Genomic DNA, 115,343 nt, shown 5'->3' with positions numbered 1-115,343 from the left:
GTGAGTTCATCCGCAATAGCTTGCTTTTCCTTTTCTATTGTAATGTCACGAATGGTACCCGCAATCCGAATAGGCACTCCCTTGCTATCGCGCAATGTTTTTCCACTGCAATAATACCAGCGATGCTCACCATTCTTACGCACCAAACGACATTCCATTTCATAAGGTGTGCGCCCTGTATAATCATTTAAATGATCATTCAAAACTTTAATCGCCATTTCGGCGTCCTCAGGATACAGAATTGAAGCCCAACTGCTAAGCTTGCTTGGGAAATCTTGCTCATCCTTAAAGCCCAGCGTAGCCCGGAATTGCGGTGACCACCAAAATATACTATCCGGATTCTCAATGTCTCCTCCAATAATGTTTACATCGTAAGGAGCCTCCACCAAAACACGATTAATGAGATCATATCTTGTAACCAATGCCTGAAGCTCCTCAGACTTAATCTTCTGATCATGCACATCCAACAGAGCGCCTGCAATCCGAAGCGGCACTCCCTGCTGGTCACGGATCGTCGTTCCGGTAGCCCGGAACCAACGATATTCTCCATGCTTCAGTCTCAAACGATACTGTACGTCATAAGGGGTCTTTCCCGTAAAGTCCAGTAAATGATCAGACAATTCTGCCAAAGACCTGTCATAATCTTCGGGATGCAGCCGAGATGACCAGCTATCTAATACATTAGGGAAGTCCTTTTCGCTCTGATACCCCAGCATAGAACGGAATTCTTCTGACCATGTAAACGTATTACTTGGATTGACAGGATCACCCGCAATGACCTCCATGTCCCATAAGCCAATCTCTATAGCCTTGGTAACAAGCTTCAAACGGATATCAACATGTTGAGCATCATTTTTCATGGACTCTATCGCTTGGTTAACATTGTTTGCGATTTCTTGAACCTCAGGAGAAGCTGAGGAAACCTGTATTGCAGCAGAATAATCTTTTTGCTGTATTCTTTGTGAAAGTTTGCGGCTTTCTTCTACTAAAGGAGCAAGTGATTGAGACTCATTTTTCTTGAGAAACATATATGATCTTCCCTTCTAAGCCAATATATAAAACGGTATAATTTAATATCGGAATTTTATTAAGAATCATTATAATTAAATCTTTAATTACATAGGCATTAAGACTTATTTTTCATGTTCATATACCTATAATCCCATACAGAAAACATCGAAAAATGCCGAAAAAGGAAGAATTCTAACAAGTCTGGAAACAGAAAGAGCACCTTTGCATTACTGCGCAAAAGTGCTCTTTCTGTCAACTATTCAGTTCGTTATATCTTATTTAATTGAAGCAACGTATTCCTCGCCCTTTTCTTTATCATATTGGCCTTCCCATTTGGACATGACCACAGCGGCAAGCGAGTTACCTAATACATTAACTACCGTACGCGCCATATCCAGAATGCGATCAATACCAGCGATAAAAGCCAAACCCTCCAGCGGGAGGTTCACTGCTCCAAGCGTAGCGAGCAAAACGACAAAGGAAGCACCCGGCACACCTGCAATACCTTTGGAAGAAATAATTAATACTAGTACCAGCGTGATCTGTGTCGTGATTGGCAGATCAATACCATACATTTGGGCAATGAAAATCGCAGCCAGTGCCTGATACAGGGTGGAACCGTCCAGATTAAAAGAATACCCAATCGGAATGACAAAGGACGTAATTCCTTTAGGACATCCGAACTTCTCCATCTTCTCCATGATCTTAGGCAAAACACTTTCCGAACTGGCCGTCGAATATGCAAGCAACAGCTCACTTTTCAAAATTTTAATCATGGTCCAGAGACGGGTACCGCACAGCTTGGCGATAATTCCGAAAACAATTACAATGAACAGCGCCATGGAGCCGTACACCGACAAAACAAGCTTCAATAACGGCCATAATGAAGCCAACCCAAACTTGGCCACTGTCGTTCCAATCAGTGCAAATACTCCAAACGGAGCCAGGCGCATGACCTGATTGGTTACCCAGAACATGGCGTCGGCTACGCCTTCAAAGAAATTCAGCACGGGCTTGCCCTTGTCACCAATCGCCGCTACCCCTAGTCCAAACAGTACGGAGAAGAATATAATAGCGAGCATATCTCCCTCGCCCAGAGCTTGAATAACATTGGTAGGAACAATATGCACAATTGTATCTATAAAGCTATGGCCTGACTTCTCTGCAGTCTCCACATAGGAATGGATATCACTCTTCGCCAGGTGGGACATGTCCACGCCGTCACCAGGTCGAACCAGGTTGGCAACAAGCAGTCCGAACAGGATGGCGATTGTCGTTACAATCTCAAAGTACAGAATAGACTTTCCGCCAAGTTTACCTAGTTTTTTCATATCGCCCACGCCAGCAACGCCGATAATGAGCGTTGAGATCACAATAGGCACGACAATCATCTTGATCAAGCGGATGAAAATATCGCCGATTGGCTTTAAGTAGACTTCCACCCCTGAATTGCCGTAAAATAAGGCACCAATAATAATACCTAAAGCCAGACCGATAAAGATTTGCATCGTCAAATTAATCTTTTTCACTTCGTGTCCCCCCTGGCTGATTTGTATATTTTTGCAGTATGCTGTTCTTAATATTCAAATGATGTTATTTATACTACAATCTGATCTATAAAAACCGACAATTATCTACAGCTGCATTTATTTTTTTCTATAAATTCACAAACTTTAACGACGAGCCTGTGAATTTAGCTCACATTGCCTTTCTGACTGAATACCCAGGAGGTGAATATGGATGAAGTTGAACACGCTCCTTTTCCTGCTCATGCTTGTATTTGTACCGCTCGCAGGTGAGCTGAATATTCACCCGTTCGCTAATACATTCCGTCTCAGCTTTGGTACGCCTGTATTTTTTTTCTTTCTGTTATCTATTCGTCATATTCCACCTGCATTATCGGGAGTGCTTGCAGGGATAGCGGTAGTCGCCTTTCGCATCTTACTCAATCATTACACTCAGCCCGGTCTTCTCTTCGAAGAGTTGCTGATCTTGCATGGCCCTACCTTTTTTTATTACATGGTCTACGGTCTGCTCTTTCAGCTCCTTAACATTAATGCTGAGCCTTACCGCGCACTCCGTGTGGGTATCCTCTCTGTAGGGATTGAGGTTGCCGCAAGTGTGTCGGAACTTAGCGTCCGGTGGAGTATTGACGGCGATTTCTGGGACATCATTAAGATCAGTAAAGTAGCTTTTATGGCTATGATCCGCAGCTTCTTCGTGCTTGGGTTTTATAATATGATTCGGTTAAATCAATCGGTCCAGCATGAAGAGGCACAAAGACAGCAGACGGAGCGAATTTTACTTCTTGTATCAGACTTGTATGAGGAGTCGGTCCAGTTAGGCAAAACGCTGTCACATGCAGAACAAATCACTCGTGAAAGCTACGAGCTGTACCGTGAACTGCAACAGGATGAATCTCTAAAGGATAGAGAACATTACGCCAGACAGGCACTTCGTATTTCCGGACAGGTTCACGAGATTAAAAAAGACAGCCAGCGGATTTTTGCTGGTTTGTCCAAGCTGATTGATGCCGAAAGCGGAGTGCATTACATGGCTTCTCAAGAGCTTGGGGAGCTCATCATCCGAACGAACAGCAAGTACGCCCAATCACTGGACAAGTCTATTCGTTTTACCCTAGATGTCGATCCTTTGTTGCCCAAGCTACATGTTTATACCGTTCTGACACTTATTAATAACCTGACAGCCAATGCGGTTGAAGCCATGAGGGACGACGGAAGGATTGACGTTTCTATTCGCTGTCTTCCGGGAAAAGAGGATATAGCTTCATTTAGTGTTACCGACAACGGTCCGGGTATTCCTCAGCGGAAACGGGAAATGGTCTTCACACCAGGGTATACGACCAAGTATGATGAGGAAGGACAACCGTCGACCGGTATGGGATTGTTTTATGTACGTGAGGTCGCGGAGAGCCTTGAAGGAACGATTGAACTACAACAGATTGAGGAAGAGAATACAGATAGATTACAGACCACTTTTAGAATTACATTGCCTTTACGGAAACTGACGGAGAAAGGAAGATAGCCCGGATGCGTTTTTATATTGTGGATGACGATCAAGGGATTCGTTCTATGCTGGCAGACATTATTGAAGACGAAGGTCTAGGGGAAGTCATCGGGGAAGCGGAGGATGGTTCCTATGTGAATAGTGGCCTGCTGGAGCTGAACCGGATTGATGTATTGCTAATTGACTTGCTGATGCCGCTTCGTGACGGCATTCAGACCGTGCGTGCACTCGGCGATCAATTCAGCGGCAAAATCATTATGATTTCTCGCATCGAATCCAAAAATATGATCGGCGAGGCGTACTCGCTCGGTATTGAATATTATGTGGCCAAGCCTTTGAATCGACTGGAGATTATTGCAGTTATTCATAAGGTGGCTGAGCGTCTGCGTATGCAGCAGTCGATTACGGATATCCAGCGGACGCTTCAAGGGTTGTCGATGTTCACATCGAATAACCCAACTGCAACGATTGAACCGACCCGAAACATCGTAACTTCCGGGCAGTTTCTGCTCTCCGAGATGGGAATGATCGGCGAAGCTGGGAGTATGGATTTGTTGGACATGCTGGAATTTCTGGACCAGTATGAGGAGGAAACAGGCAATCTGTCTCCCTATCTGTTCCCGCCGTTGAAGGATATATTTGCTAATGTAGCATCCAAACGGTTAGGGGCTTCAGCCTCAGCAGTAGAGCTGAGTAAGGAAATTAAAGCATCGGAGCAGCGTGTCCGCCGCGCTATTTTCCAGACGCTAAGCCATATAGTATCGCTCGGGTTGACTGACTATACCCATCCTAAATTTGAAAATTATGCATCCAAATTTTTTGATTTTACAGAAATCCGCAAAAAAATGCTGGAGCTGCAAAACAATGTGGAGCCTTCACTGTCCCAAGCCCGCATTAATACGAAAAAGTTCGTACAGGTGCTCTATATGGAAGCAAAACGACTATTACATTAAAAGAAAAGCACCTGCATCTCCCCATGTATCTATTACTCGGAGATAAAACAGGTGCCCATCGTTGATGATTAGATATCCATTTAATCCAGACTCTTTCCCTGCCACTCCATAGCTTCCAAGAGATCTACACCATCGGACAGCAGACGTTTCAAGACATTCAGTTCTTCCGAGCTGTAACGATTTAAAAATTGAAATAACTGTTGCTGTACCTTAACATGCAGTCGTTCATGCACAAGAAAGAGTCTTTTCCCCAACGGGGTTAGCCGAAAATAAATTTCTTTTTTGTTATCGTTCAGCTGGGTTCTGCGAATCCAGCCTTCCTTGAGCAGCTTGGTGCTCACTTTCGAAACGGTACCTTTGCTCAGCTCAATTCGATCCGCTAATGTCGTAACATTAATCGGCTCATGCCGCCCGATACAATCCATAACGTGCACATCCGTCATATTGAGCGAAGTCATTCCATCAAAGTGCTCGCGGATTTCTTCGAGAAAGGTCATGCTCTCTCTTTGCTGATGCTGCTCCCACTGATGGTTCATCTTAATAAGCAAATCATAGACATGCTGAACCGATGTCGCCTTTTCCATACGAACAAGTAGTCACTCCTTTGGCATACTCCTCCTTTCATTATAGCCCACATTTGTTTCACAAGAAACAATATGGTCATGTTATGAACATACCCTTTCCCCTTTATACCAATGTGGCAATGCCTTCCTTAATCACACTCAATATATCCGTTTGTTTCATAGAAATGGCCCAAGCGATATACCCATCCGGACGGATGAAAACCGTATGCACATCTCTCCATCCCACGGGCAATTCCTCGGCTACGGCCTCCACATATGAAATATGTGAAAGTGAGCTATGGTGAAACTCATTCGATACCTCATTATCCTGTGCCAGATGGAGAAGTACAAAGCGGCCTTCATGAAGAAGATCGTAAGCATACGTTGTCATTCCGTCAGGCAAATGCAATTCAAAATCAGCAAACCGTTTCCCGTTCAGTGGATGCTGCGGTATATTGCTAGCCGCTGGATAACATACATCCAGTGCACTAATCTGCTCAGCCATAGATTGATTAATTTCCGGATGGCGGAACCATTCCTCATGTAATTGGCGATGTGCCAATACAGCAGGCGTAAAGTCCAATAAGCGGGTCTGAACCTCGGTATTCCGTAAGAACTGCGTATTAACCGGATAACGTTCTTCATGATAGCTACTCAGCAGCGTGTCTGGAGCCCAGCCACGAATCACTCCGGCCAGCTTCCATCCCAGATTTGCCGCCTCTTGCAAGCCAACATTCATTCCCTGTCCACCTGCTGGGAAGTGGATATGCGCAGCATCACCTGCTAGCAGGATTCTCCCTTTACGATAGGTCTGCGCCTGCCGCGTTGCATTTCCGAATCGAGATAACCAGCGAGGATTGGATACGCCAAGATCTGTACCGAGCAGATCATACAGTCCTGTCTGCACTTCTTCCAGCGTCACAGGTTCGTCCTTCGGAATCTCCATCATTCGCGGTGTAGTCAAAATAACCCGATAAATATCTGGATACACGGGGGCAATCATCACCCCACCTCGTTCACTATATTCGGAATGTACGCCACTTTCAGGAGGATTGACTAACTCTACATCCGCCAATACAGCGGTCAGAGTCGTATCCGTGCCCGGAAAAGCAATCCCGGCTTGTTTACGCACGATACTCCCAGCCCCATCCGCTCCTACGACATAAGCAGCATTCATTACCGATACATTGGCTTGTGGTCCAGATGCGCATACACTCACCACCTCTACGCCCTGCTCGTGCTCTCGCACAGATACCACTTCCATGCCACGATGGACGACAACTCCCAGCTTGAGCGCATGCTCCTCGATCACTTGCTCTGTAATCACCTGTGGAATAAACAACGTATAATTAGAAGAACTATCAAGCACAGAAAAATCCAAGCGGGTATTCAGCATTGAAAAGTGACCCGTACGTATAGGTCTGCCGCACTTCATAAACCGCTCCTTCAATCCGCGCATATCAAACATCTCAAGCGTCCGTGGATGTAGCGTAAGCGCACGCGACTGACCACTAGGCTCCTCTAAACGTTCAATTACACATACGCTTACGCTTGCTAATGCCAACTCAGCAGCTAACCACATTCCAACAGGTCCGCCGCCTACTACAATCACTTCGTAATCCATGTTCACACCCCTATCTAAAATCTTTATTTCCACCACCTAATTGTTTCACAAGAAACAATATATACATACGGAAAGCTCCCCTCAACATTTCCGCATGTACGAAACAACATATAAAGACTTTTTTATTGTTTCTCTCGAAACAATAATATTGTAATTTAATTGATAACAATTATCAACTACTTTATTATAGTGATTTCTACCCTTACTTTAAATCATGCACTCATTTCCATTTTATAAAATATAATTGTATAATCTTTAAATGAGACTAAGCTAGAATAAACTCTCCATCGAAGGGATGATTATACATGTCGGATGCCAACCAATTATTCGGTCAAGCGCTGGTTAAATCACTGGTCGGGGAACGTGGACATATTCGAGTAGCTCGGGCTTTACCAGACATTGACGTTGAGCTGGCAGGGAAGAAACATGCAGAAATGCCCTACAGCATTTATCAACTACTGAAGCATATGATTTACTGGCAGCAATTTATGCTGGAGCATTTGGAAGGACGGAAGCCCCAGCTTCCGGGCAATGTCATGGAAAGCTGGCCCGAAGAGACTGGACCGCAAAGCGAAGAGGCATGGCAGGCTGTCATTAACGAATTTTTACAGGGCGTAGATCAAGCTGTGCAGATTGCCGAAACCGCGCAACTGGATGATTCACTAGCTCATTTCCCAGGTGAAACGAAAGCAGGACTGCTGCGGAATATCGCTTCCCACAATTCATATCATTTGGGTGAAATCGTACTGCTACGCCGGATCTATGGAGCTTGGCCACCACCAGGAGGCGGCTTTCCAGCTTAAAGGCAACACCACCGCTCTAATCAAGATTCCTTCCATCCGCCGCTTCATACCTCCATCATTGCATTGGGATTTAGGCACCGCGAGGAACTCGCTCGCGTACCTTATATGGGAACCCGCTAACTCGACTTGAAGCCGTTCATCCGTAATCAAGTGCAATCCGAATAACGGTTCCCATGATGCAAGATCAAAGAGAGGTTTCGAGGTTATGGTGAGACACTTATACTTAAATCGTAATATCGCCTGTATGATCGTGATCAGCCTTATTGCTAACATGAGTGGAAGTATGATCCTTCCACTCTTTGCTATTTATGTAGAGCAATTCGGGATATCCGTACTCGGCATGAGCATTTTATTTTCTCTGTTTTATGTGGGGAGATTTCTTGGTGGAGGCTTGGCAGGACGAATTTATGAAAAGATTGGCGCAAAATGCTTGGGGTTGAGCTTGCTTATTGCTGAAATCGCTTGTATGCTCCTGTTTCCAATTGCAACAAGTTTCATCATTCTATCCATACTGAGACTCCTTCAGGGCTTGGTAGCTATAGGGCTAACCGTCTTTGTAAGAGTCACGATCAACCATATGAGCACCCTAGAGAATCGAGGTACGCTCAATGGATATATCAGCAGCAGTGAAGGCGCCGGTATGATTTTGGGGCCTCTTATGAGTGGAGCTATTGTTTCTTATTTTTCTTTATCCATTCCGTTTTATTTCGTTGCTATTTTCTCATGTATATCCTTCGTTGCCGTTTCAAGAATGACTTTCCTCCGTTCTCCCTTAAAGCCACAAGAACAGCATTCGCCCCATCTAGAACCCAAAGGAAAAACCATGTTAACGAAACAGTTACTTGTCTATTCTACCGTTCATTTTCTTGAAATGAGTGCATTCGCTATATTTTTAACGTACTTCTCCATATATGCAACCTACAAGCTCCATTGGAGCCCCGCAGAAATTAGCTTAGCTTTTACAATTATCGGCATATCGACCTTCATCTCAGCGCCCTTTATTGGCAAAATATCTGATCTACTTAAGGATCGCTTGATGCTTTGTATCCTCGGTCTATTGTTGATCATGGTGGAAATCATTTTATTTCTTTGGTTCACTGAACCGTGGATCGTATACTTAGGAATGTTCATCGGAGGTATCGGAGGGGCCAGCTATCTGGATTCCTTTTACTCGCAACTAGGGGATGTTATTCCTGAGGAGAACAGAAGCACATTTATCGGCAACGTCGTATCTTTGTCCGAATTGGGGGCTATTGTGTCTCCGATCATCGCAGGTGTACTCATGGAACGCTTTAGCATCAACACTCCCTTTTACTACAATTTGATTTTGGTGTTGATCGCCATAGTTATCCAATATGTCATTCGATTTAAGTCGAAATCTATAAGAAAAAGGCCAATTGCATAAGCAACTGGCCCCCTTTTTCATCACAGCTCCAACTCAACTGCAACCCCAAAATGATCCGATACAACTGGTCCTGTTTTTCCGTTCAGTACAACGGTTGAGGATTGTACCTGTGCAGCCTTATTGGAGAAGATAAAGTCAATGCGGAGCGGCTCCGCATTACTTTCCCAGCCAGCAATAGCTTTAATCACCGTGTGGCCATCATCACGTACTGCTGCATTCGGATAGGTGTCCGACCAGCCGGATTGCAGTACATAGTCATATCCTTCTCCGCGCACTTCAGCCGCGTTGTTGAAATCACCCATCATGAACACAGGAGTCGGAGCAAAAGAATTTAGCACTTTGGTTGTACGATCCCATAGTCCACGGAAGGATTCTTCATCATTCCACCAGTTAAAATGTCCACTTACAAACCAGGCCTGCACTCCGTCCACCACAGTTTGAATACCGACAATTTTACGTGAGCGGTAGTTGTCATAATCCTGTAGCGAGGAAACATATTCGTTCACCGTAGCTGTAATCGGTGTTTTCGACAGAATCGCCACCCCCTCGTCGTATTTGGCAAAACCAACATGCGCGGGAGCCCACGTCCAATGATAGCTATCAGACAATAGCCCGTTCAGCACATAAGCATAGTTATCACGCTTAATGACAACTTCAGGATCTGCGCTATGGTAAGTGCCCAAATCGTCCGCTGACAAAGGAGCCTCTTCCATGGACTGGTTCACTTCCTGTAAAGCAATGACATCAAACTGCTGTTCATCAATAAAAGCAGCCAGTTGCTTTAGCTTATCGTGCTGGTTTTCTTCCATCCAAGCATGTGCATTTAAGGTTAACAACTTCAAAGTAATCACCTGTTGAGTATGTCTTGTATATCTGATTTAAGCACATCAGCCTTCGGTCCGTAAACCGCCTGCACCCCATTATCTACTTTTATCAAGCCCAAGGCACCCAGCGCTTTCCACGTCTTTTCGTCCCCAACGGCATCTGTATCCTTCACCGTCACACGCAGACGGGTCATGCAAGCGTCCACCTCGACAATGTTCTGCTCACCCCCAAGTGTCTTGATGATATCCGTAGCCAGTTGATTTTGAGTGGAAGTAGCTGCCACACCCTCTGTCTTCGTACTCCCTGCCTCGGAAGTCCCTTGAGGCTCCTCATCCGTATAGTTCCCCAGTCTTCCCGGCGTAGCCATTTGGAATTTACCGATCATAAAATAAGCGATAAAGTAGGTTGCTACCGCAAACACCACGCAAGTCAGCACGAAGTTAATAATATCCTGCACCAACCCCGCATTTATAGACAACGGCATTCGGGTCAGCAGTTCAATCATACCAAATGAATGTAAACGCAAATGTATGATGTCGGCCATTCCGAACGCAATACCGGTAAGAATAGCATAAACCACATACAGCACAGGCGCCACGAACATAAACATGAATTCCAGTGGCTCCGTTACCCCTGTTAAAAAGACAGCTGCGGCTGCCGAAAAGATCATCGACTTGTACTTGCCGCGTTTGTCTTTGTCTACACGGCGATACATAGCCACCGCTAGTCCCATAAGGATACCTGCCCCACCAATCATTTGTCCTACCTTGAAGCGGGCAGGCGTCACGCCTTCCAACAAGCTATTGTAGGCTGTCGGATCGGTACCACGAAGCGCACTCAGGTCACTTGCCCAAGCCAGCCACAGCGGGTCTTGCCCGGCAACGACACTTCCTGCCCCGGAACCTGTAAGCGTTGTGTAAACGCCTCCAAGTTGAGTATAGTTAATAGGGACGGTCAGCATATGATGAAGTCCAAAAGGAATCAGCAGTCTTTCCAGTGTACCATAGACAAATGGTGCTACAAAAGGAGCCGATTCTCCCGAAGTCGCCAACCAAATGCCGAACTGATTAATCCCCCCCTGGACAAATGGCCAGATGGCAGACATGATCAAACTTACGATGACAGACCATAAAATCACGACAAAAGGAACAAAACGTTTACCGTTAAAAAAGGCTAAAGCGTCCGGCAGCTTGCGGTAATTATAGTACTTGTTAAATACCACCGCCCCGACGAATCCGGAGATGATACCGACAAACACGCCCATGTTGAGTGCAGGTGCTCCTAAGACAGAGGTGAAATAACCACTGACCGGAATCGATGCACCGAAGAGTGTATGGGTGGTTGCTCCCTCCTGGGTTAACATCTTCGATGATACGCCCAAAATCGTCCCTGTTGAAATATTGATGAGAACAAAGGCAATTAAAGCCGCAAAAGCCCCGCCCGCCCGTTCCTTAGCCCAGGAACCACCTATCGCTACCGCAAATAGGATGTGTAAGTTATTGATAATACCCCAACCCAAATTCTCCATGACCCCGCCGACGGTCAACCAGAAATGAATATCGCCAGCCAACATCGCCACTACTTTACCAAGCGAAATCATAATCCCGGCCGCCGGCATAACAGCAACAACCACAAGCAGTGCCTTCCCAAGCTTTTGCCAAAAATCAAATGATAGAAGTTTTTTCATGCTCGTTCAGTCTCCATCCCTTATAGTATGTATAGCATGGGTAGTACTCAAAAAATATTATGCAATCGGTTGCACAATTATTATAATGATATCGCTTTCTATTAGCAATACCCTAATTGTAAATATCTTGGTTAATAATGATAGAAACACTCGAAAAAACCGCGAATTTGTTGATTTTCGAGCAATATCGTATGATAGAACATAATATTTCCTGCTTGAGATAGCAAAAGGAGACGAAGACGATGGCAGTAACCATCAAAGATGTCGCAAAACGTGCTAATGTTGCTACCTCCACCGTATCCCGCGTCATTCAAGACAGCCCCAAAATCAGCGAAGCTACCAAGTTACGTGTCCGTAAAGAAATGAAGGCGCTTGGCTATGAACCCAACTATTCAGCTCAGAGTCTGGCTAACCGAGTCACACAGTCGATAGGCATTATTATGCCTGAATCGGATGTGGCGATCTTTCAAAATCCTTTCTTTCCGGAAAGTCTTCGCGGGATCAGCGAATGGGTGAACGAGCACAACTATACACTGTCGATTGTCACAGGCAAAACGAATGATGAATTGCTATCCCGCGTAAAGCTGATGACCCGGACCGGACGCGTTGACGGCTACATTGTCCTGTACTCCAAGCAAAAGGATAGCATCGTGGAGTATCTTCACAAAGAAAAAATTCCCTATACCGTAATCGGCAAACCTCAACAGTTTGTCAGCGAAACCACCCATGTAGACAACGACAACTACCAGGCTGCCAAGGATGTGGTCACTTATTTGACTGGGCTGAATCATCAGCGCATTGCTTATGTTGGCGGTGATCAGGAACACATCGTGAATCTTGAAAGACTCCGAGGCTACCAAGATGCGCTACGAGAGGTTGGCTTGCCTCTACCGAAGGAATACGTGGTCAGAGAGCCCTTTAATCTGGAGGACATGCGCGCGTTATTGCAGGCTACCCCGCCGCCTACTGCGATGATCGTTAGCGACGACCTTGTAGCCATGGCCGTACAGAAAATGCTTGCCCAGTTAGGCGTGTCCATGCCAGAGCAGTTATCCATGGTGAGCTTCAATAATCTAATGCTGGCTGAGCTGATGAATCCTCCTCTTACATCCGTGGATATTGATATCTTTACTCTGGGTTATCAGGCTGCCAAAAGCCTGATTGAAAAAATTGAGGACCCCAAGGAACTGACCAAACACATCATTGTGCCCCACCGAATCGTGGAGCGCAAATCCAGCCAGGTACTATGAATCTCTAAGAAATGGACAAGAACTGATTTTGTGGATATCCATAAAATCAGTTTTTTTGCGTTGACAGGGCAAACGGTTGCACTATATACTGAACTCGCTCATATATTGGTCTCGTTAAAACAACGATCTCATTTTCCGAGAGGGGTACGCACTCATGGTTTACAACCGATTATTTGACGTAGATAGTTGGAAGCTGACAACACACGCTCTACATAGCACACACATGCGATTACAGGAAAGCTTAACGTCCATAGGCAACGGTTATATGGGCATGCGCGGCAATTTCGAAGAAACGTATTCAGGGGATCATCATCAGGGAACTTATATCTCCGGTGTATGGTTCCCCGACAAAACAAAGGTCGGCTGGTGGAAAAACGGCTATCCTGAGTATTTTGGTAAGGTCATCAATGCCATGAACTTCATCGGCATCAATCTGATCGTAAACCAAGAGGAAGTAGACTTATTTACGGCACACATCAGCGATTTCGTGCAGGAGTTGGACATGAAACAGGGGATCCTGCGCCGCACCTGCACCGTGAACGATCAGGTTCGTATCACTACGGAGCGTTTTCTGAGCATCACCACTCGTGAGCTATGCCTGATTGATTACCAAGCAACGAATATAAGTGAGCAACCTCTAACTATAGAGCTTGTCCCCTATTTGGACGGCAATACGAAGAATGAAGACACGAACTATGATGAGGTTTTTTGGCTGGAGGAGGCCCGAGAGGTTCAGGAACAATTCATCAGCCTGTCCACAACAACTATAGATAATCCCTTCGGTATTCCGCGCTTTACCGTAAACGCTACCATGGGTATTGTGACCGAGGGACAGGATCAGCAGACGACGGAAGAGGGCTTTTTGTATGCTGCTCGCCACTATCAATACAGCGTCGCTCCGGGCGACAGTATCCAGCTGCAAAAATTTGTGGCTGTTACCACTTCACGGGATATGGAAAAGGACGCACTGATTCCACAAGCTGAACGCATCGCCGTAGAAGCTGTGAACAAAGGCTACACTTCTCTTAAACAGGAGCATGTCGCAGCTTGGGCCCGACGTTGGGACAAAGCAGATGTAGAAATAGAGGGCGATACGGAGGCCCAACAGGGAATACGCTTTAACATTTTCCAGCTGTTCTCTACGTACTACGGTGAAGATGCCCGTCTGAACATTGGTCCCAAGGGTTTTACAGGTGAAAAATATGGCGGTGCCACCTATTGGGACACAGAAGCATATGCCGTACCTATGTACCTGGCGCTCGCAGACCCGGATGTAACCCGAAATCTGCTGCTGTATCGCTACCAACAACTTGAGGGTGCCAAGCATAACGCGACCCAGCAAGGACTTCGGGGTGCACTGTACCCTATGGTCACTTTTACGGGTGTGGAATGCCATAACGAATGGGAAATTACCTTCGAGGAAATTCATCGTAACGGTGCCATTGCCTATGCCATTTACAATTACACCAACTATACGGGTGACTTGACCTATCTGCATGACTACGGCGTAGATGTACTGGTCGAAATTAGCCGCTTCTGGGCCGACCGGGTTCATTTTTCCAAAAGTCAGCAGCAGTATATGATCCACGGGGTTACCGGGCCAAACGAATACGAAAATAACGTCAATAACAACTGGTATACCAACACGCTGGCTGCATGGGTTTTGAAATATACATTATCGGTCTTGCCTCAAATTTCGACTGAGAAAGCGCAGCGCCTGGCAGTTACGGCTGATGAGCTTGCACATTGGCAGGATATCGTCACTCACATGTATTATCCCTATGATGAGGAGCGGGAAGTCTTCGTACAACACGATACCTTTATGGATAAGGATTTGCAGCCTGTATCCGCCCTTGATCCCAGCAACCTTCCACTAAACCAGAAATGGTCATGGGATAAAATCCTGCGTTCATGCTTCATTAAGCAGGCAGATGTGCTCCAAGGGCTGTATTTCTTTGGAGACCAGTTCACACTGGAGGAAAAAGCGCGCAATTTTGCATTTTACGAGCCCATGACTGTTCATGAATCCAGTCTGTCTCCTTCTATACACGCCGTGCTGGCCGCCGAACTCAAAATGGAGGAAAAAGCAGTCGAGATGTATAAGCGGACGGCCCGTCTGGATCTGGATAACTATAATAACGATACCGAAGACGGCCTTCATATCACTTCCATGACAGGAAGCTGGCTGGCGATTGTACAGGGATTTGCCGGGATGAGAACCTATAATGAAACATTAAGCTTCTCCCCCTTCCTGCCTCAAGACTGGAACAAGTATACGTTTAAAATCAACTATCGCGGTCGCTTGTTAAGTATTCTCGTACAGGAAAATGAAGTGAACATAACCCTGTTGGACGGAGAACCGCTGACGCTGGAGCTGTATGGACAGCCAACGCACATTACCAGTGGGCAGACGTTAATGACAAACAGCATTTCATAAATCGCGCAGACAGGGGGGAAAGCAAATGAAGGCAGTCATTTTCGACTTGGACGGAGTCATTACAGATACCGCCGAATATCATTTTCAGGCATGGGGCAGCTTGGCGGCAGCGCTCAGCATCCCTTTTGATCGGGAATTCAATGAACAGTTAAAAGGAATCAGCCGTACGGAATCGCTCGACAAAATACTGGCGCGCGGTAACCTGTCCGATACGTTTTCAGAAGAAGGCAAGCAAGAACTAGCCACACGGAAAAATACGGAGTATCAGCGGCTCATCTCAGCTGTAACTCCCTCGGACATTCTTCCAGGCATTAAAGCGCTTCTGACAGAACTTCGTGAAGCCCGAATCGGCATCGCTCTGGCCTCTGCAAGTAAAAATGCAGCGTTTATCCTGGAGCGACTGGAGCTAGCGTACTATTTTGACAGTGTGGTGGATGTTACCGCCATTCGGCATGGCAAGCCTGACCCGGAAATTTTCCTCACCGGAGCTGCAAATCTGGGCGTTCAGCCTGCCGATTGTATCGGTATAGAGGATGCACAGGCTGGCATACAGGCGATCAAGGGTGCCGGGATGTTTGCGGTCGGTGTAGGAACACCTTCACAAATGCAAGGGGCAGATATCGTGGTAGCCACGACTGCCGAGCTTTCTCTGAGCATGTTGGAGGCACATTTTTACGAGTTCAAAAAGTGACTCCACTCGGAGGAATTTATATGGCATTATCTCTAGGATAGAGTACCCTCGCCTCATAAGTATGACCAAAAACGGACACCACTGGTGTTCGTTTTTGTTTACATATACCCAAAAAACTCCCTCTGTCTCTCGCGTCTTCAGCTCCTCTATCGTTGAACACATTAGATTACCATTCCATGAATATTTATTACCATTTTACACATATTACATGCATAACTTTTGAAGGAGGAGGAGTCATGGCAAGATCACTCGAGGCGAAATTGGACCATCTACAAAAGACCCTGGGTCATCTTCCTGATGTCGTCTTCAAGAAAATGAATGTGGGTCAAACGGGGATTCATGTAATTATGATCTATCTCTCTGGTATTGCGGATACGAGCATCATTAACGAACAAATCGTCAAGCCGCTCATTTTAACTGGAATTCGTGAAAGTCACTCCCAAGTTAATCCCGAGAAAATAAAGGAGGAGCTGATACAGCAGACAGCATTTACGATCGATATGGAAGAAGAGACAGACCTTGAGACGTGTGTACACGAAGTGTTATCGGGAAATACCTGTCTGCTGATCGAAGGAACCGATGAAGTCTTTTTTGCGTCTACGGGCCAGTTTCCGTCGCGAAGTGTCGATGAACCAAGCACTGAAACTTTGGTTAGAGGACCGAGAGAAGGTTTTATTGAAGATTTGCAAAGCAACCTGGCAATGGTAAGGCGGCATATCAAAGATCTAAGTTTCAAAATAGATAAAATGACCATAGGAAGGAGATCCTCACGGAAGTTAGCGATCCTGTACATATCAGATATCGCAAATCCGGAGCTAGTTCAGGAAGTTAAACGAAGAGTCGAAACGATTGATGTGGACGATGCTTCCGATACCGGGATTATTGAGCAATGGATTGAGGAACATTCATGGTCTCCGTTCCCACAGATTCAAGCCTCTGAACGCTCGGATAAAGCTATAAATGCTTTAATGTCCGGAAGAGTTGTCATTATGCTTGATGGCACTCCTTTTGTCCTGATTGCTCCCATGACCTTCTGGATGCTGGCTCAATCCCCAGAGGATTATTACGAGCGTTTTCCTTTAGGAACATTTTTCCGCATGCTTCGTTTAATGGCTCTGTTCATTGCAACATTCCTGCCTTCGCTGTACGTTGCACTTATTTCTTTCCATCCCGGATTAATCCCGCCTGAGCTGGTGATGTCTATCGTTGCCTCAAGGGAAGGAATTCCTTTTCCCGTTTTTGTGGAAGCTCTAATTATGGAGTTAGCATTGGAAATACTACGCGAGGCAAGTCTGCGGCTACCTAAAGGCATAGGACAAGTCATCGGGATTGTAGGCGGTCTTGTTATTGGACAAGCCGCTGTCGAGGCGGCGATCGTAAGTGCTTTTCTGATTATTGTCGTTGGTCTTACTGCCATTGCGTCCTTTGCAAGCCCGCAGTACAGCGGCAGTATTGGAATCCGGCTTCTTCGTTTCCCCATTATGATGATCGCAGGGATTTATGGGCTGTATGGAGTGATTTTAGCCTTTATTTGTTTAGGCGTACACATGGTCCAGATCAAAAGCTTTGGAGTTCCTTACATGTCACCCCTAGCCCCAATTCGGCTAAGAGATCAACAAGATACTTTGGTTCGGGTTCCTTTTAAATATCTCAAAAAACGCCCTATGATGCTAAAGACACAGGACGAAATACAATCTAACAGAAAAAGGAAGTAAACCTATGCTCTCTTACATCTTTCTGTTTCGTCGAACCCTATGGGCGCAAAAATGCTTTGCTGCATGGATCGCATGTGCTGCTCTCCTCACCGGTTGTTGGGATAGCAGAGAGATCGATAACTTGAGTATTATTCAAGGCGTCGCCATTGATACGGATCAGCAGGATATGCTGGAACTTACCTACCAGCACTTAATAGCGCAGAAATCCAGAAAAAATATGTATAGCAACGTAACAACCTTTAACAAAGATTCAATCCAGTCTGCTTCCAGGGAACAGGCCAAGCAGGTATCCCGTGCTCCTTTATATAGTTTTATTCGCTTAATTTTGATTAGTGACCAAGCTATACAAAAAACAAGAATCGACCAATTGTTAGATACGTTTACTCGCTCCTATAAACCGAGTCGAAAATCACTTGTTATGATCGTAAAAGGCAATGCGAAAGAAGCGCTCAATAAGATTGGCAAACATAAAGAGATACCTTCCATTGACCTTGAAGCATTGGCCAAAAATAGTGATTTCAACTCAAAAATACCTTATAGAATAACATTAGGGGAAATGTCTACACATATCTCACAAGGAGCTGACTTCCTCATTCAATGCCTAGAAAGCAATGACGGCAATCACTTCTCAGGAGCAGCTCTGGTCAGCGGCAAAACGAAGAAATTTGCTTATTGGCTGGACGAAGAGGATGTTATCGGGATCAACTGGATGCTGGGAAAAACGAAGGGTTCCATTATTAAAGTTGAGGACCCAAAGACGAAACAACACATGGTCTTTGAAGTTGAGGATGCCCATAGTAAACTTATTCCCCACCTTAATGGACAGGATCTCTCATTCACAGTTCGTATCAAAACAGATATCAAGCTAAACGAAAACTCGGTTACTTCTGTGGACTTCCTGAAGGAATCATTCATCCGAACCGCCAAAGAAGCAGCGCAAGATGAAATCAAACAGACCATATCCCAATCGCTAAACACACTTCAGAAAGAAATGAGAGCAGATGTAGTCGGTTTTGGCACAAAAGTAAAAGTGAACTATCCCGCTTACTGGGATCGGGTAAAGGAAAATTGGCAAAATACATTCAGTCAAATACCAATCGATGTTCAGGCTGAAGTACAGATTAAACGAACAGGTGCTTATACAAAAGGAGAGGAAGAGTAATGTCCAACATACCTTCCATGAAACAGGAAAAAATCTCTACCCTTCAAGCCTTACTTACAGTCACTTCGACCGTGTACGCTGTGGGAATTGTCAGTTTGCCAAGAACCATCGCGGAAAAGACACAAACGCCCGACGTGTGGCAGGGACTTTTGCTGGCAAGTCTGCTTGGGGTAGGCATCGTTTTTATCCATTTTAAACTGTGCCGGAGATTTCCAGGGAAGACGTTCTATGAGCTCAATCCTGTGATCGCGGGTAAATTCATCGGCCTGCTCATCAATATTGCATTTATTGTACATTGCACGATGATATGCTCTTTTGTATGTAGAATGATGGCGGAATTCCTCAAAGGTCTTGCACTGGAGAGAACCCCAATAAGTATGATTCTCTTACCGTTTCTTCTGCTTATTGGGTATTTGACCTGGGGCGGTCTCCATGCAATGGTTCGATTGATCGAACTTTTTTTCCCTTTAACCCTTATTGTTTTTTTATTGTTGGTCGTTCTTAATGTCAACCATTTCAATCTTGATAATTTGCGCCCTGTTTTCCATAAAGGATGGCGACCGATCTTTGAATCACTTAAAGTTATACCTTTCTCTACATTGGGTTTTGAATCCATCCTTATATTAACTAATGTGATGACCCACCCCCAAAAAGCATGGAAGGCTGGGTCAATCGGCTACTCGATTGCAATGGGTTTGTATATTTTAATGGTAACGATGGTCGTCGGCTGTATGTCAGTTGAGGAAGTTTCCCGACTGCAATGGCCAGTCGTTTCTTTTGCACAGCAAATTGAATTCCCCGGCGCGTTCCTGGAACGATTTGAAATATTATTTATCATTTTGTGGACGATCAAAATTTTCATGACCGCCTCAAACTATTATTTCTATATTGTAACGGGGATCAGCCAGCTCACCCAAAAGTGGAACGGGTATATCTGTTATCTCCCGTTAATTATATTATTTTGCCTGAGCATGTATCCCCAAAATTTTGTTGAGATAGGCAACTTCGATAAAATAATAGGTTATTTTGGAATTGCTGTATGCGCAGTAGTACCCTTGGTGCTTCTTGTTATCTCTATGGTCTTCCATCGAACAGAGAATCCGGGTGGGAAACAATAGAGAATGCCTCCCCATTCTTGCTGATGAGACTCAAGCCTTCTTACGCCACAGCGTAAGAGGGCTTTTTACTGCACTTGGCGGTTATACTTCGAAATTTTCCAACTGCTCCCTCCACTCAATTTATATTCATGAACTGATATAATGGAAGAGTTAAGCTATACCAGATCAACTATTCTCTCTTAGGAGACTAATGCATATGAAACCAACCTATCTTATGGATGATATACAGTGGCAACAGCTTATTCAAAACGTGGCTGACCATTTTAATGATGTGACGATCAAACGAGGTTTCCAATATTTTAAGCAAGGAAAGGTAAAAGAATTCGCAATGCCTGATGCCGATCATATTGCAGCTGTCGTGGATGGAAGCGAGCTATACGAGGTGGATCTCCACTTGAGCGCTTTTGCTGCCAGCAGATGTACATGCCCTGTCCACGCCAACTGCAAGCATATGATCGCCGTACTACTGAATTACGCGAATGAACAGGAACGTTCTGTACATGCTTTAGTGAACGCTCATTCGGCGGGATTCACTCGATTGGCGACAAAAGCTGACACGCGTAACACACCTCCTTCCCGGTCGAATCTTTTACCGGATCACAAGGAAACAACAAGAAACGCCCTCAGTAAAACTGCAAGTAAAATACCGGACATGCCCATTTCAGAGTGGCATGATCTGTTCGATCAGTGTATCGCCCTTAACCATGTAAACACACAAAACTCCCAATTTGTCCAAAGCGCTTTAGCCTCGATCTATGCTGTGAAGCCGCCGCTTTCACCCGGCATGCAACAGCTATACGGACTGCATGCTCATCTGCGTGTGCTGGAAAAGCTGGTACCTCAGTCTTCCATGCCAGGCTATCCCTCTCATACCTATATGGGGTATTACACGCAAATTGCTGCCGATGAGCTTAAAGAAGCGATCGAGCGTGATTTTGAGAGTCCACTGGAGCTGACCGATGAACCGATGCAAGAAGCCCGTATGGCAGAAACCTTAGCCTATTTACGCCGAAAAATGCTGACAGAATCGCGTAACGGTACTTATTTTTCAGACGCGTATTATCAGTTTTGGCTGTACTGGGTGCATCCCGTAAGACAGGACGCCAGCATATATACGGAGGAATTACAGCATTTGCAGGCGGCTGAGGAGGATCTCGGCACTACTTTAGCAAGGCTTCCGTGGATGTTGGCTCGCAGCTGGATGCATATTTTCCAATCGCAGGATAATGAAGCCTGGGTACTTCTTCAGGAAGCGGAACGAGCTTTTCCACTAAAAATCTCTTCCAACCAATTGCTTTTGTTCTTACAGGCGTTGCGTAAAGCTGAGAATTGGGCACGCCTCAAGGACGGGCTGCGGCATATCGGTCCCCTGCTTCACAGTCATCGGGATGACCATTTACAGGATTATATGCATGATTGGGATGTGGTTTTGCAGCACCTTCCAGAAGCGGAGCAGGACATGTGGGACACGCTGGTGGGTATGCTTCCATTTGCCGGAGGAATGTATGAAGAGGCACTGCTTGCTCACGAGAAATGGCGGTCATGGATCGACTATCAGCTAAGCATACGCAGTGAACCTTTGAGTTTTCGAGTGAGCGTGTTACAGCCCATTGAAAAGAACGCGCCTGAGTTACTACTCCCCTTTTACCATCAAGCGGTAGAACGCTATGTGCTAGAAAAAAACAGATCCAGCTATAAAGCAGCAGTCAAGCTATTAAAGCGGCTGTTCAAGCTGTACAAGAAAATGAAGCAAGAATCACGCTGGGAGCTGTTCTTTACGACCTTCACCAGCCGTCATAGCCGCCTGCGGGCGCTACAGGAGGAATTGCGGAAAGGGAAATTGTTATCATGAGTCAATATACCGAAACGATTACCGTGCATATCCAATTAACTACCTATGGAGACGCGCTGATCTATGGCGATTCCTCCATGAACTATAGCATTTCCGGCCAAATTCTGAAGCAGCGTTTGTTTGCTTGGCATGAGGCTTCGTTTTATGGCACCGAGCTGGAGATTCAACATGTTCAAGACACGGATATTATCCTGCTGCCTTCGGAGCAGGTGATTCCTTTTCTGGCAGAGCGCGAGCTTCTAAAGCATATCGAATGGATCTGGGACGAGGCCCATGCCCCATGGCTTCAGCTGATCCCTTCGCTTGCTCACTGTATTGAAGCGAAAGCCTATGTGCCCAGCTTCACGGCGTTCCAGGCAGGGAAGCTGCAATGGGAATGGGATGCGGAAGCACTGGAAAACATCCAGCCGGCAGAGCTTGCTTTGCTAGGCAACTTGGAGAAGGACGAACAAGATGGGCTGATAGCGGCGTTCTCGGCTGCCGTATTTCAACGCTGGTACGGCACCGAAGCGGAAGCCGCCGATTTGCGAAGAGAATATCCGATTCTCTTCGCCTCCAACCGCCCAGCCGCGGCGGGTCTAGACGCGCGGGCCTGGCTCATCGCCATCGGCTGGAAAGCCGATACCGCGCCCTTTCGGCCGCTTCTGCAACTGCTGGAGCCAGAGCTGGAGGACGACGAGCCGTCCTGGCAGCTCAAGCTTGTGTTGCAGGACAAGCAAGACCCGGCGTTGCTGGTGTCTGTACAGCTCGCCGATGATGGGTACGCATCCGGCTCATGGCCCGATGCCTGGACAGCACATGTCCGTGAGCGCTCAGCCGGGTGGCTAGAAGGCTTGACCTCGATTTTGCCTGCCGGGCAGCGTGCCGGAAGCCGTGATGACGTGCTGAATCGCCCGCTCTCCGACGAAGCGGCGTGGCAATTCCTGACGACCGACAGCCAGCGTCTGCTGGAAAGCGGTTGGCAAGTGCTGCTCCCGGCTTGGTGGGAGGCAGCTACCCGCAAGAAGCCGAAGCTGCGGGCCAAGGTACGCCCGGGCGAAGGGGCGGGAGAGCGCACGAAGGGCAGCTCGCTGTTCGGACTGGACTCGATTGTCCAGTTCGATTGGCGCGTTGCCATTGGCGATGCCGATCTGAGCGAGTCGGAATTCGCCGAGCTGGTCGCTCGCAACGAGCGCTTGGTGCGCTTCCGCGGGCAATGGATCGCGCTCGACCCCGCGCTGCTGGCGCAGATCCGCCGGGCTATGGCCGGGATCGACAGCGCTCAGGGATTGTCCTTTCAGGACATCCTGCAGCTGCACCTGCTCGGCAACGCCGACGATCCTGAAGGCGACGCCTCGAGTGAGCAGCCGGAGGATGCGGCACGCTTCCGGCTGGAAGTCGAGCTGAATGCCCATCTGCTGAAGCTGATCAGCCAGCTCGGACGGCAGTCAGAATGGCCTGCATTGGACGTGCCGGACGGGCTGCAAGCCGAGCTGCGGACGTATCAGAGGGACGGGTACGCATGGCTTGCCTTTTTACGGCGTTTTGGACTGGGGGCCTGTCTGGCCGATGACATGGGACTTGGTAAAACGGTGCAGTTTATTACTTATCTACTGCACTTACAGGAAATTGCCGCTGAGACGGGTGTCCGCTCCAGTTCGCTGCTGATTTGCCCGACGTCGGTGCTGGGCAACTGGCAGAAGGAACTCAGCCGCTTCGCCCCTTCATTGAAGGTGATGCTGCACTATGGAAGCAGGCGGAAGCAGGGAGACTTGTTCCGTGAAGAAGTAGAGCAGGCTGATGTCATCCTGACCTCCTTTGCTACGGCAACCCTGGATCAAGAGCTGCTACAAAGCATGACCTGGGATTCGGTCTGCCTGGATGAAGCGCAAAACATTAAAAATGCGCAAACCAAGCAATCCACAGCCGTGCGCAGCTTTCCTGCACGTCATCGGATTGCGTTGACCGGGACACCTATTGAAAATCGATTGTCCGAGCTGTGGTCCATTTATGATTTTATCAATCCAGGTTATCTGGGCAGCTCACGCGCCTTTAGCAATCGTTTTATGAATGCTATTGAGAAGGAACATAACGAGCAGCGCACATTAGATTTGCAAAAGCTGGTTCAGCCTTTCATGCTGCGGCGCAAGAAGAAGGACCCTGCTATACAGCTTGATTTGCCTGACAAGAATGAGATGAAAACCTACATTCATCTGACCTCTGAGCAGGGCGCGCTCTATGACCAGATTGTCAAAGAGTTGATGGAACGGATGCAGAAGCTGGAAGGGATTGAACGGAAAGGAGCCATTTTATCCGCCCTTACCCAGTTGAAGCAGCTTTGCGACCACCCAGCCCTCTTAACCAAGGAGGCACTCCCGGATGCAGCGGCTTCCGGTTATAGTCCGTCCGATCTTGAGACGGTCATTAGCCGTTCATCCAAGCTAGAGCGCATTCTGGCTATGGTCAAGGAACTGCGGGAGGAGGGCGAGCGCTGCCTTATTTTTACACAGTATATTGGTATGGGGCAGATGCTCCAGCGGGTACTCGCTCAGGAGCTGCAAGAGCCTGTGCTCTATCTGAACGGTAGCACGTCCAAAACGGCGCGTGACCGAATGATTGATCAATTCCAATCTCACACGCTCCCCCCTGCCGAGCAGCCATCCGTGTTTATTTTGTCGCTCAAAGCCGGGGGGGTGGGTCTGAATCTGACGGCAGCCAACCACGTCTTTCACTTTGATCGCTGGTGGAATCCGGCTGTTGAAAATCAGGCCACAGACCGAGCCTATCGGATGGGACAAACGAAGGATGTACAGGTGCACAAATTTATCTCGCTCGGCACGCTCGAGGAACGCATTGATGAAATGCTGGAGAGCAAGCAGCAGCTTAGCGACCAAATCATAACCAGTACCGAAGGCTGGATTACTGAGCTGTCTACAGACGCGTTAAAAGACCTCTTTACGCTACGGCGCGAGTGGGCATAATGATGTCCCAAGTTCAATATATACCTATTTTTAAGAAGCAGTAGTTTATAGCACGGTCCAAAACTCCTTTGTGTGCATTTACTATCTCATCACAACAAAGGAGTTGATTTGAAGTGGCCATTCGTCCTCCACAAACGCTGAAATCTACGGGCAGAAAGGTTCCTGTTACGAGATATCGCAATGTGAGTCCAACACAAACCCTTCGTAGATTTACAGTTATCTGGGCTAACAATGATGGTGTACCTTTTAACACGTCTGGATTTTTTGCAACACTCCGGCGTTTAGATGGAACCTTTGTGCAAGCTGCAGGCTTCGACCGCTTTGGTACTGCCCGATTCAACAGAGTCCGCACACCTACGAACCAGCCTTATATTCTGCGTACTTTTAGAGATGATGGAGTATTATTCCGCGTTAGATCCGTACCTGCTGGCGTATCCTCATTTGTCGTTATTGGTTAAGCTCATACCGAACGCAGCCTAAACGTGGGTAACCAAAAAAGCAACCAGAAACAGAGCATATCTGTCCTGGCTGCTTTTTTATATGCCTACCTATTCGGAATCTTCTTCCACTATTGCATCTTTCGTAGCGGCTGTATTGTACACCGTTTTGAGCCAGTTTTCACTCGACCAGTTCAGCTTGCCTGCACCCGCTCCATCCTTGGCCTGCAATTGAGCAACCAGGTTAGCAGGGTCTTCGGCAGTATAGCTGTATGGCAACGTTGTGAACCCATTCCAAGAGAAGCCCTTGGCCTTCGCAGGATAAGGGGCTAACGGGCTATTCGCAGCTTCACTGCCTCCTCTGAATACGGTACCATTGTCGGAAAGGATAACGTCTTCGGCTTTGATTTTACCTGTGTAATCCGCTTTGTTAGGATCTTTTTGATTATTACGCACTGGAGAAAACACATCAATTAAATAAGACTTTTCTAGCAATACCGCGCCGTTTTCTGTTGAAATTGCACCATTACCCACGACATCAAAATGGTATCCCTTTGCGGCAATTGCTTTAGCCATGTCAGAAGTAATTCTTTTTTTGGCTCTGGCCAATCCGGCATCGTCCATAACGATGTTATATGCATGAGCATTACCACCACGCAAACGTGGCATACGGTCCTGAATATCCAGGTAGTAATTATGATGCAGCGTCACTTCCAAATCCGCATTGTCGCCTGCCATTTCCGTAGCACCGATCAGATGCGCCTTCTTTTGTCCTGCTGCAATATCAATGATATCTTCTTTACTCATGCCTACTGCACTGCTTCTCAGATAAGCGTACATAGGATAGGAAGACTTGTCTGCTTCCATCGCGTTGACTTGTTGGGTTACCCAGCTGTTGGAGCTGCGGTCATCTCCTTTGAACAAAGACCAGGAAATCGTAACTCCGTTACTACCTTTTTTCACATCTACCAGACCATCATAGGCTTTGTTAAATGTGCAATGGTCGATCCATACCTTGGAGCTTGCACCTTCGACAGTAATATAGTCCCAGTCATTCTTGTCATAGTTCCCTTTGGTTGCTTCATCCCACTCCCAAAGTTCATCAAATTCGAGGTTACGGAAAATCAAATTGGAGCTTCTTTTGATAACAAAGCCGGCATGTTTGATTTTCGCACCATTGGCCGAGAAAATCGTAACCCCATTCATATTTTCGATATAGACTTTGCTCACACCCGTCTTTTTCAGAACAGGATGCGTCTGTACAGGATTGTTGGCACTAAAAGGCATCACTCTGGCAGCACTAGGAATTTCATTCCAACCGAGATCAAGATCGTTCATAATCTCAATCACTTTGACCTTGCTGCCTTTCTTCAGTGCTTCGTTGAGATCTACAGCGTTGTAAACTTTTTTGTAGTTGGCATTTGTATCCGCAATGTTGCCACCACCTGTATTACCATACGAAAAGCCAGTCAAATTATAGTTATTTCTAGAGGTTACATCAGGGTCCACTTCAGGAGTCGGTTTTTCTGTACCTGGTGTTGGTTTCACAGGCAATGTTCCTGGATCTACCTCAGAAGAAGCACCGGATACAATCACATTATCGAATTCGGCAGCTGCTTTGGAGGTCACCAAACCAATGGCTCCAGCAGTGAGGCTGGTGTCTATTGCGGACAGCTCCAGTTGATCATTGACATACATTTTGATTTCCGAACCGGATAGTTCCAGCTTAACTCTGTACCATGTATTCGTGTCCAGTTTGTATTTTTTATTGGTAGCCAGTGTCTTCATAGAGCCTTTGACTTTTTTTCGAATCTCAAGCGCTCCGTCATTCTTGTTGTACAACGATGCTGCGTAGAAGTTGTTGGAATCTGTGTATCTACCTGCAACGTAGACTCGATTGGAGCCATTAAAATCATTTACATATACATCTGCTTGCACGCTATAGTTCGTCCATGAGGCATTACCCTTAACGGAATGGCTTTCGCTTCGACTAGATTGCTGGTATGTAGAGCCATTCCCATCCTTGACCACAGACCAGTTCCCCGAATCCGCGGTCCAGCCTTGAGCTTTTCCTTGTTCGAAATCATCACTTATCTGTAAATTCCCATCCGCATGTGCATGACCTAGCAACGGTAATGATAAAGACAGTACCAACGTACTGCTTAACATTACACTTGCACATTTTCTTAGCAAACTCGATTTCATATAACAATCCCCTTCTTGGTTAGATTCATGAATACTAAAGCAAAGGTTGCACCGTTCATCGGACATGACCTGCCCCAACGGTATATAACGTACTGATGAAGAGAATAATATCCCAACACCAATGAGGGCCCTCAAACGCTATACTCCAATAATTATAGGCATTTAAATATATATTAAAATATGTCTAATTACTTATCTTTTGTCTTAATTTTTCAATTAATTTTGCATCCTGTTTCGTGAACACGCCAAATTCTGTTTCATAAAATCACAAAAAACGATATTTTTTTATTTTTGAATAAGACATACAGTTGTCATATTGGGAATGGTACATATAAAGGGGTGAGTATCATCCATATCATTTAAAGGAGCGATGAGATGTCCAGCTACGACTACGCTTCCAAATCGGAGTTAAAGGAAGCCATTCATGCCTCCTATTTACGATTTGACGGTGAGTTTCAGGAGATCGACGAGAGCCAAAAAGATATTCGTATCCCTGAAGTAGATAAAACACCCGCAGAGATGATTGCCTACCAGCTCGGATGGCTTCATCTTGTCATGACATGGGACAGAGACGAACGGGAAGGAAAAACCGTCATCATGCCCGCCCCCAATTATAAATGGAACAGACTAGGCGAACTATATCAATCATTTTACAAGACTTACTCCCACCAATCTTTACGCGAATTACGCGATATGTTCAAGTTGACTGAGCAAAAGTGGCTGGATTGGATCGACACACTTAGCCACGAAGAGCTCTTCACTCAAGGCGTTCACAACTGGACGGGTACGAATCCAAACTGGCCCATGGCAAGATGGATTCACATCAACTCGGTGGCACCGTTTAAAACATTCAGAGCCAAGATACGGAAATGGAAGAAATACAAAGTTCAACAGTGATGAAAAAAAGTGTGCATTGTGCTACAATACTTGAGTTGTATCGGGATACATTTAGGGAAGGGTAAGTGAAACGCCATGCTTATTATTGGTATTGCCGGCGGTACAGGTTCCGGTAAATCGACGGTAGCACGCGCCGTCGTTGAGCGTCTGGGATCTAATAAAGTGACTTTCATATCTCAGGATAACTATTATAAAGACCATTCACATCTGAGCTATGATGAACGTGCATTGGTCAATTATGATCATCCGTTTGCCTTTGACAACGAATTGCTTATTGAGCATCTCCAATGTCTGAAAAAAGGACAAGCGACACAAGCGCCCGTGTATGATTTTACGGTTCATGCCCGCTCCACGGACGAGACGGTAGAGCTTCTGCCAAATCATATCGTTATGTTGGAGGGTCTGCACGTACTGTCAGACGAAAAGCTCCGCAGCCTGCTTGACATCAAAGTATTTGTGGATACGGACCCTGATGTGCGTATTCTCCGTCGGGTTCTTCGCGATATTGAGGAACGCGGCCGCACCATCCATTCGATCCACGATCACTATCTGACTACGGTTAAGCCGATGCATGAGGCATTTATTGAGCCTTCCAAGAAATACGCTGACCTGATCCTTCCTGAGGGAGGACACAATGAGGTTGGCATTCAACTGCTGTCTATTTTGACTGAAAAATATTTGGCAGGAGATCGGACTTGGGGTACTGTATAAGGTAATCCCGGTTGTTTAAGGCTGTCGAGGTTTTCTCGGCTGCCTTTTTTGTTATTTTATATGCCATTTGGACTAATTTTTTTTGGAATCCCCGTGTGGTTTATGTTAGCATGTAAAGGTTAAATGCTTTAGATTCAAGCTAAGTTGGAAGCGTTATCAAATATGTGCCTCAGATGATATGACGTCCACGTGATGGAGGTCTTTTTTGAATCAGGATTTTTGCAAAATCCTCGAATAGGTATAATTACGGAGAGTGCTGCCATGAATGAGCTATGCAACATTTTGATTGTGGATGATGAGATATTGGTACGGCAAGGAATTAAACACCATTTATCGTGGGAACAGTATGGATTTCGAATTGTAGGTGAGGCCTCCAACGGGAAAGAGGCGCTGGAGCTGATTGAAGCCTTGCGTCCTCATATTGTCATTACAGATATCGTGATGCCGATCATGGATGGCGAGGAGCTGACGCGCATAGTCAGACAGAATTATCCAGATATTGAAGTCATCGTGCTTAGCAGTTACGGTGAATTTAATTACGTGCGATCCACCTTTCAACAAGGGGTTGCTGACTATATTTTAAAGCCCAAGCTGGACACGGATGAACTACTCCAAGTCCTCCAGAGAACCGCTCGCAAAATTCCATCCATTCAATATCAGGCGGATGCTGGGAATAGTCAAATTACGATAGATCATGTGATCGAAAAGCTGATCTCCGGGTATAGCATGGACTATGACGCCGAGCTGCTGAAGCAAGCATTCCCTTATACTCGTTTTGCGCTCATAGGTATAGAACAGTCGGTACAGCAGGATAAAGGGCGCTCCATCTCTGCCTCGGACCTATTTTCCAAGCTTACAGATCGAGTATCCTCTGCCTGTGAGCGCATCGTACTGCGACAACTGCCGTCTGATGCCTATGCGGCTGTGTTTTTAGCCAATCTTGATCCACGGGAAGTAGACGCCTGGATGGCTGCGGTTAGGGAAGTTGCTCAGGAGACAAAGCGAGTCGATCCACAGACAGGCTGGGCAGTTAGCCATTTATTTGATGAGTTCAATCAGATTAGTGACGTCTATCAGGATGAACTGCCAAAACTGCTGAGTTACCGCTTTTATTTCCCAGGAACAGCGCTGTTAATAGAAGACGAACTCCCTCAGCCTGTACAAGTGAACAGCTCGTTTAACTTAAAACAATTTACAGAAGAGATGAAGCGTGAGCATTTTGATACAGCTTTTCAGGATTTGAGGTCCTATGTAGCCGCCATGTCCGGTAACTATACCTCTACCGCTTTTGAATTCAAATCGCTTCTTGGAAATATCGTGTTCAACATTACGATTTTGCTCGGGAATCAGGGGTATGATATGAAGGAGTTGGATGCGGCGAAATATTCCTATTTCAAAACAATTAATGATGCCCCTCATGTACATGAAGCTGTGCGCCTTCTGGAGGCCTTTTTGGAGGAAGCGAACAGGCAGATCATGGCCAAGACACAGCCGGGAAGTAGCGCAAGCATGAAAAAACTGCTGGAGTATATTGAGGAGCATCATGCTGAAACACTCAATTTGACGACACTTGGGCAATATTTTCACTTTAACCCTTCCTACTTGTCCAGTTATTTTACGGCACACCATACAGAAGGTTTTAGCGAGTATCTGAACAAAATTCGGGTTGAAAAAGCCGCAGAGTTACTACGGTCGGGGACGATGTCCATTTCGGATATTAGCAGCATGGTAGGCTATTCGGACCCCAGCTATTTTACCAAAGTGTTCAAAAAGGTGAAGGGTTCCTCGCCCAGTCAGTACCGCCGGGAGCATCTCTATTAGAGAGTAAGTCACATCTGCCAGCAGAAAAGAGATTGAATATGAAAAGATATATGCATAAGATCAAATATCAAGGTCTGTTCTTCAAAATCTTTATTGTTATGGTGGTCAGCATCACTGCGGTGTCCTTGCTGACCTCTTTGGTGACAATTCGAATGTCTGAACGACTTTTTGCGGAGACATTCAGTATTACAAATGCCAAGGTACTCAGCCAGATTCAATCCAGCTTTGAATCCTTCAATGATTCCATCGTGAATGCCGTAACCCATGCTTCGGAAAATGGAACGGTCAAGAACTATCTGACTGGCGGTCAATCTGACTCGATTAACTCGGCGAGGACTTACTTCGGAATGGCACAGCAAATGAAGCAAATTAAATCGAACGTCGATGCCTATGATGTTGGTGTCGCTGTAACTGGTCTGAACGGTCGGAGCTTTTACTCTGACTCATCCTATTGGCCTGTAACTGCGGAAGAGCTTAAAAGCAGTGCGATTACAGCCCAAAGTGTAGCACGACCGGCACAGCTTATGTATCAATTGGATACTGAATTATTTCAGCAACAAATGAATACCACCGCGCAAAAGCCAACACCCTATATCATCGCCTCCAAACCATTTATGGAGCGGACCAGTGGCACCCTGTACGGCATGATCTACATCGCTATCCGAGAGCCTGAATTTCGCCGTTTCTACAACAATTTCACGAGCAACGGCAATGATGTGCTTATTTTGGACAAGTCGGGATTAATTGTATCAAGCAACCGCCAGGACCTGATCGGACAACGCTCCAGTGAGCTGCTAGGCTATGCCACAAAAATCAATGAACAGGGATTGAACTACATTAATGCGGATGTGATGAATAAGGAGAGTATCCTCCTTTCCAACTATATCCCTTCATTTGATTTTTATCTGGTGAACATGATCGACAGACAAGCCGCGATTGGGCAAATTATTGACGTTAAATCCGTTGTCTGGATCTGCATTGCCATCGTACTGATTGCTTTGGTGATCGTTTTTCTGATATCCCGTCGACTAATTCGTTCCCTGACTCGACTGGTGAAGCAAATGTCGACCATACGTGAGAAAAATTTTGATAATTATATCCCGGTAACAGGCAGCTATGAGGTTAGACAATTAAGTCATGCTTACAACTACATGTTGGATGAACTAAATGACTATATCCGTAAGCTTTTAGAGACGCAAAAAGGCCAACGAAACGCAGAGCTTGCTGCACTACAACGGCAGATCAATCCGCATTTTCTGTACAATACACTGGCTTCGATCAAAATGCTGGTACTCAAAGGAAACAAGGAAACAGCCGCCGAAACGATCAATGCGCTCATTTCCTTACTGCAAAATACAATCAGCAATGTGAGTGAAACAATCACCATCGAGCAGGAAATGGCCAACATGCAAAATTATGTGTTCATTAACCATGTGCGCTACGGGCAGCGGGTACAAGTGAATTATTTTGTATCACCCGATTGTCTGGAGTACCATGTGCCCAAGCTCATCATTCAGCCTTTTATCGAAAACTCTTTTTTCCATGCGTTTAATGAAAAAAATGTAGGCCACATCTATATATTGGTGTCCAAAACGGAGGATACATTGATCTGTGAGGTGGTCGATGATGGGGACGGTATGGATTTGGACGGGCATACGGCGCAAGACGGACTGCCGAATCCCAAGAGCAAGCGCCAACTGTTCACAGGCATCGGCATCCAGAATGTGCACAACCGCATTACCCTTTTATATGGAGAAGAATACGGCGTGACCATCTCCAGTAAAAAAGGCGAGGGCACCAAAGTGAGAATGACCCTCCCACTGATCGTAAAACCCACCCCACCTACCCCATAAAAAAATAGGCTGAACTAAACAAAGAAGGTGGAACAAGAACGGAGTGGGCGGAATGGTGCTGTACAAGCAACAGCGATGGGAAGCACCATCCGGCCGCGCAGTGGCGCTTCGTGAACAACTTTAGTTCAACCTAAAAAAAATACCTAAACCAAAATAAAATACAAATGTAAGCGGTACCTTTTTTCATAAATCATAATAATAAGACCAATCCGTATAAAGATATTCCTAACACCGACAAAGTATGGATGGTACACTAGATTTATAAATGAGGTAACCGCTTTCATTCGAGAAGTTTAGAACTAGCAAGCAACATATAAAAAAAGAATAGGGGTTGAACAAAATGAAAAAAATGACTTTCCTTCTGCTGATTGCAAGCTTGATCTTGCTATCCGCATGCTCCAGCAATTCCGAGAAAGCAGCTACAACCACAGATTCAGGCAAAAAAGAAATCACCGTCTGGGCTTGGGACCCGAACTTTAATATCGCAGCCCTGAAGCTGGCAAAAGATCGCTACGTTGCCAAACACCCAGATGTAACCGTAAACATTGTTGAATATGCTCAAAACGATATCGTACAAAAAATGAATGCCGGCCTTAACTCCGGATCTACTAAAGGATTGCCGAACGTGGTTCTGATCGAGGATTATCGGGCACAGAACTTCCTGCAAGCCTATCCCGATTCTTTCCATGATATGAGCAGCACGATCAAAGCATCCGACTTCGCTGATTATAAAATTGGACCGACTAGCTACAATGGCAAGCAGTACGGTGTTCCATTCGACTCCGGTGTTATGGGACTGTATGTAAGAACGGACTATCTGGAACAAGCCGGCTACAAAGTAGCGGACCTGACCAATATTGATTGGGACAAATTTATTGAAATTGGTAAAGCCGTAAAACAAAAAACAGGCAAAGAAATGCTGACTCAAGATCCGAATGACCTCGGTCTGATCCGCGGTATGATCCAAACCGCAGGTTCATGGTACCTGAAAGAAGACGGTAAAACACCAAACCTGGCTGGTAATCCAGCTCTGAAAGAAGCTCTCTTGACGTACAAATCCTTGTTCGACGCTAACATTGTTAAAATGAATGCCGACTGGAGTCAGTTCTTGGCCGCATTCAACAGCGGTGCAGTTGCTTCCGTACCTACAGGTAACTGGATTACACCTTCGATCAAAGCAGAAGCTTCGCAATCCGGTAAATGGGCTGTTGTTCCTTTCCCTAAGCTGAAAAATATACCTGAATCCGTGAATGCTTCCAGCCTCGGCGGCAGCTCCTGGTATGTCCTTAACTCGGACGGTCAAGATACCGCTGCTGATTTCCTGAAAGAAACATTCGGAACAGATACAGAGCTGTATCAAGATATGCTGAGCAAAATTGGAATTGTCGGTTCATTGAACGCAGCTTCCAGCGGTAAAGCTTATGACGTGGAGGATCCGTACTTCGGAGGCGACAAAGTATATAAGAAATTTGCAGAATGGACTAAACAAGTTCCAAAAGTCAATTATGGTCTGCACACGTATGCCATTGAGGATATCATGACCGTTGAAATTCAAAACTATCTGAACGGAAAAGATGTAGACGCAGTTCTGAAAGATGCTCAAGGACAAGCGGAAGCACAGCTTAAATAAGACAGTCCATCTAGCCAAGGCTAAATAATAAAACGAAAAGCACTTAAAACCTTGGGCTTGCGAGTTCAAGGTTTTATTGCTGCACAGGGAGTTGACATGGTATGAAGACAGCCGCGCCCAAAATAACTACAACACGTCTCAAAGCAGGTATGACAGGATGGTTGTTCATATCCATCGCAGTGATCATGATCGCCGCTTTTTATTTCTATCCGATGATTCAGGCGCTTATCTTGTCCTTTAAGACAGGTACAGGGTCTAATCTGAGCTTTAACGGCATTGATAACTACAAGCGACTCTTCACCGATAAAATGTTTATAACCGCCGTGAAGAATACGTTTATCTATTTAATTTTCCAGGTGCCTTTGATGGTCATTCTGGCTCTGTTCATTTCGGTATTGTTGAATGATAAAAACCTGAAATTCAAGGGCTTTTTCCGCACCGCTATCTTCTTGCCGTGTATCACATCCCTTGTAGCCTATTCCGTTGTCTTCAAGTACCTGTTCTCGTCCGACGGTCTGGTAAACTCCTTATTGCTGAATCTGCACGTGATTGGCACGCCCATCCAATGGATTACAGATCCTTTCTGGGCCAAGGTTACGATTATTATCGCGATCACATGGCGCTGGACTGGTTATAATATGATCTTTTACCTGTCCGGTCTTCAGAACATTGACAGTTCCATCTACGAAGCGGCCCGTATTGACGGAGCTTCCCCGATCCGACAGTTCTTCAGCATTACGGTTCCACTGCTTAAGCCGATTATCCTGTTCACTTCGATTACATCAACGATTGGTACACTCCAACTCTTCGATGAAATTATGAATATTACCAAAGGTGGGCCAGGGAACGCGACATCTTCAATTTCGCAATATATTTACAATCTGTCCTTCAAGTATTCATCCGACTTTGGTTATGCGGCGACCGTATCTTATTCCATCGTCATTATGATCATTATCTTGTCGATTATCCAGTTCAAAGTGGCAGGTGAGAAAAAATGATGAAAACAAAAAGAGCATTTACGTACGCCTTTCTGATCCTTGTGTCGTTCGTTTCGATTTTCCCGTTCCTGTGGATGCTATCCAGCGCCACGAACCTGTCGGTCGATGTGACCAAGGGCAAGCTGCTGCCTGGCTCCCATCTGATGGATAACATGCACAATTTGCTTGAAAAAGTGGACATCGTTACCGCACTCAGTAACTCTGCAAAAGTCTCCATCTCAACTACGCTGCTGGCTATGCTAATCGCGTCATTGGCTGGTTATGGCTTTGAAATTTACAGAAGTAAAGCGAAAGACGTTGTCTTCAATATCCTGCTGATGTCTATGATGATTCCGTTTGCGGCGATCATGATCCCGCTCTACCGGATGTTCGGCAGCATTTCTAATGTCATACCGTGGATCGGTATTGATACGCTCTCTTCTGTCGTCATTCCGACCGTAACTACGGCGTTCCTGATCTTCTTTTTCCGTCAAAGCACCAAGATGTTTCCCAAAGATCTACTGGAGGCAGGTCGTATGGATGGATTGTCCGAGCTGGGTCTGTTCTTCCGGGTATACATGCCTACAATGAAAACAACCTATGCCGCTGCCGCGATCATCACATTCATGTCCAGTTGGAACAACTACCTCTGGCCTCTGATTGTGCTGCAAACGCCGGAAAATCAAACGATTCCGCTGTTGATCTCGAACCTCGGCTCCAGCTATGCACCGGATTACGGTGTCATCATGATCGCCATTGTCCTGTCCACACTTCCGACTGCACTGGTATTTTTCCTGATGCAGAAACACTTTGTAGCGGGCATGGTGGGTTCGGTAAAATAACAGATTTCTGTGTACGTTCTTCATTTCAATTTTAAAAATAAGGAGTGTTCGCCTTGACCATCCAACCCCCTAGTCTGGACTGGCTGACCGACGTAACCAAATTTGCTGTACATCGGCTGCCCGCCTATTCCGATCACAAATATTACGCTACGCTTCAGGAAGCGGAGCAGCAAGCTGATATGGCTTGGCGTCATAGCCTGAATGGGAGCTGGAAGTTTAACTATGCAACAAATCCAGCCAGCCGTCCGGTAGAGTTCTATACTCCTGGCTTTGAGTACGGCGGCTGGAGTGATATTCAGGTGCCGGGTCACATTCAGACGCAAGGCTTTGGCCAAATGCAGTACGTGAATACGATGTATCCGTGGGACGGACATTCGGACGTTCGCCCACCCCATATTCCGGAGGATCACAACCCGGTCGGGAGCTATATCAAAAGCTTCGTTTTGCCGGAAAATATGGCTTCCGACGCGCAGCCTGTGTTCATTTCTTTCCAAGGCGTCGAGTCGGCTTTCTATGTATGGTTGAACGGACAATTTGTCGGTTATAGCGAGGACAGCTTCACGCCGTCTGACTTTGAACTGACACCGTTCTTGCAAGCTGGCGAAAACAAGCTGGCGGTAGAGGTATATCAAAGAAGTACAGGGGCATGGCTGGAGGATCAAGACTTTTGGCGTTTTTCCGGTATTTTCAGAGACGTATATCTCTATACCATCCCTACGGTTCACGTACGTGACCTGCATGCCAAGGCAGATCTGGATGCTTCCTACACACAGGGCCTTCTGGAGCTAAAATTGACCTTGGAAAAACCAGCAACTGCCTATGCAACTGTCGATGTGAAAAATGCTGTCGGCCATGTTGTAGCTTCTTTGAAAGCTGACTTTACGGATGGCACCGCTTCGCTATCAGCCACCTTGGAGCAAGTGCAGCGCTGGAGCGCGGAGAAACCCTATTTGTACACGTTGTTCATTCAAATTTATGATGCCAGTGGATCGCTCGTGGAAGTTATTCCACAAAAAATCGGCTTCCGTAAATTTGAGTTGATCAACAAGGTCATGCATTTGAACGGCAAACGTATCGTCTTTAAAGGTGTGAACCGCCATGAATTTAACGCTCGCACCGGACGTGCGATTTCCCGTGAAGATATGCTGTGGGATATTCGGACGCTCAAGCAGAACAATATGAATGCTGTCCGCACCTCTCATTATCCAAACCAGACTCTGTGGTATGAGCTATGCGATGAGTACGGAGTCTATGTAATTGATGAAATGAACTTGGAAACACACGGTTCCTGGCAAAAACTCGGTGCCGTCGAGCCATCGTGGAATATTCCTGCCAATCTGCCTGAGTGGCAAGATATCGTCATGGATCGCGCCATTTCCATGCTGGAACGGGACAAAAACCACGCGTCCATTCTGATCTGGTCCTGCGGCAATGAGTCGTATGCAGGCGAAGTGCTGCGCAATGTAGCTAACTATTTCCGAACCACCGATCCGAGCCGTCTAGTGCATTACGAAGGCGTGTTTCATAACCGTACGTACGATGATACTAGCGATATGGAGAGCCGGATGTACGCCAAGCCTGCAGATATCGAGCAATACTTAAACGATAATCCACAAAAGCCGTATATCAGTTGCGAATATATGCATGCGATGGGCAATTCCGTAGGCGGCATGCACAAGTATACCGAGCTGGAAAACAAATACGAGCTATATCAGGGCGGTTTTATTTGGGATTATATTGATCAGGCTGTTATGAAAAAAGATCGCTATGGACGCGAGTACCTCGCGATCGGCGGCGACTTTGACGACCGTGCTACAGACTATGGCTTCTGTACGGACGGAATTGTCTATGCAGATCGGAAGGTTTCGCCGAAGATGCAGGAGGTCAAATTCCTGTATCAAAATCTGAAGCTCACCCCGGATCGCAGCGGTGTAACCATTCGCAATGAAAACCTGTTCGAAGGAACGGGGGACTACGAGCTTGTATACAGCCTGCTGCATGAGGGCCAAGAGATCGCACGTAATGCCATTCATGTGGATGTGGCGGCTCAGACCGAAGCGTATATTCCACTGACGTTCCCAAGCACAGACGAGAAGCCCGGTGAGTACGTCATTCACACCGCTCTGGTTTTGAAGGAAGCGACGCTCTGGGCTGAGGCTGGACACGAAGTGGCCTTCGGACAGCATATTTTCATCGTGGAAGATCCAAATCCGCTGCAGCTCCCTACGGTCGGTGCCTTACGAGTGGTGCATGGCGATGTAAATATTGGCGTTCACGGTGCAGATTTCAGTATCATGTTCTCCAAAGGAGCAGGTAGCCTGACTTCACTTCGCTACGCCGGACGTGAGATGATCGCTACACCTCCTGCTCCATTGTTCTGGCGGGCGACCACAGACAATGATCGGGGAACCGCACTGGGCTTTGAAGCCGGTGGCTGGTTCGCTGCAAGTCTGACACGTAAATGCGTGGGCATCGAGGTCACGGAAGAGCAGACAGACCGTGTAACTGTTGCATTCCGCTACACGCTGAGCATTCATACGGACGCACAGGTAACGGTAGCCTACACCGTCTTGGCAGATGGCAGTCTGAACGTAAAATCGACTTATGAAGGCGTCTCAGGACTGCCTAACCTGCCGATCTTTGCCCTTTCGTTCAAGGTTCCGGCAGACTACCGCCATCTGGACTGGTACGCGATGGGACCGGAAGAGAATTACATCGACCGTGCCTTTGGCGCGAGACTAGGCGTATTCCGCAACGAAGCTGCGGATAACGTATCCGGGTATGTCGTGCCGCAGGAATCCGGCAATCGTACAGGCGTGCGCCGTGTCGATATTACCGACGATTCCCAGCGAGGCATTCGCATTACTGCACCTGCCACCGCGCCTGTGGAATGTAATATTTCGCCGTATACAGCGTTTGAGCTGGAAAGTGCCTACCATCTATATGAGCTACCCAACGTGTACTATACCGTTGTCACCGTAGCTGGCAAGCAAATGGGCGTAGGCGGCGACGATAGCTGGGGAGCCCCGGTACATGAAGAATACCAAATTACAGCCGATCAAATGCTGGAATTCGAGTTCACCGTGCAGCGGATATAAATAAACTCCCCGTATAGGCAAGTATATATAACAAAAGCCCTTCCGCTGCTTCCCTGATGGAAAGCCAGAAGGGCCTTTGCATTTTATCATTCCAATCATACTGTCAGCAGAAAATAAAGTCCTAGGTTTTCGTTGTTTCATTGAATCAACGTTTCCCGTTAGTTCATGGATTAATATACAACTAAAATCCAAACTCTGTTACTCTTTCAAGCCACTCACGCATAAGTGACTCAAATAATAGAACCTGTTCAATCTGAAGATTATGCCCTGCTCGATCTAAAACGGCGAAGGTTGCTCTAGGATAATTATCTAAAATTCTAAAAGCATCTATGTAACCAACGACTGCATCTTGTCGCCCAAGAGTAAATACTGTTGGTTTATCAAAAACTAATTTATCTATATTGGTGGAAAACCCATAGTTTCTTTGAATCTTGCTAAGAAAATCGTAGTCAGCGATCTTACAACCTGCCACTATCTCTTCAGAATACCTTTTCCAATTATATTCATTGAGAACGACTTGATTTGCGCTAAAATCACTTATTTGCTCTTCACTTAAGGTGCCCATAAACTCGCGATCACAATGAACAACAAAATGCTCGGGCAGTATTCTTCTTTTGTGTTCAGGAATAATTAATGGACAAATCAGAGCAGCTCCACCAATACGATCTTTATGTCTATTAATTATTCCCCTTGTAATATATCCACCGTACGATTCGCCTGCTATGAGATAATCCTCGTTTGGGACAAGAGTTTCAATAAAATTTATAACTGCTTCTAGCATATCATCTGAATTACATATTTGATCGTAATCCTTTGTTTGTCCCATTCCAGGCAGGTCAAGATAGATACGACGCCAATCGGAATTACCTTCAAATATCGGTTCCATGCACCCACTCATTAACCGATGGTCTGGTGTAAAACCATGAATCATTATAATCGGTTTGCCTGTACCAATTTCCTCGTAATATATATTGGCATTCTTGACTTTACAATATGGCATACAGACCCTCCAAAATTGAGTTATTTATAAAATTCTTACACCAAAGAAGAATCTACATTGTTTTATCAAGCAAACCAGATCTCCGGTTCGTTTTGATTATATACTCATATATAACACATGTAAAGAACGCTTGTTCCCTTTTCTTATTTCTAGAGTTAAACTAATCTGCCCGTAAGCTGAATGAAACAACGTCCGTTTAATACTTTATTTTCCCAGTCTAGAACTTTAGCTAGCTCGTAGCTAGATTGACATATGTTCGCGTGAAGTCAAGGTTTTGCAAGTCTCTTTGATCTATAAAAAATTCCAAATACCCTGCGTCCCACCAGCACATACCAACCTCGTCCAAAGAAGAGACCGAGAGCAGAACATGCCAATTTTCCGAAGCCTGATCGTGCTTTTCCCGATTCGTTTGATATTCTTGTAGCTGAGGCAGCACTTCGGATCGTAAATGCTCCGCATAATCCGTACTTCCCCTATGCGTAGCTTGCTCGATTTCCTTATGAATCTGACTCTCACTCTTATGCCAGTTAAACAGAAGACCCTCAAGCCCGTTTCGGCGTAGATAAGCATCCCGCCGGGTGTTCCCTGCAAAAGATTGATGCTGCCCCCACACCGTGTCACTTTGTTCACATACAAGCTCATACAGCTCTTCGTACTGATCTACAAGAATATCTCCTAGCTCACCCTCCGACCGAAGGGTAATAATCGGCTGAAAGGAAATCGCATAGGCGGTGAAATCTCGTTGCTCTGCCGAAACCTCTACGCACCCAGCGGGCGGTAATGTTTTCTGCAAAGCGCTGCTGTCACCGTTATAGTAAAAGATTTTATGGTCAATATCATAGGCGGGCTCATCCAGCCCAAGAAAAAAGTATAGTATGCCCTGATGAGGCAATCCCTCAAATGGTGAAAAAGGCAGCTCACTCAAATTAATTTGAGCAATAAACGTATAATATTCCCCGTCTAAATTACAAGGCCACTCTATCGTGGGTGGCAGATCTGGATAGCCGGCGATCCGACTATTTCCAATGTGTTCGTAGTTTTCCTCATGCTCCACATGAAATTGTATAGCAGCTTGAGCTTCCTGATGAATCTCTTCTTTTAACTCTTCATCCAGTGAATACCCTTCCAGTATTCGAGTCAGTTCATCCTTTAATGGTGGTTGTAGCATCTCGCTCGCCCCTTTTTCATCAAGTAATAACATAGCCTGCTACCATTTAAACCCTTCCCTCAGATTACCATATTAAGTGACTCCGTCAATTGACCAAATACTGCACCAGTTGCCTCCTATGGACGGTGGCACCCAACTTTTAGTAGAAATGCACTAGACATTGTTCATAAATGTTTTGTGATAGGCATTCCGGTATTGGGAAGGAGTCATGTGGGCTCTCCTTTTGAACAAACGCATAAAATACTTCTCATCGGTATAGCCTGCCTCTTCGGCAACCTGCTTAATGCTCATATCTGTACGGGAAATCAACTCTTTGGCTTTGTTGATACGAATACTGTGAATGAACTCCAAGGGGCGCATACCTGTGTTTTGCTTGAACAAACGAGAGATATAATCCTTGTTATAATTGAATTTTCGAGCTAAATCCGTCACGGTCAGCGGCTCTTCGGCATGAATTCGGGTCCACTCAATAATTTTGTTAAAACTCACATTCCCCTGTGAATGAGCAGGATTGGAAAGCAAGCGGCTAAGCGCCAGTTCTGATATCTCGATCAGCAGCGAGGTGAACAAATAATTGGCACTGTGATACGTAAGATAATGTGAGTTGGCTACATGCAAAATCTGATTGACGATAATATGAATCCGATCTCCGTTGTCTGCCTGTACACTTTGCGGTAAATAGATATCACGCATCACACCGTGACGCTGCAAAAGCCCATCCAAAGCACTTGTTTCCTGCTTCATTTCCTCATTAGATAGTACATTCGGGATCATGGGAACATCGAAATGAAACCAATAAAATTTCACGCCCGGCAACGATTCCCGGTATCCTTTATGCGTACGACCGGGGTAAAGCAATAGAATATCTCCCTCGCCTACTTCAAAGTCATCCCGTTCCTCTCGTATATATACCGTCTCTTGGACACCCAGGATCAGCTCAAAATTATCAATGGAGCGACTCATATGCTTCCAAGGCACCTCGGAAACAAACTCGCCTGCCGAGATCAGTTGGATCGGAGCATCTACATTTACTTTTAGATAGGTCATGTTATCGCCTCTTTAGATTCATGTTCGGATTTGTCCACCCATTGTATGGTTAAGCTACTGACATACCGCGATTCCAATGCTAATGTAGTGGAGAAATATACACTTTCATCTTAGCTAAGGAGCGATGATTTTGAAAGCTAAAGCTTTTGACTTGCATAAAGTAAGAATTGATTCCAGCCCACTTTTACATGCGATGGAATTGAATACGGCCTACCTGCTGAGTTTGGAACCCGATCGTTTATTATCGCGCTTTCGTGAATATGCGGGACTGGAGCCCAAAGCGGCTCACTATGAAGGCTGGGAAGCGCGTGGCATCAGCGGACATACACTCGGTCACTACCTGTCCGGCTGTGCACTGATGTTTGCCTCCACAGACGACGAAAGACTGTTGGAACGCGTGAACTATGTAGTCGACGAACTGGAAATATGCCAAAACAGTCATGGGAACGGATACATTTCCGGCATTCCACGTGGGAAAGAGATTTTCGAGGAAGTAAAAGCCGGAGATATCCGCTCCCAGGGCTTTGATCTGAACGGTGGTTGGGTGCCACTATATACCATGCACAAACTTTTTGCGGGCTTGCGTGATGCACATCTGCTGGCGCATCATCCCAAGGCCCTGTCTATAGAAATCAAACTCGGCAACTGGCTGGAGGATGTACTTCAAGGACTGGACGATGATCAGGTGCAGCAGGTGCTGCATTGCGAGTTTGGCGGTATGAATGAGGTTCTAACGGATCTGGCGGAACATTCGGGAGAAGAACGCTTTTTGAGTCTGGCGGAACGCTTTTATCACGGAGAGGTGTTAAATGATCTCGCAGATAGCCAAGATACGTTGGCAGGGCGACATGCCAATACGCAAATCCCCAAAATCATTGGCGCTGCACGGCAATTTGAAATGACGGGGAAACCGCAATATGCGGACCTATCTCGCTTTTTCTGGGATCGGGTGGTTCACAAGCATTCCTACGTGATCGGCGGCAATAGTTATAATGAACATTTTGGTGAACCTGGGAAGCTGAATGACCGTTTGGGCGAAGGTACCTGTGAAACTTGTAACACCTACAATATGCTGAAATTAACAAGACATATGTTCGAGTGGGACGCCTATGCAGCCTATGCCGACTACTATGAACGAGCGATGTTCAATCATATTCTAGCTTCACAGCAGCCTGTAGATGGACGTGTGTGCTATTTTGTATCGCTGGAAATGGGAGGACACAAGTCCTTTAATTCTCAATATGAGGATTTCACATGCTGTGTCGGGTCCGGTATGGAAAGTCACTCCATGTACGGCACTGCAATTTATTTTCACACGCCAGAAGCGATCTATGTCAATCAATATGTCCCTTCTACCGTGACATGGGACGAGATGGGCGTACAGCTCAAACAAGACACTCTCTTTCCGCAAAATGGACGGGGAACGCTGCGCGTTATCAGCAAGCAGCCCAAATCCTTCGCGATCAAGCTAAGATGCCCGCATTGGGCGGAGCAAGGGATGCTGATTAAAATCAACGGGGAAGAGTACGTCACAGAGGCCTGTCCTACCAGCTACGTTGTAATGGAACGGGAATGGAGCAATGGGGATACGATCGAGTACGATATTCCTATGACCGTGAGAGTCGAGGAAATGCCGGATAATCCACACCGAATTGCTTTTATGTACGGCCCGCTTGTACTGGCTGGGGACCTTGGCCCTGTTGAACAGGAGTCCAACGAGGAACGTCTGCTTGCGTCTGTTCTGATCGGATCGACCGATTCCCTGACAACGAAGCTGATTGCTGACGGGAACGAGCCTAATACATTCCATATGACCGACTTAGGCTATATCGGAGACTTGCAGCTTCGTCCGTTTTATCAGATGTATGATCGTTCATATACCGTCTATTGGGATCTCTTTTCCAAGGACGAATGGACAGCAACCGAGGCAGAATATCGTACCGCGTTAGCGTATCAGCTAGAGCTGGAACGACTTACAGTGGACGTTGTGCAGCCTGCCGAAATGCAGCCTGAACGGGATCATGCCTTTACTGGAGAGCATGTAGGTCTAGGGTCCATCTATAACCGCAAATATCGCGATACCTGGCCTGGGGGCTGGTTCTCTTTTGTCATGAAGGTGCTTCCGGATGAGCCTGTCCAATTGGCGGTTACTTATTTGAAGGACTTGAGCCGTCCCCATAGTGACTTTGACATCACTGCGGATGGCCTGATTTTAGGGGAAGGCAAGCTGGAGTCTGAGGAAATGAATAAATTCGAAACGTTCGTCTATGAGCTTCCTCTATCTGTGACGAACCACAAGAATGAAGTTACGATTCAATTCAAGGCCCATCCACAAGGCAAAGTGGCGAAAGTAGCTGGATTACGAGTGATTAGACACTCTATTGTATGATCAAATTATCTATATAAATCTACTATTCCGCCTACTGCGTTTTGATGTTCGTTTTTTAAAGGAAGTTTATAAAACAACAAGCAGACGCTTCTATAAGCTGTCTGCTTGTTCCACTTACTTCCTTATAACTTCGATTCATCGTCATTGCTTCATGTTCACTTCACAGCATGTTCATTTCGCGGAAACTGTCTCTAATCTTGCGCAGCTCTTGCTGTGCTCGACCATAGCGGGAAGCGTAGGTCCAAGCAAGCACTTGATGATAATGCGAAGGTGTTTCAATCGTGGTCACGTTATACATGGCCAGATTCCCATCTATTTTTCCTTTTAGGGTAAACTCAATGGCAGGATATCCGTTCACCACCATATCTGAAGCGGTCCCCAATTCAGGGTCCGTAATTCCTGACACCAAATGATCCTCAATGATTCCTTTATATTCTTGAAGAGTCATACTGCTGTCAAAATCGCTTTTCGGTTCAGACAATACAATCAGATATCTTTCGGTAAATTCATTTTTAATGGCGATGTCCGCATCCTCATTAATCCTATTATCTCGTGACCAATTCCAGGGAGCCGTAACCGCAAACTGGCTATCCTTACTGGTAAATACCTCAGGCTTCATGATTTGCGTAATGAGCGTAGAAATTAAAGATACAGCAAAGACAATTGAAATGATCGTCGTCAGGATGATTGCTCCTGCAATAATTCCGGTTTTCTTTCTGCCCACCTTTCCCAAATCCCTTACCTTAACCACATATGTATTCGCAGCCATATCTCCAATCCGTTGTTTCCGAGGTGTCACCAGCACACATATACCGGCGGGCAGTCCCATGAAAAGCAGCGGATTCGTATCCACCAGATGTATGAGAGTGCGGATCAAGGATTTAACCATGCCTGGCGGCCTTCCTTCTCCATTCACAACCTGAATACGAAGTACAAACTTGCCCAGCGTATAACCTGTAAGTCCTTCCAGTAACAGATAATAGCAGAAGGAGCCGATCAGGAAGAGCATCACTACCATACCCATATTTGGGGTTTCCGCTTCAGCTACTTTTTCCGCTGTAAAATATACCAGCCCTCCGTACCCAAAGACGATAAGAATGAAGTCAATCATCCAAGCCGCCCATCTTCTGAAAAAGATAGAGGCACCGTATGTTTCTGATAATACTGCCATCTTATCCGGTTCTCGTCGCTGATAACCGCCATTCCTCACAAATTCTCCCGGAGCTACTGTAGATGGATTTTTCAATAAATTAGGTTCTTCCAAATGATACACCCCTGATGTCAATTTAATCCTAGTTAAGTATAGCATCCTTTTTCATCCAATGGAGCAAGCCTGACAGTGCACTGGAGTAAACCGAATCCCGCCGATGAACAAACCACACCTCTAATTTACGATATTCCTCAGGTAAACGATGAGAAGCAATACTTCCCGCCTCCTCTGCCTTTGCAATCGACGATTGTGGCAGCATGGACACTCCCAGGCCAGAAGCTACACCACCCAAAATGACTTCCAATGTCCCAAACTCCATAACCTGATACGCATCCACACCTGCTTCGCTCAGAAAGCTTTCCGCTCTTGTACGATGCGTGCAGCCTACGTCGAAGAACAGCATAGGCTTGGCAAGCAACTTGCTCATATCACTTTCTCCCGGTTCCGAGATGAGTACCAACTCCTCTTCAAACGCCGCAACATGCTCTATATGCGGATCATCGACGGGGCCATAGACGAACGCTCCATCTAATTCGTAATTTAATACCTTTTGTACGAGATCATGGGTGCTGCCTGTCATAAGCGATAGATGGACATCAGGATATTGAGCGTGATATTCCATCAATAAAGAGGTCAGATGCGTAACCGCCGCCGTCTCAATCGAGCCCAGTCGCAAAGGTCCCGCGGGCTGGTCTGAATATTGAGTGGACTTTACAGCCTCGTCCAGCAAGGTCAGTATGGTATCCGCATATTTCAGCAGATTCTCTCCTGCTGGCGTTAACGTCATTCCCCGGTTAGTTCGGCGAAATAGCGGTACGTTCAATTGTGCCTCAAGCTGCTGAATCCGCGAGGTCACATTGGACTGTACATAATTCAAAACTTGCGCAGCCTTCGTGATACTGCCCTCGCGAGCGACGGCCCGAAAAATTTTCAAATCACTGCTTTCCATGTATACGTCACCTGCTTGGTATGATCATTTGTGATACTCACGTTCGATTTTGTTCATTTTACCGGATGCTTGCCGCTCTGTACAATTCAATATACATGCAATTGCATCTAAATTCGCACCACGGGAGGTTTTAAAATGAAAGCCGTGATACATGCCAGCAAAAACGGCCCTGAGGGTCTGATGTATACAGACGTTACGGACAGACAGCCAGGGAACGATGAGGTGAGGGTAAAACTCAAAGCCGCAGGCTTGAACCATCGAGACTTATTCCTCATGGCAGATCGAGCTGCCAACGATGCTCCACTCATTCTCGGATCCGATGGAACAGGTGTGATCGAGGCTGTGGGTGCTGGCGTCCCAACCTCGCTGGTAGGCACCGATGTAATGATCAATCCCTGTATCGGATGGGAGAATACGCATCATGTTCCCTTAGTTCCAGCCATTCTGGGCGGACCTTCGGACGGGACATTCGCTGAATCGGTTATCATCCCCGTCCAAAATGCCGTCAGCAAGCCAGCATACCTTTCATGGGAAGAAGCAGGGGTACTGCCTTTGTCTGCTTTGACCGCTTACCGCGCGCTCTTCACAAGAGGCCAATTGCAGGAGGGTGAGCACGTCCTCATTCCCGGTATTGGCGGTGGTGTAGCCACGTATGCCATGCTTATGGCTTTAGCGGCAGGTGCACGGGTCAGCGTCACATCACGCAGCGAAGCAAAGAGGCAGGCTGCCCTCGTCCATGGCGCTAATCATGCATTCGACAGCCATAGCGGATGGAAAGAAAATATGAACGGAGACACCGTAGATCTGGTCCTTGACAGTATCGGTCCTGCTACGTTCGATAAATATTTAGATGTCCTCAAGCCAAACGGTCGGATTGTTACATTTGGCGCAAGCTCAGGAGATCAAGTAGAGATTCCACTGCGGTCTATATTTTTTCCTCAAATCAGTATCATCGGCACCTCTATGGGCAGTGGCGAGGAATTCGCAGCTATGCTTCAGTTCATGGAGCGCCATGCACTCCATCCGATTATAGATAGCGTATTTCCTCTACAAGACACAGCAAAAGCCTTCCACCGTATGCAGCAGGGAGCGCAGTTAGGCAATATAGGAATCAGGATAGAGTAAGGAGTCTAAACGAAGTATAGGAATGGAAAAAAATCCACTACCGTAAAATGCCTTCATCCAGAAGTCAATTTTATGGTAGTGGACCTATTTAGTCGATCAAACGATGCTGGACCCATTTGTTGCCCCGGAAGCGCCAAAGGAAAACGAGTCCCCGCACGCCCCATTCAATATCCATAGCCAACCAGACACCAACAATCCCCAAGTTGAACACAATGCCCAAAATATACCCGAGCACCACCCGACACAACCACATGGACAGCATTGAGGTGAGGGACGTAAATTTTGAATCACCTGCTGCCCTTAGTGCAGAGGGTGTGATAAAGGCAATGGACCAGAGCGGAATCTGGGCCAACGTATTAATCAGTATGACAACAAATATGTCATCTACGATTTCGGCAGGCGGATGAAACAGCCCCACCATCGGCTCAAACAAAGGCATCAGGATTAATCCCATTACAATAAACGAACAAGACGACAGCCAAATAAACGATTTGGTAAACTTGCGGGCATCCTCGACATTTCGACGTCCCATGCATTGACCGACCACGGTTACAATCGTAAGAGCCAAAGCATTCGCAGGGATTTGGAACACGTTAGCTAGGGATGAGCAAATGGCATTCGTCGCCAACGCATTGGTTCCCAGACTCACAATGAAAATTTGGGTTAAAATTTTCCCCCCATTAAAAAACATCTGCTCCGCTGCAAAGGGAAGCCCGATAAACAAAATCTTTTTAAGCATGGCCAGATTAAAGTAAAGCATATCTCTAAGCTGAACACGCAAGTCATCATCTACCCTGACCAAATAGATCAGCGCGCACACTGCTCCTGCATATCTGGACACATTGACGGCAATCGTCATGCCCAGCACACCCATATCCAATACATTAATGAATACCACATTGAGGAGCACGTACGAGAGGTTCATGATGAGAGAAAGAGCCAGCGATGCCCTCGTCTTCCCGATCCCCCTCAGCGCTCCACACACCGCCTCAACGATTGCAATCCCCACAAAAGACATACAACTTCCCAGTAGATATACCTTACCGTTAGCTAATACATCAGGCGAGGCGGAACCAAACAGAACACTCAAAATCGGATTGTACAACACGATCATAAACAAACTGATACATAAGGCCAGCAAGGAAACGGAGGAAATGGTACCGGATGCGGCTTTAGAAACCATGAGGTCGTTACCGCTCCCCTTATACTGTGCCACGACAACCGTTCCCCCGGTAGACACTGCGACAAACACATTAATCAGAAAAATATTCAAAGAATCAATCATATTTACGGCACTGACTGCCGCCATCCCCGACGAGCTAATCATAGCCGTGTTCACCAAATTAAGACCCACGATAAAAGCCTGATCAATCAGCAGCGGGATAAACAGCGCAATCATCTGTCGATAATCAATAGACTCTCCTGAAAAATGCTTATTCAGAAAGCCATGTGTTCTCATCCTTACACTCAGTTGACTCATATCATCACATTCTTTTTCTCAAATTGAAAAAAACCCTTCAACAGAAGAGCCTTCATGGCGAAAAAATGTATAAAGTTGCAAGGCTAGATGTGTCTAGTTCTTGATTCTGTACACTTTTCTCTACATAGAAGTATTGCTCCAAAAGAAAATCCTGTCAATGGTCTTGCTCACATTTGAATAGAAAATAACAGAAAAACCTGCTCAGCTCAGTGAACAGGTTTTGCAGCAGTATTATAATGCCTTAATATGTCATTAAAACCTTGTTAAAAGAATGTCTATGATCTTCTCGCAATCAAATCTTGTTGAATAGAAGCTTCATTCTTTTCGAATTTTTTATAAAAAAACATAGGAATGATCCCGATCAAGAAGATGATAAATGGCAGCCAGATAAAGCTGAACTGAATGCCAGACAACGCCGTAGGGGTTTGAACTTGCCCAGCGATGTAACCGGTGCTGCCCATAATCCATGCTGGCAATAATCCGCCAATTCCGCTACCCGCTTTAATACAGAATGCGCTTCCAATAGAGGTCAGGAAGCCACTTGCCCGAATACCATTTTTCCATTCCCCATAATCGACTGTATCTGACAACATCGCAAACGGCATAGAACATGCAAAGCCTGATCCTAACGCACCAATAATCCAGCCGATAATAATGAGAGTTAAGTCTGTACTTCCCATTAAAATCACGACTTGACCCAGCGCAGCTAATATCAATCCGATAATCATAATCGCATTTTTACTTAATTTTCTGGAAAAAAACGGAATCAGAACCATCGAGATCAACTGTAAGGAGGTCAGTCCATTGATTAAAGGTACTAAGTCCTTACTGTCCAGATTGTATTGCAGATAAAAGATGAGCGTTGCTGAACGAATATTCAAACCGATCCAGTAACACAAGTTGGCAGCTACAACGAGCATCCAGGGCCAGTTTCGTTTGATCGCTGTGAAGCTTTTAGCAATGGGAACGGACTTCGTTTTCACTGCTGCATTTTCTCGCAAATCGGCAAACGCTATGAGAAACATAATAATCGCCATGATTCCAAATAAAACAAGCGTTAAGGAAAATCCTTTTTGATCATTCCCCTGTCCAAAGAAAGCAACCAAAGGTAACGTAAACGTCGTGGCGATGAAGAAGCCCACATTCCCCCCTACCATGCGGAAGGAGTTCAAGACGACGCGTTCATTAGAATTGGTGCTCAGGTTAGGCAGAATAGACGTAATCGGCGTACTAATTCCTGTGTACAGGATGCCGGCTATGATATACGTAATGGCGGCATATGCAATTTTGCCCGACTCACTCCAATTGGGCGTCGTAAACGTAAGGACCATGAACACAGCGAACGGGATTGCTAACCATAGAAAATAGGGTCTGCTCTGGCCGTATTTTGACTTCGTTCGATCAATCAGGATGCCCCAAATCGGGGCATCAATAGCATCAATAAAACGGGTGATAAATAGTAATGTCCCGGCAATCCCGATAGAAAGACCGAATACATCTGTATAAAAATATAATAGATAACTGGAAATGACACAGTACAACAGATTGCCGGCCGTATCCGTTAATGAATAGCTGATTTTACGATGAAAAGGAACGGTACTGGTTGCCTTTTCCGGTGGTTCTGTACTCACAATTCTCGTACTCATGATCTTTCCTCTCCCCATGCGAATGAATTATGATTCATAAACCCATACACGCATTTCCCCTTTAGCCCGATTGCACCAGGCGTAGTAAGGAATGGCGGTAATTTGTTGAGGAACAAATTCAGGGGGCTCCGAGCTGTATAATGCATTCGAATTTTTTACCCGGTGTCCCTCTATGGTCAGCTTTACAATGCCACCCAGCAGGTTTCCGCTGAACTCTTCCGTAATAAGACTATCCTTCGTCAATCTTAATCCTGCCAAATTCGCTCCATTATCCACTTCTTCCAGGCAAAACACGACTGGTCCGCGTTGGAGAGCAATTTGCTGCTGGTTCATGGAGACCAGCGGATTGCTCCGAATGCGCTCAACCGGCATAGCCAAATGCAGGGTAACTACATCTCCGTCCTTCCAAGTACGCTGAATCTCGATATAGCCTTTTTCCAGACGATCTAATGATATGGTTTCCCCATTCACCTTTACCTCTGCCTGCTTGCACCACCCTGGAATTCGCAGTGCCCATTTAAAGGGAGTTGGCTCTGTTACATGGATCGAAAAGATTAGATCCGCATCCCATGGATAATGATGAGTTTGTGTAATTTCAACCTCATGACCAGATAAAGTCATGTTCACCTTGCTGGCAATGTACAGATGCGTATACAACGTATCGTCCGTTTGGGTGTACATATTGTCCTCAACCGATGCAATCATTCGTGCCAAATTGGGCGGACAGCAGGCGCAGAAAAACCATTTTTGCCGTTCTGTTTTTACATGCTCTTGATCTTTTCTGGATTTTTGAAAGGGATTAACCTCCAACGGATTCACGTAGAAAAATCGTTTCCCGTCCAGGTCCATCCCACTAATCGTCCCGTTGTATAGCGCACGCTCCAGCACATCGGCATATTTCCGGTTCGGCGCTAAGCGCAACATACGATTGGCCCAAAAGGCCAGCCCTACAGAGGCGCAAGTCTCACAGTACATGCTGTCATTAGGAAGATCGTGATGGCAAGTGAACGCTTCCGCGTTTACAGTAGAACCGATCCCTGCGGTGATGTACATTTTGTGATTCGTGACATCATCCCACAGCGTTTCACAGGCTTGTAACAGGGAAGCATCCCCTGTTTTCGCGGCCAAGTCCGCCATCGCAATATACAGGTACACCGCTCTTACTGCATGGCCGACTGCCTCTTTTTGTTCCCGCACAGGTTGGTGTGCTTGCTGGTATTCGAAGCCTAAGCCAAAATTAATGTTGTTCTCATCATTCCAGGTGGGCTCTGTTTGAATATGTTTTCTCTTTTCTTGTTCCTCTGCAAAGTAAATAGGATGCTGTCCCCGCTGTTCAATAAAATATTGCGCTAATTTGAGATATTGATCCTTTGCCGTTACGTCGTATAATTTGATCAAGGCCAACTCAATTTCTTCATGTCCCGGGTAGCCTTTCCGTTTCCCTTCTTCCGTACCAAAAATCTGCTGAATCAGGTCTACGTATTTCTCCATAATGTGAAGAAACTTCGTTTTGCCCGTCGTTTCATAATAAGCAACAGCCGCTTCTATAAAATGCCCTGCACAATACAGCTCATGGTTGTCTCTTAGGTTCGTCCAGCGATTGTTGGGTTCCTTAAGCAGATAGTACGTATTCAGATACCCATCCTCAGCTTGAGCTCTTCCCAACAATTCAATCACTTCATCAGCCCGCTCCTCAAGCACAGGATTCGGATGGTCCCTTAAGCTAAAGGCAACTGTCTCCAGCCATTTGGCAAGATCACTGTCCTGGAAAACGGTTCCATAATACTCCCCACTGGATTCCCCGGCTGCAATCCTAAAGTTTTCAATCGCATGACTGGGTTCTGTATCTGGTAATTCATCATTTAATGCTTTCCACTGATAAGGAATAACCTCTTCCGCCACAACCTGCTTATACTTTTTCCAAAATAAATCGTCAACGATGACATGCTTAACTGGCTTTGCCGTTTTCATTGGATAAACATCCCTTCCTGTAAATAGAACGCTTTCATTTTTTGAAAAATAAGGATAAAGTATTGATAATATCGTACAAGCTAACCTGAGTTCCCCTTGCTACAGTCCTTATTTTATCAACCTGAATTTATAAAAAAAATCGCGATCTTTAACTAAAACTTATACGATTTCACACACAAAGGAGCTGGCTTCCATGAGCAAAACAGACTTTCTATCATTCCTTGTTCCTCCACTGCCTTATTTCATTGAGGGGAATTTTACTACATATCAAAAAGGGGATTGGCACCCGAATAGGTATAATCTGGGTTATTTTGACGTAATAATCATTAAAGAAGGATTGCTGCACATTGGTGAAGAGGACGAAGTGTGGAAGGTAACTGAAAATTACGCTCTCATTCTTGAACCGGATAAACATCATTTTCCCATTGAGGCATGTACAGAACAAACCTCCTTTTACTGGTTCCATTTTCAAACCAATAGCATGTGGTGCGCACAATCCTCGTCCAATCCTATTATACCCAGCACTCCCATTCCCGAGCTGCATTTTCATTCAGAACATACGACCATTCATTTGCCTAAAATTCAAAAAGTGGTGAATCCACATGAGCTATTTTCGAAATTAGACTATTTACTAGCCTCTACTTTAAAACCTAGAAAACTGGCACTCTGGGAGGCCCAACAGACGTTTGTGAATGTTTTTCAGAGTTTGGAGTATGATCAGAATAATAAAGACAGCTCCTCTAAGTTGGCGGAACAGATCGAAATATACCTAAAACAGAATTACAAAAATACAATCACCAATAAAGATTTGGAGACCCATTTTCACGTACATCAGAACTATCTCGCTAGATGTATGAAGGTCGCCTTCCAGCGCACACCGCTTGAATATTTAATGGATTATCGACTGGATCAAGGGCGTAGTCTTTTGCTACAAACCGACTGGTCTGTCCAACAAATTACCGAGGAAACGGGTTTCTCCCAAGCAAGCTATTTCTCCAAATGCTTTAAAGAAAAATTCGGAATGTCTCCGAAGAATTACAGACAGCAATACTGGAAACCAGTTCACTGATTGCTTACATCATCTTTATATTCCCTTTACATTTTCATTGTTTTCTTTTGATATTCTCGCTTTATACTGAGTCGGTTATATCATTTGCACTTCAGAAAAGGGGCATACATATGAAGTCAACTAAACTCGCATTATTAGCCATGTTAACGGGGGTTCTGATATCACCAGAACTGACCCATGCGGCAAACATTCAGCCGTCCGGGTATGCACCACTACGAACACAGGCAGATAAAATGGGGGCGACCATTACATGGGATAGTGATGACCAGTCTGTTTTGGTCAAACTGAAAAATGGCATTGTCGGAACCTTTACAGTTGGTGAGAAGGAATATCGTCTAGCTGGACTAACCGGAAAAGCGGACCAGGAAATTAAGATGATGAATGGAACTGTATATCTTCCTACAAAACTTCTTACAGCGCTTGAAGCAGAGAACAACAAATATGCAGATCCTAAGGACGCAGTTCCCACCTATAAAGTGATTCCCTCTGCCGAAACAGAAGCTGTGGAGGATGGAGAAGACGCAGCCGACGACCCTGCCATCTGGCTCAACCCGGTCGATCCAGAAAAAAGTAGAATTTTAGCAACTAATAAAGGCGGCGGGATTTTAGTCTATGATCTGGAAGGCAAGCAACTGCAAAACATGAAGGTTGGAAAAATGAACAACGTGGATCTTCGTTACGGTTTCACCTTGGGCGGCAAAAAAATCGATATCGCAGGCGCAACCAATCGAACCAACAACACGATCGATATCTTTGCCATTGATGGTGCTTCAGGAAAGCTGACCAACGTGGTTGGCAAACCCATTAAAGCATCTATGAAAGAAGTATACGGATTCAGCCTATACCATAGCCTCAAGACAGATAAATTTTACGCGCTCGTATTGGGCAAAGAGGGTGAATTTGAACAATATGAGCTGACTGATGACGGAAGCGGCAAAATTGCAGGTAAGCTTGTCCGCCAGTTCAAGCTGGCTACGCAATCCGAAGGCATGGTTGCTGATGATGAATATGGTACGATCTACATCGCTGAAGAGGATCACGCCATTTGGAAGTATAGTGCCGAGCCAGACGGTTCTTCCGAGCCACTGCGACGTGTGGATATTGCAGATGGGCGCAGACTTCACGATGACATAGAGGGACTTACATTGTATTACGGTAAAGATGGCAAGGGATATCTCATGGCCTCCAGTCAAGGAAACAGTAGCTATGCGATCTATGAACGACAAGGCGACAATGCATATATAAGCAACTTTACGATCAGCGCAAGCCCAACCGTTGACGGTACGTCTGTCACAGACGGTATTGATGTTCTTGGCTACGGGTTAGGTAGGAATTTCCCTCATGGTATCTTCGTTGCACAAGATGACGAAAATCTCCAAAATGGGAAAAAGTTGAATCAGAATTTTAAAATGGTACCCTGGGAGCGAATCGCTACGGGAGCCCCTACCCCGCTAACGATAGACGATGGCATTAACCCACGTGAATTGGTGAACAGAAGCACGCAGTAATGCCTGTCGGGGAAATCAACTCAACATTCCGGCTCTATTCATAAAAAAAGAGGTGTTCCAAAAGCCATAAAACGGCTACTTGGGACACCCCTTTTTGTTTTTAAGCGGAAAAAGGTTTAAGATCCAGCACCAACACATTTACCGAGTTGGCTGGTAAGTCTAAGAGAACAGAATCCGTCTGAAGCGTGATCTGCTGTTCGGTAGGCACTACCTTCTCATCATTCTTCTTGTTCACGTTAGGTACATGAACAAGCGAGGAATCGCCGGTTAGTGTAACCAGCTTAGCGATGGACTCAACACTCAAATCTTGTAGATTCAGCTGTATTACCTTATCCACGTTGTCGGCATTCACCAGCTTCACATATACATGCTCAGCATCTTGGGTTACCGAGTTGAACACGTCTCTGTTGTAAGCCTCCAGCTTATAATCCAGCACTTTACTGTTTGTCACGCCGTCGGTATATGAGCAAATCAGGTTGCTGCCTGTTTCACCGCCATAGTTCACTGTTATGGTGTAGTCCGTGTTGTCGGCCAACTCTTCATAGCTGGCCGCTCTCAAGTTACCTGCGGCTATACTGGAAGAGTAGTCACCCAATGTGTAGCCTTCTATGCCTTGCTTGTAAACCTTCACGCCGGTAGCCTTGCCGCCATAGCCGATCGCGTATTCGACAACGTCCTTTTTCTCCGCAGAAATATCCGTGAGACCCGCACCCACATAAAAACCGTCCGTGCCGGAAATGCGGGAGGCGATCACCTCTACCTTGTAATTGCTCCAGCTGTCGTTCAAGATGTACAGACCATTCAGACCGCTATCCTGAGCTTTGAGCACAAGCCCCTTGCCTTCCTCCACTGTGTAGCCCACGGAACCAGGAATGACCTGCCAGGCCGAATTTAATTCCTGGGCGAAATCTTGATCCAGCAGCACACTGCCGTCCTGGTTAGAGGTAACGGTGACACGCTTAATCATAACGTCGGCATTGCCTGTCGCGATTTCAATGCCACCCTGAGGAATGAGATCCGTTGGCTTGCCATGTTTGTAAGTAGAGAAAGAAGTGCGCAATACTTTATTTCCCAAATATTTAGCATACATTTGCTGTACATAGTAGTTCGGCGTAAACCACACCGTTTCGTCATCGAACCAGATGCAGTCTGGAGTCCATCTGTAGGTTCCATCTGTCAGCACCTTGTTAAACAGCGGTGCATAGGCAGCCAACCGAACGACATCGGCATTATTTTCGAAGCCCGTCATCACCGCTGCCTCTGCTACAGCGCCTGCCAATGTATTTTTATCGGTTGAGGCGTACTCCCCGACAAAAACCTTTGATGTCGCTTTCCAATTGATACTACCGTCCGCGTTATAAGCTCTGTAGTAGTAGTTATAGCGGTCCACGTTATTCAGCAGATATTCGTTAGAACGATAGTAGTGCTCGTCTGCAATGGTGTCCATATAGTCCTTTTGCTTCTCATACCAGGTAACAGTCTCTTCCGTCACCTGGTTACCATCAGCAAAAGCAACCTTAGCCGAGCCCTTCATATTACCGCTCAGGAACTTCCAGCCCTGCTGATAGGCATCGTCGTCCGCTTGAGCGCCAACCGTAGAGATGATATGCAGCTCATAACCCGGATAGTTTTTCTCCATGTACTCATCAATCGATGTCTTGAACACTTCAAAGTTGGCAAAGAACTCTGTGCCCCAGTTCTCGTTACCCACACCCAAATAACGCAGATCGAACGGTGCTTCATGGCCCATTTTTTTACGCATAGCAGCCCATTCATTATGTTCAAAATCCACACTAATCGCAAAGTCGATCAGATCCGTAAAGTTCTTAATATAGTATTCTCTTAATGCGCCTCCAGCCGGATGAGCGTAATCGGAACGGGCTTGACAGAGAACGCCACAGGCCATAACCGGAAGCGGTACTGCATTCAGGTCTTCTGCCAACTGGAAATATTCCATATAACCAAGGCCCATGGTCATCATATAGCCCCATACATTAAAGTTTTCCTTGCGTAGCTCGATATCCCCAATCGATTCCTTCCAATCGTATACGTTTTCCCATATAAACGAACCCTCGGAAATACAACCACCTGGAAAACGCAGAAACTTCGGATGCATGCCGACCAGTGCGTTCACCAAATCTTTTCTCAATCGGTAGTTAGGATTTCCCTGGAAGTTAGCATGTGCCGATGGGGATTGCTCTTCCTCTCCTGCGCCCCATACATCTTGTGGGAATAAAGAAACCATATCAACCGAAATGTCCCCTTCAAATGTAAGCGCCAGCTGCCCGAGAACCGTAGCTGAGCCTGTCAGCACAAGCTTGGAATCGATGCCGTACTTCTTCCACGTGTTACCGCCTTCCACCTGTATCGTAACCGAATCACTAATAGCCTTTTCATTCGAGTCTTGCAGTTGCAATGTGATTGTGCCCGCTGAATCGGCCTTCGCCCAAATGGTAAACTCATACTTGGCACCCTCTTGGATGGACATGGCGCAATTCTGGTTAGAGTCGGAAAAACCCTTGTTCCGAATCGTTGCACCATCCGCTACCGTCACATAATAAGAGTTCACTTCTTTGTCTTTTGCGCCTAAAAACTCATTTAATCCACCGCTATGTTGTGGAGTCATCTTGTCCGTATCACCAGACCAAGCGAACAACGGGTTGCGGTTCCGTCCTGTAGAACAGCCGCATTCACCGGAAGCATGGGAATACGTATCGAACTCGAAAGATTCGAAGGAGCGATTCTGAACGAGTTCTGCATAAATCCCGCCATCTGCTGCGTTATTGATATCTTCATAGAACAAGCCGTACATCACTTCGCTGACATCCACTACTTCCTTATCTCCATGAATGGTCAGCGTGTACGGAGGTAGCTGTTCAGGAAGAACGGATACTTCAAAGCTTTCTTCAATCTGGCTTAGGCCCTTCGTCAATAAAGCTGTGACGGTAACCCCTTGTGCGGAGGTAATCGCCTGCACCTGACCATTGTCAGAGAGTATACTAGGCTCGCTGGACTTCCAGGTCACTTCTACTCTACCGCCCATCAGAACGGTTGGCAGAGATAAGTCCTTGGTCACAATCGCCGTTGGAAAGGACAAATATTTATCTCTGGCAAGCTTCACGATCTCTTCATCTGTCAACGAATCGCACATGACCTCAATGACTTCATCTGCCGACAAGCCTGCTTTATAAATTCGAAAGTCTGAAACGGAGCCGGCAAAGTCTACATCCGCCGCATGCTGAGAGCGACCAATAAAATTGTTGCTGTAGTTGGACGAGTCTGTAAACGTTTCGAACCATTTACGCAGCTTGGCATAGTTACCACTAGAGGTTTGGCTGATGGAACCGTCCGCTACCACCTCACCATTGACATATACCACCGGACCTGCACTGCTTAATGTGCCGCCTTCCGTGCCGATCACAGACAGGGCTATGTGCATCCACTCATCCCTGACAAAACCTCTTCCCGGGTCTACGGACAAATCCGCCTCGGTGAAAAGGGTTCCGCGCAGATTCCGTGTCATGAACATATATGGCCCTGTATGGGCTTTACCAAAATCAAAAACACGTTCCCACATATCTGTGAATCTGCCGAAGTTGACCCAAGCAGTAACCGTCACACCGGTGTTATCGCTTACATCTTTGAATAGATCGGAAGGAAGCTGGATATACGAGGTACCGTTGGGGCCTCCCTCAAGCGTCAATGCCGCTCTACCGGTAGCATGGGAAATTGTGGGTGTTACTGTGCCTGAAGCAACCCCATCGTTACCTTGCCCTGAGCTATCTTTGCCGACGTTCTCTGCATCATCAAACTTGTAACGCGCAATGATTTGATCTTGGAATTTGGTCATCTTCGTTGCTCCTATACCTATAGTTTATTAATGTAATAACTAATTAGTTAATATAAATACATACCATACAGCTATAGTACCTTATCCTGAGTACCCTTTTCAATCCAATAAATCAGATTTATAAAGAAAATACTTGAACGAACTACATAAAAAAGCAGCTATCACAGAAGATACTCTGCGATAACTGCCTTTTGACTTGTAAAGAAGCTTGGCCGTAGCTATGTTATCCGTTCAATTTTTGTCCACAATTCGGACAGAAGTTAGCTCCTTCGTTTTTTGTACCGCAATTCGGACAAAAATTGGGCTTATTCCCGTCTCCAGATGAAGGGGGACCAGCAGGTGTAGGCTGAGTCTCAGCCGAAGGCTTTGGGTTCGGGTTCAAATTTTTCATCATTTCATTTGCTATATTCATCCCCATCATCATACTCGCCATATCCGAAGCTGCACCGCCGCCTTTTACATTACCCGATGCAATCCCGTCCGTCATCGTCACTTGTTGGTACTTTTGCAGATTACCGATCATTTCATGAGAGGCTGTCTTCGTAATCATATCTTGGATTTCTTGAGGATAATTGAAGCTCATCACATGAAAGCCAGTAATCGTCATACCGTTGTCCATCACTTGCATATCCAGATCTTCTTGAATACCTTTTGAAATGTCAGAAGCATTCGCCTGCAGATTGAACATGTCCTTTCCTTCTCTGCTGATCCACTTCATCAATAACTGATCCAATACTGAAGTAATGCGTATTTTAACATCCTCAACGAGATAACTGTCCTTCACTCCGGCAATCTTATCGATGAGCGTAACATAATCGTTCACTTTAAAATTAAATGTGCCATTGGCACGGATCGGCATCCCGCCTGGCAGCTGGGGAGTCGGGATCAGCACTGGATTCTGCGTCCCCCATTTGACAGTAAACTCCTTCGTATTAACGAATAAGACCTCTACCCTCATGCCACTGTTAAAACCAAATTTAAACCCTTTTAAGGTGGATAAAAATGGAATAATGTCAGAGTCCATGTTATATGACCCTTCATTCTCAAAAATACCCTCTATTTTGCCGTTATTTACAAAAATCGCGTCTTGACCGGAGCGGATAATTAACTTACTTCCTTTTTTAATTTCACGATTACTCCACTTCCAGAAAATCATATCATCTCTAAATTCTTCCCATTCTACAACATTTGCAAATTGATTTCTGAAGAATCCCATACTGTATCCATCCTTTCCGTTTAGGATTTTTGCAAAATCCTCAGTTAAAATGATCCTCTGCTGCCGCTATGCGAATGACCGCCGCTGGTAGTTCCGCCACCACCGCCTGAGCTACTGCTACTGCTGCTCTTTTCAATCTTCCGTTTCGTTGTCGTTGTGTGAAGATACTGATCTCGATGCTCCAGAACTCCTGAAGCGTTCGCATCCTCGTAGGTCTGTCGATTTACCGTAACCCGACCGCCAGAATTGGAAACCATCTTGCCCACGATCATCGCCGCCAATCCCAGTGCAATCGCCAAATGAAGCCAGCCTTTAAAAAATATACTGTCTGGGTTCACCCCTGAACGGATCGCCAAATATTTATGCGCGCCTAGAATATACTTTTGAAATGCCAGCCCATAGTTGCCGTTCGTCAGATCCGGGCTAATCTCATGGCGTATTTTAGTAAGCCTGTCATCATCCAGATACCGTTCTGCCTTATAAAATCCAGCCAAGTATACCTCTCTATTTCTCATATCCATCGTTAAAATAACCGCGTTCCCATGAGCTCTGTCATACCCTGGGCCATGGTCATCATAAAAGTCCTGCGTCATTTTCATAACATCCATATTGTCGGGATTGGGGGTTGTATAAATAATAATGTCCGTTTCTCTTTCAGCCCCGTATTGATTAGCCATCGTGTTCAACACATCATACTCTTCCTGATTGAGCAAACCCGCTTCGTCATAAATCAATGACTTCATTTCTGTCGTTGCTGGTTCGCCCTTCATTTCCATAGGAAGCGCCAGAAAAACAGCAAAGAACAACAAAACGGCTACAATGGCTCTATGTCTTTTCAATAGAATTCTCCTCCCATCATCAACCAAGTGATTAACCTTAATGAAAAGAGAGTAATTCCGAAAATGCCTGCAAACCAAGCCGTCACCTTGAACTTGCTAATCGGAGGCTTACCGACTACCTTGCCCGTCTGTCCGTTCATAGCAAACGTATGCTCCAATTGATTATAGTCATAGTGTATGACCCACACGGGGAGCAGGACATAATCCGCTTGTTTTAATGTAGTATCAATTTGCTTTTCCGTATAACTCACGGCCGTATACTCTGACACCGTAGAATGAATATAAGCATCAATATATTCCTTCACTTTTTCTTTCACTCGCGGGAAAAGCTCTTCTTCGTTATAACTGTATTTCTCTGCAATATAACCTGCTAGATATGGCATTTTAAAGGGTTTTAGCTGATCGTATGGAAATGGCTCCAATTTATCCATCAGCTCGTCGTTCATTTTCTCCGCAGCATCAATCGGAACCTTTACATAATTCAAACGGATTTTCCGATATACATCAAAATGCTTCGTTTCCGTATATTCGTAGTCTCCACTCGTATAGGTTCGCACTTGGGTACCTTCACCTTGAACCTCAATTTTATTATGTAATTCATATAACCAGAAAGGCACATACATCCCGGTTATTCCCTTGATTCGGTCTGCTATCATGAACCGATTCGGCGTCAGACGGCCATTCTTGCACCATTTTTTGAAAGCAGCTATGGCTTCTTCCTTACTGATTGAAAAAGGAATAACCTGCGCTGGAGCCAGCTTCCCAGTCAGTCGATCCCCGAGAACCACGGCAGAACCACAAAAGCTGCACACCGTTGCACTCGTCTCCACTTCGGTCATAATCACCGCTCCGCAGTTATTACAATGATACTCATGAGCCTCATCTTCTGAAAAAATACGATTTATCAGAGGATCAGGAATAGATTCGATATTGTCCTCTCTTCCGCAACTATGACAGGATAACCTCCCTGTCTCACTGTCAAAGACCATACCGCTGCCGCAGTTGGGGCATTTGTATTCGATAACCGGCATCTGCTCACCTCTTCATGTAGATACTTGTTATTCATCTTCTGTATTCGTACTCTTCTTGTATTGTGCAAATAAAGCATCCAGGTCGTCCTTCGTTCCTGCCCGAAGCTCAGCTATAGCCATCGCCTCATCATACGCTCTGTTCACCTGCTCTTCCATAACCTCAAAAGCAGAATTCTTGCTACCTATAGAATTCAAGGTTTGCTGTGCTTTGGCAACCGCCATCTTCCCTTTAAGTTCAGCGTGCCGCGCTTCTAGTTGCCCCATATCGGACACCAACTTCTCCTGCATTATCTTCATATTTACGGCGTTTGTCGAAGCTACATCATAGGACGTTTGTAATTGTTCCAATTTCTCCGCTTGCAAACCTTTTCTCTCCAGAAACTTTCGAGCTTCCTCTTCATTACCAGCTTCCACAGACTTACTGGCATAATGCTGGAGCTTTTTGATCCCGGCTTTGCATTCATCCAGTGCTCTTTTCGCCCTTCTCTCATCAGCCAATACTGATACCGTCTCCGCTTTCACCTTGCCTAGATCACTGTTCAAATTCCGCATATAATCGTCAATGGTTTTCTCCGGATCTCCCACCTTATCCATTAAGGCGTTAACATTCATTTTCATAATATCCCTAAACCTCGACAAAATTCCCATGATGACCTCCTTCGAAAGGACTACATTCCACCATATCATACATCAAATCCAGTAAAAAATGTTCATTATAGCTCTATATACTGACCCACTGATCACTTTCGGATGTGTGTTCGTTTTATGATAAAAGCAAAGGGTCCAAAAACCCGCTACAGATTTTTGAACCCCTTTATTTTATTGTTCCTGATTATAGTTCTTCATAGGACTTGGGGTCCTGCCCCCAGATCCGTCCATCCTCACTGCTAAATGCCGAAATCATGTTCATTTCCTCTGGAGACAACTCAAAATCAAAAATATCCAAATTCTCCGTTTGGTGTTTTAAAGAAGAGGCCTTCGGGATCGGGATTGCTCCAAGTTGGATATGCCAACGTAAAATCGCTTGTGTATTCGTTTTACCATGAGCAGCAGCAATTTTCCCAATCTCTTCATTCTCCAGCATACTGTGACCACGACCCAAGGGGCTCCACGATTCCGTCACGATGCCCTGTTCAGCATCTTTTGCACGCTGATGTTCCTGATTAAATAATGGGTGCAATTCAACTTGATTTAAGCTCGGCGTGACACCTGTTTCCCGAATTAAACGTTCATTATGCTCGGGCAAGAAATTGCACACCCCAATGGAACGGATATAGCCCCTTTTCTTCGCCTCAATTAACGCCTGCCAGGCTTCAACATATCGATCAATTTGGGGATTCGGCCAATGGATTAGGTACAGATCATAATAGTCCAGACCTCCTCTATATAATGACTCTTCGATCGTTACAATGGCTTCTTGGTAAGCATGTCGGCGACCTGGTAGTTTGGAGCAAATCAACAATTCTTCTCTGGGCACAGAGCTCTGCTGGACCGCTTTCCCGACAGCACCCTCATTTTCATAGTTGAACGCTGTGTCGATCAGACGGTAACCTGCATCAATCGCGCTGGTAATTGCCTTGACTCCATCTGCACCCTTCAATCCAGCAGTCCCAAATCCAATGACGGGCACCTTAGTGCCATCATTCAATACCTTCTCCGGAATTGGATCGTTCATATTAACAGCCTCCTTTACTATTCTCTTATACCGCAACACCTTTAATGCTCAGAAAAATACAGCAAATGACTCGGTTCCTCCTATACTTATTACCCACCAGTTCGTGACTTTCCTATTAAATTCTCTGTATGCTACATCAAAAAGTGCCTGATCCCCGTTGAAATCATACTTGAATTCAAGGAGTCAGGCACTCGTATACCGCTACCAAATCATATATTCCACTTCATGCTGAATTGCTTGGTTGTCCAACACAAAGTTGAAGCGTCTTAATTTTTATTTCAAGCCTTTCCATACCCAGTTCTCTACCTCTGGCAAGTCAATGCCCTCTTCGCGAATGAATTGATGATGTTTCTTAACCGTAGCATCCATTTCATCCACAATGTTGGTGTACTTCCCAGCGTCAGGTAAGTTGAGAACAGCTTCCTTCACTAAGTCAAAACGATCCATTTGATTCAATACACGCATATCAAATGGTGTCGTAATATCGCCGTTCTCACGGTAACCATGTACACGTAAATTATGATTGTGACGATCAAAGAACAAATCTTTGATCAGACCTTCGTAACCATGGAAAGCGAAAACTACTGGTTTATCCTTTGTGAAAAAATGATCAAACTCGGCGTCAGATAATCCACGCGGGTCTAGCTTTTGACTTCTCAGTTTCAGCAAATCTACCACGTTGATGTACCGAATCTTCAATTCAGGCAGTTTTTCATGCAAAATGGAAATCGCAGCTAAACTTTCAATCGTTGGCTCTGTACCAGCAGAAGCAATGACAAGATCAGGTTCTCCACCTTGATCTGTACTTGCCCAGTCAATGATCTTCAACCCTTTATCCACCAATTCCTTCGCTTCATCAGCAGTAAACCATTGTGGACGTGGGTGTTTGGACGAAACAATCAAATTGATCTTTTGACGGTCGTTTAAAATGGTGTCGAAAACAGCCAACAAGGAATTGGCATCCGCTGGCAGATACTCCCGAATAAATTCCGGTTTTTTATCAGCCAAATGACCCAACAAACCTGGATCTTGGTGTGTATACCCATTATGATCCTGTTGGAACACCGTTGAAGTTGCTACGACATTCAATGATGGGATATCTGCACGCCATCCTTGATCCGTTGCTTTACGCAGCCACTTAAAGTGTTGGGTGATCATTGAGTCAACCACACGCAGGAAAGCTTCGTAACTTGCAAAGAAACCATGACGACCAGTTAACACATAACCTTCCAGCAATCCTTCAGCTTGGTGTTCGGATAATTGGGAGTCAATTACGCGGCCATAGGACGACAAAAATTCATCATTAGGTTCAATAATTTGGTCCATCCATTGGCGTTTGGTTACTTCAAAAACAGGTGCCAAGCGGTTAGACATCGTTTCATCCGGCCCGAAGATTCTGAAATTACGATTTTCTTCATTTAAGACAACTACATCTTTAACGTATTTCCCTAAAACCGACATATCTTGCGCAATCACTTTACCAGGGACGGAATTATCCAGCGCATAGTTACGGAAATCCGGTAATTTCAAGTCTTTAATGAGGTTACCCGCATTCGCAACAGGGTTCATTCCCATACGTTTATCACCTGTAGGTAGAATTTCAGCAAGCTCAGGTTTTAAACGACCGTTTTCGTCGAACAATTCCTCTGGTCTGTAGCTATTCAACCATTCTAACAAAGCAGGTGCGTGCTGCATATTTTTTTGATCAACCGGAATTGGAACCTGATGGGCACGGAATGAATTTGTATTCGGCACGTTGTCCCATTCCTTTGGACCCGTCCAGCCTTTAGGTGAACGGAATACAATCATCGGCCACGCTGGACGAGTAAGATCATTATTTTCACGCGCATTCTTTTGAATAGCTTCAATTTTCTCGATGGCCGTATCCAATACTTTCGCCATTTCTGGATGCATGTGATCCGGATTTTCACCTTCAACAAAGAATGGCTCCCAGCCCAAACCTTTAAAGTATGAGGTCAATTCTTCTTTCGATTGACGAGACATAATCGTTGGGTTACTAATCTTAAAGCCATTCAAGTGCAAGATTGGCAGCACTGCACCATCCGTGATCGGGTTGATAAATCTGTTAGAGAACCACGAAGCGGCTAGTGGACCCGTTTCAGCTTCGCCATCACCAATAACAACAGCCGAAATCAGATCAGGATTATCCAGAATGGCACCTACACCATGAGAAAGGGAGTAGCCTAATTCTCCACCTTCATGGATAGATCCAGGTGTTTCAGGAGCAGCATGTGAAGCAATACCGCCAGGGAAAGAGAATTGTTTGAACAATTTCTTCATACCTGGGATATCTTGCGTAATTTGCGGATAGATTTCGGTGTAACTTCCATCCAGATATGAATTTGAAACCATAACCTGACCGCCGTGACCAGGGCCCTCAATGTAAAGCATGTTCAAATCATATTTATTAATAACACGATTTAGATGTGCATAAATAAAGTTTTGTCCTGGAATTGTGCCCCAGTGTCCAATAGGCTTAACCTTCACATCTGAATCTTTTAAAGGCTCTCTCAACAAAGGATTATCTTTTAAATAAAGCTGACCTACCGAAATGTAGTTCGTTGCACGCCAATATGCATCAAGTTTTTCTAAATATGTTTTAGATGAATAATCTGCTAACACGGGTGATAATGACATGGTGTCCACTCCCTAAGTAGTATTGTTTGTAATTTATTTCCGGAAATTTCATCTACATGTACATCATAACGCCGTGCCGATTAAATTCAACCTTTTTCACAAGTGATACGGTCCAATTTTGTGAAATTTTGAACATACTATGAAATATAAATTAAAAAGACAGTAAAAAAGCTCTTACATTAAAATATATAGAAGTATAAACCAATAAAATTTGTAATAAACGTTGCAATCGCAGGCTCCAATCCTTTTCTCAAAATTATAAAAAAAAGACCGGAGAATTCTCCAGTCTTATCATTAGTGAACCGATACAAAGGTATTAAATTTTAAATATTTGTAATGAAATCGCATATGAGAAAACTCAAATGGCGTACCGTTATCTAAAAAGAACACACCTTCCATAATACCTACAGGCTCATTTTCATTTAAATGTAGCAGCTTTTGATCATTCTCTTGAGACGGTTCTGCAAAAATGGATAAAAAAGATTTGGTGACGGCCAAGTTCCGCGAGTCCTCCAAATAATTAAAAATGGACCCCTCGATAATTGTCTGATTTAAATTCTGGACAATTTTAATGGGAATATAGCCCGTTTCAATCATAAAAGGATCATCATCAAACAGACGTAAGCGGACAATTTTGTAAACAAAATCATGAGTCTCCAAGAACAAATCGCGCTGTAATTCTTCTGTTGGCGGAATGACCTCAAAACTCAATACTTTGATCTTAGGCTTTTTACCATGCATTTGAAAATTATCAGTGACTCCTAGATTAGAGCCTTCGTAGTTAAAGATAGATTCATTTCTTATGTATAATGGATTAATAAATGTCCCGGAACCTTGTTTTTTAAAAATAATTCCGACATTCTCCATTTTAGTCAGAGCACGTTTAATTGAACTACGACTAACCTGGTAAGTCTCACTAAGACTACGTTCATCTGGCAATCTCATATCTGCAAACTTTCCAGCAAAGATTTTCATCTTGAGATCGTCAATAATTTGCTTATAGACAAATTGTGTCATATAGTACTCCTCTTTCAGGTCTTCTATAACTCCATATAGTTTACCATAACTTGCCCATTTCATCTCATGTTTGTTTCTGTATGCTGAGTGGGCTTTCAGCGGATAGGAAACGCCCGCGCTTTTACTTTACATCTCTATGCATAATACCATGATTATACATACATAACACCACTGAACGTACCTGCAAATTAGCAGAAAATACAGAACTCCCACCTTAACTTCCGCGATAAGACCAAGCCTGTTTCGAACCTTGAGGGATGTTTGACTAGACCAGGCTAAAATCCTTGAATACATTGTTATTATTTATCTTGTTCATACGTTCACTAATAAAAATGGTGGGGGGGAGATCATATTGGCTATCCGCTACAGCGTCATCATTCCAACCTATAATCGAGTCCAGCAATTGTTGCTTACACTCGCTTCATTTGAGACACAAACCTATCCAAAGCAACTATTCGAAGTCATTGTAGCTGATGACGGTTCTACAGACGGAACGAGAGAAATGGTCGAAGGCTTCAAAGCATCCTATCCTCTTATCTATGTGTCACATCAGGAACAACGCGGTCGATCTGCCGTTCGAAATTTGGGACTGCGCCGTGCAAGAGGGCTATACATCATCTTCTGCGACGCTGACTTTGTAGTATTACCGGAATTTATTAGGATCGTGAGCCGTTATCACCGTAAATATCCCAAGTCCGTGCTTTCAGGCATTCCTCACTCGTGGGACGATGCTTTTACCCATTATTACCCTGACTTTTCTCCTGAAGAAAAAGAACAATGTCGCAACATACTTACGCAGTCCAACTTATGGAATGCTGACTATGAAGCAGCAAACGAAATTACTCCGATCATAACCCCAGAAGATATCCTTCACCAAACGGGTGCACTGTCTAAAGTAGTTAGTCCCACAAGGGTTCCTCCGAATACGCAGAAACAATTTGCCTCAACGGACGTAGCCCCCTGGATGCTGCTGGTTACTCGTTGTGTAGCCACCAGACGCAGTCACTTGATTCGTATTGGAGGTTTCAATGAACGGTTTGTGCTCTATGGACTCGAGGACTGGGACCTTGGCTATAGACTGCATCGCTTGAAGATCCCTTTTTATTGCATCAAAGAGGTGGTCGGGTATCATCAGGAACATCCCACCTATCTTAGAGGTAACGTGTTAAATACGGAAAATCTGAGAATCATGTATGAAACCTACGGATTCAATGACTCCTCGTTAAATTTATTCGCCCTTATCCCTCCATCCGAGGACTTCGAGACCTACAAAAATACATTGCGGGTATTGCGCAGGGGATTCCGCTCTAGGTTAACACGCTCATCAGCACTGTTATTAAGAAGAACACTACGCATTGCAGCCAAACAGTTCTACGATCAAAGCCATACTCTTGCATACAAAAAGTCATTACACTTGATAAAAAGGAAAGCAGCGAACCGGAAAAGTCGAGTCGCTCACGTATTACGAGAAATGCTGGTGAAGTCTGAAAAGCTGGTAGAATAGCAAGAGGCCGGAAGAGCACGAGACACATGAATTTTTCCCGTAATAAAAAGACTCCTCCATCTGAGAGCAGGCCAAACTCGGCAAGCTGTCTTATGGAAGAGTCATATGCAACTTTTTCTTACTTTTGTTTTTCCGTTAATGTTCTCACTTTAATAGGATGCAGATTGGCCTCGATTTGAGCCCGCTGCGGTTCATACCACTCTGGCAGCATTAATTTCTGCCCCATAGATTCAGCAGGTTCATCGTTAGCAAATCCCGGTGGATCTGTAGCAATTTCAAATAGGATGCCGCCCGCTTCTCTGAAATATATAGCATTAAAATATTGGCGGTCTATGATTGGAGTCGGCTGATAGCCATAATGCTGGACTGCGCTTCTCCATTCTTCATGTTGTTCGAAGTCTTTTGCACGCCATGCAATGTGATGTACCGTGCCTGCTCCACCAAAGCCTAGACCTATTTTGGCGAGTGGGACATCCACGATGTTGCCGATTTCTCCTACGGACTGATAACGCGCATATTCGGCGTCTTCAGCGATTTTCGTAAATCCGAGTATGCTCTTCAATGCATCCATCGTTCTCTGTGGATTGACACTAAATAGCACGGCACCTCCAAACCCCTTAATTGCTTTATCGGCTGAAATGCCACCGTAAGACCAAGTACTATTCGCTCCCTCTTCACGTTCAACAAGCTCAAGACGTAAGCCCTCATTATCCTCAAATTGAAGATATTGTTCAGAAAAACGGCTCGTTTTCGTAACTTGAATATCAAAGCTTTGCAAACGATGCTGCCAAAAATCAAGTGAACCTGGGGGTACTACATACGAGGTTATGCCCACCTGGCCGCCTCCGATTCGTCCTTTGGGGGTTCCTGGTGCAGGAAAAAATGTAATGATCGTTCCAGGACTTCCTGCACCGTTACCAAAGTACAAGTGGTAAACCTCAGGAGCATCGAAGTTGATTGTTTTCTTCACTAACCGAAGTCCCAGGACGCCGGCATAGAAGTCGAAGTTTTCCTGCGGATTACCGGCGAAAGCTGTAATATGATGGATACCTGTAGTTTGAAGCGACATATGAAACCCTCCTTTAATCGTAGGAACCTTTATTTTTTGTTATTGATGACTTTTAATGACCTAACATCATGTTTTATCTAAGTATTGCATCAATGGAATATGAACCTGCTCCTGTCAACGCAATACCGATTACAACTGCAATAAGAACTAGCGGATATTCATAGCCATTAGCCGTTGCCCAGATCCCGTTTTGGCCATGTACTTTGAAAATTGCTCCGAGCATAGTCGCCGTAATCAACAATACAGCCAGTGGAGTGAGCAATCCTACAGCAAATAGAGCTCCTCCCAACAATTCCATCAACCCAGCAGCCACTGCCATGAATACTCCGGGCTTAATGCCAATCGATTCCATCCAACCGCCCGTACCCTTTGGACCATAGCCGCCAAACCACCCAAAAAGCTTTTGCGCTCCATGCCCCACCAATAACAATCCAACCACCAAACGTATCAATAACAATCCACTTGCCAACATAAGAATCACTCTCCATATTATATTATTTTAAGATTATTAAATTAGAGATATTAAATAAAATTAAATCTATTGCTTAGTGACTCGAGCCTGTTCTTTTCTAAGTTTTTCAGGAGTAACATCATCTCCATTCGGATCATAGATCGTAGCATTCAAGAGAATGCTTTGTACAGAGCCCCGAAAGATTTGAAGGTATTCTTTGCGAAGATCGGTTTGTTCCATTTTTTCGATTTCAGTTAACCCGATTTCTTTTGCTTTTTTTGCGAGCTGATTAATTCTTTCTAAAATTGTAATCATGTATATACCCCCCTATTCAAAATTTTATGATTGTTTTTGTCTTTAATTTATTTATCTTGATATAAAGATATAATACTTTTCTATCCGTGTCAACAGTTTTTCGAAAAGAAAAGCAGCCAGAACACTTAGAGACACCTTTAAGCTACAAGTTGTGTAAAACCTCTTCAACTCAATTGCTAGAGCCACAATAAAAAGCCACCAACCAGAATCACTGGCTGATGGCTTTCTTGTCTTACTCAAATGGAGGCGAGGGGAGTCGAACCCCTGTCCGAAGATAACGACACATAAGCTTCTACGGGTGTAGTCACAGTTTTGATGTCACCCGAGTATCGCCCCGTAACCGGCTTAATTTGGGTCAGCTGGATTAAGTATTAATAGTTCATTAAGCTTTACATTAATGCGTCGAGTAACTTCACCAATCGTGATATCATATTCTCCAACACTTAGTGGATATATCCACTCATCTTTTCCATAGACGATTCCCGAGTAGGTAAAGGTATTGTCTGCTCTTCTTATGGACAGATATGGATTTGACAAGGGTTTACCCTCAGCATCTTTGAATACGAATTTAACAAATCCACCGTAGCCAACCAGGTTAAAATCAGCTGTTTCATAAACACTAGAAGTAACACTCACATCTGATTTGGAACTTTTAATATACCCATTGGCAAAGGCATTCAACGTATATTTTCCGGAAGGAACCGAGAGAGTATATTCCCCATATACATCGGTCGTAGCTGTCCATAATTGATTGTACGTACTAGCAATTACCGTAGCTTGCTCCACTGGATAGCCATCAACTCCACTCACCTTACCTTTTATTACACTTCCAGCTTTAGAGTTCATTGGGTCAAAAATGTATAATTTATTTAGTTCAACATCAACAAGACGAGTGACTTCACCAATTGTAACGTTATATGTCCCAACACCTAAAGGATAAACCCATTCGTCTTTCCCATAAATTACTCCTGAGTAGACGGTGCTATTATCCATTCTTTTTATAGATATCATTGGATTTATTAATGCTTTGCCATCAGTATCTTTAAATACTAATTTAACAAATCCACCATACCCCACCAAGTTAAAATCAAATGTATCATACGCACTTGAAGTCACACTTACATTTGATTTTGAATTATCTACATAGCCATCTGCATAAACGCTTAATGTATAAATTTCTGAAGGAAGTAATAGTGTGTATTTCCCATACACATCCGTAGTCACCGTCCAAGATTGGTTATACGTGCTAGCTGTTACGGTAGCATACTCCACTGGCATACCCTCAATACCGTATACGGAACCTGTAACACTGTGGACAAGTTCATCACCAGGGAAATTCACCTCAACTGGTATGAGCTTATCATCAAGTGTACCATCACCTAGCTGTCCATAATCGTTGCCGCCCCAAGCCCAGACCGATCCATCTTTTTTTATTGCTAGTTGATGACCGGGGTATTGGGCGTATGTTTTAGATATTTGAGTGACATCTGTTAATTCAACTGGAGTTACTTCAATTTGATTAGTGAATATGTCTTCTTTAATTAATACAACTTTCCCATCTGACTTCAATGCCATTCCATTTGATATAGCTACAATGTTATCTAGATTTTCAACTTGTGTAGGAGTTGATCTATAGTCATCCCAAACCCAGACAGTCCCATCCGCTTTAAGTGCCAGTGTAGCTAATGTAGAAATATTAGCGAGTGCTTTTACATTTTCTATTCCTAAAATTTGTGTTGGTGTGGTCTGATAATTTGAACCATTAACTAAGTATCCCCACTCCCACACAGTCCCATCTGATTTGACAGCTTTTGATTTTTCATAACTACCTGTGATAGAAATGACATTTGACAAATTTTTCACTTGAACTGGAGTATATTGATCAACATAAGATCCATCCCCCAAAATTCCATATGCGTTATAGCCCCAAGTCCATACTGTTCCATCTGATTTTAAAGCCAGTGAATGATGACTTCCAGCTGATATAGAAATTACATCATGTAGATTATGTATCATTACAGGTTTCGATCTGTAAGTATTTGTTCCGTCGCCTAGCTGACCTTCGCTGTTATATCCCCAGGACCATACAGTTCCGTCTGATTTCAAGGCAAGCTGAAAACTATTCATCCCACCAACAACTTTCGTTATTTCACTCACATTTGGAATCTTCACTGGAATTTCAACAAAGTTAGGGTAACCAACCAACTCGCCTCTTTCGTTCAACCCTGATCCCCAACCCCATACAGTTCCGTCTGATTTAACTGCATATGACCTGAGGGAGTCAGCTGCAACATTAATGAACTGATGTGAAGGATTAGATGCAGATATTTCGTTGGACGAAGCATAGACAAAACCTGAGTTATTAGAAGTCATCATAAATAACATTAAAAGTACCATGGTTATCAATCTAAATTTTTCAAACAGGTTAGACATCTCTTTCAGACCCCTTTTAGTAGATTGTGCAACTCAGTTATGAATTAATTTAACGGTTACTACTACTTAGTCGGTAATGGCAACACCTCTTCACTACAAAATCAGATACCCCAATATTCCCACACGATAAATACTCTGTCAAAATATTTTGTCGTCCTAGCTATATCACCTTATATCTGAATCTATCGTATTCGATGGCAGAGAAAATAGAAGCCATCGAGCCGAAGTGGTCCTCCCTTTTCGAGTCCACGAGAAAAAACGGACACCGAATGGTGTCCGTTACTGATACTACGTATGGAGGCGAGGGGAGTCGAACCCCTGTCCGAAGATAACGACACATAAGCTTCTACGGGTGTAGTCACAGTTTTGATGTCACCCGAGTATCGCCCCGTAACCGGCTATACGTTGGGTCAGCCTGATTATCTTCTTCAGCTCACCGCAGGCGGAGATGAGACAGCGTATCCCACTATTTGTTAGCCCCTATCCCTGTCACATGGGCGATGCAGAGTAGAAGCACGCACACAGTTTCTTAGGCTGCGAAAGCGTAGTTGTTTTGTTGTTTGCCGTTTAATAGGCTTTAGCGTTGATGAAGCGGACGCGTCCCCACTACCCGCTACCCATGCTCGAACTATCCCCGTCGAATCCATAAACGCCCCCTTATTATAAAAGGGCTCCACGGATAAATCCGGAAATACCGGAGCATAAGCATGCATAATACCAAAAGCTGAATCCTAAGATTCAACACTCGAACAAAGTTAAAAGCTTTAAAACTGACTACTTCGTTAGTATACCATATTACAGGCCATTACGAAACGAAATGAAGCCATTTAAGCCTTATAAAATAGCACCATTAGAGGAACAAGTAACTTCTCCACGTAATTTGTACCATAACTAATAATACAATAACTTATCTCGCAATTTTCTGCTTCTCGCGCAAAGCGCGTTGGATATCACGTTGTGCATCGCGTTTAGCGGCAGCATCACGTTTATCATACTGCTTTTTACCTCTACCCAGTCCGAGCAAAAGCTTGGCATAACCATTGCGAACATAAATCTTTAACGGAACAATCGTGTAACCTTCCTGTTTGGACAGACCGATAAGCTTGCGAATCTGCTCTTTATGCAACAGCAGCTTACGCGTACGCGTCGGATCGGTAGGATTATTACGATTACCTTGCTCAAAAGGACTGATATGCATATTGTGAATATGAATTTCGCCATTACGGATCGTAGCAAATGCATCACTTATATTGGAACGACCATTTCGCAGAGACTTAATTTCCGTTCCCGTTAATACCATGCCCGCCTCGTAGGTGTCCTCAATAAAATAGTCATGGGAAGCTTTTTTGTTCTGGGCGAGCACTTTCCCGTCTGCCTTCTTACCCATGAATACCACTCCTTATGAATAACGTAATTCACTCTTGAAATCCAGGCATCAAAATCTGGCTACAAAGAGCCACCTAGAAATATATTGTAACAAATTTCAGATGGTAAAAGCAAGAAGGGGCAAGCCTTCTACATTTCTAACTAACACTAACATCACACTTAAAACAAGGCGGCTTCTATCCGTTACTGCAGACAGAAACCGCCTTTATACCTAAGTCGCATGATTAGTTTCATCCCCTGCCACGAAAGAAGACTCCTGCCTTCTAGCAAGCAAGTATAGCCACCTACTTCTTCTTTTTCCGCACAAAGCCAGCGGTGCTATTGCCGCCACTTCCGCCCTTATTCTTCCGTTTGCGTCGTGCTGCGCCTTCACCGTTTGGTCTGGCATCACTTCCTGGTGTAGCTGCTCCGCCGATGAAAATACCGCTGGCAGACGTCTTCTTCCGTCGCTTGCTTGCCCCGGATGCTGGCGAGTTATACCCGCCCTTGCCACTGCCAAAGCCGAAGCTGCTAGCTGAACCAGCTCCTGCCCCGTTCCCACCGCCGCGCCCTGAACGGCCTGCGGTGCTAATGCCTCCGTTACCTGCGCCAGCCTCTTTTGGCTTCCCGGTAACATCACGACTGCCTTTACCCTCTTTGCCAGTCTTATCCTTGCCGCCCTTGCGGTCACGCCCTTCTCGGCCTTTGCCTTTACCACGGCTCTCGCCACGCGCAAAGCCTCCGCCCTGTCCTGTACCGCCAGTCCGTTCACGGCGTTGCCGTTGCTTCATATCGACAAGTTCAAAGTCAATTGTGTAATCTTCCATATTTACACGCGCGACCCGAACCTTAACCTCATCTCCAATGCGGAACACCTTGGAGGTGCGTTCGCCGATCAACGCCATATGCTGCTCGTCAAAATGATAATAGTCGTCCGTAAGCGCACTCAGTCGCGTCAGACCCTCCACTGTATTGTCGAGCTCTATGAACATTCCGAAGCTGGTTACACTGCTGATGATTCCCTCGAATTCCTCGCCGACCTTATCCAGCATGTACTCAGCCTTTTTCATCTGCTCTGTATCACGCTCTGCATCCACAGCTACACGCTCACGCTCGGAAGATTGCTGCGCAATATCAGGCATACGTGCAGTCAAATATTCCTGACGTTCGGCTGTTAAAGCCCCGCCATTCTCCAATACCTCACGAATGACACGGTGAATCACCAAGTCAGGGTAACGACGAATCGGCGATGTAAAATGAGAGTAATATTCCGCTGCTAGTCCAAAATGACCTGTCGACTCCGCATCATACTTTGCCTGCTTCATCGAACGCAGCATCATCGTGCTAAGCACGGTTTGCTCCTTCGTACCCTGAATGTCTTCCAGCAACGTTTGCAGTGCACGCGGATGAATGGAATTCCCTCTACCTTTGATCTGATGCCCAAAATTAGCTGCGAAAGCCATAAAGTTTTGCAGCTTCTCTGGATCTGGGTCCTCATGAATCCGGTACAAGAAAGGTACTTTGAGCCAATGGAAATGTTCAGCTACCGTTTCATTGGCCGCCAACATAAACTCTTCAATAATTTGTTCAGCTATCGTACGATCCCTCTTCACAATATCGACAGCTTTACCTTCATCATCAACAATCACTTTGGCTTCATCAAAATCAAAATCAACTGCACCTCGGCGCATTCGATTAGCACGCAGCTTCAATGCCAATTCCTTCATCGTGCCGAATACATCAACCAGATCCTTGTACCGTTCCATCAGTTCAGCATCTTCCTCTTCGAGGATTTTGCGAACGTTAGTGTACGTCATCCGTTCCTTCGTTTTAATTACACTGGTGAAAATATCATGCTTTACAACCTTCATATGCTCATTGAATTCCATCTCACAGGATAAAGTCAGTCGATCCACCTGTGGATTCAAAGAACATATTCCGTTTGAAAGTCGATGTGGAAGCATAGGAATGACACGGTCAACCAAATACACGCTACAACCGCGGTTATATGCCTCCTGATCCAGCTTGGAGTTCTCACGCACATAATACCCTACGTCGGCAATATGAACGCCCAGACGGTAATTTCCGTTCGGCAAGCGCTCTACATTTACAGCATCATCCAGGTCTTTGGCATCCTCACCATCAATGGTAACAATGATCTTATCACGCAGATCGCGCCGCCCCTGACGTACAATCTCTTCTTCCGTAATCGCGTCGGGAGCATTCTCGGCTTCCTCTGTCACTTCATCTGGAAAAGCTTCCGGAAGCTGATGCTTGCGAATAACGGACAAAATGTCAACGCCTGGATCATCCTTATGACCCAAAACCTCCAACACTTCGCCTTCCGCCGCAGCTCGTCCTTCTGGATAGCTCACAATGCGCACAACGACCTTTTGCCCGTTCACAGCTCCGTTGAAGCTATCCTTTGGAATGAAAATATCCCGGTTAATGCGCTTATCATCCGGCAAAACAAAACCGTATGCTTCGTGGCTCTGAAACACGCCTACTACTTGAAGCACTGCGCGCTTCACGATCCGTACAACTTCACCTTCTAATCGACCGCCCGCAGGTCCCTTCGAGGACACTCTTACCAGTACCGTATCTCCATTCATCGCACTCTTTAAATCATTGGCATGAATATATACATCCGGGTGCTCCCGGTCCTCTGGAATCAAAAAAGCAAATCCCTTGGCATGAGCCTGCAAACGCCCACGCTGCAAATCCATCCGTTCCGGCACGCCATAACGGTTTGTGCGGGTCAGCAGAATTTTTCCCTCTTCCTCCAAGGCATTCAAAAGCTTAAGAAATTCACGGAAATCTTCCGCATCCTTAATTTCAAAGTGCTGCTCCAGCTCCTGGTAAGTCATGGGTTTGTATGCGGTCTCGCGCATAAAATCGAGTAGTTGTTGCTCTGTTATCATAATATTGTCCACCTCGGGTGACCTTTAATTTTCAGTAATAAAATCCGCATGTCCTTGTTCCTTGCTCCTGATACAAGGCTCTTAATATACTCATACCCTAGTATACACGAATTTAATCGACGGCATCCCTGCCTGTCCAAAATCTAAAAAAAGCCCCCGTTTCCCGCGAAACGAAGGCTTAAGGTACATATTTATCTTATTTTGCAAAAAATGCAACTAAAACAGAAACGATCATGAAACCCGCACCCAAAACAGCAGTTGCGCGTTGTAAAATCAAATCCATACCGCGAGCTTTTGTCTTGCCGAACAGATGCTCAGCACCGCCAGAGATGGCACCGGACAAACCTGCACTTTTCCCCTTTTGCAGTAAAACAACCGCAATAACAGCAATCGAGAACACAACGAGCAGCACTTTCAAAAAGATTTCCATGAAAAATCCCACCTCCTGAGCTTATACATCTGTTTTGCAAAACAACACAGCCTCTTTTATGAAAACATGTACATATCATGTTATAAATAGCCGGAAATTAACGCAAAACACTATTTTTATTCTACCACAGCTTCCAGTAGATAACAACAGCTATAGCAAGTCACTCAGCCATTAAGCCTTTGCAAAGTTATAAATTCTCATACACATCCATAATAACAAAAAACAGACCTGCTCGCGGTGGCGAGTAGGCCTGTTTTATTCATGCGTAAAAGCTTTGAGCGTTCAGACTTCGTGATCATAAACCATGAGTCAAGAGACGCCATCAGCATTTTTGCGCAATATTATTTTTTCAGGTTGTAGAAAGATTTCAGGCCGTGGTATTGAGCCAGTTCACCCAGTTGATCCTCAATGCGGAGCAATTGGTTGTACTTCGCAATACGGTCAGTACGGGAAGGAGCACCTGTTTTAATTTGGCCTGCATTTGTTGCAACAGCGATATCAGCGATTGTGCTGTCTTCGGATTCACCGGAACGGTGAGAGATAACAGCTGTGTATCCTGCACGTTTAGCCAATTCGATAGCATCGAATGTTTCAGTCAGCGTACCGATTTGGTTTACTTTGATCAGGATGGAGTTACCGATGTTTTCATCGATACCTTTAGCCAGACGCTCTGTGTTTGTTACGAACAGGTCGTCACCAACCAATTGGATTTTGTTGCCCAATTTTTCAGTGAGCAATTTCCAACCTTCCCAGTCATCTTCGGAGCAACCATCTTCAATAGTGATGATTGGGTATTTATCAACCCAAGAAGCAAGCAGGTCAACGAACTCAGCAGAAGTGAAGGATTTGCCTTCGCCTTCCAAAGTATATTTTCCATCTTTGAAGAACTCAGTGGAAGCAACGTCCATACCGAGGAATACGTCAACACCTGGTTTGTAACCAGCTTTTTCGATCGCTTCGATAATAGTGGACAGAGCTTCTTCGTTAGATTTGAAGTTAGGAGCAAAACCACCTTCATCACCAACAGCTGTGTTCAAACCTTTGGAGTTCAGTACGGATTTCAGGTTGTGGAAGATTTCTGCGCCTACACGCAGAGCTTCTTTGAATGTAGGAGCGCCTACAGGCAGAACCATGAACTCTTGTACGTCAACGTTATTGTCGGCATGAGCGCCACCGTTAACGATGTTCATCATTGGTACTGGCAATTGTTTAGCATTGAATCCGCCTAGGTAAGTGTACAGTGGCAAGCCCAGAGCTTCAGCAGCAGCGCGAGCTACAGCCATGGATACTGCCAGAATTGCGTTTGCACCCAATTTACCTTTGTTATGTGTACCATCCAATTTGATCATCAGCGTGTCGATTTCTACTTGGTTCACAGCATCCAAGCCGATTACTTCAGGAGCAATAATTTCGTTCACGTTTTTAACAGCTTGCAGAACGCCTTTACCCAGGTAACGGGATTTGTCGTTATCACGAAGTTCTACAGCTTCGTGAGCGCCTGTGGAGGCACCGGAAGGAACGATAGCACTACCGATAGCACCGGATTCCAGATATACTTCAACTTCAACTGTAGGGTTACCACGGGAGTCGAGGACTTCGCGAGCGTACACGTCAGAAATAATAGTCATTTGTACTTAATCTCCTTTGTGAATCATGATTTATTGGTCAAGCCTATACTTATTAAATCAAGCTTACTTGCGGGATGCAATCATAGATTTTCCTGTCATTTCCGCAGGTTGCGGAAGTTGCATCAAATCCAGAAGCGTTGGAGCTACGTCAGCCAATATTCCATGCTCACGCAAAACGATATTTTCGTCAGTCAAAATGAACGGAACCGGATTCGTTGTGTGAGCTGTGAACGGACGTCCCTGCTCATCAATTTCCATATCCGCGTTACCATGGTCGGCAATGATAATAACCACGCCACCTTTGGCTTTAACCGCATCTACAACACGTCCAACACATTCATCCGTCGTCTCTACCGCCTTAATCGTTGGCTCCAGCATACCGGAGTGTCCAACCATATCCGGATTGGCAAAGTTCAGGATAATCGCATCATGCTTGTCGGCTTCGATTTCCTTAACAGCAGCATCCGCTACTTCATACGCACTCATTTCCGGCTGCAAGTCATATGTAGCCACTTTAGGCGAGTTGATCAAAATACGAGTTTCGCCAGGAAGCTCCACATCACGTCCGCCACTGAAAAAGAAAGTAACGTGCGGATATTTTTCAGTCTCAGCAATACGCAATTGCTTCTTGTTGTTTTGAACCAACACTTCACCAAACGTGTTATCCAGATTTTTCGGTTCGTAAGCTACAAAGCCCTCAACCGTTTCGCTGAACAACGTCAGGCAAACAAAGTGCAAATCTTTAGGCCATTTCGGGCCACGGTCAAAACCACGGAAGTCCGCGTTTGTAAATACCTGAGACAGTTGAATCGCACGGTCAGGACGGAAGTTGAGGAAGATAACAGAGTCATTGCTTTCGACCAGCCCTACAGGACTTCCGTCAGCCTTCACAATAACAGTTGGCTCCACAAATTCGTCGAACACTGATTTTTCATACGATTCTTTCAATGCTTCCATTGGATCTGTGTATTGAGGTCCTTCTCCGTATACGATTGCACGGTAAGATTTCTCTACACGTTCCCAACGTTTGTCGCGGTCCATAGCATAATAGCGTCCTTGTACAGTCGCAATTTTACCTACGCCCACTTCTTGAATTTTAGCGATCAGCTGCTGCATGAAGCCTACGCCGCTGTCTGGCATAACGTCGCGTCCATCCATGAAAGCATGAATGTACACTTCTGTTAGGCCTTCTTTTTTCGCCAAGTCCAGCATAGCGAACAGATGGCTGATATGGCTATGCACGCCGCCGTCGGACAGAAGTCCGTACAGGTGAAGTTTCGTGTTGTTCTTCTTGGCATGTTGCACTGCTTTAACCAGTGTTTCATTGTCGTAGAATTCACCTTCACGGATGGACTTCGAAATACGAGTCAAGTCTTGATATACGATACGGCCTGCGCCGATGTTCAAGTGACCCACTTCAGAGTTACCCATTTGTCCTTCCGGCAAACCTACTGCTTCGCCAGAAGCCGTCAGCGTTGTATGAGGATACTGTTGTAAATACCGGTCGTAATTCGGTTTGTTGGCCTGTGCAACCGCATTGCCTTCCACGGTGTCACGCAGTCCGAACCCGTCCATAATAATTAAAGCTACCGGTTTTGGTGCTGTCATCTTACTTCGCCCCCTCAACAAGCGCGATGTACGACGCCGGTTGAAGACTGGCACCGCCCACGAGCGCGCCGTCGATATCGCTTTGACCCAGGTACTCAGTAACATTTTCAGGTTTTACACTACCACCATACTGAATACGTACAGCATTTGCTGTATTTTCATCATACAGCTCTTTAATCAGACTGCGGATATAGGAAATCACTTCATTCGCATCCTGCGAAGTGGAGGATTTGCCTGTTCCGATGGCCCAGATTGGCTCATAAGCAACAACTACTTGTGCAGCCTGATCCTTAGCCAAACCAGCAAAAGCTGCTACAGTTTGCACTTTTACAACTTCTTTGGTTTGTCCAGCTTCACGATCTTCCAGCTTTTCGCCTACACATACGATTGGAGTCAGGTCATGACGGAATGCCGCATGAACCTTTTTGTTCACCGTTTCGTCTGTTTCATTAAAATATTCACGACGTTCGGAGTGTCCGATCACAACGTAGTCTACGCCCAGATCTTTCAGCATTCCGCCGCTAATTTCACCTGTAAATGCACCATCTTCTGCAAAGTGCAGGTTTTGTGCGCCAATTTTAATAGACGTGCCTTTTACTGCTTCAACCAGAGCAGGAAGATTCGTAAATGGTGCGCAAATCACGCTTTCCACTCCTGCAACCTCTGCTTTGCCTTTGATCTCTTCGATGAAAGTTTTAGCTTCTGGTACGGTTTTAAACATCTTCCAGTTACCCGCGATAATCGGTGTTCTCAATGGTTTCAACTCCTAACTATTAGGTGCCCTAAAGCTTTATTCACGCATAGTGCGTTTGATTATTTATCGTTCAGTGCAACAACACCCGGAAGTGCTTTGCCTTCCATAAATTCCAGAGATGCGCCGCCGCCAGTGGAAATATGGTCCATCTTGTCAGCCAAGTGGAATTTTTCAGCCGCAGCCGCAGAATCACCGCCACCAATGATGGTGTATGCTTCTGTTGTTGCGCAAGCTTCCGCTACTTCACGAGTACCACCAGCGAAAGGTTCGATTTCAAATACGCCCATTGGTCCGTTCCATACAACCAGTTTGGAGTTTTTGATCACATCTGCATAGATTTTACGTGTTTTTGGTCCGATGTCCACGCCTTCCCAAGCTGCAGGAATGCCGTCGATATCCACAATATCTGTGTTCGCCGTAGCGCTGAAATCGTCAGACACAACAATATCCACCGGAAGATAGAAGTTTTTGCCGAGTTTCTTCGCTTTTTCGATAAATCCAAGAGCTACGTCCAGTTTGGATTCATCCAGCAAAGATTGACCCACTTCATAACCTTGAGCTTTGAAGAATGTATAAGTCAAACCGCCACCAATGATTACGTTATCTGCAATGTTCAGCAGGTTGTCGATCACGTCGATTTTGTCTTTTACTTTGGAACCGCCGATAATGGCTGTAAAAGGACGATCTGGATTCGACAGAGCTTTACCAATAACAGACAATTCTTTTTCCATCAGCAGGCCGGAAACAGCCGGAAGAATATGAGCGATACCTTCAGTGGAAGCATGAGCACGGTGTGCTGCGCCGAATGCGTCATTCACGAAAACGTCAGCCAATTCAGCAAATTGCTTCGCCAACTCAGGATCATTCTTTTCTTCTCCTGCATAGAAACGTACATTTTCAAGCAACAGCACGTCGCCGTTTTGCAGTTCAGCCACTTTCGCTTTAACAGCTTCGCCTACTGCTTCGTCCACTTTAACTACTGGCTTTTTCAGCAGTTCAGACAAACGTACGCCAACAGGAGTCAGACGCATGGATTCAACAACCTGACCTTTTGGACGTCCAAAGTGACTCGCCAAAATAACTTTTGCACCTTTTTCAATCAGGTAGTTAATGGTTGGCAAGGTTTCACGAATACGCTTGTCATCTGTAATTTTACCGTCTTCAACCGGAACGTTAAAATCTACACGAACAAACACCCGTTTTCCATTCAGTTCTATATCACGTACGCTCTTTTTGTTCATCTCCATATTCCTCCGCACCCTTATAATTTTACGAAACAGGAATTTAAGGCACATTTTGATATATAAAGAGCGGAAACAATAACCTGTTTCCGCTCTATGATGTTACTAATAAGAAAGTTCTTATTATTTAGCCAGTTTAGCGAAGTATTCCAACGTGCGGATCAATTGTGCAGTGTAGGACATTTCGTTGTCATACCAAGCTACAGTTTTCACCAGTTGTTTGTCGCCGACAGTCAGAACTTTAGTTTGAGTTGCATCAAACAAAGAACCGAAAGTGAGGCCTTTGATGTCGGAAGAAACGATTTGATCTTCAGTGTATCCATAAGTTTCAGGATCGGAAGCTTCTTTCATCGCTGCGTTGATTTCTTCAGCAGTTACGTTTTTCTCCAGAACTGTTACCAACTCAGTCAGGGAACCTGTAGGTACTGGAACACGTTGAGCTGCGCCATCCAATTTACCTTTCAACTCAGGGATAACCAAACCGATTGCTTTAGCAGCACCAGTTGTGTTAGGAATGATGTTTTCAGCTGCTGCACGAGCACGACGGAAGTCACCTTTAGCATGTGGAGCATCCAAAGTGTTTTGGTCGCCAGTGTAAGCATGAATTGTAGTCATCAAACCTTCAACGATACCAAATTTATCTTGCAGTGTTTTAGCCATAGGAGCCAGGCAGTTCGTTGTGCAAGAAGCACCAGAGATTACAGTTTCAGTTCCATCCAGAATTTCATGGTTTACGTTGTAAACGACAGTTTTCATGTCGCCAGTAGCTGGAGCGGAGATAACAACTTTTTTAGCGCCGCCTTTCAAATGTTTCTCAGCAGCTTCTTTAGTTGTGAAGAAACCTGTGCATTCCAGAACGATGTCTACACCCAGGTCTCCCCAAGGCAGTTCTTCAGGGTTGCGGTTAGCCAAAACTTTAACTTCTTTACCGTTTACTTTGAAGAAGCCATCATGTACTTCTACTTGTCCTTGGAAATTGCCTTGTGTTGTATCATATTTCAACAAATGTGCCAACATTTTGGAATCTGTCAAGTCATTGATTGCTACTACTTCAATACCTTCCACGTTTTGAATCCGACGGAAAGCAAGGCGTCCAATACGTCCGAAACCATTAATACCAACTTTAACTGTCATGAGTGAGTTCCTCCCAAAGTTCGTTTAGTTTAGTTTTATATATTCAAGACAGACCCGAAAGCCTGTCAAGACAACAGATTCATAAATCCTATATTAATCATTTAAATAACGACTTACAATCTCAACAGCAGCGCCTTCGTCGGTGACCAAAATGTCTTCTTGCCCGAAACGCAGTACCGCATGAATAGCGGCCGCCTTGTTCTTGCCTCCAGCTACACCTAGAACCGTATCGGTACGCCTAATGTCCTCCAATCGGAGTCCAAGCGTCAGCATTCTGTGAACAACGACGCCATCTTCGTTAAAATAATAACCAAACGATTCGGCTACCGCCCCTTCACTGCTGATCTGGGCAAAGGTTTCGGGATCAAGTTTACGTCTATGTGCCATCGCTATGGCGTTGCCTATCCCGTGAATGATGATACGACTCTCGCGAATCAGGCTCAATATATCCTGAATGTTCGCATCTTCAAGCAAGGAGTTGTAAGCATGATTGCTGAGCAAATCCGGTACATGGAGCAGACGGTATTGAGCGCCGACCTTGCGAGCCATTGTGGAAGCAATTGTGTTGGCCTGCATTTCCATGCTTTCTCCCAAACCCCCGCGTGCCGGTACAAACCACCCACCCTTAAGGGGGCCATTAGAAGGCAATGCCAGTTGTTCCGCCACGTCTGCAATCGTCGTGCCACCTGTTACAGCGACCACATCCTCGTCGTCCATAACACTTAGCAACGCTTTTGCTCCAGCGCGCCCCAGCTCCTGCTTTGTTAACGGAGAAACATCCGAATCCCCTGGAACGACAACCACCTTCCTCAAACCATAGGCTTGACGAATCTGGTCCTCCAATTGGGACAGGCCGAACAAGTTGTTCGCAATCGGCTCCAGCTGTTCCAGCAGATCCAGTCCTGCTTTGCTCACCTTCATGCCTACACTCTCAATCTCAATTAGCCCCTGAGCTTTAAGAAGATCGGTTTCGGCGCGCAACACGCGCTCGGTCATGTTCAGTGAAGCTGCCAGTGTTCTGCGTCCAACAACATCGGACAGCATAATCTGATGCAGGATCGTGTACCTTTTTTTCAAAACATCCATGAGGTCGGGCAGAAGCTGCTTCTGTATTTCTAATATCTTTCGCATGCTTTCCACTCCCGCACACTTCTAAGTTCTGTCTCTAATGCTCTATCTCTAACTGGTCTTAAAACGTCCCGGGATAACTTTTTAAGTCCCACGTATATCTTAACCAATATTTGCTCCATATGCAAGTCTATCTGAACCTATATTTCTCAACCATTTGTCTGAATATGCGCATTTAATAAAAGCTTGCAATTCACTGCTGTATATCATATAATCATCTTTGTTTCCAATTAGCTGTTTAATTAGTTAGTTGTTTGCATTGAATCAACTATGCGCCCGTGGTCCAACGGATATGACGTAGGCCTCCGGAGCCTGAGATCGAGGTTCGATTCCTCGCGGGCGCGCCATTTTAAATGAACGCTTAAATGCTTCTATATAATGTTTTAACCAATAAGAGCGCTGAGGGCTCTTTTTTTTAATCATTAGTTTGACTTTCTTTGACTTTTTGTTTGAAATTGTTTATCATGTGGTTAATACGGTAACAGTTTATAAATAAGGGACGTGTACTCGGCATGTCCACCAAATCCACTAACGATATTTAAGGGAGGTTTTTTGACGTGAGCTATGTTCCTATGGTAGTAGAACAAAGTAACCGCGGCGAACGCGCCTATGACATTTATTCCAGACTGTTAAAGGATCGCATTATTTTGTTAGGCTCGGACGTCAATGACGTTGTAGCCAACTCTATAATTGCGCAAATGCTGTTTTTGGCTGCCGAAGATCCTGAAAAAGATATTCACTTGTATATTAACAGTCCTGGCGGTTCCATTACAGCTGGTATGGCCATTTTCGATACGATGCAATACATTAAACCTGATGTATCTACGATTTGTGTAGGTATGGCGGCTTCCATGGGCGCGTTCTTGCTGAATGCAGGCGCCAAAGGTAAACGTTTCGCTTTGCCAAACAGTGAAATTATGATTCACCAACCTCTGGGTGGTGCACAAGGCCAGGCAACGGATATCGAAATCCGCGCACGCCGCATTCTGAAAATGCGTGATAAACTGAACCGCATTCTCGCAGATCGCACAGGCCAACCACTGGAACGCATTGAAAAAGATACAGACCGTGACTACTTCATGTCTGCTGATGATGCCAAGGAATACGGTATTATTGATAAAGTGCTAACTAGCTCCTCTCCAGAAGGTGTATAAGAGAAGAAATTCGCCTCTCGATAGCTGGTAAATGAAAAAGCTGCTCCGGATGTTATTATCCGGTAGGCAGCTTTTTTGCTTTATTGTTTTTTAGAGTATAGACAGTCCAACTTACTCATTTCTACTATTAAATCTGTCCCGCAAAAGGCTTTCCGCCTTGAGGCAGCAGTTGACCGAACGAGTAGGTAAACTCCGGAATTCCATACGCGTATGGCGCATAATCATACAAATCAAACACGATTGTTACTCCACTGTTCGTCACATAAAAATTCTGATCTGCCGCCAGCTCTTTAAATTTACCGAATCCTTCACCAGCCTGAAGCGCATCGATTTTTTTCTTCAAATCAGCATTGAGGAACTTTTTGTAATTTGGATTCGCCTTCAATACGTCAGACAACTGCAGCAGTTTACCATCAGCGAGCGAGAACGTATATCCTTTACGTACCGTCATTCCATGTGCGCCACCCATATACGAGTAATCCTGCATAATCACACTTAGAATACCGTCCTTGTTATAGGCAATTGCAAAATCATTTTCGAAATCATACGGTCTTTCTGTTGTAGCCTCTCCCTCAGCCATTATCTTTTTGCCTGCTGCCAATATACCCTCTGCATGCTTTTTAAGCACATGGTTAATGGCTTGCTCTGCCTCAGGATTCAGCTGGCTGCCGCTGATTTGCGGATACTTAACTTTGTAAGATACCTTCGCATTACTCGAAGCTGGAAGTGTTTGAGACGCAATTGTGATCGGGTTTAGCTGACTTTTACTTAGCGTTACTGTCTTCTGAGCTGCGTTCCATTGAGCATCTATGCCTAGATAGTCTTTCAACAGACTCATAGGAATGTATAGCTTCCCAGCGATCTGTTTGGCATCCATACTACGTGTATTGATTCCATTGACGTTGACGTAGGCATCCGAGGAAGAAGCCATAATGTAAAGTTTATTGTACCCGCTACCTACGGTATAGGTCGTTGCTTTCGCATCATAGCTTACTGGAATCCCCAAGCTGTCACGCAGTGCGGCCACCGGAATCATTGTACTCCCGTTCACTTGAACACCTTTAGCGGGCAACGTTTTACCATTCCATTGGATAGTGATTCCTGGTTGCTGTGTTGCCGCTTGCTGCTGTTTAATCGATGCTGCCTGGATATATGAAACGGGAACAGCTGCAACTCCTGCTAAAATCCCTGCTGCCAGCAGTGCTGAACCCCATTTTTTCGTATGCTTATTCATATTAAGTATTCCTCCTGTTATTATTTCTGTATTGTCTATGTGTAAATAATCACTTTACTTATTATATCTATACCCCATTGTATGTAGTTTACAATCTGTACACTCCCCGATTTCAATCTGTACACCTAATAACCCTTAGCTATGACAGACTCATTACAAAAAGGTTTCGGTATACAAAAAAAGCCAGCAAGCCAGCCTGCGCATGATGCAGGCCGCTTGTGGCTTCGTTTGATGATCTAATATTAGTTCATTTCGTATTGAGCCGACACCTGAACTTTCACTGTTACTTGCCCCGATTGTATGTCTGTCCCGCTACCTGCTAAATCCATGAGCGATTTTGACATGGCATTTTCACGTTGTGTAAAGACTTGTGCTTCTCCGCCATCTACCGTCACATTCACAAGAGCACCTAATCCGCGTTTGGCCGCTTTAGCTACAGCACTGGCTTTAGATTGTGCGCTTCCCAATGCTTTAGTAATGGCTTCTTCCTCATAAGTCGAAGGATCTTCCACCGAAAAACGAACATTATCTACGTTATTGGCTCCGGACTTGGTCGCCTCATCCAACAACTGACCTATTTTATCCAAATCGCGGTATTTAACGGAAAGTGTATGGTTGGCAGTGTAGCCTTTGAGCTTCTGCCCTTCTTTTTCGTTATAGGTGTAGTTAGGCTGTACATAAAACTGGCTGGTCTGAATGTCATCTCCGCTGATGCTCCACTTTTCTTTCAGCAGTTGTGTAACCTTGTTCAATTTTGTAGCATTAGCTTTTTGAGCAGCGGCTGCCGTATTCCCTTCCGATTGTACACCGATAGAGAGATAAGCAATATTGGGCTTTGCCAATACTTCCCCGCTTCCAATCACATTAATTACACCGTTTACCGTCGAAGCTGTTGACGCAGCATAAGCACGCTCTGCCCCTGTCCATAATCCTCCTGCTACTCCCCCTGCTATTAATGCACCTGTGAGAACTGCTGTGGCTACTGTTTTTGTCCAAAGTCTCATTGAATTCAACCTCTTTCTAGTAAATGTTTGTACCTTCCAGACGGAAAAGACGGAAAAAGGTTGCAGCCAAGCGTACAAATTTCCGAAACAGAGCATGACCACGAGGATTTTCATTATTTATAGTTTGAACTTAATACGGCCTCTATATCCAATAAATCCACAATAAAACAGTTAGCTGAGGAGTGTTCGAAGGATTTTTTTCTGGATATAAAAAAAGCCCCAAAGGGGCTTTTCACTAAGATCATACACTATATTACAAGCAATTCTTTGTTTATTGATTTTCCAGCTCTACCTTACTAACCAGACTTACTAAAGCGTTTACAGCCTGTTCGGCATCCGCACCTTCAGCACTAATATTGATTTCAGTACCTGTGCTGATGGCAAGACTCATAATACCCATGATGCTCTTGGCATTAACCTTTTTGTCATCTTTTTCCACAAAAATCTCAGATGAATATTTATTCGCTTCCTGTACGAACAACGCAGCAGGTCTGGCGTGCAGTCCTGTTTTCAAACGTACGACTACCGGATGTTTTGACATGTCAGCTTACCCCCTCATCAAATAAATCTGGACACTACTTACTCCATTTTATTTATCACATTATAACATTAACCCGGGACAGACACTAGAAAAAAAACTAAAAAAACTGGGGCTAAAAGCCCCACCAACATTCTTTTTACGGAATCAGGCCATTTTCGCCCCTGATTTTGTCAGCCATCTCATCAATTTTGCGAAGCCGATGATTTACACCCGATTTACTCACGACCCCTTTGAGCATTTCCCCGACTTCTTTCAAATTCAAATCGGGATGAGCGAGCCGAACTTCTGCCACTTCACGCAGTTTATCCGGCAAGGTCTCCAAGCCAACTTCTCTCTCCAGCAACTTAATATTCTCAATTTGCCGGACAGCAGCTCCAATTGTCTTGTTCAAATTAGCCGTTTCACAATTGACAATACGATTCACGGAATTGCGCATATCGCGCATAATGCGTACATCTTCAAATTTGAACAAGGCTTGATGCGCCCCAATGATGCTAAGCAGCTCAATGATCTTCTCGCCTTCCTTGATGTAGAGAATAAAACCTTTTTTTCGCTCAATACAGCGAGCATTTAGATGAAACTCATTCGCAAGATCAACGAGTGCCTGACAATGCTCCTCATACATCGAGGAAATTTCAAGGTGGTAAGATGATCCTTCAGGATTGTTGACAGAGCCACCTGCCATAAAGGCGCCCCGTAAATAAGCTCTCTTACAACAGTTTTTCCGAACAATATCCCGATTAATCCCGTCAGTGAACAAGAAACCTTCTGAGACGATATAAAGATCCTTTAGCAGTTGTTGCACATCATTAGGAATACGGACAATGTACACATTATTTTTTTTCAAGCGCATTTTTTTCCGTACAAGCAGTTCGATATGAAGTTGAAAATGCTTCTTGATCAAGGAGTAAATCCGCCTTGCAATCGCGGCATTTTCTGTGGACACGTCCAATATCACCCTTTTATTCGACAGTTGTACGGATCCGAGCATACGTATGAGCGCAGATAGTTCCGCTTTCTCACAGCAGGACTGGCTTTCAATCATCGTAAGCTCTTTTTTCGTTTGTGCCGCAAAGGACAAGGGACTCACCTCCTTCTTAATATCCAGTTTTGTACCAATTGGTAAATATGCTGGCTCAATTTGTCTGCATCATGCCGTAAATACGTGCGGAACAGAACTAATGTATCTGCCACCACTTTATATCCCCGGTCGGTCAGCTCGCCCATGTCTACTTGAACTGGCTTGGCTCCCTGCTCGGCATACATTTCCTGTACTTGGGGTGGAATTTCTCCGTTATTTACAATGACATAGTCGAAGAGATGATGCCCTACATGCTCAAAAATAGCTTGCAGATGGTCTCCTACTGTATAGCCATCGGTTTCACCAGGCTGGGTCATAACGTTACAGACAAATATTTTGATAGCGTCTGATTTCACTACAGCTTCAGCGAGTTTAGGTACAAGCAAATTCGGTAATATGCTGGTATATAGACTGCCGGGGCCAATCAAAATCGCATCAGCTTCATTAATGGCCTCTACAGCCTCAGGCAACGGCTCCACGTGAGTCGGTTCAAGAAAGACGCGTTTGATTCGTCCGCCCGCTTCTGGGATCTTGGACTCTCCGGTAATCACCGTGCCATCCTCCATTTCGGCGCTTAGCACAACGCCTTCCTCGGCTGCTGGCAGCACACGTCCCCGGACAGCAAATACACGGCTAAGCTCACGCACCGCCGTTACAAAATCTCCCGATATATCGGTCATCGCTGCTAAAATCAGATTGCCCAGACTATGGCCTGACAATCCTGATCCCGCACCGAAACGGTATTTCAGCATATCTGACATCACTGGTTCCACGTCAGCCAAGGCAGTCAGCACATTGCGAATATCCCCTGGGGGGGGCATCTGCAGCTCACTGCGCAAAATCCCGGAACTTCCGCCATCGTCAGCGACTGTAACAATAGCCGTAATATCTAGCGGCTTTTGCTTTAAGCCCCGCAGCATGACGGACAAGCCGGTTCCGCCGCCCATAACAACTATACGTGGGCGCTCCCGTTGTGATCCGGTCTCTTTCATGATTTCACCTCATTAATGCCGGTCCCGATCAGCATCCCGATGCGAAACAGAAACAGATTCTGTCTCGCTGGCACCCAGCATTTTTCCTAAATACTCCGATATTGCAACAGAACGATGCTTACCGCCAGTACAGCCAATGCCGATAATGACCTGGCTTTTGCCTTCTTTGCGATATTGCGGAATCAAAAAGTGTAACATATCCAGCAACTTGGTCAAGAATGCCTGAGTCTCGGGCCATTTCATGACATAATCATATACATCGCTATCCTGTCCAGTGTGGGGACGTAGTTGATCCACATAGTGGGGATTAGGCAGGAAGCGCACATCGAATATAAGATCGGCATCAATGGGAATACCATACTTGAAGCCAAAAGAAGTAATGTTCACGGAAAGCATACTGCTCTCCAGATGAGAAAATCGTGAAATAATCCTTGCCTTTAAAGTTGCAGGCTTCATCACACTTGTGTCAATAACCTGTGTAGCCGAGCTTTTTAGTTCTTCCAACATCTTGCGCTCCAACCGAATCCCATCCAAAGGCATACCGTCTGGAGCCAGCGGATGACGTCTACGACTTTCCTTATACCGCTGTACGAGAACGCCATCATTCGCATTTAAGAATAAAATTTCACAATGAATCGTAAAATGATCTTTAATATAATTCAACGATTCCGACAAGGCAGTGAAAAATTCTCGTCCGCGTAAATCAATGACGAGTGCAACCTTGCCTATTTTACCATTAGACTGCTCAATCAACTCTGCAAATTTGGGAATCAGTACAGGGGGCAAATTATCAACACAGAAGAAGCCCAAGTCTTCCAGGCTCTGAACCGCAATGGTCTTCCCTGCGCCTGACATCCCCGTAATAATAATGAGCGTTGCCCACGGCGCAGCATTTTTTAGGTTATCTGTCATATGGACTTCCCTCTCCTTTTGCTTCTTCGCTCTATGCCAGTACCCGTATTATCAGTAACCTGTGGTCAGGAGCGTAGCAGCAACCCTGCAGCCCCTACAACACCCGCGTCATTGCCTAACACCGCTGGTACGATATATACACCTTTTTGAAGCGGTTCAGGTGCCAGCTTGGCGTATACGCGACGCATCTCTTCAAACAAAAAGTCGCCTGCTTTAGAAACACCGCCGCCTATAATAAACAACTCTGGATTAAGCACAGCGGCAACCGCTGCCATGGATTTCCCCAAATAAAAGGCAGCCCGGTTCACGATACGCAGTGCGACTTCATCCCCGGCTTTAGCAGCATCAAATACTTCCTTGGCGGCAATTTGATCCTCCAGCGCCAGAGAGGTCCGGTCGCCACGTTCCACAGCATCCTTGGCCATACGAATGATGCCTGTTGCAGAAGATACAGTTTCCAAGCAACCCATTTTGCCGCATCCACACTGAATTGCCTCCAGATCAGGTACGACGCTGATATGACCAATTTCCCCGGCCATGCCTGAAGAACCTTGGTATATTCTACCGTTTATAATAATACCGCCACCTACTCCTGTTCCCAGGGTATAGCATACGCAGTTTTCGATGCCTTTGCCTGCACCAGCCCAAGCCTCACCTAGCGCAGCAACATTCGCATCATTGTCTATTTTCACAGGCTTGCCAATCCGGTTCTCTAGGAGCGCACGGATCGGTACGTCACGAAAGCCAATATTAGGAGCGAGGACAATAATACCATCACGAACATTCGTAAAACCTGCAACGCCTGCACCGACACCCTTGAGTTGATCCCACTCATAAGGAGATTCCTCAACAATGTGCCGCACATATTTTTCGATATTACCAATGACAACATCTACACCTTTATCGGTTTCGGTTGGTCCCTCGTATGTGTGCAAAAGCTGTCCGTTCTCATTACAAATGCCTACTTTAATCGCTGTACCGCCCAAATCGACACCCACATAGATACTTTCAGACATGTTCCAAGCCACCTTTATGTTTACTTAAAAACCTGGTATGAAATATATGCTTATAATTCCTACTTCATAATAGTAATCCTACGTTCCAACTATAATTGAAGCCCTCGTTACGGTCAAGGACACTTCCTTGTTGAAAAGTGTACGATTAGAGGAACTTTTAACCTTATGCACCCATAAAAAGGAGAAAGCCCGTGCAAACGCAGCAGGCTTTCTCTTCCTGAACAAAAGATGTGGCATAACAGAGGTTTCCTTCGCTCTCCCGTTAGCCTTTTTGTGTACTATAGACACGCTTTTATTGATCCAGTGTTTCGCTCCAGTCGTGAACAGCACTGCCTTCGAGATATTTCTCGCAGTCCATAGCCGCCATACAGCCCGTTCCCGCAGCCGTAATCGCTTGACGGTAACGATTATCCTGTACGTCCCCACAGGCAAAAACTCCGGGGATGTTCGTTTCCGTTGTGCCTGGCTTCACTACAATATAGCCGTGTTCATCCGTATGGATTTGTCCGTTCAGGAAACCTGTATTCGGTGTATGCCCGATGGCTACGAACACGCCATCTACCTCAATCAGCTCATCCTGATTGGTCTCATTATTGTGTACCTTCAAACCCTTTAAACCAGATTCTCCCGTCACAACTTCCAGAGGAGTCCGGTTTAATGCCCAATGTACTTTTTCGTTCTCACGCGCGCGATCTTGCATAATTTTGGATGCCCGCAACTCATCGCGACGATGGACCAAGGTTACACTGGAAGCAAAACGGGTCAAGAAGCTCGCTTCCTCCATGGCTGAATCGCCACCGCCAACCACGACAATCTTTTTCCCGCGGAAAAAGAAGCCATCGCAAGTTGCGCAAGTGCTGACTCCGCGACCTACATTGTCCTGCTCACCCGGAATACCAAGATATTTGGCGGACGCACCTGTAGCAATAATGACCGACTCCGCCTCAATGATGCCTTTACCCTCTACCTTCACTTTAAAAGGACGTTTGCTAAAATCCACTTCCTCTACCCAACCGGAAGTAAATTCAGCGCCAAAACGTTCAGCCTGCTTGCGCATATTATCCATCAGTTCAGGCCCGAGGATACCTTGCTCAAAACCCGGAAAATTTTCAATTTCGGTCGTTGTAGTAAGCTGCCCACCGGGCTGCATCCCTTCAATGATCAGCGGATTCATGTTAGCACGTGCCAAATAAATAGCCGCTGTGTAGCCTGCAGGACCTGTACCAATAATTATGGATTTATACATACGTTTGTTGCCTCCTTTAAGTGATGTTTGGAGCAGGTCTCAGACCTGCTTTTTAAACGTGGAGAGCGGCTGCTTCAGCTTCTGTTTGATACCACACACGCTGTCAATCTGGCGTGCATAGCGGCTTACGGTCGATACGGAAATACCATAGCGATCGGCTACTTCCTGATAGGTGACTGAATGATGATGCATTTTGGCAGTCAAATATTCCAGCGCCGCTGCCCATCCCTCAGTATGCTGAACCATCGGAACTTCCGGGGCAAGCCGATCCAAATACTCCAGCCACAGCGATCTCAAGTCGTGCTGCATGACCGGATCGGATGGCTTGCTCATAACGGTCAGTACCTTATCCAGCACTGCCTGCCATTGTGGATCAACCGGGGAGGCAGATACATCACCTTCAATTGTATGAGGATCGTTCTCAACCTCCAACTGATCAGAACGTTCCGTTTCCGGGTACATTTTCTGCTCACCCTGCTCCGCCAGCTCTTGCAATACTTGCAAGGCACGGCGTTTCAGCTCATCCTCCTGGTCCGGGTCTTCTACGAAGGACTCCAGTGCCTGACGCACCTCATCATCACCGATCAAGCTTAACGCCTGAATGACCTGAAGCTGAGTCGCCCGGTCCCCGTGGCGCAAGGCCCAGAAGAAGGATGACCGGATTAGCGGGTCCTTCTTCATGCTGTCAGGCACCTGGTCAGCACCAAACTTCTCCCACATGCGGAATTGCTCCTCAAACGGGAGATGATAATGATAGCTGAGCACTTGCAGCGGTGTACCCTCCTGCTGGAGTTCCTCCAGTCGGGACAGGAAAAACCGCGGAACTTCCGAGGAAGCATCCTGCTTTTGCAAATGACTCCACAACCGCCGTGCTTCCGCATATCTTCCCGTATTGCTGGCAGCTACCGCCGTGTAATGGTACAAAGAAGCGTCCGCATTGTTCTCTCCATCGCCATGAAGCAACCTGCGGAAATGTCTGTAGGCCTCCTCATGGCGTCCGAGAATGCCCATAGTGGTCGCCAGCTTGAATACCTGCTCCTCCTGAAACGGTATAGTGACCGCCAAAGTCTGCACCAGACGATCCAATTCCGGGCCGCCGCCCTCGTGCTGATAAAAGATCGCCAAGTTGCACAATGCGTGTAAATTCCCCGGCTCATCCTCCAACACTTGAATAATGGTAGCCTTAGCATTTTGGAACAATCCCATGTAGTAATACGCTAACGCCAGATTATTTCGCGCAGCGAACATATCCGGTTGTTCCTCTGAAATTTGCTTGAGCAACTGGGCTGCCTGAGCAAATTTCCCCTCCTCCAGCAGGACACGAGCCTGATCATGCTCTACTACTCCCTGCCGGGCCTTAATGCGGTTCAGCTTCGTTGGACGGTCCAGCTCATAATAGAGCAGCTCCATCATTTCCTCCGCTTCATCAAGAAACTGGCCTTCTTCGTCCTCCTCCAGGTACGTGACCAATGCTTTCTCCGCTTCTTCAAACTGCTCCATATTAGCGTAATTATTCGCCATATAGAAATAACACTCTGTCATCGACGAGTCTACGTCACTCAGAACAGAGGACAGGATCTCATTCGAACCTGCATAATCCCCCATCTCTGATAATATACCCGCCATATTGCAATGATTCACCGGATTATCCGGTTCATATTCAACGGCTTTGCGAAAATATTTCAATGCCTTGTCATAATGATTGCGATCAAGCGAGCGCACAGCTTTCTCAAAAAAGAAAGATGCGTCGAAACGCAAAGCAATAATCTTAGGGCTAGGTTCCGATACTCGCAGATGTTTCCCTTTCATAAATAACCAAGGCACCTCCTTTAAAAGTAACTGACATGTTCATACCCTTCAGTATACCACAACTTCAAAACGACTTGACAGTCGATCCTACCTCATTCCAAAAAACGGATATATGCTCGTATACAATAGATATATATACAAGAATACGCTAAATAGCCGAGCGCTTTTCCCTGTATACATAGGGAGCGTTCGGCTAGCCACTGGATATGATACTTAGACCCAATAAACGTAATAATTAAAGCGTCAGCGGCACCGGCGAGCGCTCGCGATGCTGAAATACGGCAAGCTCGCGATAGCCGACTTCATATAGAAGCGCGCGTGCCTTCTCCAAGTGCTCGGACAGCTTCGCCGGATCATGGGCATCCGATCCTACGGTCAGCGGGATGCCTAGCGAAAAAGCTTCGTCCAGCATGCGGCGGCTCGGGAACATCTCAGCACAGGGCTTCGAAAGCCCTGATGCATTCAGTTCCATCGCCCGACCGCTGCGGGCAACGGCTGAGAGTGCGGAGCGCTCCAGTTCACGCAGCTCCTCCATTTCCTCCGGCTTCGGATGATAGCCGAAGCGCTTAATGACATCCAAATGCCCCATGATGTCATACAAACCGGTAGCTGCCGCCTTAGAAACCGCATTATAATACGTGCGGTACACCTCAAGCACATTTTTGCCTTCCCAATGGTGTACCTGACGGAAGTCCGTGATATCCCATTCACCTAGAAAATGGACGGAACCAATCACATAATCCCAGGGATACGCGGTGATGATATCTTCGATTTCTCGTTCCCAGCCCTCAATGTAGTCGCCTTCCAAGCCAACACGAATATCAATTTGCTCTTTAAAACGTTCCTTCAGTTCCAAACATTCTTCCACGTATCGGGGCAGCTCCTCCATAGGCATCGCCATTTCCGGGTAATAGTCAGCCGGTTTTACATGCAGTAGTGGCATGTGATCGGACAAGCCGAGCTGATCCAGCCCCAGCCGAATTCCCTGCTGTACATACTCTTCCAGACTCCCTATGGCATGCCCACAGCGGGCGTGATGCGTATGATAGTCAATTTTCATGCGATCCTCCCTCTTTCAACACTACAACAAATCGTACTAATCACGACGAGGTCGTTCATGACGGCGATTCAGCTCAGCCAGCACGTGATCTAGCGGTAGCTTGCGCTCCTGCAACAGCACCAGCAGGTGATAAATCAGGTCGCTAACCTCCAGGCGCAGTTCATCATTATCTTTATTTTTGGCGGCAATGATCGTCTCGGATGCTTCTTCGCCAACCTTTTTCAAGATTTTGTCTACACCTTTATCAAAAAGATAGGTCGTATAGGCCCCTTCAGGACGTGTCTCTTCGCGCTCCTTAATAATCGCCTCCAGCTGGGCAAGTACCTCAAAGCGGTCTGCTGAAGCATTGGAAATATCATCGGTTTGATTTACCAGCGTGTGGTCTCCTGCATTTCCTGCAACAGGTGCTACAGCCGTCCCTGGCGCGGAAATATCACGGAAAAAGCAGCTCGTTGCTCCTGTATGACAGGCAGGACCGTTCGGAATGACACGTATCAACAGAGCATCACCGTCACAATCCAACTGGATGGAAGTGATTTTTTGCGTATTCCCTGAAGTAGCCCCCTTGTGCCACAGCTCCTGTCTGGAACGAGACCAGAACCAGGTCTCTCCCGACTCCAAAGACAGTTTCAGCGACTCGCGGTTCATGTAGGCCAGCGTAAGCACCTGAAGGGTGGCATCATCCTGCACAATCGCCGAGACAAGACCCACCTCATTCCAGCGGACATTATCCAGTATCTGCTCCAGAGATAGCTGTTGGTTCAATTCGTTGCTCATCGTATCTCCACTCCTCTGCGCTTCAAATCCCGTTTTAGGTCAGGGATTCCTATTTCTTTATAGTGAAAAATCGTTGCTGCTAATCCAGCATCCGCTCTGCCCGCCGTAAACACGTCATAGAAATGCTCCTGTTTGCCTGCTCCGCCAGAAGCAATAACTGGAATTCCGACGGTATCCGATACCGCAGAAGTCAGCGGCAGGTCAAAGCCGTCCTTGGTTCCGTCCGCATTCATGCTGGTCAGCAGAATCTCACCGGCTCCCAACTGTTCAGCTTCCTTGGCCCAGGCCAAGGCGCGAATACCAGATGGCGTGCGGCCTCCGTGGGTATATACTTCCCACTCGCCCCACGCCTCGTTATACTTGGCATCAATGGCAACAACGATACATTGTGAGCCAAAGCTGCGCGCACCCTCCGCAATCAGCTGAGGATTACGGACAGCCGCCGTATTTACGCCGATTTTATCAGCCCCGGCACGCAAAATGCGTTTCATATCATCGACATGAGATATCCCGCCACCTACGGTGAAAGGAATGGCTATCTCTCCGGCTGTCTGACGAACTACTTCTTCCATGGTGGCACGCCCTTCAACTGAAGCAGAAATATCCAGAAATACGATTTCATCTGCCCCTTCCCGGTCATAAAGCGCCGCCAATTCCACCGGATCACCTGCATCGCGTAGGTTCACAAAATTAACGCCCTTAACCACCCTGCCATCCTTTACATCCAAGCAGGGAATAATACGTTTAGCCAGCATGCCTACTCCCCCTATGCCTTTGCTACAGCTTGTACGGCTACCTGTAAATCAATGCTGCCTGTATACAATGCCTTACCCACAATAGCACCGCCTACACCCTCTTTCGCATAGGTGCTCAGCGTGATCAGATCGTCCATCTTGCTGACACCGCCGGAAGCGATCACGGTTCGTCCACTGCTTTTCGCAAGCGCTACGATAGCCTCCACATTCGGGCCTTGCATCATTCCGTCGCGGGAAATGTCTGTAAAAATGAACGTTTCCGCTCCCTTGGAGGCCAACTCAGCAGCCAATTCATCCGCTCGAACCTCCGAGGTTTCAAGCCATCCGCGCGTGGCCACATAGCCATTCCGTGCATCCAGACCAATGGCGATCCGATCACCGTAGGTACCCAATACCGCTTCCGTAAAAGCACGGTCCTCAATCGCTGCCGTACCCAAGATCACACGGCTCACGCCCAACGACAACAGCCGCTCCACATGTTCACGCGTACGCAAGCCGCCACCCACTTGTACAGGCACTTGCACCGCAGAAGCGATGCGCCCAATGAGCTCATCGTTCACCGGTTGGCCTGCTTTAGCACCGTCCAAATCAACCAAGTGAATGTAGGAGCCGCCCATACGCTCCCATTCTTGGGCAACCTCCACTGGGTTTTCGTTGTATATCGTCTCCTGGCTATAATCTCCTTGTACCAGTCGTACACATTTGCCATCGCGAATATCAATCGCTGGGTATATCGTGAACAAAGTATGACCCCCTTGTGAGCTATTCAACATCTATATGCCTTTACATCCATCAACAACCAAAGTTGGCGTACCCTCAACTATAGACACATGAATCGTTACGCTCGCTTTTCCGCTTCCGCCAGTTCCAAAAACTGTCGAAGCAACCGCATCCCCATTTCCCCGCTTTTCTCCGGGTGGAACTGCATGCCATATACATGGCCTCTGCCCACGATAGCCGTTACGGGCCCACCGTAGTCAGTCACCGCCAGTAGGTCACTTTCGGCCTCCGGCTTCGCATGATAGGAATGTACGAAATACACATGTCCTTCCTCCAAGCCCTGTAACAACGGGTGGTTCGGCTGAGTCATACGCAGACGATTCCAGCCCATATGCGGCACTTTAACCCCCAGATCAGGAGCAAACCGAACGACCTCACCTGGTAAGATATTAAGCCCTTCGTGACTGCCGTATTCTTCACCACGAGTGAACAACAGTTGCATTCCTAGACAAACACCGAGCAGTGGTTGTCCAGCGCTTGCAACCTCCTGAATCACCCGATCCAATCCGCTGGAACGTAAATGCTCCATAGCATCCCCGAATGCCCCTACACCCGGCAAAATCACACCGCTGGAGGAACGAATCACTTGGGCATCTCCCGTTACTACAGCCTCATAGCCAAGACGCTCAACTGCCTTGCTCACACTATGCAGATTGCCTCTGCCGTAATCCACAATGGCAATGGACATGGGCTACAGCACTCCCTTCGTTGAAGGCACTCCCGTCACCCGTGGATCAATGGATGTCGCTTCATCCAGTGCACGTCCCAGCGCTTTGAACACCGCCTCAATCATATGGTGGGTATTTTGCCCGTAGTGAACGATGACGTGTAGCGTCATGCGAGCCTCCAACGCAAATTTCCACAGAAATTCATGCACCAGCTCTGTCGAAAAGCTCCCTACCTGCTGTGATGGATACTCCGCACGATACTCAAAATGAGGTCGGTTACTCAGATCAATGACAACCTGTGCGAGCGCCTCATCCATTGGTACAAAGACGCTGGCATAGCGCTTAATTCCTTTTTTATCACCCAATGCTTCCAGCAAGGTCTGTCCCAGACAAATACCAATATCCTCTACGGTATGATGATCGTCGATATCCACATCCCCTCTGGCCTGCACATTCAGATCAAAGTGTCCGTGCTTGGTGAACAAGTCCAGCATGTGATTCAGAAAAGGAACATCCGTTTCAATCTCAGCTTGCCCTGTGCCGTCTACTGCAAAAGATAGCTGAATGTCCGTTTCGTTCGTCTTTCGGCTGACGCTGCCTGTACGTCCTGCTACGTTATTTTCGTTCCCCATCGCCATCCACCGCCTTCTTTTCATTGTCCAATCGAACTTGTATCGCCCGTGCGTGACCTTCCAGTCCTTCATGGCGGGCAAGCTGCATAATCGTCTCACCATTGCGCAGTAGCGCTTCTTTGCTGTAATAGATCATACTCGACTTCTTGATAAAATCATCAACATCCACTGGCGAGGAAAAACGTGCCGTTCCATTCGTCGGAATAATGTGGTTAGGTCCGGCAAAATAATCGCCTACTGGCTCCGAGCTGTACGCTCCCAGGAAAATAGCTCCCGCGTTTTCGATCAGACCTACATGCTCCATCGGCTGCTCTGTCATAATTTCCAAATGTTCTGGTGCCAGTCGGTTTACAATATGGATGCCCTCTTCCAAAGTGTCGACGACAATGATAGCCCCGTATGCCTCCACCGATGCAGCAGCAATATCTCTGCGCGGTAGCTCTGCCAATTGGCGCTGTACTTCAGCTGATACTTCTTCGGCCAAGCGTTGCGAGGGCGTAACCAGTATGGCTGAGGCCATCTCGTCATGTTCCGCCTGTGAAAGCAGGTCAGCCGCTACATATGAGGCATTCGCCGTGTCGTCAGCCAACACGACAATTTCACTTGGTCCAGCTATACTGTCGATATCCACCGCGCCGTACACCTCGCGCTTCGCCAGCGCTACATAAATGTTACCGGGACCGCAAATTTTATCGACTGGTTCAATGCTATGTGTTCCGTAAGCGAGGGAAGCAATCGCTTGCGCTCCGCCAACCCTATATATTTCCGTTACACCAGCCTCTGCCGCAGCTACCAGTGTATATGGATCTATCCCTGCCTTGCCGCCTGTCGCCGGGGGTGTCACCATGACAATCTCAGGTACACCAGCCACCTGAGCGGGAATGACATTCATCAGCACAGAGGATGGATAGGCCGCTTTACCGCCCGGAACATACACGCCTACACGTTTCAACGGTCGGATAATTTGGCCGAGCAAGCTACCGTCTGGCTGTAAATCCATCCACGAATTACGTTTTTGCTTCATGTGAAAAGCACGGATATTATCCGCCGCTTCTCGAATCGCCTGTAAAAAAGAAGGCTCTACCTTGTCATATGCCGCCTTCAATTCTTCCTCCGTCACACGAAGTTGCTCTGCGATCAGCGATACACCATCAAACGATTGCGTATACCGCAGGACAGCCTCATCCCCCTCTTGGCGTACCGACTGAATAATGGTACGCACAGCCTCATTTTGCTCAGGTGTGCCGTAATCCACCTCCCGTTGGAGACTGAAATCACGGGCTGATACAATCTTCATTTGTCCATTCCCCCTTACTTGCAGCTTGCAGAATGCTCCTTTAACCCTTGGCTTATTCCTTTAGTTGATTTACTCCCGGGGTGCCACCGCATTGGGAATCACCTGATGCAATCGATCACACAAAGCCTGAATCGAGCTGTTTTTCATCCGGTAGCTGACCCGATTGGCAATCAGACGACTGGTAATATCCAGTATGCTGATCTGCTCGACCAATCCATTCTCCTGCAAGGTCTGCCCCGTCTCTACCATATCAACAATGCGGTCTGCCAGGCCAATTAACGGCGCCAGCTCAATGGAGCCATTCAGCTTAATAACCTCCACCTGTTGGCCTTGCTCCCGAAAATACTGGGAAGCCACATTCGGATACTTTGTAGCGACCCGCTGACGAATACCTGGCTGCCAATCTGGTAAAGCAATCACTGACATCCGACAACGGGCAATCCCCAGATCCAGCAGTTCATACACATCCTTGTTTTCTTCCAGCAAAACATCCTTGCCCACAATGCCGATGTCCGCCGCCCCGTACTCCACATACGTAGGAACATCGACGGGCTTCGCCATAATAAATTCCATGCCTAGCTCAGGCAGTGGAATGACCAGCTTGCGCGTTTCGTCCACATCCAGTGGAATTGGAACCCCCGCCTGGCGAAATAGCTCAGAAGCCTGCTTATAAATCCGTCCCTTGGGCATGGCTACCTTCAATGTTTCCGTCATGGCAATTCCCTCCTTTGTACTGGCTGTCTTCCTTCAGCTGTATAGCTGTATACCTCTGCATACAAGCCCTGCTGCTCACGACGTCGGTCTTCCGGTCCGCCCGTGAGTCCTGTCACCACAGTAAGACCTGTTGCGCGTAGCTGTGCGGCTGCGGATAACGCCTCTTGGCGTCCCTGTTCGTCATAACGGATAAGTACAGGAAGCTTCGTCTCCATTTGGATACCATCCACACCATCGACGATCCGGTTTGTCTTCAATGCAAATCCCGTTGCAGGTACGGATCGACCAAACTGCTGAAGCAGATTGTCATAGCGACCCCCGTTGCATACCGGGAACCCAATCTCCGCCGCATAGCCCTCAAAAGTCATTCCTGTATAATATGAAAAATCCCCGATCATGGTAAGGTCGATTAACACATGCTCAGATACGCCGTATGCCTCCAGTACTTCCCACACCTCGCACAAATGTGCAATGGATCGAATCGTCTGCTGCTCCACACTAAGACGGGTAGCCTGGTCACAAATTTCTTTTCCACCGCGCAACCGAAGAATAGCTTCCAGCTTATCCCGATGTTCGGGAGCCAAGCCCAAAGCTTCAATCGCTGTTCGGTAGCCCACTACATCACGACTGAGCAACAGTTCCTTTAGCGCTTGTTGTTCAGCCTGACGGCCTGGAATGATTTCCTCAAATAAGCCGTTCAGAAATCCCACATGTCCCATGGCAATTTTAAAAGAGGCCACTCCTGCCGCCTGTAATGATGCAATAGCCAATGCTACAACTTCTGCATCAGCCTCAGGCGAATCATCACCTACCAGCTCCACACCTGTCTGAAAAAACTCCGCTTCTCTTCCTGCCTCTTCCTCAATCGCCCGAAATACATTTGCGTGGTAGGAAAGTCGGAGTGGTACTTCCTCTTCCTTTAGCAGCGAAGATACCACCCGCGCAATGGGAGCGGTCATATCCGATCGCAGCACCAACGTGGTTCCCCGGTTATTGAGTAATTTAAACAGCTTTCGATCGGAAGTAGAACTAGCCACTCCCACCGTATCGTAGTATTCCATCGTAGGCGTCATAATCTGGCGGTAACCCCAGCGCTCCATGCATTCGAGTACATTCAGTTCAATGGCCCGCAGCTTCGACACTGCACGTGGAAGATAATCTCGAACCCCTACAGGGATTTCGAATCCTTTTGGCTTAGACATCTCTATCACCTCATGATTTCACAATATCTTTATCATGGTAAAGTGCTAACAAACTAAAGTATATTCGATATATTATCATGCTCTACTTGTGAACGTCAACCGAACGGAGCAGCCCTTTTTTACAGATCCGCCAAGCCGCTGCCCCTTTCTATATTTTATCCAATGCAAAATACACGAATCCTAAAAAAAAGACTGCCAGCCTTAAGCCAACAGTCCAATCAATCAAAATATTTAGCTATTCATTTGTTCATCTTTACTCCGGGAAGAAAACTTCGGAACCGTGCCCAAACCGATCCATGCAAATGGTACATATCGAAAACACAACGTCACAATCAACCATGAGCCAAACAACGCCAACAACCATCCACCCGCAACAGAGAAGATATATTCTACTGGCGTTCCGTGCAAATCCAGCTTGCGATATACTCTCAATAACGCCGGGTGAAGTAAATAAATGCCGAATGAGCATGAGCCCAGCCAGCTGATTAACATTCGCAGCCTATCGTTAGCATGACGATATAATAAAACCGAGAACTGAAACAGCACCAGCGCTGAGACGAGGGCATATGCATTATGGAGCAGTTCATAGATCAGCGAGTCTGCATAGATGGCTTCGCGATATGCTACAAACCATATTTGTACATATGCTATACCCAGGAGTAGCCAAGCCACCCACAAGCCCCACCAACTGATCAACTGTCCGCGTCTAATTACTGTACCTGACACCGGAAAAAGCCACTTTTTAAACCCTTCATATCCAATCGCTACAGCTGCGCCCAAGGCAAAATAACTGATATACGTAATCGCGAGACTTCCTCTTTCCTCTTGCCAAACATATTTGTTCAGCAATACAAACCCCCATTGAATGACTAACCCTACTGCCAAAATGATACAGGCTACTCTCCGTGGACTCGATATCCAATGACATAAGCGCTGCACTCCCCACAACAACAGTGGGAAGACCAAATAAAATTGGATAATGATGATGACATAATACAAATGCGTGTACGCCTTTCCCGTTAACAGCACGAGCGGAAGATCACTGAGCGGCATCAACCCGCGTGTTACCAAGGTCAAATAATACACAAGAGAAAACAAAACGTACGGTAACACAATAAACATCAGTCTTTTTCGAAAGAATATAAGCATATTCTTACCACGAAGCGGCCTATCGACATAATTGTAAAATAAAACAAACCCGCTCACAAAAATAAATACTGGCACCGCAAAGCTACTAAACATATTTAAAAATAGAAAAGGGTAAAACAATAGAGAATGGCGCGCATCAATTAAAGCCATTGAAGTCGCATGAATGGTAACAACGGCTGCAATTAATATTCCCCGGTAAACATCAAGCTCTGGTATACGTTCTTTTTTGACCAAATCAACACGCTCCCATATCGCTTTGCAAATATGTCTGTTATCAATTTTTAAACATAATTAACATGCATTACCCCACTTATTATACAGAAAAACAACAATAAGGAAGACCCCTTAATACATAAGGGGTCTTCCTTATTGTGCTATTTCCTACTCATCCACACCAGAGCGTCTTAAATCACGCAACGGATTGCCACCTACAAATGCACCTGCGGGCACGTCTTTATGCACGACCGCTCCGGCTGCTACGATAGCTCCGTCACCGATGGTGACACCCGGCAAAATGGTTGTGTTGGCGCCGATCAGCACATGATCACCAATCACCACTTTACCGATACGATACTCTTGTATGAGGTATTCGTGAGCCAGTATCGTTGTGTTATATCCAATGACCGAATTGTTCCCTATCGTAATATGCTCCGGAAAAAAAACATCCACCATCACCATCAGGCCGAAGGCCGCATGTTGCCCCACCTTCATCCCCAGCACTCTGCGGTAAATGACGTTTTTCAGAGAAAGCACAGGACAATACCGGGCAATCTGTATAAAAATAAAGTTCTTAATGCCTTTCCAGCGGCTCACCGTCCGATAAATCTGCCACAACGCATTGGGACCTTCTACAGGATAGCGGTTCACCTTTCTCACGATACATTGACACCTTGAAGCTCCAGCTTCAGCAAATCCCGCATATCATGCAACATGTAGTCAGGCCCATATCCGCGCAGAGTTTCCTCGCCCTTGAGCGACCAAGCTACACCAGCCGATTTCACACCTGCTGCCTGAGCTGACAAAATATCAAAAGAACTGTCTCCGACCATCAATGTGTGCTCTGCTTCAGCATTCAAACCTGTCAAGGCCTTGAGCACTGGTTCAGCGTGTGGCTTTGGATGTTCCACATCGTCTACCGTCACAATATAGTCCATTGAGGAAGTCAGATTGAACAGATTAAGTACACGTATCGTGGATGGTCGTATTTTGGTTGTCACAACCCCCAGCTTAATCCCTCTCGCACGCAACTCCTGAATAACCTCAATGACATATGGAAATGGCTTCACCATTTGATCATGATGAATCTGATTATAAGCACGGTAGTCCTTAACCAACCCAGATACATCCGTTAATCCCGAAAAAGTACGGAGTTGATCGTCCAGCGTTCCACCCATATGAGGAATAATATGCTCCCGCGTCAGCGGATCAGCATCCGGATGATTCAAAATGTGTAGAAATGTGCTGATGATCAGCTCATTCGTATCCATGATGGTGCCGTCTAAATCAAACAAAATCGTATTTATCATAGATGCTCCTTCTTGTCCTCGTCCGTGTCTTCCTTAGGTAGCTTATCCGCCGTAGCTGTTGGAGGAACCGCGTCCTGTCCTGGACGGGATACCTGCTCTGGCATCACGTCAGGTACCTGATCAATCCCCGCTTTGCTGGAGATAATCGGATCGCTATAACGAGCAACAGATGTACCCTTCCGGCGACGAACCAAAATGAAAATCACGGCAGCTACAACAATAAAGATAGGCAGCAATTGCGAGATCCGCACATTACCGTAACTCGGGTCCAGATGCCCTGGTTCAAACCCTAGCCACACCATAGGAGACCACAAAGCATTCACAAAAGAAGCCAGCCAATCCGGTCCCTGAAAAGCCAAACTGTCCGTCCGTACACGCTCGATGAAGAAACGGCCGATTGAGTACCAAATGAAGTAAAATGCAAACACTTCGCCTGCACGCACAAATTTCATACGACGAATGACGAGCAGCAAAATCACACCTACAATACTCCACAGTGATTCATATAAAAATGTAGGGTGATGGAACACCCCGTTAACGTTCATCTGATTCACAATGAAATCCGGCAGATGGAGCTGATTTCGCAAGAATGTCTCTTCCGTCGGTCCACCGTAGGCTTCCTGATTGACAAAATTACCCCAGCGTCCAATCGCTTGACCGATCAGTAGGCCTGGTGCACAAATATCAGCGATACGCCAGAAGGTATACCCTTTATACCGGAAATAAATAACCGCACATATAATGGCCCCGATCAAGGCACCGTATATCGCAATACCGCCATTCCAAATTTTAAAAACATCCCATAGATTATCTCGGTAGTCTTCCCATTTGAAGGCTACATAATAAATACGCGCTCCAATAATAGCTGAGGGAACACCCAGAAGCAGCATATCCATAAAAAAATCCTGCGGAATACCGAATTTTTTCCCTTCACGGATGGCAAGATATAAACCCACAAGCGCCGCCAGCCCCAAAATAAGCCCATACCAGTGGACCTTGATTGCCCCGATTGAAAAAGCGATCGGATTCAGCAGTAATGTTGCCGTTGACATATGTTTCTCTCACTCCTCGTTCTTCCTTGCAAACGAACAAACCTTAATCCATCTCTTCCATATCTTCAGAAATTGTAGCAGTCAGCTTGTTTGTAAATTGCAGGGCTGCATTAACACCCATTTGTTTCAAACGATAGTTCATCGCCGCCACCTCGATAATAACAGCCAAGTTTCGGCCCGGACGAACTGGAATCGTAACCAGTGGAACATCTGTATCAATAATGCGTGTCGTTTCCTCATCAAGACCAAGACGGTCATACTGCTTGTCCTGCTGCCATGCCTCCAGACGAACAACCAATGTAATCCGTTTGTTATTACGAACTGCACCGGCCCCAAACAGCGTCATCACATTAATAATGCCCACGCCACGAATTTCCAACAGGTGACGGATCAGCTCAGGTGCTGTACCATGCAGCTGAAAATCGGACGTTTGCCGAATTTCTACCGCGTCATCTGCTACCAAGCGATGTCCACGTTTAACCAGTTCCAGTGCCGTTTCACTTTTACCAATTCCACTACTTCCTGTGATAAGCATTCCCACGCCATACACGTCACACAGTACACCATGAATAGTTGCTGTAGGAGCCAGCTTTCTTTCGAGAAAGCCTGTGATGCGGCTTGATAAAATCGTCGTCGCCATATTAGTGCGCAGTACAGGAATATCTCGCTCTGCGCTCGCCTCCACTAACTCAGCCGGTACCTCTAGACCACGTGTGACGATAATGCATGGAGTCAGCTCTGTACACAGACGCTCCATCCGATCCCGGCGTTCCTCAGGAGGAAGCATTCCCAGAAAAGCCAACTCAGACCTTCCCAGAAGCTGTACCCGCTCTTGTGTATGATATTCAAAATACCCGGCCATCTCCAGACCTGGGCGATTTAAATCGTCCACTGTGATCAGTCTTCGCAGACCTTTTTCACCGGAAATAACTTCCATTTGAAACTGCTGTACAAGCTCGGATACCTTTACCTGTTTAGCCATTTTATTCTCCCCTTCATCTGCAAAACCAGATTCTATACGTCACTTGATTTATGTAGCTTTACCCTATTAACCATACAACCCAACGCCAGTCTATCCTGCGCCAATGCACACTCCACTTGATTTAACATATGGTTCCAGGCTAGCTCCATTCCGCCAGCTGGGTTGATCCCATCTAGGACTCCTGCCAACGAACCTACATCTAGACCTGTCCATTGTACCCATCGTATCGGAATTTTCCAATGAATGCAATGCCGAAGCTAGTAGCCGTATGCGATATATAAAAAGAGTCGCAGTTCTCCGCTCGGGGAAAACTGCGACTCTCTTCCAGAGGCAAATTTTATTCGCCAACCAGAACACTCAATTCCGATTCCTTATCAAAAATATGAACCTTGTTCATATCAACAGCCAACTTCGCTTTGACACCATCACGAGTATTGGAGCGTCCGTCTACACGGGCAATAATCGTATCATTTCCAGCACCGCTCAGGTACAACAGCATTTCATGACCGAGGTTTTCCGTTACATCCACAGTGGATGTAAAGATCGTATTCGGAGAAGCCTCCAAGAATACAGGCTCTTCATGAATATCCTCAGGACGGATACCCAAGATCACTTCTTTCCCGATATAGCCCTTCGCTTTTAAAATCTGTCCTTTACCTTCTGGTACAAACAGATCCAGACCCGGCGCAGCAAAATGCAATGCACCTTCTTTTTCAACCAGCTTACCTGTGATAAAGTTCATCGTAGGAGAGCCGATAAAACCAGCTACGAACAGATTCACTGGACGGTTGTACAGTTCATCTGGGGATGCAGCTTGTTGGATAATACCATCCTTCATAACTACAATCCGGTCACCCATCGTCATGGCTTCGACCTGGTCATGGGTTACGTAGATAACAGTCGTTTCCAGACGCTTAGCCAGCTTCGTGATTTCCGCACGCATCTGACCACGCAGCTTGGCATCCAAGTTGGACAGTGGCTCATCCATCAAGAACACTTGCGGGTCACGCACAATCGCACGTCCCAAGGCAACACGCTGGCGTTGACCACCTGATAACGCTTTCGGCTTGCGGTCCAGCAGATGCTCAATATCAAGGATTTTAGCCGCTTCACGTACACGTTTGTCAATTTCTTCTTTCTTCACCTTACGGAGTTTCAGACCAAAAGCCATGTTTTGATATACATTCATATGCGGATACAAGGCATAGGATTGGAATACCATCGCGATATCGCGGTCCTTTGGAGCCACGTCGTTCACAACACGATCTCCAATGTACAATTTACCGTCTGAAATTTCCTCTAGACCAGCGATCATACGGAGCGTAGTAGATTTACCACAACCGGAAGGACCAACCAACACGAGAAACTCTTTATCTTGAATGTCCAAATTGACATCAACAACCGTAGCTTTATCTGCACCCGGATATTTTTTGAAAATATGCTCTAAACGTACACCAGCCATAGCTTTTGCCTCCCTAAGATCAAGTTATGAAATCGAATACATTTCTTACTTGTATCTTATCCTAGTCCCCGTAGCATGGCTATTCGCAAACTGCACAAAAATGCTATTTCCTTTTTGTCACTTTGTACAATAGAAGATAGAGCTTGACTAAAACCGCATCATTAAACGTCCGCACGTCCAATCCAGTCTCCTGTTTGATCTTGTCCAAACGGTAAATCAACGTATTTCGATGCACATATAGACGCTTAGCTGTCTCACTCACATTACAATCCAGTTGAAAAAAGATGTCTAATGTGGCCATCGTTTCTGAGTCTTCTAGTATGACAGATGACTTCATTACCTGCTCTAAAAATAATACGCGTTGTTCCTTGGAAATGCGGTTTAACAGCCTTTCCAAATGAAGCTCCCATGAAAAGTGGATGTGCTCTGTTACATGAAAAATCTTGCCCAAATGTATAGTCTCCCATAACAAATTCAGCTCTTGGGGAAGACTTTGCAAAGGGATTGAAGGCTTAGAAACCGCCAAATGGAATACACCCACCCACTCATTCGCAATAAGCTCATATAGACCCAAGCTAAAAGCCGTGAGAACCTCCTCCAACGATTCCGTAAAATCTGCATCCCTGGACTCAGTGTCTTTATCCCGTTCATCGTCCGCTCCTAATAAAAGCTCCTTTTTAGCCATAATCAGCCAAGACTGTTTGTCCAATGGAGTAAGCAGCACATCCCCTCCAAAATAGCTCGCGAACAATCGATGGAGCTGGGTATAAGTAATAGCCCCCTCCTGTGTTCCCTCGCCATTCAGTAAAATCGGAACCATACACGCTGATAGCGAATCACGAAGCTGCAATTCATCTGGAACCTCTTCTTCCTTGTTTAGATTGGCAGCCTGCTGTATAAGCCATTGTCCATAACGATTCATGCGCTCTTCCTCGCTATAAACCGGGTTATCCGACAATTGTGGACCGTTCTGCCAGACCTGCTCCATGTTCCCCAATAGCGCTTCTACCAGTTTCCGTTCTCGATCCGTCAAATATCTGGCCTCTACCACAAATGCAGCCAGTTCACCTGCCGACGCACGAAATGGAAAATGTAACTTGTTGTCACGGACAAACGATCTATCCGGAATAACTGAATCGGCTGTCTCTCCCTCTGCCATCATTTCCGGGCACCAAGGCACTATGGTAAAAGGCGCTTGAATAATATTCTGAAGCTGTTGCTGAATCCATTCTGTATCCAGAGTCACGCGATCACCACTTCACTTTTTTTTAGAATATAGAATAAGCACTAAGCGAACATAATGAACTCATTATAACCTGTCGATACCGTAAAATAAAAAAGCTATATAAAAACATAACTTAAAACAATACAAAAAAAGCCATCAACCTATAGTTGATGACTTCTGATGAGCCATGAAGGACTCGAACCTTCGACACCCTGATTAAAAGTCAGGTGCTCTACCAACTGAGCTAATGGCTCGTAAAACTGGTGGAGGATGATGGATTCGAACCACCGAACCCGTAAGGGAGCAGATTTACAGTCTGATGCGTTTGGCCACTTCGCTAATCCTCCATATAAAGGTGGCTCGGGACGGAATCGAACCGCCGACACGAGGATTTTCAGTCCTCTGCTCTACCGACTGAGCTACCGAGCCATATCCATTAACAAAAAAATAAAGTGCGGAGGGATACCCCTTCCCACTTTAGTACGGTAAAACTATTGAATTGAAAAATGGCGGAACTGACGGGATTCGAACCCGCGATCTCCTGCGTGACAGGCAGGCATGTTAGGCCTCTACACCACAGTTCCCTGGATTTTTCAAAATTCAAAAATGGTGCCGGCGAGAGGACTTGAACCCCCAACCTACTGATTACAAGTCAGTTGCTCTACCAGTTGAGCTACACCGGCACAATGGTGGAGGCTGAGGGGATCGAACCCCCGACCCTCTGCTTGTAAGGCAGATGCTCTCCCAGCTGAGCTAAGCCTCCTGGGTATGTATGGTAGCGGCGGAGGGGATCGAACCCCCGACCTCACGGGTATGAACCGTACGCTCTAGCCAGCTGAGCTACACCGCCATAACATAATATTTCGCTAGCTTGTCCTAAATGGCGGAGAGAGAGGGATTCGAACCCTCGCACCACTTTCGCAGTCTAACCCCTTAGCAGAGGGTCCCCTTATAGCCACTTGGGTATCTCTCCATATAAATGGACTCACTTAGCAAAACTCCGCAAGTTATTCTGTATCTCAACAAAGTGATTTGGAATATCAAGCGCAATTTCAAGGTTACACCCTGAAAACTGGATCCGAAACTCATTTGCGTTTTATTTTAGGATAAGCCCTCGACCGATTAGTATTGGTCAGCTCCATGCATTACTGCACTTCCACCCCCAACCTATCTACCTCGTCGTCTTCAAGGGGTCTTACATACTGGGAAATCTCATCTTGAGGGGGGCTTCACGCTTAGATGCTTTCAGCGCTTATCCCTTCCGTACATAGCTACCCAGCGGTGCTCCTGGCGGAACAACTGGTACACCAGCGGTACGTCCATCCCGGTCCTCTCGTACTAAGGACAGCTCCTCTCAAATTTCCTACGCCCACGACAGATAGGGACCGAACTGTCTCACGACGTTCTGAACCCAGCTCGCGTACCGCTTTAATGGGCGAACAGCCCAACCCTTGGGACCTACTTCAGCCCCAGGATGCGATGAGCCGACATCGAGGTGCCAAACCTCCCCGTCGATGTGGACTCTTGGGGGAGATAAGCCTGTTATCCCCAGGGTAGCTTTTATCCGTTGAGCGATGGCCCTTCCATGCGGTACCACCGGATCACTAAGCCCGACTTTCGTCCCTGCTCGACTTGTAGGTCTCGCAGTCAAGCTCCCTTCTGCCTTTGCACTCTTCGAATGATTTCCAACCATTCTGAGGGAACCTTGGGGCGCCTCCGTTACTCTTTAGGAGGCGACCGCCCCAGTCAAACTGCCCACCTGACACTGTCCTCGCACCGGTTCACGGTACCAAGTTAGAACCTAGATACGATCAGGGTGGTATCCCAAGGATGCCTCCCTTCAAGCTGGCGCTCAAAGTTCTACGGCTCCCACCTATCCTGTACAGATCGTACCCAAATTCAATATCAAGCTGCAGTAAAGCTCCATGGGGTCTTTCCGTCTTGTCGCGGGTAACCTGCATCTTCACAGGTATTAAAATTTCACCGGATCTCTCGTTGAGACAGCGCCCAAGTCGTTACGCCATTCGTGCGGGTCAGAATTTACCTGACAAGGAATTTCGCTACCTTAGGACCGTTATAGTTACGGCCGCCGTTTACTGGGGCTTCGGTTCATAGCTTCGCCCGAAGGCTTACCACTCCCCTTAACCTTCCAGCACCGGGCAGGCGTCAGCCCGTATACTTCGCCTTGCGGCTTCGCACAGACCTGTGTTTTTGCTAAACAGTCGCTTGGGCCTTTTCACTGCGGCCCCCTCGGGCTATTCACCCTACCGAGGCACCCCTTCTCCCGAAGTTACGGGGTCATTTTGCCGAGTTCCTTAACGAGAGTTCTTCCGCGCGCCTTAGAATTCTCTTCTCGCCTACCTGTGTCGGTTTGCGGTACGGGCACCTTCTCCTGGCTAGAGGCTTTTCTTGGCAGTCTGAGATCATGACCTTCGCTACTACAATTTTCGCTCCCCATCACAGCCCAGCCTTAACGATGTGCGGATTTGCCTACACACCAGCCTCACTGCTTAGACGGACATCCATCCGTCCGCGTCACTACCCTACTGCGTCACCCCATCGCTCATAACGGATTACGGTGGTACAGGAATTTCGACCTGTTGTCCTTCGACTACGCCTATCGGCCTCGCCTTAGGTCCCGACTTACCCTGAGCGGACGAACCTTCCTCAGGAACCCTTAGGCTTTCGGC

At 45.9% G+C, this 115,343-nt stretch carries 88 protein-coding genes, 9 tRNA genes, 1 rRNA gene and 1 other RNA gene (2 of these 99 cut by a window edge); 28 read left to right on the top strand and 71 right to left on the bottom strand.

Annotation, left to right across the window (positions count from 1 at the left end):
- Together MKY75_RS01270 and MKY75_RS01265 are read right to left on the bottom strand one after the other, a co-directional pair.
- Positions 1–1,028: the 5' portion of a methyl-accepting chemotaxis protein gene (locus tag MKY75_RS01270; protein WP_318628165.1), read on the bottom strand. It extends 484 nt beyond the left edge of the window; 1,028 of the gene's 1,512 nt are visible here — the first part of the coding sequence; it begins with the start codon at positions 1,026–1,028; its stop codon lies off the left edge, out of view.
- 258 nt (positions 1,029–1,286) lie between these two features.
- Positions 1,287–2,540 (bottom strand): cation:dicarboxylate symporter family transporter, encoded by a 1,254-nt coding sequence (locus MKY75_RS01265; RefSeq protein WP_029516893.1) that lies wholly within the window; start codon positions 2,538–2,540, stop codon positions 1,287–1,289.
- Positions 2,541–2,751: 211 nt separating this feature from the next.
- Here MKY75_RS01265 and MKY75_RS01260 point away from each other — a divergent pair, with 211 nt between their 5' ends.
- On the top strand, positions 2,752–4,056 hold the full coding sequence (locus MKY75_RS01260) for a sensor histidine kinase (RefSeq protein WP_340884062.1): 1,305 nt from the start codon (positions 2,752–2,754) through the stop codon (positions 4,054–4,056).
- 5 nt (positions 4,057–4,061) lie between these two features.
- Positions 4,062–4,991 carry a response regulator gene (locus MKY75_RS01255; RefSeq protein WP_013308322.1) on the top strand — a complete coding sequence of 310 codons (930 nt, stop codon included), beginning with the start codon at positions 4,062–4,064 and terminating at the stop codon, positions 4,989–4,991.
- Between the two features lie 80 nt (positions 4,992–5,071).
- Here MKY75_RS01255 and MKY75_RS01250 read toward each other — a convergent pair whose 3' ends face one another.
- Both MKY75_RS01250 and MKY75_RS01245 read right to left on the bottom strand, forming a co-directional pair.
- Positions 5,072–5,575, bottom strand: a complete 504-nt coding sequence (locus MKY75_RS01250; RefSeq protein ID WP_322174137.1) for a MarR family transcriptional regulator — start codon at positions 5,573–5,575, stop codon at positions 5,072–5,074.
- A 103-nt stretch (positions 5,576–5,678) separates the two neighbouring features.
- Positions 5,679–7,178: a monooxygenase gene (locus MKY75_RS01245; RefSeq protein ID WP_340884060.1), complete on the bottom strand. Its 1,500-nt coding sequence runs from the start codon at positions 7,176–7,178 to the stop codon at positions 5,679–5,681.
- Positions 7,179–7,483: 305 nt separating this feature from the next.
- On the opposite strand from MKY75_RS01245, the gene MKY75_RS01240 reads away from it, so the two are divergent.
- Both MKY75_RS01240 and MKY75_RS01235 read left to right on the top strand, forming a co-directional pair.
- Positions 7,484–7,981, top strand: a complete 498-nt coding sequence (locus MKY75_RS01240) for a DinB family protein (RefSeq protein WP_165149284.1) — start codon at positions 7,484–7,486, stop codon at positions 7,979–7,981.
- A gap of 205 nt (positions 7,982–8,186) precedes the next feature.
- Positions 8,187–9,386, top strand: a complete 1,200-nt coding sequence (locus MKY75_RS01235) for an MFS transporter (protein WP_340884058.1) — start codon at positions 8,187–8,189, stop codon at positions 9,384–9,386.
- A 20-nt stretch (positions 9,387–9,406) separates the two neighbouring features.
- On the opposite strand, the gene MKY75_RS01230 is transcribed toward MKY75_RS01235, so the two are convergent.
- On the bottom strand, positions 9,407–10,228 hold the full coding sequence (locus MKY75_RS01230; RefSeq protein WP_340884056.1) for an endonuclease/exonuclease/phosphatase family protein: 822 nt from the start codon (positions 10,226–10,228) through the stop codon (positions 9,407–9,409).
- A gap of 5 nt (positions 10,229–10,233) precedes the next feature.
- A complete protein-coding gene (locus MKY75_RS01225) occupies positions 10,234–11,898 on the bottom strand; it encodes a PTS transporter subunit IIBC (RefSeq protein ID WP_029516898.1) in 1,665 nt (554 codons plus the stop codon).
- A 242-nt stretch (positions 11,899–12,140) separates the two neighbouring features.
- Here MKY75_RS01225 and MKY75_RS01220 point away from each other — a divergent pair, with 242 nt between their 5' ends.
- From MKY75_RS01220 to MKY75_RS01175, 9 genes are all read left to right on the top strand, one after another.
- Positions 12,141–13,148 (top strand): LacI family DNA-binding transcriptional regulator, encoded by a 1,008-nt coding sequence (locus tag MKY75_RS01220; protein ID WP_029516899.1) that lies wholly within the window; start codon positions 12,141–12,143, stop codon positions 13,146–13,148.
- Positions 13,149–13,302: 154 nt separating this feature from the next.
- Positions 13,303–15,585: a glycoside hydrolase family 65 protein gene (locus MKY75_RS01215; RefSeq protein ID WP_318628160.1), complete on the top strand. Its 2,283-nt coding sequence runs from the start codon at positions 13,303–13,305 to the stop codon at positions 15,583–15,585.
- A gap of 25 nt (positions 15,586–15,610) precedes the next feature.
- A complete protein-coding gene (pgmB, locus tag MKY75_RS01210; protein WP_025722091.1) occupies positions 15,611–16,276 on the top strand; it encodes a beta-phosphoglucomutase in 666 nt (221 codons plus the stop codon).
- A 236-nt stretch (positions 16,277–16,512) separates the two neighbouring features.
- Entirely contained in the window at positions 16,513–17,991 is a 1,479-nt protein-coding gene (locus MKY75_RS01205) for a spore germination protein (RefSeq protein WP_340884053.1), read from the top strand.
- Positions 17,992–17,995: 4 nt separating this feature from the next.
- Positions 17,996–19,153, top strand: a complete 1,158-nt coding sequence (locus MKY75_RS01200) for a Ger(x)C family spore germination protein (RefSeq protein ID WP_340884051.1) — start codon at positions 17,996–17,998, stop codon at positions 19,151–19,153.
- A gap of 17 nt (positions 19,154–19,170) precedes the next feature.
- Positions 19,171–20,271 carry a GerAB/ArcD/ProY family transporter gene (locus MKY75_RS01195; RefSeq protein WP_340884048.1) on the top strand — a complete coding sequence of 367 codons (1,101 nt, stop codon included), beginning with the start codon at positions 19,171–19,173 and terminating at the stop codon, positions 20,269–20,271.
- A 196-nt stretch (positions 20,272–20,467) separates the two neighbouring features.
- The gene (locus MKY75_RS01190) at positions 20,468–22,123 is read left to right on the top strand and encodes an SWIM zinc finger family protein (protein WP_340884046.1); all 1,656 of its coding nucleotides are present in this window, start codon (positions 20,468–20,470) and stop codon (positions 22,121–22,123) included.
- On the top strand, positions 22,120–25,083 hold the full coding sequence (locus MKY75_RS01180) for a DEAD/DEAH box helicase (protein ID WP_445322232.1): 2,964 nt from the start codon (positions 22,120–22,122) through the stop codon (positions 25,081–25,083). Before MKY75_RS01190 ends, MKY75_RS01180 begins: the two co-directional genes overlap by 4 nt.
- Positions 25,084–25,196: 113 nt before the next feature.
- A complete protein-coding gene (locus tag MKY75_RS01175; protein WP_016820169.1) occupies positions 25,197–25,541 on the top strand; it encodes a hypothetical protein in 345 nt (114 codons plus the stop codon).
- A gap of 90 nt (positions 25,542–25,631) precedes the next feature.
- Here MKY75_RS01175 and MKY75_RS01170 read toward each other — a convergent pair whose 3' ends face one another.
- Positions 25,632–27,725 carry a pectate lyase family protein gene (locus tag MKY75_RS01170; RefSeq protein WP_340884040.1) on the bottom strand — a complete coding sequence of 698 codons (2,094 nt, stop codon included), beginning with the start codon at positions 27,723–27,725 and terminating at the stop codon, positions 25,632–25,634.
- Between the two features lie 375 nt (positions 27,726–28,100).
- On the opposite strand from MKY75_RS01170, the gene MKY75_RS01165 reads away from it, so the two are divergent.
- From MKY75_RS01165 to MKY75_RS01130, 8 genes are all read left to right on the top strand, one after another.
- The gene (locus MKY75_RS01165) at positions 28,101–28,622 is read left to right on the top strand and encodes a ClbS/DfsB family four-helix bundle protein (RefSeq protein ID WP_029516908.1); all 522 of its coding nucleotides are present in this window, start codon (positions 28,101–28,103) and stop codon (positions 28,620–28,622) included.
- A gap of 75 nt (positions 28,623–28,697) precedes the next feature.
- Positions 28,698–29,333 (top strand): uridine kinase, encoded by a 636-nt coding sequence (udk, locus tag MKY75_RS01160; RefSeq protein WP_013308305.1) that lies wholly within the window; start codon positions 28,698–28,700, stop codon positions 29,331–29,333.
- Positions 29,334–29,594: 261 nt separating this feature from the next.
- Complete coding sequence (locus MKY75_RS01155; RefSeq protein WP_318628149.1) at positions 29,595–31,154, top strand: response regulator transcription factor; 1,560 nt, start codon at positions 29,595–29,597, stop codon at positions 31,152–31,154.
- Between the two features lie 38 nt (positions 31,155–31,192).
- Positions 31,193–33,007, top strand: coding sequence for a cache domain-containing sensor histidine kinase (locus MKY75_RS01150; protein WP_029516910.1), 1,815 nt, complete (start codon positions 31,193–31,195; stop codon positions 33,005–33,007).
- A 340-nt stretch (positions 33,008–33,347) separates the two neighbouring features.
- Entirely contained in the window at positions 33,348–34,637 is a 1,290-nt protein-coding gene (locus MKY75_RS01145; protein WP_029516911.1) for an ABC transporter substrate-binding protein, read from the top strand.
- 101 nt (positions 34,638–34,738) lie between these two features.
- A complete protein-coding gene (locus MKY75_RS01140) occupies positions 34,739–35,635 on the top strand; it encodes a carbohydrate ABC transporter permease (RefSeq protein ID WP_013308301.1) in 897 nt (298 codons plus the stop codon).
- Positions 35,632–36,456 carry a carbohydrate ABC transporter permease gene (locus tag MKY75_RS01135; protein WP_013308300.1) on the top strand — a complete coding sequence of 275 codons (825 nt, stop codon included), beginning with the start codon at positions 35,632–35,634 and terminating at the stop codon, positions 36,454–36,456. Before MKY75_RS01140 ends, MKY75_RS01135 begins: the two co-directional genes overlap by 4 nt.
- A 53-nt stretch (positions 36,457–36,509) precedes the next feature.
- Positions 36,510–39,554: a glycoside hydrolase family 2 TIM barrel-domain containing protein gene (locus MKY75_RS01130; RefSeq protein WP_165149312.1), complete on the top strand. Its 3,045-nt coding sequence runs from the start codon at positions 36,510–36,512 to the stop codon at positions 39,552–39,554.
- A gap of 181 nt (positions 39,555–39,735) precedes the next feature.
- Here the strand turns inward: MKY75_RS01130 and MKY75_RS01125 are convergent, their stop codons facing one another.
- From MKY75_RS01125 to MKY75_RS01115, 3 genes are all read right to left on the bottom strand, one after another.
- On the bottom strand, positions 39,736–40,554 hold the full coding sequence (locus MKY75_RS01125) for an alpha/beta fold hydrolase (protein WP_340884039.1): 819 nt from the start codon (positions 40,552–40,554) through the stop codon (positions 39,736–39,738).
- A 229-nt stretch (positions 40,555–40,783) separates the two neighbouring features.
- Positions 40,784–41,722, bottom strand: a complete 939-nt coding sequence (locus MKY75_RS01120) for a YwqG family protein (RefSeq protein WP_340884037.1) — start codon at positions 41,720–41,722, stop codon at positions 40,784–40,786.
- Positions 41,723–41,875: 153 nt separating this feature from the next.
- Positions 41,876–42,769, bottom strand: coding sequence for an AraC family transcriptional regulator (locus MKY75_RS01115; protein ID WP_340884035.1), 894 nt, complete (start codon positions 42,767–42,769; stop codon positions 41,876–41,878).
- A gap of 130 nt (positions 42,770–42,899) precedes the next feature.
- Here MKY75_RS01115 and MKY75_RS01110 point away from each other — a divergent pair, with 130 nt between their 5' ends.
- Positions 42,900–45,158, top strand: coding sequence for a beta-L-arabinofuranosidase domain-containing protein (locus tag MKY75_RS01110; protein ID WP_340884033.1), 2,259 nt, complete (start codon positions 42,900–42,902; stop codon positions 45,156–45,158).
- Between the two features lie 160 nt (positions 45,159–45,318).
- Here the strand turns inward: MKY75_RS01110 and MKY75_RS01105 are convergent, their stop codons facing one another.
- Both MKY75_RS01105 and MKY75_RS01100 read right to left on the bottom strand, forming a co-directional pair.
- The gene (locus MKY75_RS01105) at positions 45,319–46,467 is read right to left on the bottom strand and encodes an RDD family protein (RefSeq protein WP_340884030.1); all 1,149 of its coding nucleotides are present in this window, start codon (positions 46,465–46,467) and stop codon (positions 45,319–45,321) included.
- The gene (locus MKY75_RS01100) at positions 46,451–47,317 is read right to left on the bottom strand and encodes a LysR family transcriptional regulator (protein WP_340884028.1); all 867 of its coding nucleotides are present in this window, start codon (positions 47,315–47,317) and stop codon (positions 46,451–46,453) included. The genes MKY75_RS01105 and MKY75_RS01100 overlap by 17 nt, the downstream gene beginning before the upstream one ends.
- Positions 47,318–47,452: 135 nt before the next feature.
- Between MKY75_RS01100 and MKY75_RS01095 the strand changes: the two genes are divergently transcribed.
- Complete coding sequence (locus MKY75_RS01095; RefSeq protein WP_340884025.1) at positions 47,453–48,442, top strand: zinc-binding dehydrogenase; 990 nt, start codon at positions 47,453–47,455, stop codon at positions 48,440–48,442.
- Between the two features lie 88 nt (positions 48,443–48,530).
- On the opposite strand, the gene MKY75_RS01090 is transcribed toward MKY75_RS01095, so the two are convergent.
- The 3 genes from MKY75_RS01090 to MKY75_RS01080 all read right to left on the bottom strand — a co-directional run bounded on the left by MKY75_RS01090 (position 48,531) and on the right by MKY75_RS01080 (position 53,539).
- Positions 48,531–49,922, bottom strand: a complete 1,392-nt coding sequence (locus tag MKY75_RS01090) for an MATE family efflux transporter (RefSeq protein WP_069010166.1) — start codon at positions 49,920–49,922, stop codon at positions 48,531–48,533.
- Between the two features lie 275 nt (positions 49,923–50,197).
- Complete coding sequence (locus MKY75_RS01085) at positions 50,198–51,568, bottom strand: MFS transporter (protein ID WP_340884023.1); 1,371 nt, start codon at positions 51,566–51,568, stop codon at positions 50,198–50,200.
- Positions 51,569–51,595: 27 nt separating this feature from the next.
- A complete protein-coding gene (locus MKY75_RS01080) occupies positions 51,596–53,539 on the bottom strand; it encodes a glycoside hydrolase family 127 protein (protein ID WP_340884022.1) in 1,944 nt (647 codons plus the stop codon).
- 193 nt (positions 53,540–53,732) lie between these two features.
- Between MKY75_RS01080 and MKY75_RS01075 the strand changes: the two genes are divergently transcribed.
- Together MKY75_RS01075 and MKY75_RS01070 are read left to right on the top strand one after the other, a co-directional pair.
- The gene (locus MKY75_RS01075; RefSeq protein WP_069010168.1) at positions 53,733–54,608 is read left to right on the top strand and encodes a helix-turn-helix transcriptional regulator; all 876 of its coding nucleotides are present in this window, start codon (positions 53,733–53,735) and stop codon (positions 54,606–54,608) included.
- Positions 54,609–54,718: 110 nt separating this feature from the next.
- Positions 54,719–56,116 (top strand): phytase, encoded by a 1,398-nt coding sequence (locus tag MKY75_RS01070; protein WP_340884020.1) that lies wholly within the window; start codon positions 54,719–54,721, stop codon positions 56,114–56,116.
- Between the two features lie 100 nt (positions 56,117–56,216).
- Here MKY75_RS01070 and MKY75_RS01065 read toward each other — a convergent pair whose 3' ends face one another.
- The 8 genes from MKY75_RS01065 to MKY75_RS01030 form a co-directional block, all read right to left on the bottom strand.
- Complete coding sequence (locus tag MKY75_RS01065) at positions 56,217–59,966, bottom strand: alpha-L-arabinofuranosidase C-terminal domain-containing protein (protein WP_340884017.1); 3,750 nt, start codon at positions 59,964–59,966, stop codon at positions 56,217–56,219.
- A gap of 223 nt (positions 59,967–60,189) precedes the next feature.
- Positions 60,190–61,182 (bottom strand): SPFH domain-containing protein, encoded by a 993-nt coding sequence (locus tag MKY75_RS01060; protein WP_029516925.1) that lies wholly within the window; start codon positions 61,180–61,182, stop codon positions 60,190–60,192.
- A 44-nt stretch (positions 61,183–61,226) separates the two neighbouring features.
- A complete protein-coding gene (locus MKY75_RS01055) occupies positions 61,227–62,021 on the bottom strand; it encodes a TPM domain-containing protein (protein ID WP_340884014.1) in 795 nt (264 codons plus the stop codon).
- Entirely contained in the window at positions 62,018–63,052 is a 1,035-nt protein-coding gene (locus tag MKY75_RS01050; RefSeq protein ID WP_069010173.1) for a TFIIB-type zinc ribbon-containing protein, read from the bottom strand. The genes MKY75_RS01055 and MKY75_RS01050 overlap by 4 nt, the downstream gene beginning before the upstream one ends.
- Positions 63,053–63,079: 27 nt before the next feature.
- Positions 63,080–63,700, bottom strand: coding sequence for a PspA/IM30 family protein (locus tag MKY75_RS01045; protein ID WP_340884012.1), 621 nt, complete (start codon positions 63,698–63,700; stop codon positions 63,080–63,082).
- A 184-nt stretch (positions 63,701–63,884) separates the two neighbouring features.
- Positions 63,885–64,727, bottom strand: a complete 843-nt coding sequence (locus MKY75_RS01040; RefSeq protein ID WP_340884011.1) for an aldo/keto reductase — start codon at positions 64,725–64,727, stop codon at positions 63,885–63,887.
- A gap of 273 nt (positions 64,728–65,000) precedes the next feature.
- A complete protein-coding gene (locus MKY75_RS01035) occupies positions 65,001–67,385 on the bottom strand; it encodes a phosphoketolase family protein (RefSeq protein WP_340884008.1) in 2,385 nt (794 codons plus the stop codon).
- Between the two features lie 294 nt (positions 67,386–67,679).
- A complete protein-coding gene (locus MKY75_RS01030; protein WP_023986502.1) occupies positions 67,680–68,402 on the bottom strand; it encodes a GntR family transcriptional regulator in 723 nt (240 codons plus the stop codon).
- A gap of 352 nt (positions 68,403–68,754) precedes the next feature.
- On the opposite strand from MKY75_RS01030, the gene MKY75_RS01025 reads away from it, so the two are divergent.
- Positions 68,755–69,906 (top strand): glycosyltransferase family 2 protein, encoded by a 1,152-nt coding sequence (locus MKY75_RS01025; RefSeq protein ID WP_340884007.1) that lies wholly within the window; start codon positions 68,755–68,757, stop codon positions 69,904–69,906.
- Positions 69,907–70,024: 118 nt separating this feature from the next.
- On the opposite strand, the gene MKY75_RS01020 is transcribed toward MKY75_RS01025, so the two are convergent.
- The 14 genes from MKY75_RS01020 to MKY75_RS00955 all read right to left on the bottom strand — a co-directional run bounded on the left by MKY75_RS01020 (position 70,025) and on the right by MKY75_RS00955 (position 86,386).
- A complete protein-coding gene (locus MKY75_RS01020; RefSeq protein ID WP_340884006.1) occupies positions 70,025–70,975 on the bottom strand; it encodes a ring-cleaving dioxygenase in 951 nt (316 codons plus the stop codon).
- A 73-nt stretch (positions 70,976–71,048) separates the two neighbouring features.
- Complete coding sequence (locus MKY75_RS01015; protein ID WP_340884004.1) at positions 71,049–71,447, bottom strand: DoxX family protein; 399 nt, start codon at positions 71,445–71,447, stop codon at positions 71,049–71,051.
- Between the two features lie 66 nt (positions 71,448–71,513).
- Complete coding sequence (locus MKY75_RS01010) at positions 71,514–71,741, bottom strand: DUF896 domain-containing protein (protein ID WP_340884002.1); 228 nt, start codon at positions 71,739–71,741, stop codon at positions 71,514–71,516.
- Between the two features lie 345 nt (positions 71,742–72,086).
- The gene (locus MKY75_RS01005; protein ID WP_208332763.1) at positions 72,087–74,174 is read right to left on the bottom strand and encodes a carboxypeptidase regulatory-like domain-containing protein; all 2,088 of its coding nucleotides are present in this window, start codon (positions 74,172–74,174) and stop codon (positions 72,087–72,089) included.
- Between the two features lie 292 nt (positions 74,175–74,466).
- Positions 74,467–74,831, bottom strand: a transfer-messenger RNA (tmRNA) gene (gene ssrA / locus MKY75_RS01000).
- A 250-nt stretch (positions 74,832–75,081) separates the two neighbouring features.
- Complete coding sequence (gene smpB / locus MKY75_RS00995) at positions 75,082–75,561, bottom strand: SsrA-binding protein SmpB (protein ID WP_013308270.1); 480 nt, start codon at positions 75,559–75,561, stop codon at positions 75,082–75,084.
- Positions 75,562–75,844: 283 nt separating this feature from the next.
- Positions 75,845–78,460 carry a ribonuclease R gene (gene rnr / locus MKY75_RS00990; RefSeq protein ID WP_340884001.1) on the bottom strand — a complete coding sequence of 872 codons (2,616 nt, stop codon included), beginning with the start codon at positions 78,458–78,460 and terminating at the stop codon, positions 75,845–75,847.
- A gap of 196 nt (positions 78,461–78,656) precedes the next feature.
- Positions 78,657–78,890, bottom strand: coding sequence for a preprotein translocase subunit SecG (secG, locus tag MKY75_RS00985; protein WP_013308268.1), 234 nt, complete (start codon positions 78,888–78,890; stop codon positions 78,657–78,659).
- 341 nt (positions 78,891–79,231) lie between these two features.
- Positions 79,232–80,518: a phosphopyruvate hydratase gene (gene eno / locus MKY75_RS00980; RefSeq protein WP_013308266.1), complete on the bottom strand. Its 1,287-nt coding sequence runs from the start codon at positions 80,516–80,518 to the stop codon at positions 79,232–79,234.
- Between the two features lie 63 nt (positions 80,519–80,581).
- Positions 80,582–82,126 (bottom strand): 2,3-bisphosphoglycerate-independent phosphoglycerate mutase, encoded by a 1,545-nt coding sequence (gene gpmI, locus MKY75_RS00975; RefSeq protein WP_013308265.1) that lies wholly within the window; start codon positions 82,124–82,126, stop codon positions 80,582–80,584.
- A 1-nt stretch (position 82,127) separates the two neighbouring features.
- A complete protein-coding gene (tpiA, locus tag MKY75_RS00970) occupies positions 82,128–82,880 on the bottom strand; it encodes a triose-phosphate isomerase (RefSeq protein WP_023986490.1) in 753 nt (250 codons plus the stop codon).
- 59 nt (positions 82,881–82,939) lie between these two features.
- Entirely contained in the window at positions 82,940–84,121 is a 1,182-nt protein-coding gene (locus tag MKY75_RS00965; protein WP_029518988.1) for a phosphoglycerate kinase, read from the bottom strand.
- Positions 84,122–84,244: 123 nt separating this feature from the next.
- Positions 84,245–85,255, bottom strand: a complete 1,011-nt coding sequence (gene gap, locus MKY75_RS00960; protein WP_023986488.1) for a type I glyceraldehyde-3-phosphate dehydrogenase — start codon at positions 85,253–85,255, stop codon at positions 84,245–84,247.
- A gap of 93 nt (positions 85,256–85,348) precedes the next feature.
- Positions 85,349–86,386: a sugar-binding transcriptional regulator gene (locus tag MKY75_RS00955; RefSeq protein ID WP_340883999.1), complete on the bottom strand. Its 1,038-nt coding sequence runs from the start codon at positions 86,384–86,386 to the stop codon at positions 85,349–85,351.
- A gap of 269 nt (positions 86,387–86,655) precedes the next feature.
- Here MKY75_RS00955 and MKY75_RS00950 point away from each other — a divergent pair.
- Both MKY75_RS00950 and clpP read left to right on the top strand, forming a co-directional pair.
- Positions 86,656–86,730 (top strand) — tRNA-Arg (locus MKY75_RS00950).
- A gap of 210 nt (positions 86,731–86,940) precedes the next feature.
- Positions 86,941–87,537 carry an ATP-dependent Clp endopeptidase proteolytic subunit ClpP gene (gene clpP / locus MKY75_RS00945; protein WP_013368815.1) on the top strand — a complete coding sequence of 199 codons (597 nt, stop codon included), beginning with the start codon at positions 86,941–86,943 and terminating at the stop codon, positions 87,535–87,537.
- Between the two features lie 127 nt (positions 87,538–87,664).
- On the opposite strand, the gene MKY75_RS00940 is transcribed toward clpP, so the two are convergent.
- The 34 genes from MKY75_RS00940 to MKY75_RS00775 form a co-directional block, all read right to left on the bottom strand.
- Positions 87,665–88,771, bottom strand: coding sequence for a PdaC/SigV domain-containing protein (locus tag MKY75_RS00940; protein WP_165149356.1), 1,107 nt, complete (start codon positions 88,769–88,771; stop codon positions 87,665–87,667).
- Positions 88,772–89,013: 242 nt separating this feature from the next.
- Entirely contained in the window at positions 89,014–89,775 is a 762-nt protein-coding gene (locus MKY75_RS00935) for an SIMPL domain-containing protein (RefSeq protein WP_069012121.1), read from the bottom strand.
- A 271-nt stretch (positions 89,776–90,046) separates the two neighbouring features.
- Positions 90,047–90,316 carry an HPr family phosphocarrier protein gene (locus tag MKY75_RS00930; protein WP_013308257.1) on the bottom strand — a complete coding sequence of 90 codons (270 nt, stop codon included), beginning with the start codon at positions 90,314–90,316 and terminating at the stop codon, positions 90,047–90,049.
- 136 nt (positions 90,317–90,452) lie between these two features.
- The gene (whiA, locus tag MKY75_RS00925) at positions 90,453–91,397 is read right to left on the bottom strand and encodes a DNA-binding protein WhiA (protein ID WP_029518996.1); all 945 of its coding nucleotides are present in this window, start codon (positions 91,395–91,397) and stop codon (positions 90,453–90,455) included.
- 5 nt (positions 91,398–91,402) lie between these two features.
- The gene (locus MKY75_RS00920) at positions 91,403–92,389 is read right to left on the bottom strand and encodes a gluconeogenesis factor YvcK family protein (RefSeq protein ID WP_023986485.1); all 987 of its coding nucleotides are present in this window, start codon (positions 92,387–92,389) and stop codon (positions 91,403–91,405) included.
- 12 nt (positions 92,390–92,401) lie between these two features.
- Complete coding sequence (gene rapZ / locus MKY75_RS00915) at positions 92,402–93,301, bottom strand: RNase adapter RapZ (protein ID WP_013308254.1); 900 nt, start codon at positions 93,299–93,301, stop codon at positions 92,402–92,404.
- Between the two features lie 65 nt (positions 93,302–93,366).
- Positions 93,367–94,317 carry an ROK family glucokinase gene (locus MKY75_RS00910; protein WP_029518997.1) on the bottom strand — a complete coding sequence of 317 codons (951 nt, stop codon included), beginning with the start codon at positions 94,315–94,317 and terminating at the stop codon, positions 93,367–93,369.
- Positions 94,318–94,609: 292 nt separating this feature from the next.
- Positions 94,610–95,563: a thioredoxin-disulfide reductase gene (gene trxB / locus MKY75_RS00905; protein ID WP_029518998.1), complete on the bottom strand. Its 954-nt coding sequence runs from the start codon at positions 95,561–95,563 to the stop codon at positions 94,610–94,612.
- A 39-nt stretch (positions 95,564–95,602) separates the two neighbouring features.
- A complete protein-coding gene (locus MKY75_RS00900; protein ID WP_165149358.1) occupies positions 95,603–97,372 on the bottom strand; it encodes a tetratricopeptide repeat protein in 1,770 nt (589 codons plus the stop codon).
- 235 nt (positions 97,373–97,607) lie between these two features.
- Positions 97,608–98,432, bottom strand: coding sequence for a histidinol-phosphatase HisJ (hisJ, locus tag MKY75_RS00895; RefSeq protein WP_069012124.1), 825 nt, complete (start codon positions 98,430–98,432; stop codon positions 97,608–97,610).
- 36 nt (positions 98,433–98,468) lie between these two features.
- Positions 98,469–99,209 carry a bifunctional phosphoribosyl-AMP cyclohydrolase/phosphoribosyl-ATP diphosphatase HisIE gene (hisIE, locus tag MKY75_RS00890; RefSeq protein ID WP_069012126.1) on the bottom strand — a complete coding sequence of 247 codons (741 nt, stop codon included), beginning with the start codon at positions 99,207–99,209 and terminating at the stop codon, positions 98,469–98,471.
- Entirely contained in the window at positions 99,206–99,964 is a 759-nt protein-coding gene (hisF, locus tag MKY75_RS00885) for an imidazole glycerol phosphate synthase subunit HisF (RefSeq protein WP_039274196.1), read from the bottom strand. The genes hisIE and hisF overlap by 4 nt, the downstream gene beginning before the upstream one ends.
- An 11-nt stretch (positions 99,965–99,975) precedes the next feature.
- On the bottom strand, positions 99,976–100,707 hold the full coding sequence (hisA, locus tag MKY75_RS00880; protein WP_165149360.1) for a 1-(5-phosphoribosyl)-5-[(5-phosphoribosylamino)methylideneamino]imidazole-4-carboxamide isomerase: 732 nt from the start codon (positions 100,705–100,707) through the stop codon (positions 99,976–99,978).
- Positions 100,708–100,802: 95 nt separating this feature from the next.
- Complete coding sequence (hisH, locus tag MKY75_RS00875) at positions 100,803–101,432, bottom strand: imidazole glycerol phosphate synthase subunit HisH (RefSeq protein ID WP_029519007.1); 630 nt, start codon at positions 101,430–101,432, stop codon at positions 100,803–100,805.
- A 3-nt stretch (positions 101,433–101,435) separates the two neighbouring features.
- Entirely contained in the window at positions 101,436–102,044 is a 609-nt protein-coding gene (hisB, locus tag MKY75_RS00870) for an imidazoleglycerol-phosphate dehydratase HisB (protein ID WP_029519009.1), read from the bottom strand.
- On the bottom strand, positions 102,028–103,341 hold the full coding sequence (hisD, locus tag MKY75_RS00865) for a histidinol dehydrogenase (RefSeq protein ID WP_069012128.1): 1,314 nt from the start codon (positions 103,339–103,341) through the stop codon (positions 102,028–102,030). The genes hisB and hisD overlap by 17 nt, the downstream gene beginning before the upstream one ends.
- Before the next feature lie 69 nt (positions 103,342–103,410).
- Entirely contained in the window at positions 103,411–104,055 is a 645-nt protein-coding gene (gene hisG, locus MKY75_RS00860) for an ATP phosphoribosyltransferase (protein ID WP_165149372.1), read from the bottom strand.
- Complete coding sequence (locus tag MKY75_RS00855; protein WP_165149374.1) at positions 104,052–105,257, bottom strand: ATP phosphoribosyltransferase regulatory subunit; 1,206 nt, start codon at positions 105,255–105,257, stop codon at positions 104,052–104,054. The genes hisG and MKY75_RS00855 overlap by 4 nt, the downstream gene beginning before the upstream one ends.
- A gap of 231 nt (positions 105,258–105,488) precedes the next feature.
- Entirely contained in the window at positions 105,489–106,640 is a 1,152-nt protein-coding gene (locus MKY75_RS00850) for an acyltransferase (protein ID WP_165149376.1), read from the bottom strand.
- Positions 106,641–106,787: 147 nt separating this feature from the next.
- Positions 106,788–107,282 carry an acyltransferase gene (locus MKY75_RS00845; protein WP_165149378.1) on the bottom strand — a complete coding sequence of 165 codons (495 nt, stop codon included), beginning with the start codon at positions 107,280–107,282 and terminating at the stop codon, positions 106,788–106,790.
- Positions 107,279–107,932: a pyrophosphatase PpaX gene (gene ppaX, locus MKY75_RS00840; RefSeq protein WP_165149380.1), complete on the bottom strand. Its 654-nt coding sequence runs from the start codon at positions 107,930–107,932 to the stop codon at positions 107,279–107,281. Before ppaX ends, MKY75_RS00845 begins: the two co-directional genes overlap by 4 nt.
- A complete protein-coding gene (gene lgt / locus MKY75_RS00835) occupies positions 107,929–108,984 on the bottom strand; it encodes a prolipoprotein diacylglyceryl transferase (RefSeq protein ID WP_165149382.1) in 1,056 nt (351 codons plus the stop codon). The genes ppaX and lgt overlap by 4 nt, the downstream gene beginning before the upstream one ends.
- Positions 108,985–109,027: 43 nt before the next feature.
- A complete protein-coding gene (hprK, locus tag MKY75_RS00830) occupies positions 109,028–109,966 on the bottom strand; it encodes an HPr(Ser) kinase/phosphatase (protein WP_029519020.1) in 939 nt (312 codons plus the stop codon).
- A gap of 337 nt (positions 109,967–110,303) precedes the next feature.
- On the bottom strand, positions 110,304–111,428 hold the full coding sequence (locus MKY75_RS00825) for an ABC transporter ATP-binding protein (RefSeq protein ID WP_029519022.1): 1,125 nt from the start codon (positions 111,426–111,428) through the stop codon (positions 110,304–110,306).
- 103 nt (positions 111,429–111,531) lie between these two features.
- Positions 111,532–112,674 (bottom strand): PucR family transcriptional regulator, encoded by a 1,143-nt coding sequence (locus tag MKY75_RS00820; protein ID WP_340883997.1) that lies wholly within the window; start codon positions 112,672–112,674, stop codon positions 111,532–111,534.
- A 160-nt stretch (positions 112,675–112,834) separates the two neighbouring features.
- Positions 112,835–112,907 (bottom strand) — tRNA-Lys (locus MKY75_RS00815).
- A 7-nt stretch (positions 112,908–112,914) separates the two neighbouring features.
- Positions 112,915–113,000: transfer RNA gene (locus MKY75_RS00810), tRNA-Tyr, on the bottom strand.
- Positions 113,001–113,009: 9 nt separating this feature from the next.
- A tRNA-Phe gene (locus MKY75_RS00805) sits at positions 113,010–113,082 on the bottom strand.
- Positions 113,083–113,160: 78 nt separating this feature from the next.
- A tRNA-Asp gene (locus tag MKY75_RS00800) sits at positions 113,161–113,237 on the bottom strand.
- A 23-nt stretch (positions 113,238–113,260) separates the two neighbouring features.
- Positions 113,261–113,336: transfer RNA gene (locus MKY75_RS00795), tRNA-Thr, on the bottom strand.
- A 4-nt stretch (positions 113,337–113,340) separates the two neighbouring features.
- Positions 113,341–113,416 (bottom strand) — tRNA-Val (locus MKY75_RS00790).
- 10 nt (positions 113,417–113,426) lie between these two features.
- Positions 113,427–113,503 (bottom strand) — tRNA-Met (locus MKY75_RS00785).
- Between the two features lie 31 nt (positions 113,504–113,534).
- Positions 113,535–113,626 (bottom strand) — tRNA-Ser (locus MKY75_RS00780).
- Between the two features lie 129 nt (positions 113,627–113,755).
- Positions 113,756–115,343, bottom strand: a 23S ribosomal RNA gene (locus tag MKY75_RS00775); it runs 1,338 nt beyond the window's last position.

Origin of the sequence: Paenibacillus sp. FSL L8-0663 (assembly GCF_038008125.1) — a bacterium.
In the GTDB taxonomy this organism is placed as follows: domain Bacteria; phylum Bacillota; class Bacilli; order Paenibacillales; family Paenibacillaceae; genus Paenibacillus; species Paenibacillus polymyxa_D.
The sequence above is the reverse complement of the archived record's forward strand: the minus strand, read 5'-3'. Positions and strand labels throughout refer to the sequence as shown.

What these genes read in the sequence shown, in the direction of transcription:
- MKY75_RS01260 (WP_340884062.1), top strand. Translation starts at nt 2,752, where the DNA reads ATGAAGTTGAACACGCTCCTTTTCCTGCTCATGCTTGTATTTGTACCG.
- MKY75_RS01255 (WP_013308322.1), top strand. Translation starts at nt 4,062, where the DNA reads ATGCGTTTTTATATTGTGGATGACGATCAAGGGATTCGTTCTATGCTG.
- MKY75_RS01250 (WP_322174137.1), bottom strand. Translation starts at nt 5,575, where the DNA reads ATGGAAAAGGCGACATCGGTTCAGCATGTCTATGATTTGCTTATTAAG.
- MKY75_RS01245 (WP_340884060.1), bottom strand. Translation starts at nt 7,178, where the DNA reads ATGGATTACGAAGTGATTGTAGTAGGCGGCGGACCTGTTGGAATGTGG.
- MKY75_RS01240 (WP_165149284.1), top strand. Translation starts at nt 7,484, where the DNA reads ATGTCGGATGCCAACCAATTATTCGGTCAAGCGCTGGTTAAATCACTG.
- MKY75_RS01235 (WP_340884058.1), top strand. Translation starts at nt 8,187, where the DNA reads ATGGTGAGACACTTATACTTAAATCGTAATATCGCCTGTATGATCGTG.
- MKY75_RS01225 (WP_029516898.1), bottom strand. Translation starts at nt 11,898, where the DNA reads ATGAAAAAACTTCTATCATTTGATTTTTGGCAAAAGCTTGGGAAGGCA.
- MKY75_RS01220 (WP_029516899.1), top strand. Translation starts at nt 12,141, where the DNA reads ATGGCAGTAACCATCAAAGATGTCGCAAAACGTGCTAATGTTGCTACC.
- MKY75_RS01215 (WP_318628160.1), top strand. Translation starts at nt 13,303, where the DNA reads ATGGTTTACAACCGATTATTTGACGTAGATAGTTGGAAGCTGACAACA.
- pgmB (WP_025722091.1), top strand. Translation starts at nt 15,611, where the DNA reads ATGAAGGCAGTCATTTTCGACTTGGACGGAGTCATTACAGATACCGCC.
- MKY75_RS01205 (WP_340884053.1), top strand. Translation starts at nt 16,513, where the DNA reads ATGGCAAGATCACTCGAGGCGAAATTGGACCATCTACAAAAGACCCTG.
- MKY75_RS01200 (WP_340884051.1), top strand. Translation starts at nt 17,996, where the DNA reads ATGCTCTCTTACATCTTTCTGTTTCGTCGAACCCTATGGGCGCAAAAA.
- MKY75_RS01195 (WP_340884048.1), top strand. Translation starts at nt 19,171, where the DNA reads ATGAAACAGGAAAAAATCTCTACCCTTCAAGCCTTACTTACAGTCACT.
- MKY75_RS01190 (WP_340884046.1), top strand. Translation starts at nt 20,468, where the DNA reads ATGAAACCAACCTATCTTATGGATGATATACAGTGGCAACAGCTTATT.
- MKY75_RS01180 (WP_445322232.1), top strand. Translation starts at nt 22,120, where the DNA reads ATGAGTCAATATACCGAAACGATTACCGTGCATATCCAATTAACTACC.
- MKY75_RS01170 (WP_340884040.1), bottom strand. Translation starts at nt 27,725, where the DNA reads ATGAAATCGAGTTTGCTAAGAAAATGTGCAAGTGTAATGTTAAGCAGT.
- MKY75_RS01165 (WP_029516908.1), top strand. Translation starts at nt 28,101, where the DNA reads ATGTCCAGCTACGACTACGCTTCCAAATCGGAGTTAAAGGAAGCCATT.
- udk (WP_013308305.1), top strand. Translation starts at nt 28,698, where the DNA reads ATGCTTATTATTGGTATTGCCGGCGGTACAGGTTCCGGTAAATCGACG.
- MKY75_RS01155 (WP_318628149.1), top strand. Translation starts at nt 29,595, where the DNA reads ATGAATGAGCTATGCAACATTTTGATTGTGGATGATGAGATATTGGTA.
- MKY75_RS01150 (WP_029516910.1), top strand. Translation starts at nt 31,193, where the DNA reads ATGAAAAGATATATGCATAAGATCAAATATCAAGGTCTGTTCTTCAAA.
- MKY75_RS01145 (WP_029516911.1), top strand. Translation starts at nt 33,348, where the DNA reads ATGAAAAAAATGACTTTCCTTCTGCTGATTGCAAGCTTGATCTTGCTA.
- MKY75_RS01140 (WP_013308301.1), top strand. Translation starts at nt 34,739, where the DNA reads ATGAAGACAGCCGCGCCCAAAATAACTACAACACGTCTCAAAGCAGGT.
- MKY75_RS01135 (WP_013308300.1), top strand. Translation starts at nt 35,632, where the DNA reads ATGATGAAAACAAAAAGAGCATTTACGTACGCCTTTCTGATCCTTGTG.
- MKY75_RS01125 (WP_340884039.1), bottom strand. Translation starts at nt 40,554, where the DNA reads ATGCCATATTGTAAAGTCAAGAATGCCAATATATATTACGAGGAAATT.
- MKY75_RS01120 (WP_340884037.1), bottom strand. Translation starts at nt 41,722, where the DNA reads ATGCTACAACCACCATTAAAGGATGAACTGACTCGAATACTGGAAGGG.
- MKY75_RS01115 (WP_340884035.1), bottom strand. Translation starts at nt 42,769, where the DNA reads ATGACCTATCTAAAAGTAAATGTAGATGCTCCGATCCAACTGATCTCG.
- MKY75_RS01105 (WP_340884030.1), bottom strand. Translation starts at nt 46,467, where the DNA reads ATGCTATACTTAACTAGGATTAAATTGACATCAGGGGTGTATCATTTG.
- MKY75_RS01100 (WP_340884028.1), bottom strand. Translation starts at nt 47,317, where the DNA reads ATGGAAAGCAGTGATTTGAAAATTTTTCGGGCCGTCGCTCGCGAGGGC.
- MKY75_RS01095 (WP_340884025.1), top strand. Translation starts at nt 47,453, where the DNA reads ATGAAAGCCGTGATACATGCCAGCAAAAACGGCCCTGAGGGTCTGATG.
- MKY75_RS01090 (WP_069010166.1), bottom strand. Translation starts at nt 49,922, where the DNA reads ATGAGTCAACTGAGTGTAAGGATGAGAACACATGGCTTTCTGAATAAG.
- MKY75_RS01085 (WP_340884023.1), bottom strand. Translation starts at nt 51,568, where the DNA reads ATGAGTACGAGAATTGTGAGTACAGAACCACCGGAAAAGGCAACCAGT.
- MKY75_RS01080 (WP_340884022.1), bottom strand. Translation starts at nt 53,539, where the DNA reads ATGAAAACGGCAAAGCCAGTTAAGCATGTCATCGTTGACGATTTATTT.
- MKY75_RS01075 (WP_069010168.1), top strand. Translation starts at nt 53,733, where the DNA reads ATGAGCAAAACAGACTTTCTATCATTCCTTGTTCCTCCACTGCCTTAT.
- MKY75_RS01070 (WP_340884020.1), top strand. Translation starts at nt 54,719, where the DNA reads ATGAAGTCAACTAAACTCGCATTATTAGCCATGTTAACGGGGGTTCTG.
- MKY75_RS01065 (WP_340884017.1), bottom strand. Translation starts at nt 59,966, where the DNA reads ATGACCAAATTCCAAGATCAAATCATTGCGCGTTACAAGTTTGATGAT.
- MKY75_RS01060 (WP_029516925.1), bottom strand. Translation starts at nt 61,182, where the DNA reads ATGGGATTCTTCAGAAATCAATTTGCAAATGTTGTAGAATGGGAAGAA.
- MKY75_RS01050 (WP_069010173.1), bottom strand. Translation starts at nt 63,052, where the DNA reads ATGCCGGTTATCGAATACAAATGCCCCAACTGCGGCAGCGGTATGGTC.
- MKY75_RS01045 (WP_340884012.1), bottom strand. Translation starts at nt 63,700, where the DNA reads ATGGGAATTTTGTCGAGGTTTAGGGATATTATGAAAATGAATGTTAAC.
- MKY75_RS01040 (WP_340884011.1), bottom strand. Translation starts at nt 64,727, where the DNA reads ATGAACGATCCAATTCCGGAGAAGGTATTGAATGATGGCACTAAGGTG.
- MKY75_RS01035 (WP_340884008.1), bottom strand. Translation starts at nt 67,385, where the DNA reads ATGTCATTATCACCCGTGTTAGCAGATTATTCATCTAAAACATATTTA.
- MKY75_RS01030 (WP_023986502.1), bottom strand. Translation starts at nt 68,402, where the DNA reads ATGACACAATTTGTCTATAAGCAAATTATTGACGATCTCAAGATGAAA.
- MKY75_RS01020 (WP_340884006.1), bottom strand. Translation starts at nt 70,975, where the DNA reads ATGTCGCTTCAAACTACAGGTATCCATCATATTACAGCTTTCGCCGGT.
- MKY75_RS01015 (WP_340884004.1), bottom strand. Translation starts at nt 71,447, where the DNA reads ATGTTGGCAAGTGGATTGTTATTGATACGTTTGGTGGTTGGATTGTTA.
- MKY75_RS01010 (WP_340884002.1), bottom strand. Translation starts at nt 71,741, where the DNA reads ATGATTACAATTTTAGAAAGAATTAATCAGCTCGCAAAAAAAGCAAAA.
- MKY75_RS01005 (WP_208332763.1), bottom strand. Translation starts at nt 74,174, where the DNA reads ATGTCTAACCTGTTTGAAAAATTTAGATTGATAACCATGGTACTTTTA.
- smpB (WP_013308270.1), bottom strand. Translation starts at nt 75,561, where the DNA reads ATGGGTAAGAAGGCAGACGGGAAAGTGCTCGCCCAGAACAAAAAAGCT.
- rnr (WP_340884001.1), bottom strand. Translation starts at nt 78,460, where the DNA reads ATGATAACAGAGCAACAACTACTCGATTTTATGCGCGAGACCGCATAC.
- secG (WP_013308268.1), bottom strand. Translation starts at nt 78,890, where the DNA reads ATGGAAATCTTTTTGAAAGTGCTGCTCGTTGTGTTCTCGATTGCTGTT.
- eno (WP_013308266.1), bottom strand. Translation starts at nt 80,518, where the DNA reads ATGACTATTATTTCTGACGTGTACGCTCGCGAAGTCCTCGACTCCCGT.
- gpmI (WP_013308265.1), bottom strand. Translation starts at nt 82,126, where the DNA reads ATGACAGCACCAAAACCGGTAGCTTTAATTATTATGGACGGGTTCGGA.
- MKY75_RS00965 (WP_029518988.1), bottom strand. Translation starts at nt 84,121, where the DNA reads ATGAACAAAAAGAGCGTACGTGATATAGAACTGAATGGAAAACGGGTG.
- gap (WP_023986488.1), bottom strand. Translation starts at nt 85,255, where the DNA reads ATGACAGTTAAAGTTGGTATTAATGGTTTCGGACGTATTGGACGCCTT.
- MKY75_RS00955 (WP_340883999.1), bottom strand. Translation starts at nt 86,386, where the DNA reads ATGCGAAAGATATTAGAAATACAGAAGCAGCTTCTGCCCGACCTCATG.
- MKY75_RS00940 (WP_165149356.1), bottom strand. Translation starts at nt 88,771, where the DNA reads ATGAATAAGCATACGAAAAAATGGGGTTCAGCACTGCTGGCAGCAGGG.
- MKY75_RS00935 (WP_069012121.1), bottom strand. Translation starts at nt 89,775, where the DNA reads ATGAGACTTTGGACAAAAACAGTAGCCACAGCAGTTCTCACAGGTGCA.
- MKY75_RS00930 (WP_013308257.1), bottom strand. Translation starts at nt 90,316, where the DNA reads ATGTCAAAACATCCGGTAGTCGTACGTTTGAAAACAGGACTGCACGCC.
- MKY75_RS00920 (WP_023986485.1), bottom strand. Translation starts at nt 92,389, where the DNA reads ATGAAAGAGACCGGATCACAACGGGAGCGCCCACGTATAGTTGTTATG.
- rapZ (WP_013308254.1), bottom strand. Translation starts at nt 93,301, where the DNA reads ATGACAGATAACCTAAAAAATGCTGCGCCGTGGGCAACGCTCATTATT.
- MKY75_RS00910 (WP_029518997.1), bottom strand. Translation starts at nt 94,317, where the DNA reads ATGTCTGAAAGTATCTATGTGGGTGTCGATTTGGGCGGTACAGCGATT.
- trxB (WP_029518998.1), bottom strand. Translation starts at nt 95,563, where the DNA reads ATGTATAAATCCATAATTATTGGTACAGGTCCTGCAGGCTACACAGCG.
- MKY75_RS00900 (WP_165149358.1), bottom strand. Translation starts at nt 97,372, where the DNA reads ATGAAAGGGAAACATCTGCGAGTATCGGAACCTAGCCCTAAGATTATT.
- hisJ (WP_069012124.1), bottom strand. Translation starts at nt 98,432, where the DNA reads ATGAAAATTGACTATCATACGCATCACGCCCGCTGTGGGCATGCCATA.
- hisIE (WP_069012126.1), bottom strand. Translation starts at nt 99,209, where the DNA reads ATGAGCAACGAATTGAACCAACAGCTATCTCTGGAGCAGATACTGGAT.
- hisF (WP_039274196.1), bottom strand. Translation starts at nt 99,964, where the DNA reads ATGCTGGCTAAACGTATTATTCCCTGCTTGGATGTAAAGGATGGCAGG.
- hisH (WP_029519007.1), bottom strand. Translation starts at nt 101,432, where the DNA reads ATGTCCATTGCCATTGTGGATTACGGCAGAGGCAATCTGCATAGTGTG.
- hisB (WP_029519009.1), bottom strand. Translation starts at nt 102,044, where the DNA reads ATGGGGAACGAAAATAACGTAGCAGGACGTACAGGCAGCGTCAGCCGA.
- hisD (WP_069012128.1), bottom strand. Translation starts at nt 103,341, where the DNA reads ATGAAGATTGTATCAGCCCGTGATTTCAGTCTCCAACGGGAGGTGGAT.
- hisG (WP_165149372.1), bottom strand. Translation starts at nt 104,055, where the DNA reads ATGACGGAAACATTGAAGGTAGCCATGCCCAAGGGACGGATTTATAAG.
- MKY75_RS00855 (WP_165149374.1), bottom strand. Translation starts at nt 105,257, where the DNA reads ATGTCTAAGCCAAAAGGATTCGAAATCCCTGTAGGGGTTCGAGATTAT.
- ppaX (WP_165149380.1), bottom strand. Translation starts at nt 107,932, where the DNA reads ATGATAAATACGATTTTGTTTGATTTAGACGGCACCATCATGGATACG.
- lgt (WP_165149382.1), bottom strand. Translation starts at nt 108,984, where the DNA reads ATGTCAACGGCAACATTACTGCTGAATCCGATCGCTTTTTCAATCGGG.
- hprK (WP_029519020.1), bottom strand. Translation starts at nt 109,966, where the DNA reads ATGGCTAAACAGGTAAAGGTATCCGAGCTTGTACAGCAGTTTCAAATG.
- MKY75_RS00825 (WP_029519022.1), bottom strand. Translation starts at nt 111,428, where the DNA reads ATGGCTGGTGTACGTTTAGAGCATATTTTCAAAAAATATCCGGGTGCA.